General features: G+C 70.2%; 72 protein-coding genes, 5 tRNA genes, 1 other RNA gene and 47 pseudogenes (1 of these 125 running past the window's edge). 53 read left to right on the top strand and 72 right to left on the bottom strand.

What is annotated here, in order from left to right:
- The 6 genes and pseudogenes from L2X98_RS15860 to L2X98_RS15835 all read left to right on the top strand — a co-directional run.
- On the top strand, positions 1-50 hold the 3' portion of the coding sequence (locus L2X98_RS15860) for a helix-turn-helix domain-containing protein (RefSeq protein WP_259611553.1). 181 nt of this gene lie to the left of the window's left edge; only the last 50 of its 231 coding nucleotides appear in the window; its start codon lies off the left edge, out of view; the stop codon is at positions 48-50.
- 7 nt (positions 51-57) lie between these two features.
- A complete protein-coding gene (locus L2X98_RS15855) occupies positions 58-750 on the top strand; it encodes a response regulator transcription factor (RefSeq protein WP_259611552.1) in 693 nt (230 codons plus the stop codon).
- Positions 751-807: 57 nt separating this feature from the next.
- Positions 808-1,716, top strand: a pseudogene (locus L2X98_RS21725) (histidine kinase dimerization/phospho-acceptor domain-containing protein); the annotation flags it as partial.
- A 130-nt stretch (positions 1,717-1,846) separates the two neighbouring features.
- On the top strand, positions 1,847-2,758 hold the full coding sequence (locus L2X98_RS15845; protein ID WP_354003075.1) for a sensor histidine kinase: 912 nt from the start codon (positions 1,847-1,849) through the stop codon (positions 2,756-2,758).
- The gene (locus tag L2X98_RS15840; protein ID WP_259613356.1) at positions 2,650-2,937 is read left to right on the top strand and encodes a WXG100 family type VII secretion target; all 288 of its coding nucleotides are present in this window, start codon (positions 2,650-2,652) and stop codon (positions 2,935-2,937) included. The genes L2X98_RS15845 and L2X98_RS15840 overlap by 109 nt, the downstream gene beginning before the upstream one ends.
- Before the next feature lie 150 nt (positions 2,938-3,087).
- Positions 3,088-4,392 (top strand): annotated as a pseudogene (locus L2X98_RS15835) (IS30 family transposase).
- 64 nt (positions 4,393-4,456) lie between these two features.
- Here the strand turns inward: L2X98_RS15835 and groL are convergent.
- The 4 genes and pseudogenes from groL to L2X98_RS15815 all read right to left on the bottom strand — a co-directional run bounded on the left by groL (position 4,457) and on the right by L2X98_RS15815 (position 8,152).
- Positions 4,457-6,077: pseudogene (groL, locus tag L2X98_RS15830) on the bottom strand (chaperonin GroEL).
- A gap of 167 nt (positions 6,078-6,244) precedes the next feature.
- Positions 6,245-6,757, bottom strand: coding sequence for a LytR C-terminal domain-containing protein (locus tag L2X98_RS15825; RefSeq protein ID WP_259611551.1), 513 nt, complete (start codon positions 6,755-6,757; stop codon positions 6,245-6,247).
- A gap of 92 nt (positions 6,758-6,849) precedes the next feature.
- Entirely contained in the window at positions 6,850-7,098 is a 249-nt protein-coding gene (locus L2X98_RS15820; RefSeq protein WP_259611550.1) for a DUF3263 domain-containing protein, read from the bottom strand.
- Between the two features lie 9 nt (positions 7,099-7,107).
- Positions 7,108-8,152, bottom strand: a pseudogene (locus tag L2X98_RS15815) (DUF2332 family protein).
- A gap of 89 nt (positions 8,153-8,241) precedes the next feature.
- Between L2X98_RS15815 and msrB (L2X98_RS15810) the strand changes: the two are divergent.
- The 5 genes and pseudogenes from msrB (L2X98_RS15810) to L2X98_RS15790 all read left to right on the top strand — a co-directional run bounded on the left by msrB (L2X98_RS15810) (position 8,242) and on the right by L2X98_RS15790 (position 10,728).
- Positions 8,242-8,647: pseudogene (gene msrB, locus L2X98_RS15810) on the top strand (peptide-methionine (R)-S-oxide reductase MsrB).
- Complete coding sequence (locus L2X98_RS15805; protein ID WP_259611549.1) at positions 8,644-9,186, top strand: nitroreductase family protein; 543 nt, start codon at positions 8,644-8,646, stop codon at positions 9,184-9,186. Before msrB (L2X98_RS15810) ends, L2X98_RS15805 begins: the two are co-directional and overlap by 4 nt.
- Before the next feature lie 434 nt (positions 9,187-9,620).
- Positions 9,621-9,824 carry a GNAT family N-acetyltransferase gene (locus L2X98_RS15800; RefSeq protein WP_259611548.1) on the top strand — a complete coding sequence of 68 codons (204 nt, stop codon included), beginning with the start codon at positions 9,621-9,623 and terminating at the stop codon, positions 9,822-9,824.
- A gap of 9 nt (positions 9,825-9,833) precedes the next feature.
- Positions 9,834-10,547, top strand: coding sequence for an alpha/beta hydrolase (locus L2X98_RS15795; RefSeq protein ID WP_259611547.1), 714 nt, complete (start codon positions 9,834-9,836; stop codon positions 10,545-10,547).
- The gene (locus L2X98_RS15790) at positions 10,510-10,728 is read left to right on the top strand and encodes an alpha/beta hydrolase (protein WP_259611546.1); all 219 of its coding nucleotides are present in this window, start codon (positions 10,510-10,512) and stop codon (positions 10,726-10,728) included. The genes L2X98_RS15795 and L2X98_RS15790 overlap by 38 nt, the downstream gene beginning before the upstream one ends.
- A 75-nt stretch (positions 10,729-10,803) precedes the next feature.
- Here L2X98_RS15790 and L2X98_RS15785 read toward each other — a convergent pair.
- Together L2X98_RS15785 and L2X98_RS21720 are read right to left on the bottom strand one after the other, a co-directional pair.
- Positions 10,804-10,876, bottom strand: a tRNA-Thr gene (locus tag L2X98_RS15785).
- Between the two features lie 27 nt (positions 10,877-10,903).
- Positions 10,904-11,425 carry a DsbA family protein gene (locus L2X98_RS21720; protein WP_354002829.1) on the bottom strand — a complete coding sequence of 174 codons (522 nt, stop codon included), beginning with the start codon at positions 11,423-11,425 and terminating at the stop codon, positions 10,904-10,906.
- 696 nt (positions 11,426-12,121) lie between these two features.
- On the opposite strand from L2X98_RS21720, the gene L2X98_RS15775 reads away from it, so the two are divergent.
- Both L2X98_RS15775 and L2X98_RS15770 read left to right on the top strand, forming a co-directional pair.
- Complete coding sequence (locus tag L2X98_RS15775) at positions 12,122-13,225, top strand: ABC transporter ATP-binding protein (protein WP_259611545.1); 1,104 nt, start codon at positions 12,122-12,124, stop codon at positions 13,223-13,225.
- 97 nt (positions 13,226-13,322) lie between these two features.
- Positions 13,323-14,628: pseudogene (locus L2X98_RS15770) on the top strand (DUF4032 domain-containing protein).
- Positions 14,629-14,777: 149 nt separating this feature from the next.
- On the opposite strand, the gene L2X98_RS15765 reads toward L2X98_RS15770, so the two are convergent.
- From L2X98_RS15765 to L2X98_RS15745, 6 genes and pseudogenes are all read right to left on the bottom strand, one after another.
- Positions 14,778-15,293, bottom strand: a complete 516-nt coding sequence (locus L2X98_RS15765) for an NAD(P)-dependent oxidoreductase (RefSeq protein WP_354002828.1) — start codon at positions 15,291-15,293, stop codon at positions 14,778-14,780.
- Between the two features lie 52 nt (positions 15,294-15,345).
- A pseudogene (locus L2X98_RS21715) lies at positions 15,346-15,420 on the bottom strand (NAD-dependent epimerase); the annotation flags it as partial.
- Between the two features lie 111 nt (positions 15,421-15,531).
- Positions 15,532-16,553, bottom strand: a pseudogene (gene rlmB / locus L2X98_RS15760) (23S rRNA (guanosine(2251)-2'-O)-methyltransferase RlmB).
- The gene (cysS, locus tag L2X98_RS15755) at positions 16,546-17,961 is read right to left on the bottom strand and encodes a cysteine--tRNA ligase (protein ID WP_259611544.1); all 1,416 of its coding nucleotides are present in this window, start codon (positions 17,959-17,961) and stop codon (positions 16,546-16,548) included. Before cysS ends, rlmB begins: the two are co-directional and overlap by 8 nt.
- A 98-nt stretch (positions 17,962-18,059) precedes the next feature.
- Positions 18,060-19,293 (bottom strand): annotated as a pseudogene (gene ispD / locus L2X98_RS15750) (2-C-methyl-D-erythritol 4-phosphate cytidylyltransferase).
- Positions 19,294-19,336: 43 nt separating this feature from the next.
- Positions 19,337-19,819 (bottom strand): CarD family transcriptional regulator, encoded by a 483-nt coding sequence (locus tag L2X98_RS15745; protein WP_259613355.1) that lies wholly within the window; start codon positions 19,817-19,819, stop codon positions 19,337-19,339.
- 158 nt (positions 19,820-19,977) lie between these two features.
- Between L2X98_RS15745 and L2X98_RS15740 the strand changes: the two genes are divergently transcribed.
- Positions 19,978-20,466, top strand: coding sequence for a DNA modification methylase (locus L2X98_RS15740; protein WP_259611543.1), 489 nt, complete (start codon positions 19,978-19,980; stop codon positions 20,464-20,466).
- 27 nt (positions 20,467-20,493) lie between these two features.
- On the opposite strand, the gene L2X98_RS15735 is transcribed toward L2X98_RS15740, so the two are convergent.
- Entirely contained in the window at positions 20,494-21,177 is a 684-nt protein-coding gene (locus L2X98_RS15735) for a response regulator (protein WP_259611542.1), read from the bottom strand.
- A complete protein-coding gene (locus L2X98_RS15730; protein ID WP_259611541.1) occupies positions 21,149-22,366 on the bottom strand; it encodes a sensor histidine kinase in 1,218 nt (405 codons plus the stop codon). The genes L2X98_RS15735 and L2X98_RS15730 overlap by 29 nt, the downstream gene beginning before the upstream one ends.
- Before the next feature lie 170 nt (positions 22,367-22,536).
- Here L2X98_RS15730 and phoU point away from each other — a divergent pair.
- Positions 22,537-23,198, top strand: a pseudogene (phoU, locus tag L2X98_RS15725) (phosphate signaling complex protein PhoU).
- An 8-nt stretch (positions 23,199-23,206) separates the two neighbouring features.
- Here phoU and L2X98_RS15720 read toward each other — a convergent pair.
- The 4 genes and pseudogenes from L2X98_RS15720 to L2X98_RS15705 all read right to left on the bottom strand — a co-directional run bounded on the left by L2X98_RS15720 (position 23,207) and on the right by L2X98_RS15705 (position 26,146).
- Positions 23,207-23,952 (bottom strand): annotated as a pseudogene (locus L2X98_RS15720) (phosphoglyceromutase).
- A 34-nt stretch (positions 23,953-23,986) separates the two neighbouring features.
- A pseudogene (gene ygfZ, locus L2X98_RS22480) lies at positions 23,987-25,091 on the bottom strand (CAF17-like 4Fe-4S cluster assembly/insertion protein YgfZ).
- A gap of 18 nt (positions 25,092-25,109) precedes the next feature.
- A complete protein-coding gene (locus tag L2X98_RS15710) occupies positions 25,110-25,709 on the bottom strand; it encodes a nitrobindin family protein (protein WP_259611540.1) in 600 nt (199 codons plus the stop codon).
- A gap of 11 nt (positions 25,710-25,720) precedes the next feature.
- Positions 25,721-26,146, bottom strand: coding sequence for a hypothetical protein (locus L2X98_RS15705; protein WP_259613420.1), 426 nt, complete (start codon positions 26,144-26,146; stop codon positions 25,721-25,723).
- A gap of 84 nt (positions 26,147-26,230) precedes the next feature.
- On the opposite strand from L2X98_RS15705, the pseudogene L2X98_RS15700 reads away from it, so the two are divergent.
- The 3 genes and pseudogenes from L2X98_RS15700 (at position 26,231) to L2X98_RS15690 (ending at position 30,076) form a co-directional block, all read left to right on the top strand.
- Positions 26,231-26,913: pseudogene (locus L2X98_RS15700) on the top strand (response regulator transcription factor).
- Between the two features lie 63 nt (positions 26,914-26,976).
- Positions 26,977-29,141 (top strand): annotated as a pseudogene (locus L2X98_RS15695) (RNA degradosome polyphosphate kinase).
- A complete protein-coding gene (locus L2X98_RS15690) occupies positions 29,138-30,076 on the top strand; it encodes an NUDIX hydrolase (protein WP_259611539.1) in 939 nt (312 codons plus the stop codon). The pseudogene L2X98_RS15695 and the gene L2X98_RS15690 overlap by 4 nt, the downstream one beginning before the upstream one ends.
- Positions 30,077-30,397: 321 nt before the next feature.
- Here L2X98_RS15690 and L2X98_RS15685 read toward each other — a convergent pair whose 3' ends face one another.
- From L2X98_RS15685 to L2X98_RS15665, 5 genes are all read right to left on the bottom strand, one after another.
- Complete coding sequence (locus tag L2X98_RS15685; RefSeq protein WP_259611538.1) at positions 30,398-30,658, bottom strand: hypothetical protein; 261 nt, start codon at positions 30,656-30,658, stop codon at positions 30,398-30,400.
- A 369-nt stretch (positions 30,659-31,027) separates the two neighbouring features.
- Positions 31,028-31,591, bottom strand: coding sequence for a dihydrofolate reductase family protein (locus L2X98_RS15680; RefSeq protein WP_259611537.1), 564 nt, complete (start codon positions 31,589-31,591; stop codon positions 31,028-31,030).
- Between the two features lie 32 nt (positions 31,592-31,623).
- Entirely contained in the window at positions 31,624-33,771 is a 2,148-nt protein-coding gene (locus L2X98_RS15675) for a serine hydrolase (protein WP_259611536.1), read from the bottom strand.
- Positions 33,772-33,796: 25 nt separating this feature from the next.
- Positions 33,797-34,405 (bottom strand): hypothetical protein, encoded by a 609-nt coding sequence (locus L2X98_RS15670; protein WP_259611535.1) that lies wholly within the window; start codon positions 34,403-34,405, stop codon positions 33,797-33,799.
- Between the two features lie 131 nt (positions 34,406-34,536).
- On the bottom strand, positions 34,537-34,848 hold the full coding sequence (locus L2X98_RS15665; RefSeq protein WP_259611534.1) for a Rossmann-fold NAD(P)-binding domain-containing protein: 312 nt from the start codon (positions 34,846-34,848) through the stop codon (positions 34,537-34,539).
- A 115-nt stretch (positions 34,849-34,963) separates the two neighbouring features.
- On the opposite strand from L2X98_RS15665, the gene L2X98_RS15660 reads away from it, so the two are divergent.
- The 5 genes and pseudogenes from L2X98_RS15660 to pstB all read left to right on the top strand — a co-directional run bounded on the left by L2X98_RS15660 (position 34,964) and on the right by pstB (position 40,112).
- Positions 34,964-35,863, top strand: coding sequence for a LysR family transcriptional regulator (locus L2X98_RS15660; protein ID WP_259613354.1), 900 nt, complete (start codon positions 34,964-34,966; stop codon positions 35,861-35,863).
- 222 nt (positions 35,864-36,085) lie between these two features.
- The gene (gene pstS / locus L2X98_RS15655) at positions 36,086-37,195 is read left to right on the top strand and encodes a phosphate ABC transporter substrate-binding protein PstS (RefSeq protein WP_259611533.1); all 1,110 of its coding nucleotides are present in this window, start codon (positions 36,086-36,088) and stop codon (positions 37,193-37,195) included.
- Positions 37,196-37,239: 44 nt separating this feature from the next.
- Positions 37,240-38,213: pseudogene (gene pstC, locus L2X98_RS15650) on the top strand (phosphate ABC transporter permease subunit PstC).
- Positions 38,213-39,316, top strand: a pseudogene (gene pstA / locus L2X98_RS15645) (phosphate ABC transporter permease PstA). The pseudogenes pstC and pstA overlap by 1 nt, the downstream one beginning before the upstream one ends.
- A 16-nt stretch (positions 39,317-39,332) precedes the next feature.
- Positions 39,333-40,112 (top strand): phosphate ABC transporter ATP-binding protein PstB, encoded by a 780-nt coding sequence (gene pstB / locus L2X98_RS15640; RefSeq protein WP_259611532.1) that lies wholly within the window; start codon positions 39,333-39,335, stop codon positions 40,110-40,112.
- A 22-nt stretch (positions 40,113-40,134) separates the two neighbouring features.
- Here pstB and L2X98_RS15635 read toward each other — a convergent pair.
- The 4 genes and pseudogenes from L2X98_RS15635 to L2X98_RS15620 all read right to left on the bottom strand — a co-directional run bounded on the left by L2X98_RS15635 (position 40,135) and on the right by L2X98_RS15620 (position 42,901).
- Positions 40,135-41,020, bottom strand: a pseudogene (locus tag L2X98_RS15635) (aminodeoxychorismate lyase).
- A 384-nt stretch (positions 41,021-41,404) separates the two neighbouring features.
- Positions 41,405-42,044, bottom strand: a pseudogene (locus L2X98_RS22475) (DNA-directed RNA polymerase subunit beta).
- A gap of 41 nt (positions 42,045-42,085) precedes the next feature.
- Positions 42,086-42,497: pseudogene (locus L2X98_RS15625) on the bottom strand (VOC family protein).
- Between the two features lie 56 nt (positions 42,498-42,553).
- A complete protein-coding gene (locus tag L2X98_RS15620) occupies positions 42,554-42,901 on the bottom strand; it encodes a helix-turn-helix transcriptional regulator (protein WP_259613353.1) in 348 nt (115 codons plus the stop codon).
- Positions 42,902-43,123: 222 nt separating this feature from the next.
- Between L2X98_RS15620 and L2X98_RS15615 the strand changes: the two genes are divergently transcribed.
- From L2X98_RS15615 to L2X98_RS15595, 4 genes and pseudogenes are all read left to right on the top strand, one after another.
- Positions 43,124-44,356, top strand: a complete 1,233-nt coding sequence (locus L2X98_RS15615; RefSeq protein WP_259611531.1) for an SDR family oxidoreductase — start codon at positions 43,124-43,126, stop codon at positions 44,354-44,356.
- A 74-nt stretch (positions 44,357-44,430) separates the two neighbouring features.
- Positions 44,431-44,505 (top strand) — tRNA-Lys (locus L2X98_RS15610).
- 74 nt (positions 44,506-44,579) lie between these two features.
- Positions 44,580-44,909, top strand: a complete 330-nt coding sequence (locus L2X98_RS15605) for a Fe-S cluster assembly protein HesB (protein ID WP_259611530.1) — start codon at positions 44,580-44,582, stop codon at positions 44,907-44,909.
- Between the two features lie 190 nt (positions 44,910-45,099).
- A pseudogene (locus tag L2X98_RS15595) lies at positions 45,100-46,160 on the top strand (fatty acid desaturase family protein).
- Between the two features lie 17 nt (positions 46,161-46,177).
- Here the strand turns inward: L2X98_RS15595 and L2X98_RS15590 are convergent.
- Positions 46,178-46,756, bottom strand: a complete 579-nt coding sequence (locus tag L2X98_RS15590) for an isochorismatase family protein (protein ID WP_259611527.1) — start codon at positions 46,754-46,756, stop codon at positions 46,178-46,180.
- A gap of 16 nt (positions 46,757-46,772) precedes the next feature.
- Positions 46,773-48,929 (bottom strand): annotated as a pseudogene (locus L2X98_RS15585) (MMPL family transporter).
- 176 nt (positions 48,930-49,105) lie between these two features.
- Between L2X98_RS15585 and L2X98_RS15580 the strand changes: the two are divergent.
- Positions 49,106-49,447, top strand: coding sequence for a hypothetical protein (locus L2X98_RS15580; protein ID WP_259611526.1), 342 nt, complete (start codon positions 49,106-49,108; stop codon positions 49,445-49,447).
- Positions 49,417-50,067 carry an EamA family transporter gene (locus L2X98_RS15575; protein ID WP_259611525.1) on the top strand — a complete coding sequence of 217 codons (651 nt, stop codon included), beginning with the start codon at positions 49,417-49,419 and terminating at the stop codon, positions 50,065-50,067. The genes L2X98_RS15580 and L2X98_RS15575 overlap by 31 nt, the downstream gene beginning before the upstream one ends.
- 44 nt (positions 50,068-50,111) lie before the next feature.
- Here the strand turns inward: L2X98_RS15575 and L2X98_RS15570 are convergent.
- The 10 genes and pseudogenes from L2X98_RS15570 to L2X98_RS21690 form a co-directional block, all read right to left on the bottom strand.
- Positions 50,112-50,187: transfer RNA gene (locus L2X98_RS15570), tRNA-Thr, on the bottom strand.
- A 91-nt stretch (positions 50,188-50,278) separates the two neighbouring features.
- Positions 50,279-51,835 (bottom strand): alpha/beta hydrolase, encoded by a 1,557-nt coding sequence (locus tag L2X98_RS15565; RefSeq protein WP_259611524.1) that lies wholly within the window; start codon positions 51,833-51,835, stop codon positions 50,279-50,281.
- Positions 51,832-52,998 (bottom strand): DNA polymerase III subunit delta', encoded by a 1,167-nt coding sequence (locus tag L2X98_RS15560; RefSeq protein ID WP_259611523.1) that lies wholly within the window; start codon positions 52,996-52,998, stop codon positions 51,832-51,834. Before L2X98_RS15560 ends, L2X98_RS15565 begins: the two co-directional genes overlap by 4 nt.
- A gap of 50 nt (positions 52,999-53,048) precedes the next feature.
- Positions 53,049-53,667: pseudogene (gene tmk, locus L2X98_RS15555) on the bottom strand (dTMP kinase).
- Positions 53,664-56,382, bottom strand: a pseudogene (gene topA, locus L2X98_RS15550) (type I DNA topoisomerase). Before topA ends, tmk begins: the two co-directional pseudogenes overlap by 4 nt.
- 80 nt (positions 56,383-56,462) lie before the next feature.
- Positions 56,463-56,795: an Rv3654c family TadE-like protein gene (locus tag L2X98_RS15545; protein WP_259611522.1), complete on the bottom strand. Its 333-nt coding sequence runs from the start codon at positions 56,793-56,795 to the stop codon at positions 56,463-56,465.
- Positions 56,796-56,802: 7 nt separating this feature from the next.
- Positions 56,803-57,111 (bottom strand): TadE family type IV pilus minor pilin, encoded by a 309-nt coding sequence (locus tag L2X98_RS15540; RefSeq protein WP_259611521.1) that lies wholly within the window; start codon positions 57,109-57,111, stop codon positions 56,803-56,805.
- Between the two features lie 26 nt (positions 57,112-57,137).
- Positions 57,138-57,353, bottom strand: coding sequence for a DUF4244 domain-containing protein (locus L2X98_RS15535; protein ID WP_259611520.1), 216 nt, complete (start codon positions 57,351-57,353; stop codon positions 57,138-57,140).
- A 51-nt stretch (positions 57,354-57,404) separates the two neighbouring features.
- A complete protein-coding gene (locus L2X98_RS15530; RefSeq protein WP_259611519.1) occupies positions 57,405-58,295 on the bottom strand; it encodes a type II secretion system F family protein in 891 nt (296 codons plus the stop codon).
- A gap of 2 nt (positions 58,296-58,297) precedes the next feature.
- A pseudogene (locus L2X98_RS21690) lies at positions 58,298-59,317 on the bottom strand (TadA family conjugal transfer-associated ATPase).
- A 478-nt stretch (positions 59,318-59,795) separates the two neighbouring features.
- Between L2X98_RS21690 and acs the strand changes: the two are divergent.
- Positions 59,796-61,761 (top strand): annotated as a pseudogene (gene acs, locus L2X98_RS15515) (acetate--CoA ligase).
- 268 nt (positions 61,762-62,029) lie between these two features.
- Here the strand turns inward: acs and L2X98_RS21685 are convergent.
- The 3 genes and pseudogenes from L2X98_RS21685 to sp36 all read right to left on the bottom strand — a co-directional run bounded on the left by L2X98_RS21685 (position 62,030) and on the right by sp36 (position 63,170).
- The gene (locus L2X98_RS21685) at positions 62,030-62,380 is read right to left on the bottom strand and encodes a GIY-YIG nuclease family protein (protein ID WP_354003073.1); all 351 of its coding nucleotides are present in this window, start codon (positions 62,378-62,380) and stop codon (positions 62,030-62,032) included.
- Between the two features lie 112 nt (positions 62,381-62,492).
- Positions 62,493-62,953, bottom strand: a pseudogene (locus L2X98_RS15510) (RidA family protein).
- Between the two features lies 1 nt (position 62,954).
- Positions 62,955-63,170, bottom strand: coding sequence for a Sp36 family protein (gene sp36 / locus L2X98_RS15505; RefSeq protein WP_259611517.1), 216 nt, complete (start codon positions 63,168-63,170; stop codon positions 62,955-62,957).
- Between sp36 and L2X98_RS21680 the strand changes: the two are divergent.
- The 5 genes and pseudogenes from L2X98_RS21680 to L2X98_RS21675 all read left to right on the top strand — a co-directional run.
- Positions 63,115-63,981, top strand: a pseudogene (locus L2X98_RS21680) (transglycosylase domain-containing protein); the annotation flags it as partial. The gene sp36 and the pseudogene L2X98_RS21680 overlap by 56 nt on opposite strands.
- A 638-nt stretch (positions 63,982-64,619) precedes the next feature.
- The gene (locus tag L2X98_RS15495; protein WP_259611516.1) at positions 64,620-65,900 is read left to right on the top strand and encodes a PASTA domain-containing protein; all 1,281 of its coding nucleotides are present in this window, start codon (positions 64,620-64,622) and stop codon (positions 65,898-65,900) included.
- Positions 65,897-66,829 carry a metallophosphoesterase gene (locus L2X98_RS15490; RefSeq protein WP_259611515.1) on the top strand — a complete coding sequence of 311 codons (933 nt, stop codon included), beginning with the start codon at positions 65,897-65,899 and terminating at the stop codon, positions 66,827-66,829. Before L2X98_RS15495 ends, L2X98_RS15490 begins: the two co-directional genes overlap by 4 nt.
- Positions 66,830-66,863: 34 nt before the next feature.
- Positions 66,864-67,511 (top strand): pentapeptide repeat-containing protein, encoded by a 648-nt coding sequence (locus L2X98_RS15485; RefSeq protein WP_259611514.1) that lies wholly within the window; start codon positions 66,864-66,866, stop codon positions 67,509-67,511.
- Positions 67,512-67,609: 98 nt separating this feature from the next.
- Positions 67,610-68,428, top strand: a pseudogene (locus L2X98_RS21675) (transglycosylase domain-containing protein); the annotation flags it as partial.
- Positions 68,429-68,442: 14 nt separating this feature from the next.
- Here L2X98_RS21675 and L2X98_RS15480 read toward each other — a convergent pair.
- A complete protein-coding gene (locus tag L2X98_RS15480; RefSeq protein WP_259611513.1) occupies positions 68,443-68,625 on the bottom strand; it encodes a hypothetical protein in 183 nt (60 codons plus the stop codon).
- Between L2X98_RS15480 and L2X98_RS21670 the strand changes: the two are divergent.
- The 3 genes and pseudogenes from L2X98_RS21670 to L2X98_RS15460 form a co-directional block, all read left to right on the top strand.
- Positions 68,591-69,493, top strand: a pseudogene (locus L2X98_RS21670) (penicillin-binding transpeptidase domain-containing protein); the annotation flags it as partial. The gene L2X98_RS15480 and the pseudogene L2X98_RS21670 overlap by 35 nt on opposite strands.
- Positions 69,494-70,023: 530 nt before the next feature.
- Positions 70,024-70,097: transfer RNA gene (locus L2X98_RS15465), tRNA-Pro, on the top strand.
- 50 nt (positions 70,098-70,147) lie between these two features.
- Positions 70,148-70,902 (top strand): annotated as a pseudogene (locus L2X98_RS15460) (HAD-IIB family hydrolase).
- A 121-nt stretch (positions 70,903-71,023) separates the two neighbouring features.
- Here the strand turns inward: L2X98_RS15460 and L2X98_RS15455 are convergent.
- Together L2X98_RS15455 and L2X98_RS22470 are read right to left on the bottom strand one after the other, a co-directional pair.
- A pseudogene (locus L2X98_RS15455) lies at positions 71,024-72,307 on the bottom strand (alpha-hydroxy acid oxidase).
- Positions 72,307-73,055 (bottom strand): annotated as a pseudogene (locus L2X98_RS22470) (FadR/GntR family transcriptional regulator). Before L2X98_RS22470 ends, L2X98_RS15455 begins: the two co-directional pseudogenes overlap by 1 nt.
- An 83-nt stretch (positions 73,056-73,138) precedes the next feature.
- Here L2X98_RS22470 and L2X98_RS15445 point away from each other — a divergent pair.
- Entirely contained in the window at positions 73,139-73,984 is an 846-nt protein-coding gene (locus tag L2X98_RS15445; RefSeq protein ID WP_259611510.1) for a DUF1295 domain-containing protein, read from the top strand.
- A gap of 3 nt (positions 73,985-73,987) precedes the next feature.
- On the opposite strand, the gene L2X98_RS15440 is transcribed toward L2X98_RS15445, so the two are convergent.
- The 6 genes from L2X98_RS15440 to L2X98_RS15415 form a co-directional block, all read right to left on the bottom strand.
- Entirely contained in the window at positions 73,988-74,530 is a 543-nt protein-coding gene (locus L2X98_RS15440; protein WP_435526212.1) for a thymidine kinase, read from the bottom strand.
- 145 nt (positions 74,531-74,675) lie between these two features.
- Entirely contained in the window at positions 74,676-75,545 is an 870-nt protein-coding gene (locus tag L2X98_RS15435) for a DUF5979 domain-containing protein (RefSeq protein ID WP_354002825.1), read from the bottom strand.
- Between the two features lie 41 nt (positions 75,546-75,586).
- On the bottom strand, positions 75,587-76,588 hold the full coding sequence (locus tag L2X98_RS15430; RefSeq protein ID WP_259611508.1) for a DUF5979 domain-containing protein: 1,002 nt from the start codon (positions 76,586-76,588) through the stop codon (positions 75,587-75,589).
- 80 nt (positions 76,589-76,668) lie between these two features.
- Complete coding sequence (locus L2X98_RS15425; RefSeq protein WP_259611507.1) at positions 76,669-78,063, bottom strand: isopeptide-forming domain-containing fimbrial protein; 1,395 nt, start codon at positions 78,061-78,063, stop codon at positions 76,669-76,671.
- Positions 78,002-79,636 carry a hypothetical protein gene (locus L2X98_RS15420; protein WP_259611506.1) on the bottom strand — a complete coding sequence of 545 codons (1,635 nt, stop codon included), beginning with the start codon at positions 79,634-79,636 and terminating at the stop codon, positions 78,002-78,004. Before L2X98_RS15420 ends, L2X98_RS15425 begins: the two co-directional genes overlap by 62 nt.
- A gap of 102 nt (positions 79,637-79,738) precedes the next feature.
- Entirely contained in the window at positions 79,739-81,421 is a 1,683-nt protein-coding gene (locus tag L2X98_RS15415) for a hypothetical protein (protein ID WP_259611505.1), read from the bottom strand.
- 99 nt (positions 81,422-81,520) lie between these two features.
- Here L2X98_RS15415 and L2X98_RS15410 point away from each other — a divergent pair, with 99 nt between their 5' ends.
- Positions 81,521-82,111, top strand: a complete 591-nt coding sequence (locus L2X98_RS15410) for a hypothetical protein (RefSeq protein WP_259611504.1) — start codon at positions 81,521-81,523, stop codon at positions 82,109-82,111.
- A gap of 191 nt (positions 82,112-82,302) precedes the next feature.
- On the opposite strand, the pseudogene mqo reads toward L2X98_RS15410, so the two are convergent.
- From mqo to ffs, 12 genes and pseudogenes are all read right to left on the bottom strand, one after another.
- Positions 82,303-83,663 (bottom strand): annotated as a pseudogene (mqo, locus tag L2X98_RS15405) (malate dehydrogenase (quinone)).
- A gap of 92 nt (positions 83,664-83,755) precedes the next feature.
- Positions 83,756-84,881, bottom strand: a pseudogene (locus L2X98_RS15400) (aspartate-semialdehyde dehydrogenase).
- A 168-nt stretch (positions 84,882-85,049) separates the two neighbouring features.
- Positions 85,050-86,353: pseudogene (locus tag L2X98_RS15395) on the bottom strand (aspartate kinase).
- Between the two features lie 107 nt (positions 86,354-86,460).
- Positions 86,461-87,534 (bottom strand): DMT family transporter, encoded by a 1,074-nt coding sequence (locus L2X98_RS15390; protein WP_259611503.1) that lies wholly within the window; start codon positions 87,532-87,534, stop codon positions 86,461-86,463.
- Between the two features lie 10 nt (positions 87,535-87,544).
- Positions 87,545-88,139: pseudogene (gene recR, locus L2X98_RS15385) on the bottom strand (recombination mediator RecR).
- A gap of 1 nt (position 88,140) precedes the next feature.
- A pseudogene (locus tag L2X98_RS22465) lies at positions 88,141-90,472 on the bottom strand (DNA polymerase III subunit gamma and tau).
- A gap of 472 nt (positions 90,473-90,944) precedes the next feature.
- Positions 90,945-93,473 carry a glycoside hydrolase family 65 protein gene (locus L2X98_RS15370; protein WP_259611501.1) on the bottom strand — a complete coding sequence of 843 codons (2,529 nt, stop codon included), beginning with the start codon at positions 93,471-93,473 and terminating at the stop codon, positions 90,945-90,947.
- A gap of 34 nt (positions 93,474-93,507) precedes the next feature.
- Positions 93,508-94,266, bottom strand: a pseudogene (locus L2X98_RS15365) (HAD family hydrolase).
- Positions 94,267-94,296: 30 nt separating this feature from the next.
- Entirely contained in the window at positions 94,297-94,692 is a 396-nt protein-coding gene (locus L2X98_RS15360; protein ID WP_259613352.1) for a hypothetical protein, read from the bottom strand.
- Positions 94,689-95,467, bottom strand: a pseudogene (locus L2X98_RS15355) (acetate/propionate family kinase). Before L2X98_RS15355 ends, L2X98_RS15360 begins: the two are co-directional and overlap by 4 nt.
- A gap of 56 nt (positions 95,468-95,523) precedes the next feature.
- Positions 95,524-97,735, bottom strand: a pseudogene (gene pta / locus L2X98_RS15350) (phosphate acetyltransferase).
- Positions 97,736-97,938: 203 nt separating this feature from the next.
- Positions 97,939-98,035: signal recognition particle sRNA small type (ffs, locus tag L2X98_RS15345), an RNA gene on the bottom strand.
- 194 nt (positions 98,036-98,229) lie between these two features.
- On the opposite strand from ffs, the pseudogene L2X98_RS15340 reads away from it, so the two are divergent.
- The 5 genes and pseudogenes from L2X98_RS15340 (at position 98,230) to L2X98_RS15320 (ending at position 102,849) form a co-directional block, all read left to right on the top strand.
- A pseudogene (locus tag L2X98_RS15340) lies at positions 98,230-99,197 on the top strand (AAA family ATPase).
- Between the two features lie 21 nt (positions 99,198-99,218).
- A pseudogene (locus tag L2X98_RS21655) lies at positions 99,219-99,908 on the top strand (DUF58 domain-containing protein); the annotation flags it as partial.
- 305 nt (positions 99,909-100,213) lie between these two features.
- On the top strand, positions 100,214-100,477 hold the full coding sequence (locus L2X98_RS15330; RefSeq protein WP_259613419.1) for a hypothetical protein: 264 nt from the start codon (positions 100,214-100,216) through the stop codon (positions 100,475-100,477).
- A complete protein-coding gene (locus L2X98_RS15325) occupies positions 100,464-102,779 on the top strand; it encodes a transglutaminase TgpA family protein (RefSeq protein ID WP_259613351.1) in 2,316 nt (771 codons plus the stop codon). The genes L2X98_RS15330 and L2X98_RS15325 overlap by 14 nt, the downstream gene beginning before the upstream one ends.
- Positions 102,765-102,849 (top strand) — tRNA-Ser (locus L2X98_RS15320). The genes L2X98_RS15325 and L2X98_RS15320 overlap by 15 nt, the downstream gene beginning before the upstream one ends.
- A 186-nt stretch (positions 102,850-103,035) precedes the next feature.
- Here L2X98_RS15320 and L2X98_RS15315 read toward each other — a convergent pair.
- The 4 genes from L2X98_RS15315 to L2X98_RS15300 all read right to left on the bottom strand — a co-directional run bounded on the left by L2X98_RS15315 (position 103,036) and on the right by L2X98_RS15300 (position 106,013).
- Positions 103,036-103,680 carry a cation efflux transmembrane domain-containing protein gene (locus L2X98_RS15315; protein WP_259611499.1) on the bottom strand — a complete coding sequence of 215 codons (645 nt, stop codon included), beginning with the start codon at positions 103,678-103,680 and terminating at the stop codon, positions 103,036-103,038.
- The gene (gene cmtR, locus L2X98_RS15310; RefSeq protein WP_259611498.1) at positions 103,677-104,033 is read right to left on the bottom strand and encodes a Cd(II)/Pb(II)-sensing metalloregulatory transcriptional regulator CmtR; all 357 of its coding nucleotides are present in this window, start codon (positions 104,031-104,033) and stop codon (positions 103,677-103,679) included. Before cmtR ends, L2X98_RS15315 begins: the two co-directional genes overlap by 4 nt.
- Positions 104,034-104,350: 317 nt before the next feature.
- Positions 104,351-105,163, bottom strand: a complete 813-nt coding sequence (locus L2X98_RS15305; RefSeq protein WP_259611497.1) for an MBL fold metallo-hydrolase — start codon at positions 105,161-105,163, stop codon at positions 104,351-104,353.
- Positions 105,164-105,200: 37 nt separating this feature from the next.
- Positions 105,201-106,013 carry a TetR/AcrR family transcriptional regulator gene (locus L2X98_RS15300; protein ID WP_259611496.1) on the bottom strand — a complete coding sequence of 271 codons (813 nt, stop codon included), beginning with the start codon at positions 106,011-106,013 and terminating at the stop codon, positions 105,201-105,203.
- Positions 106,014-106,148: 135 nt separating this feature from the next.
- Between L2X98_RS15300 and L2X98_RS15295 the strand changes: the two genes are divergently transcribed.
- Positions 106,149-107,501, top strand: coding sequence for an MFS transporter (locus L2X98_RS15295; protein WP_435526211.1), 1,353 nt, complete (start codon positions 106,149-106,151; stop codon positions 107,499-107,501).
- Here the strand turns inward: L2X98_RS15295 and L2X98_RS15290 are convergent.
- Positions 107,488-107,848, bottom strand: a pseudogene (locus L2X98_RS15290) (UBP-type zinc finger domain-containing protein). The gene L2X98_RS15295 and the pseudogene L2X98_RS15290 overlap by 14 nt on opposite strands.
- A 137-nt stretch (positions 107,849-107,985) precedes the next feature.
- Between L2X98_RS15290 and L2X98_RS15285 the strand changes: the two are divergent.
- The 4 genes and pseudogenes from L2X98_RS15285 to L2X98_RS15270 all read left to right on the top strand — a co-directional run.
- Positions 107,986-108,321: pseudogene (locus L2X98_RS15285) on the top strand (cyclic nucleotide-binding domain-containing protein); the annotation flags it as partial.
- A pseudogene (locus tag L2X98_RS21650) lies at positions 108,269-108,856 on the top strand (FAD-dependent oxidoreductase); the annotation flags it as partial. The pseudogenes L2X98_RS15285 and L2X98_RS21650, both read left to right, overlap by 53 nt.
- Positions 108,822-109,199: pseudogene (locus L2X98_RS21645) on the top strand (NAD(P)/FAD-dependent oxidoreductase); the annotation flags it as partial. The pseudogenes L2X98_RS21650 and L2X98_RS21645, both read left to right, overlap by 35 nt.
- Before the next feature lie 70 nt (positions 109,200-109,269).
- Positions 109,270-109,611 carry an NAD(P)/FAD-dependent oxidoreductase gene (locus tag L2X98_RS15270; protein WP_259613418.1) on the top strand — a complete coding sequence of 114 codons (342 nt, stop codon included), beginning with the start codon at positions 109,270-109,272 and terminating at the stop codon, positions 109,609-109,611.
- A gap of 27 nt (positions 109,612-109,638) precedes the next feature.
- Here L2X98_RS15270 and L2X98_RS15265 read toward each other — a convergent pair whose 3' ends face one another.
- Positions 109,639-110,232: a TetR/AcrR family transcriptional regulator gene (locus tag L2X98_RS15265; RefSeq protein WP_259611494.1), complete on the bottom strand. Its 594-nt coding sequence runs from the start codon at positions 110,230-110,232 to the stop codon at positions 109,639-109,641.
- Between the two features lie 116 nt (positions 110,233-110,348).
- Here L2X98_RS15265 and L2X98_RS22460 point away from each other — a divergent pair.
- A pseudogene (locus tag L2X98_RS22460) lies at positions 110,349-111,369 on the top strand (aldo/keto reductase).
- 27 nt (positions 111,370-111,396) lie between these two features.
- Here the strand turns inward: L2X98_RS22460 and L2X98_RS15255 are convergent.
- On the bottom strand, positions 111,397-112,044 hold the full coding sequence (locus L2X98_RS15255) for an SDR family oxidoreductase (RefSeq protein WP_259611493.1): 648 nt from the start codon (positions 112,042-112,044) through the stop codon (positions 111,397-111,399).
- A 77-nt stretch (positions 112,045-112,121) separates the two neighbouring features.
- Complete coding sequence (gnd, locus tag L2X98_RS15250; protein WP_259611492.1) at positions 112,122-113,180, bottom strand: phosphogluconate dehydrogenase (NAD(+)-dependent, decarboxylating); 1,059 nt, start codon at positions 113,178-113,180, stop codon at positions 112,122-112,124.
- Positions 113,181-113,372: 192 nt separating this feature from the next.
- On the opposite strand from gnd, the gene msrB (L2X98_RS15245) reads away from it, so the two are divergent.
- The gene (msrB, locus tag L2X98_RS15245; RefSeq protein WP_259613350.1) at positions 113,373-113,849 is read left to right on the top strand and encodes a peptide-methionine (R)-S-oxide reductase MsrB; all 477 of its coding nucleotides are present in this window, start codon (positions 113,373-113,375) and stop codon (positions 113,847-113,849) included.
- Positions 113,846-114,391, top strand: a complete 546-nt coding sequence (gene msrA / locus L2X98_RS15240) for a peptide-methionine (S)-S-oxide reductase MsrA (protein ID WP_259611491.1) — start codon at positions 113,846-113,848, stop codon at positions 114,389-114,391. The genes msrB (L2X98_RS15245) and msrA overlap by 4 nt, the downstream gene beginning before the upstream one ends.
- A 58-nt stretch (positions 114,392-114,449) precedes the next feature.
- Here the strand turns inward: msrA and L2X98_RS15235 are convergent, their stop codons facing one another.
- Entirely contained in the window at positions 114,450-115,325 is an 876-nt protein-coding gene (locus tag L2X98_RS15235) for a DNA glycosylase AlkZ-like family protein (RefSeq protein WP_259611490.1), read from the bottom strand.
- Between the last annotated feature and the right edge of the window lie 18 nt (positions 115,326-115,343).

The following is a 115,343-nucleotide window of genomic DNA, read 5'->3' as shown; positions in this document are numbered from 1 at the left end:
GTGGCGCCGTGCGCGAACATCCCACACGATCAAAGCCCGGGTCACCATAATGGGCACATGACCGCACCGCGCATCCTTGTCGTCGACGACGAACCGAACATCCGCGATCTGCTGATCACGAGCCTGAGATTCGCAGGCTTCCAGGTGCGCGCCGTCACCAACGGCGCGCAGACCATCTCCGCCGTGCTCGAGGAAGAACCCGACCTCATCGTCCTCGACGTGATGCTGCCGGATATGAACGGCTTCAGCGTCACCAAGCGCCTCCGCGGCGCCGGCTACACCGCGCCGATCCTGTTCTTGACCGCCAAGGACGAGACCGAGGACAAGATCGAGGGGCTCAACGCGGGCGGCGACGACTACGTCACCAAGCCGTTCAGCCTCGACGAGATCGTGGCCCGCATCCAGGCGATCCTGCGCCGCACGATGCAGACCGACGAGGAGTCGGTGATCCGCGCGGGCGAGCTGACGATGGACCAGGACACGCACGACGTGTTCGTCGGCGACGCGCAGATCGAGCTGAGCCCGACCGAATTCAAACTGCTGCGCTACCTGATGCTGAACCCGAACCGGGTGCTGAGCAAGGCGCAGATCCTCGACCACGTGTGGGAGTACGACTTCAACGGCGATGCCGGGATCGTGGAGAGCTACATCTCGTATCTGCGCCGAAAGATCGACCCGCATTCCTCCGAGTCGCTGATCCAGACCAAGCGCGGCTTCGGATACATGCTCAAGGCGGGCAAGCCCGCGTGACGCGGGCCGTCTCCGGGAGCGCGCCCTGACGACTCCGCAGCCCGACGCCGTCACCGGATGGTGGCGCGCGCTGAGCCTGCGCGCCAAGGTCACCGGCGTCACCGTCGCGGTGCTGGCCATCGGCCTGTTCGTCTCCGGGACGGGGACGATGATCTTCCTGCGCAACGCCCTGGATGCCAACCTCGACGCCCAGGTGCAGCGCTGGCCGGCACCGACATCGCCAAGGGCGTCTTCGACATCACCGTCGCCGGCGACGAGGTCACGTTCACGCCGAACAAGTCCGCGCCGGTGGACTACTCCGCATCCGGCTACTTCGTCGCGGTCTACGACGCCGAGGGGACGATGCTGGCCTCGGCGGGGCCGAACACCGAGAACACGCCGAAGTTCCCGACGTCCATGACCACGCAGGAGACCGCCATCCGCGGCTCGCGGCCGTTCGACGTGGCCGGCACCGCGGGCGTGGGCTTCCGCGCGAGCGTCACCCCCTTCCAGGTGAACTCCCGCGCCGAGTTCTACACCCAGCTGGTCGCGCTGCCCACGTCATCCGTCAGTCGCATCATCGGCACGTTCCTGGGCATCTACAGCATCCTGGCCGTCCTGACCATCCTGATCGGCGCGCTGGTGACCCGCGGAGTGGTCACCCTCGCCTTCCGGAGCCTCAGCCAGGTCGAGACCACCGCCATGTCGATCGCCGCCGGCGATTTCAGCCAGCGGATGACCAAGATCGAGCCCGAGCACACCGAGGTCGGGCGGCTGAAGATCGCCATCAACGCGATGCTGGCCCGCCTGGATGCCGCGCTCGGTCAGCGGGATTCGGCCGTCCGGCAGATGCGCCGGTTCGTGGGCGACGCGAGCCATGAGCTGCGCACCCCGCTGGTCACCGTGCGCGGATACGCGGAGCTGTACCGGATGGGCGCGATCCGCAGCGACGAGGACGTGGCCACCGCGTTCGAGCGGATCGAGAAGGAAGCCATCCGGATGGGGGCCCTGGTGGAGAACCTCCTCGCCCTGACCCGGCTGGACGAGCAGCGCGAACAGGTGCCGATCGTCCCGGTCGACCTTCGTCCGATCGCCCGGGACGCCGCACTCGACCTGCGTGCGGCATCCCCCCGCCGTCAGGTGTCGATCAACGACACCACCTCACCGGTCGCGGCCGACGAGCTCCCGGCGCTGCAGCTGCCGACCGCTCCCGTCCCGACCGGGCCGCGACGGCGGCCGCCGGCGCGGATCCCCGGGCCTCGCGGCCTGCTTGCGCCGCCGTCCTCGCCCCGCAGCCGAGGACGCGACACCCGAGTCGACCGACCTGGTGGGCACGGCGACCGGGCCGGTGCCGTTGCGGGCCGAACCCATCGTGCTGGGCGAGGAGAACCGCATCCGCCAGGTCGTGGCCAACATCCTCGCGAACGCCCGCCGCTACACCGCCGACGATTCCCCCATCGATCTCGCCGTGGGCGTGGATGCCGCGGCCGGCACCGGCTGGATCGCGATCGCCGACCACGGCGAGGGGATCCCCCCGCAGATCCGCGACCAGATCTTCCAGCGGTTCTGGCGAGCCGACACCTCGCGCACGCGCGAGACCGGCGGCTCGGGCCTCGGCCTGTCGATCGTCGCCTCGATCGTGGACGTGCTGCACGGCTCGGTGTCGGTCAGCGACACCCCCGGCGGCGGCGCGACGTTCCGGGTCGCGTTCCCGCTCGCGCACGGCTGGGATGCCGCGGACCATCTGGGGATCGAGACGCAAGCCGTTGGAGCGGCTGGACGACGAGTCCCGATAGGGCGCGGCACCGCTTCCTCCCCAGGCAGGGGCGGCGGGCGGGTTCTCCACGGATCTTGGACCCCCGCATCCGGGCACGGCGACGGCGGCCTAGCGTGGACGCACCCCAGGAGAGGAGCCCATCCATGGCCATCTATTCCGTCGACAGCGACGCGGTGCTGTCCACCACCACCGCGGTGCGCGGCACGATCGACCGACTGCAGAGCGAGACGCACGCGATGCTCGCCCAGCTGACCCAGCTGCAGTCGACCTGGACCGGCACGGCCTCGACCGCGTTCGCCTCGATCGTGGATCAGTGGCGTGCCACGCAGCGCCAGGTGGAAGAGAGCCTGGCCGCGATCAACGGCGCGCTCACCGCGGCCGGGCAGCAGTACGCCGAAGCCGAGCAGTTCAGCGCCGGACTGTTCCGGTAGACGACGAACGGCCCCTCCTCGGGCGGGTTCTATCGGTCCCCGCAACACCCTGGATTTCAGGGGGTTGCGGGGATCGTGGTTTCTGAGGGTTTGAAGGAGAAGTTCTTCGAGGTCTTCGACAGCGTGGGTAATACGTCGCTCGCAGCGGGCATGGTGGGTGTGAACCGACATACCGCGGCGGGGTGGGTGCGGAAGGCAGGGCGACGGGCGTCGGGTGTCGGCGGCCGCCCGCCGCACCCGGGGCGGGCGGAGTATGAGCGGCTTCGGCGTGACGGCGTCACACGCCGGGATGCTGCTCAACGGGTCGGTGTCCACCTGCGCACAGCGAGAGACTGGGACCACGGCGTCCGTAGGTCGAACAATGCGCGAATCTATCCCGATGGGCGCCGGATCGACTACAACACCGGTGTGACCTCTCTTGTCGTTCCGGGCCAGTCGCCGTCGCTCGCGGTTGTCGAAGCGGTGTTGCATCCGCGGTTCCTCACGATCACCGAACGTGAGCAGATCGCTGATCTGCACCGTCACGGCGCCTCGTTGCGGGCGATCGGGCGGCAGCTGGGCCGGCCCGCGTCGACGATCAAACGCGAGATCGACGCGCACGGCACGGGTGGTGCGTATCGGCCACATGCGGCGCACCGTACATGGGCGGGTAGCCGGGCCCGCCCGAAGCCGTCGAAACTCGCGCAGCACGGTCGGCTTGCGCGACTATGTTGCGGGGAAGCTGCAATTGCAGTGGTCGCCGGAGCAGATCCGCAACTCTCTGATCAAGGAGTTCCCCGACGACGAGGGCATGCGGGTGAGCACGGAGACGATCTACCAGGCGATCTACGTCCAAGCCCGTGGTGGGCTACGCCGCGAGGTCGCGGACGCGTTGCGCACCAGACGCACCCGAAGGAAACCGCATAAGCGGCCGGATCAGCGCACGTCCCGGTTCGTGGACGAGATGGTGATGATCTCGGACCGACCGGCGGAGATCGATGACCGGGCCGTGCCCGGGCATTGGGAGGGCGATCTGATCGTCGGCACCCGGTCGGAGTCCGCGATCGTGACGCTCGTGGAACGCACCACCCGGTATGTGATGCTCGGGCACCTGCCCGGCGGACACACCGCAGAAGAGGTCCGTGATGTCCTGGTCCCGTTGATCGGCACCCTGCCGGAGCACCTGCGCGGATCGTTGACATGGGATCAGGGCTCGAGATGGCCGCACACAAGCAGTTCAGCGTCGCGACCGGGGTCCCGGTCTACTTCTGCGACCCGCACTCGCCCTGGCAGCGCGGTTCGAATGAGAACACCAACGGGCTGCTGCGCCAGTACTTCCCCAAAGGCACCGATCTATCGGTATTCGGTCCCGAGGACCTCGAGAACGTCGCACACCGGCTCAACAGCCGACCACGCAAAACGCTCGACTGGGATACCCCAGCCGAGCGTTTGCGTGATCTACTGACAACCAGCTAAGTCATCAGGTGTTGCGAGGACCCCTGGAATCTGCCTCGCGGAGGGGCCGTTCGTCGTGGTCGGACTAGAAGTCCATGCCGCCGGTCGGGTCGGCCGGAGCGGCCGAGGCCTTCTCCGGCTTGTCCGCGACGACCGCCTCGGTGGTCAGGAACAGGCCCGCGATGGATGCCGCGTTCTGCAGCGCCGAGCGGGTGACCTTCGTCGGGTCGATGATGCCCTGTGCGAACAGGTCACCGTACTCGCCGGTGGCCGCGTTCAGGCCGTGGCCGGCCGGCAGCGACGCCACCTTGTGTGCGACGACACCCGGCTCGAGACCGGCGTTCAGCGCGATCTGCTTCAGCGGCGCCTCGATCGCGACCCGGACGATGTTCGCCCCGGTCGCCTCGTCGCCGACGAGCTCGAGTGCCTCGAACGCGAGGGCACCGGCCTGGATGAGCGCGACGCCGCCACCGGCGACCACACCCTCCTCGACGGCGGCCTTCGCGTTGCGGACGGCGTCCTCGATGCGGTGCTTGCGCTCCTTGAGCTCGACCTCGGTGGCCGCACCCGCCTTGATGACGGCAACGCCGCCGGCGAGCTTGGCCAGACGCTCCTGCAGCTTCTCCCGGTCGTAGTCGCTGTCGGTGTTCTCGATCTCGCGACGGATCTGGGTGACGCGACCCTCGATCTGCTCGGACTCGCCGGCACCCTCGACGATCGTGGTCTCGTCCTTGGTGACGATGACCTTGCGGGCACGGCCGAGCAGGTCGAGCGTGGTGTTCTCCAGCTTCAGGCCCACCTCCTCGGTGATGACCTGGCCGCCGGTGAGGATCGCGATGTCCTGCAGCTTGCGCCTTGCGACGGTCGCCGAAGCCGGGGGCCTTGACGGCGACCGACTTGAAGATGCCGCGGATCTTGTTCAGCACCAGGGTCGCCAGGGCTTCGCCCTCGACGTCCTCGGCGATGATGACGAGCTCCTTGCCGTCCTGGATCACCTTGTCGACGACGGGCAGAAGATCCTTGATGTTGCCGATCTTCTGGTTCGCGATGAGGATGTACGGGTCCTCGAAGACCGCCTCCTGGCGGTCGGGGTCCGTGACGAAGTAGGGGTTGATGTAGCCCTTGTCGAAGCGCATGCCCTCGGTGAGCTCGAGCTCGGTGCCGAAGGTCTGGGACTCCTCGACGGTGACCACGCCCTCCTTGCCGACCTTGTCGATCGCCTCGGCGATCAGGTCGCCGATGGTGCTGTCGGCCGCGGAGATCGACGCGGTGGCCGCGATCTGCTCCTTGGACTCAACCTCCTTCGCGGAGGCGTGCAACTGCTCGATGACGGCGGCGACGGCCTTCTCGATGCCCTTCTTCAGGGAGATCGGGTCGGCGCCGGCGGCGACGTTGCGCAGGCCTTCACGCACGAGCGCCTGAGCGAGGACCGTGGCGGTGGTCGTGCCGTCACCGGCGACGTCGTCGGTCTTCTTGGCGACCTCCTTGACGAGCTCCGCGCCGATCTTCTCGTACGGGTCGTCGAGTTCGATCTCCTTGGCGATCGAGACGCCGTCGTTCGTGATGGTGGGGGCACCCCACTTCTTCTCGAGCACGACATTGCGACCGCGAGGGCCCAGTGTCACCTTGACGGCGTCGGCCAGCGTGTTCAGGCCGCGCTCGAGACCGCGACGGGCCTCTTCGTCGAAAGCGATGATCTTTGCCATATTTTTGTCGTCCCTCCCGGACGTTGGCTGACGGTCTTTAGCACTCGTCAATCGTGAGTGCTAACGCCATTCTGGCACTCGACCCCATCGAGTGCAAGCTGTGACGGCGTACTACGGGGTGCTCGTCGGCGAGGGGGATGCGACGCGGTCCGTGCCCAGCACCAGGATCAGCGCTGCGCCTGCGGATCGCCGGTCGCCTGATACTTGTCGCTCTGCACGACCGCCGCACCGCCCACGACTTCCGCCAGTCCCGCCGCCGCCGCAGCATCCTCGGGCAGGACGTAATACACCGTCGTCGTCGGGTACGTCGAGCCCGCCTCGCCCGGCGAGACGCTGCCGGCCGCCCACCCGGCGTGCACGACGGCGTTCTTCGCGGTCGTTGCCTGGCCGGCCACGCCGGTCGCGTTCAGGATCAGGATGCTGTAGCCCGTGTCCACGACCGGGGTCACCGACGGCGTGGGGGCGGCGGTCGGTGCCGTGGTCGCGCCGGGACCGAGCCGGCCGGTGGCGAGCATCGTGCCGAAGACGCCGAGCGCGATCAGCACGATGGTGGCGATGGCTCCCCAGGCGATCACCGCCCCGGCGTGCAGGCGAGGGTTCTCCGCGCGGTGCGCGCCGACCCGCCCCGCATCCGCGGGCAGATCGTCGAAGCTGTCCCGCGGGTAGGTCGATCTCGGCACCCCCCGATGCTACCCGGCGCGGCTCTGCGCGCCGCCGGGCCGCGCTCAGGTTCGCGTCGAGGCGTCATCAGCCGCCCGGCGCAGGCTCGCGTTCAGCGGTCGCCGGAGGCCCGAGCCAGACGCGCGCGGGCCCGGTCGTCGCGGATGCGCTGCAGGCGCTTGACCAGCATCGGGTCGTGCTCGAGCGCGTCGGCGCGCTCGATCAGACGGGACAGCAGCTGGTAGTAGCGGGCCGGGGCGAGGTCGAGCTCCGCGCGGATCGCCTCTTCCTTGGCGCCGATGTGGCGCGTCCAGTGGGACTCGAAGTCGAGGATGGCGAGGTCGCGGTCGTCCAGAGGCACGATGCCAGGCTATGGCGCGTCGCCGGGATCGACGGGATGCCACTCCCACTCCGCCCCGATCGGACGCACCGTCCCACCCAGCGGGTCGGCCGCCGCGATGACGACGCCGTCGACGGCGACCGCGAACGCCCCGTTCGGCCAGTCGCGCGGCACCGGCGAGGGATGCCATCTGCCCGCGACGCCGGTGTGCAGACCGGGGGCGTCCAGGGTGATCCACACCCCGGTGCGACGTGCGGCGGCCGCGATCTGCTCCCGACCGGCTCGGGGCACATGGGCGAGCACGCCGGGGGTGGTCACGACGAGCGTGGCGCCGGTCGGCGCCTGGGCCGCCAGCGCGGGCAGCAGGTCCGCGGCATCCCCTTTCTGCAAGCGGGGGGTCGGCGGCCACGACATCCAGGGCCGCTCGGATCCGCTGCTCGCGCTCCTGCTCCCCGGGCCAGACCAGACCGGTGATCCACGCCCGGTCGTCCGGATCGCGGGCATCGCGCGGCCTCAGATCGATGCCGGCGCGCCAGACGATCTCGGGCAGGCGCAGCGCGGGCGCCTCCCCCATCCATCGGGTGTGCAGCGTCACCGGGCTCGGCCCGTCCGCCGGATCGAGAGCCTGCATCGCTCCGTGGTCGGGGTGCACGCGATAGGAATAGCGATCCGGGTAGAGGCACAGGCCGGCGCTGGCCCCGACCTCCAGCAGCGCGATGGGCCCGTCTATCCGGCTCAGCGCCGGCAGCAGCGCCGCACATCGCAGCGGCTCGTTGGTCTGCACGCCCCGGTCCTCGCACGTCGCGATGAGCGCCTCGGCGTTCACGTGCAGCCACGCCGCCCAGCCGGGATAGTCGGACAGCCCGGACCCCAGCATCCGCGCCACCGCGAACACGAGCGGCGGCTGACGATGCTGCGGACTGATCCGCGCGAGCACGGCCGCCGTCGCGGGGTCGGATGCCACACCCGACGCCCACTGCGCGTACAGCGGCGAGCGCCCCGGCGCCTCGTCCCGGGCGAAGCGCGCGTAGCGCTCCCGCACGGCGGCGACATCCACGGCGGAACGGTCGGGCATCCCCCATTCTCGCCCACCGGGATGATCGCCGGCAGAACCGCGACACAGCGCCCGATCGTCGGGTTGAATAGAGGGGCAGGAGGATCGCGATGACCTACATCATGAACAAGACCGACGAGCAGTGGCGGGCCGAGCTCGACCCGGAGCAGTACGCGGTGCTCGAGAGGCAGCCACCGAGCGGCCGTGGACCGGCGAGCTGCTGGACGAGCATCGCGCCGGGCTGTACACGTGCGCGGCGTGCGGGGCCGAGCTGTTCCGCAGCGGCACCAAGTTCGAATCGCACTGCGGCTGGCCGAGCTTCTACGAATCCGTCCGTCCCGAGGCCGTCGAACTGCTCGAGGACGAGACCCTGGGATGCAGCGCACCGAGGTGCGCTGTGCGAACTGCGGCTCGCACCTGGGGCACGTCTTCCCCGACGGATTCGGCACGCCGACCGGTGACCGCTACTGCATGAACTCGATCTCGCTGTCGTTCACGCCCGAAGAGTCCGAGTGAGCGCATTCGACGCGGTCCGGGCGCGCCGGTCCTTCTCGAAGGTGACGGATGCCGCGCCCTCCCACGACGAGCTGCTGCCGCTGGTCGCCGCCGCCGGCCGCGCCGCCGACCATTCGTCGCTGCGTCCGTGGCGGCTGATCGAGCTGCGCGGCGCCGATCGGGAACGCCTGGGCCGGGCGATGAACAAGGCGGACGGAGAGAAGGGCGCCTCCGCGAAGCCGCTGCGCGCGCCGCTGCTGATCGCGGTCGTGGTCAGCTACCGGCCGAGCGAGAAGGTGCCGCGCTGGGAGCAGGCGGCCGCGGCCGCCGGTGTCGCGCACACCCTGAGCCTGCTGCTGGACGACGCCGGCTGGGGCGTGATCTGGCGCACCGGACGGTGGACCCGCACCGAGCCAGTGGCCAAGGCGCACGGACTGCGGGCGAACGAGAACCTCCTGGGATGGCTGTACGTCGGCGGGCGACCCGAGGGCAAGGCCGCCGGCCCCCGGAAGGACCTGGACGCCGAGCGGTATCTGACCCCGATGCCCGACCCCCGCTGAGCCACGCCGCCCCGCCCGCCGGACGCATGCCGCGGCAGCCCGACCGGTCAGGCCCCGCTTAGGATCGATGGATCGACGCGAGATGGCCGGTCGCGAAGGGAGATGCGGGATGGTCCAGACGTCGCTCCGACCCCTGGAGCTCGACGATGTTCCGGAACTCACTGAGCTCCTTCGGCAGAACCGCGAACATCTTCAGCCGTGGGAGCCGCGCAGAGGCGACGACTTCTTCACCGCGGCCGAGCAGGAGCGGCGTGCTCGACTCGCACGCGACGAGATGGATGCCGGAACCTCGGTGCCGTTCCTGATCATCGCCGGACGCGAGATCCTCGGCCGGCTGACCTTGAGCGGCGTCGTGCGGGGTGCGCTCCAGTCCTGCGCGGTCGGCTACTGGGTCCGGGCGGATCGCCTCGGCTTGCGGGCACGCGACGCGGGCGGTGAACCTCGGCGTGGCGTATGCGTTCGGGCAGCTCGGACTGCATCGGATCCAGGCCGAGACCGTCCCCGAGAACACCGCCTCGCAGAAGGTGCTGCAGCGGAACGGCTTCACCCAGTACGGGTTGGCGCCGCGATACCTCAAGATCGACGGACAGTGGCGCGACCACGTCATGTTTCAATTGCTTCGTGATGACGCGGCGTAGCGAGGACGCATGAACGCGGAGCCGTTGGTGGCCCATCACGACGGCGTGCGGCTCGCCGGCAGCCTCTGGCATCCGGAGCGGAAGGCCCGGGCGCTCGTCCTCATGTACCCGGGCTCGGGCCCGAGCGATCGCGACAACGATGTGCTCTTCCCGCCCATCCGGGCGGCGCTGCTCGACGCGGGCGCCGCGGTGTGCTCCTTCGACAAGCGCGGGGTGGGCGGATCGTCCGGCGACTGGCTGGATGCCGACATCCCCCTGCAGGCGGCGGATCTGGCCGCCGGCCTGGCCGCAGCGCGGGAGGTCGTCGGAGACCTGCCCACGGGACTGTTCGGCCACAGCCAGGGCGGCTGGGTGGTGCTGGAGGCGGCCGCGCAGGATGCCGTCGGCTTCGTGATCACGAACTCGGGGCCGGCCGTCGGTCCGCGCGAGCAGGAGACCTATTCGACGGCGCAGACGCTGCGGCTTGCGCGGCTGGCGCGACCACGCGGCGCGGGAGGGGCTCCGCACCTTCACGCGGGCGATGGACCTGCTCGCGCTGCCGTTCGACATCGGGTGGCCGCGCGCCCGGGCCCTTCCCCTGATCGACGAGCTCGTCGCCGCCGGCGTCTTCGTCCCCGCCGATCCCGACCTGTGGGCCTTCGCCGCACGCGTGATGCCCCACGATCCGCAGGGCGCCCTCCGCACGATGGACGTCCCGCTGCTCGCGCTGTTCGGCGAAGATGACGACGTCGTCCCGGTCGCACGCAGTGCCGAGATCCTCCGGACCGTGGTGCGTCCGGACCTCCTCGACCTGCATGTGCTCCCCCGCGGCGATCACCGGCTCCAGCACGGCGAGGACTTCGTCCCCGATTACCTCGAGACGCTCACGCGATTCCTCGCGGCGCAGATGGATGCCGCGGGCTGACCCCTCCGTCACAGAAGGCACGTCTGCGCCACTGCGCGGCGCCCGTACGACGACGCAGAGCGTCGGGAATCACGGTGCCGGCTACAGGACTTGAACCTGCAACCCCCTAATTACAAGTTAGGTGCGCTACCAATTGCGCCAAGCCGGCGGACCGACCAAGTCTAGCCGGGCCGACTCACTTGCCCGAGGTGGACGACGGCGACGGCGTGCTCGTCGCACCGGGTGTCGCGGTCGGGGTCGGCGAACTGGGCGTGTAGTACGCGTCGCTGGAGAGGGTGAGCACGAACTGCGCGAATTCCTTCGGGTCGTCCAGAGCGCCCGCGTACGGTGTTCCGTTCACGAGGATCATGGGCGTGCCGGTGAGGGCGACACCCTTGGTGTCGGGGATTCCCGCGAGCGCCCGCTCGGTGGCCGACTTCGCCCAGGTCGCGTAGTCCTGGCCCTCGATGCAGTCCCGGACGACCTTGGGCTGGGTAGCCCCGGAGGCGATCGCGAGGTCGGCGAGCTGCTCGTCGGTCAGGCCGTCGGTGCCCTGCTCGGGCTGGTGCGAGAGCAGCGCATTGTTGAACGCGTAGTACGAATCGGGCGAATGAGTGGCGACGCAGGCCGACGCGCTCGCGGCGCGCAGCGAGTACTTGGTGCCGTTGGACTTGGCCGACAGCATCGCCACCGGGTAATAGCTCAGGGTCGCAGGCATCCTGGCTCACCCAGCGGGTGAGCTGCTGGGCGTTCGCGATCTGGAACTGCTTGGCCCCGGGGGCGAAGTAGTCCACATAGATGCGGATGTCGACGGCGCCGGGCGTGGTGGCCGACGGCGAGGGCTTCGGGGTGGCACTTGCGCCGGATGCCGCGGCGGTGGATGTCGGCGACGAGGTCGGGGCGGGGCTGGAGTCGATCGACTGACCCGTGCCTTCCACGGCGACCCCGCGGACGCTGGTGATGGCGAAGCCGTCATCCACGACGTTGGCCGGGGACATGTCGGGGCGGGTCGTCTGGGACGCGACGGCCATGGTCACGCCGACCGCGACCACACCGACGACCGCGACCGCGCCGACGGCGAGTGCGGTACGGCGGATGACGCGGCCCCGTCGCTGTCGTGCGTGCACCTGCTTGCGCCTTCTCGCGCACGGCGCTGCGGCGACCGTTCGGATCGGGAACGTTCGGTGACTCATCGTTCGACATGGGACCTCTTGACAGACTGCTGGCCGGACTCATCCGGGACGCCGCGCGGGTACCGCGACAGATTCGATGCTAACCAGGCAGCCTGGGAAATACCCAGAGAGCGGCATCTGGCATACTGAGGAAGCGCCCACTGTCGGGTGCAGGGCCTCTGGGTCCATTCCCATCACAACGGATCGTCCGGCACGTACCTGCCGGTGAAGGAGAAGAAGCAATGGCGTCCGTCACGTTCGACAACGCAACCCGCCTGTATCCCGGAGGCACCCGCCCCGCGGTCGACAAGCTGAACCTCGAGGTCGCCGACGGCGAGTTCCTGGTGCTGGTCGGTCCGTCCGGCTGCGGAAAGTCCACCTCGCTGCGCATGCTCGCCGGTCTGGAAGAGGTCAACTCCGGCCGCATCCTCATCGGCGACCGCGACGTCACCGACGTCCCGCCGAAGGACCGCGACATCGCGATGGTGTTCCAGAACTACGCGCTGTACCCGCACATGACCGTCGCCGAGAACATGGGCTTCGCCCTGAAGATCGCCGGCGTGAAGAAGGAGGAGCGGGCCGCGCGCGTGCTCGAGGCCGCGAAGCTCCTCGACCTCGAGGAGTACCTCGCCCGCAAGCCGAAGGCGCTCTCCGGCGGCCAGCGTCAGCGCGTCGCCATGGGCCGCGCGATCGTCCGCCAGCCGCAGGTGTTCCTCATGGACGAGCCGCTGTCGAACCTCGACGCGAAGCTGCGCGTGCAGACCCGCACCCAGATCGCGTCGCTCGAGCGTCGCCTCGGCGTCACCACCGTGTACGTCACGCACGACCAGACCGAGGCGCTGACGATGGGCGACCGCATCGCGGTGCTCAAGGACGGCATCCTGCAGCAGGTCGGAACGCCCCGCGACCTGTACGAGCAGCCGAACAACGTGTTCGTCGCCGGCTTCATCGGCTCGCCCGCCATGAACCTGTTCCCGGTCGACCTCGCCGAAGGCGGAGTCACGTTCGGGAACACGGTCGTGCCGGTCGAGGCATCCACCCTCACCAAGGCCACGGGTGCCCAGGTCACCGTGGGCGTGCGCCCCGAGGACATCCAGGTCGGCCCCGCCGGCGGGCAGGGCCTGTCGATCACGGTCGACCTGGTCGAGGAGCTCGGCGCCGACGGCTACCTCTACGGCCATTCCGAGATCGAGGGCAAGCGCACCGACATCGTCGCCCGCGTCGACGGCCGCCAGCACCCGAACGCCGGCGAGACCGTCGTGCTGACCCCGATCCACGATCACGTGCACGTGTTCGACATCGAGACCGGCGAGCGGCTCACCGAGAAGGCGATCGCGTCCGCGTAGTCCCGGCATCCATGCGGCGCGGGTTCGGTTCTCCGACCCGCGCCGCGTCGTATTCCGGCCACATCCCGGTATTCCGGCAGCATCCCGGAGGAGCATCGTGAGCGAGGCACTGTCCATCACCGCCCGCGCGGTGGATCCCGGCCTGCTCGCGCTGCCCTGGTCGACCGGGCTGGGCGACTGGTCCAGCCGCGAGATCGTCTACCTGCCCAAGGGCATCTCGCGCCACCTGGTGCGGTTCGCGAACCTGTCCGGCAACGTGGTCGCCATCAAGGAGACCACCGAGGAGATGGCCCAGCGCGAGTACGACCTGCTGGGCGGCCTCGCCCGACTGGACGTCCCGTGCGTGGAGCGGGTCGCCGTGATCGCCGGGCGGACGGATGCCGCCGGCAAGCATCTGCCGGCGGCCCTGGTCACCGCGCACCTTCGCTTCTCGCTCCCCTACCGGGCGCTGTTCACCCAGGTGCTTGCGCCCGACACCGCCGGCCGGCTCGTGGACGCGCTGGCCGTGCTCCTGGTCCGGCTCGCACAACATCGGCTTCTTCTGGGGCGACGTGTCGCTGTCGAACACCCTCTTCCGGCGGGATGCCGGCGCCTTCGCCGCCTATCTGGTGGATGCCGAGACCGGCGAGCTGCATGAGGGCGGTCTGACCGCCGGCCAGCGCGAGCACGACCTGCAGGTGGCGCACACGAACATTGCCGGCGAGATCCTCGACCTCGCCGCCGGCGGCCGGCTGGAGGGCGGGGTGGATGCGGTCGCGATCGCCGATGGGATCGTGTCGGCGTACCGGTCGCTGTGGGCGGCGCTCACCGACACCGAGTCGTTCGCCGCGAACGAGTCCTGGCGGATCACCCAGCGGGTGCAGCGGCTCAATGCGCTCGGATTCGACATCGACGAGATGTCGATCACGACGGCTCCGGACGGCACCCGGGTCTCGATCCAGCCGAAGGTGGTGGATGCCGGGCACCATCAGCGTCGCCTGCTGCGCTTGACCGGGCTGGACGTGGAGGAGAACCAGGCACGGCGGCTGCTGAACGATCTCGACGAGTACCGGGCGCGCGCCGAGCGCGGCGACGAGGACGAGGAGATGCTCGCGCACGAATGGGTGACGCGTGTGTTCGAGCCCATCGTGCGGGCCATCCCGTTCGAGCTGCGCGCCAAGCTCGAACCGGCCGAGGTGTTCCATCAGGTGCTCGAGCACCGCTGGTACATGTCCCAGGCGCGGGGTGTCTCGATCCCGCTGGCCGAGGTGCTGACCGGCTACATCGAGGACGTGCTGCGCCACCGCCGTGATGAGGCCACCGTCATGGGGCCGGCCACCGAGACGATGACCCTGCCGATCGCGGTGTCCGCGACATCCGACGACGAGGACGAGGACGAGGTGGACTGGCGCGACCTGGTCTGAGCGGCGGGGTGCCCGCTTGCGCCCGCCGCCGCGAGCTCCCGATCGCCTCCTGCCATCGCCCCGCCCTCGCGACTGCACATCAAACTCGCGACTGCACATCAAACCCAGCCCAGGATGATGTGCAGTCGGCCAAATCGTACGATTTCGAGTCAGTAGCCGACGGTGAAGCGGGAGCGGTGGTGGGCGGGGGCCTCGATCTCGTCGACGACCGCGATCGCGAAGTCCGCGCCCGAGATGAAGGACTTGCCGTCCGCATCCTCGACCACGACCTCGCCGCCGTCGCGGTAGCGACCCGTGCGCTCGCCGGGCACCCACGCCCCGAACTCCTTCGGCGGGTGCACGAAGAACCAGTCCAGTCCGTCGTCCGTGGCCTCGAGCAGATCGAGCGAGTCGACGCCGACCTTGGGCTCGTTGCCGAACTCGGGCGGGACGCCCAGGTCGTACAGGCGCGGGCCGCCGGGCGCGGCGAGGCTGCCCATGGCGCCGCCGATCACCCCGAGGCGGGTCGGGGTTCCGCTCAGCTTCGCCTCCAATGCGCGCAGCGCATCCAGCACCTTGTCGGTCATGTCGCCGCGCGGCGAGATCGCCGAGACCACGGCATCCGCCCCGTCGAGGACGCCGTCCAGCGCGTCGAGATCGAGCACGGAGCCCTGCACGTACGTCACGCCGTCGACCGGCGCCTCCGCTGCGCTTGCGCGAGATCGAGACGACGTCATGTCCGCGCGATGCGGCCTCGGCGACGATGTGACCTCCGGCGTAGCCGGTTCCTCCGATGACCACGATGCGTGCCATTGCTGTTCCTCTCCGCTGACGGTGCGCGGCGCCGAGCCGGCACCCCACCACCATCCAACACCGCCCCGACCGGGCTATTCCGGCCTTCCGCCCGATGGGAGTCGTGCGGGCTCAGGCGCCAGGCGCCTGCGCGGCATCGGCGGCGCGCATGGTGGCCACCTGGTACAGCGCGACCGACGTCGCGATCCCCGCGTTCAGCGACTCGGTGGCCGCCGAGATCGGGATCGACACGATCTGGTCGCAGGTCTCGGTGACCAGGCGCGACAGCCCCTTGCCCTCCGAGCCGCACACGATGACGACCGGGCGGTCGGCCAGGGTCAGCTCGGGCAGCGACACGTCCCCGCCGCCGTCCAGACCCAGGACGAACACGCCCTGCTTCTTGAACTCCTTCAGCGTCGAGGTGAGGTTCGCCGCCAGCGCGACCGGGAGGCGCGCGGCGGCGCCGGCGCTCGTCTTCCACGCGGCCGAGTTCACACTCGCCGAGCGTCGCTGCGGCAGGATCACCCCGTGCGCGCCGAACGCGGCCGCGGAGCGGATGATCGCTCCCAGGTTCCGCGGATCGGTGACCCCGTCCAACGCCACCAGCAGCGGCGTCTCACCGTCGGCGAGCGCCTCCTCGAGCACGTCCTGCGGATGCGCGTACTCGTACGGCGGCACCTTCAGCGCGATGCCCTGGTGCACGCCCCCGATGCCGGCCATCCGATCCAGCTCGGGTCGGGTGACCTCCAGCACCGGGATCTCGCGGTGCGACGCGATGGAGAGCATCTCCTTGACCCGATCGTCCATCTCCACGCGCTGCGCGATGTACAGCGCGATGGCCGGGATGCGGGTGCGCAGCGCCTCCAGCACCGAGTTGCGCCCGGTCACCGTCTCGGTGTCGTCGGCGGACGTCCCCCGCGACGCGCGGTTCGGGTTGGAGCCCTGCTGCGTCCTGCCCCGGGCCGTCCCTTGCCGCCCGAGGCGGCATAGCGCTCCTGCGCCGCCTTGCGCTTGCCGGCGACGTGCCAGCTGCGGTCCTCGGCCTTCGGTGTGGGTCCCTTGCCCTCGAGCGCCTTGCGCCCGTGGCCGCCGGTGCCCTTGGTGGGCCCCTTCTTCTTGCTGTTGCCCCGCCCGGATCCCTGCGGCTTAGCCATTCTGCACACTCCAATGGGTCCCGGAGGACCCGTCCTCGAGGGCGATGCCGGCCGCCGCGATCGCGTCGCGGATGCGGTCGGCCGCGGCCCAGTCCTTGTCCCTGCGCGCCTGTGCGCGCTGGTCGATCATGGTCTGCACGAGGGCGTCGAGGGCGGATGCCTCGGGCCCGGCACTCTGCTGCCGCCAGTGCGGATCGAGCGGGTTGATGCCCAGAATGCCGGTCATCGCGATCACGGCGTCGAACGCCGCACCCGCAGCATCCGCGTCGCCGGCGTCGAGCGCGGCGTTTCCGGCGCGGACGGTCTCGTGCACGACCGCCAGCGCCTGCGGCACCCCCAGGTCGTCGTCCATCGCGGCGGCGAACGACGCGGGCGTCTCGGTGCCACGCGCGAGCAGCCCGTTCTCGCCGCGTTCACGGAGCACCCGCTCCAGGAACGTGCGGATGCGGTCGAGGGCGGCTTCGGCCTCGTCCAGACTGCGGTCGGACACGTCCAGGCTGGATCGATAGTGCGCGGCGGCGAGCGCGTAGCGGACCACGAGCGGGTCGCGCCGGTCGAGCAGGTCGGCGGCGAGGAGGAAGTTGCCCAGCGACTTGGACATCTTCTGCCCGTCGACGGTGACCAGTCCGTTGTGCACCCAGTAGCGCGCGAAGCCGTCGCCGGCGGCGGTGGACTGGGCCAGCTCGTTCTCGTGGTGCGGAAACCGCAGGTCGAGCCCTCCGCCGTGGATGTCGAAGTCGCGGCCGAGGTAGCGGCGGGCCATCGCCGAGCACTCGATGTGCCAGCCCGGGCGCCCGGGTCCCCAGGGCGCGTCCCAGGTCGCGGTGGGCGGCTCACCGGGTTTGGCGCCCTTCCACAGGGCGAAGTCGTGCGGGTCGCGCTTGCCGCGCGGGTCGGCGTCCTCCGCCGGTTCCATCGCGTCCAGCGCCTGATGCGTGAGGCTGCCGTAGTCCGGCCACGACCGCACGTCGAAGTACACGTCCCCGGAGTCGTCGGCGGCCGGGTACGCGTGCCCGCGCTCGATCAGCGTGTCGATCAGCTCCACCATCTGCGGGATGTGTCCGGTGGCCCGGGGCTCATACGTCGGAGGGCGGATGCCGATGGCGGCATATGCCGCGGTGAACTCGCGCTCGATCCGGTACGCCAGCGCCCACCACGGCTCGGCGTCGGTCGCGTTGGCGACCACCTTGTCGTCGATGTCAGTCACGTTGCGCACCACCGTGACCCGGCCGAAGCGGTGCTCCAGCCAGCGGGTGAGGATGTCGAAGCTCAGCGCCCCGCGCAGGTGCCCGATGTGCGGGCCGGACTGCACGGTGGGGCCGCAGACGTAGACGGTGACCTCGTCCGGGCGCAGCGGCACGAACGCGCGCAGGGTCTGCGCCGCGGTGTCATGGAGCCGGAGAGTCACCCGTCAAGACTACCGGCGGCATCCTCCGCACGAGATGCGCGTTGCACGCGCGCTGCACGCCGCGTTCCGCCGGTGACGGGAGGCGGACGGCGCCCGGGTCAGGCCGGCGCGGGCACGAGGAGCGCGACCGCGAACGCCGCCACCCCGTCACCGCTCCCGGTGAAGCCCAGGCCGTCCGTGGTGGTGGCCGACACCGAGACCGGCGCACCGCCGAGCGCCGCCGACAGGGCCGCTTCGGCCTCGGCGCGTCGGGCGGCCAGCCGGGGCCGTCGCGCCTGCACCTGCACGGCGACGTTGCCGATCGAGAACCCGGCGTCGGCCAGCAGCCTCCGCGTGCGGGCGAGGAAGACGTCCGCGTGGCCGCCGGCGAACTCCGGCCGTGCCGTGCCGAACCGGCTGCCGATGTCGCCGAGGCCGGCGGCGGCCAGCAGCGCATCCACGATCGCGTGGGCCACCGCATCCCCGTCCGAATGCCCGGACAGCGCCGGCTCGCCCGGCCATTCCAGCCCGGCCAGCCACAGCGCGCCGTCGCCGCCGACCGCGTGCACATCGGTGCCGATCCCGACCCGCGGCGGCAGCGGCCCGGCAGCCGAGACGCGGGCGGCGGACTGCGGCTCCGCACGCTCGGTCGATGCCGGTTCGGCGCGCACGGCGGCGCGGGCGCGCTCCAGATCGGCGGGGGCGGTGATCTTGAAGCCGCGCGGGTCGCCCGGAACGGTCAGGATGCTGTGGCCGGCCGCCGCGACGAGCGCCGCGTCATCGGTGTACTCCTCGGCCGCGACCCGGTAGGCGGCGTCCAGCACATCCCGGCGGAACCCCTGCGGGGTCTGCGCGGCCGCCAAGCCGGTGCGGTCCGCGGTGCCGATCACGGCATCCGCGTCCACCTGCTTGATCGTGTCGACCATCGGCAGCACGGGGACCACCCCGGCGGCACCGGCGACGACCGCGGCGATCACCCGCGCGAACACCTCGGGCGGGACCAGTGCGCGCGCCGCATCGTGCACCAGCACGACCTGCACGTCCGGCCAGACCGCGTGCAGGGCGGCCGCAACCGATTCCTGCCGGGTGCGGCCGCCGGCGACGACCCGCACCCGCTCGGCCGCGCCCTCGGCCACAGCCATCGTCTCGGTGCGGGCGTCGCCTTCGCGACCGGCCGGCACCGCGACCACGACGAGCGCGTCCGGCACGGCCAGGACCCGCCGCAGCGCATGGTCGGAGCACCGAGTGCTCGTCGATGCCGACGAACGCCTTGGGCGCGTCGGCGCCGAGGCGCACGCCCGAACCAGCCGCCACGACGATGATCGCGACGCGGGGAACGGGGGCGATGCTCACGCCCCGAGACTAGCGCGCCGAGTCAGCGCGGCTCAGCGCCGTCTCAGGAGGCGAGGACCTCGTCGAGCAGGCCGCTGGCCTGCTCTTCGTCGGTCTTCTCGGCCAGCGCAAGCTCGGAGATGAGGATCTGCCGGGCCTTGGCCAGCATCCGCTTCTCGCCCGCGGACAGCCCCCGGTCCTGATCGCGGCGCCACAGGTCGCGGACGACCTCGCTCACCTTGATCACATCGCCGGAGGCCAGTTTCTCGAGGTTCGCCTTGTAGCGGCGCGACCAGTTGGTCGGCTCCTCTGTGAACGGAGCGCGCAGCACCTCGAAGACCTTCTCCAGGCCCTCCTTGCCGATGACATCACGGACGCCGACGAGGTCGACATTGTCTGCCGGGACCTCGATGACCAGGTCGCCTTGAGTGACGCGGAGCTTCAGATAGACCTTCTCTTCACCCTTGATGACGCGGGTCTTCACTTCGGAAATCGTCGCCGCACCATGGTGGGGATAAACGACCGTCTCGCCAACCTCAAAAAGCATGCAGTTATATCCTTTCGGCAACCTCAAGGATACCACAGCGAGTATGCACTAAGGTTTGCCCAGCACGTCGGCGGAAGCCGGTCCCATCTGCGCCCGGGCGACCCCGTAGACTGCAAGAGCACATCGAATGCCCTGTGGGAGGAACAGTGAAATCGCGCTTGCTCGCGTCCGTGGCCGTCTGCGCCGCCGTCATCCTCGGAGCATCCGGCTGCTCCATGATCTCCCCTCAGGGCACCACGATCCCCTACTCGCCGGCAGACGGTGTGAACGTCGCCGACTCGGCCGGGGCGCCGCTGCAGGTGCGCAACGCGCTGGTGGTGGCCACGCCCGACGGTGCGGTGGGCAACCTGGTCATGGCGGTCGTGAACATGACCGGGCAGTCGCAGACCCTGAACGTCCAGGTCGGCGACGGCTCCTCGGCCAGCTCGTCCACCGTCCAGGTCCCGGCGCACACGGTCTCCAGCCTCGGCGAGAACGTCGACCCGCTGCGGATCGACGCCCTGGACGTCAAGCCCGGCGGGACCGTCTCGATCTACTTCCAGTCGGGCCAGGCCGACGGCGCGCAGGCCAACGTGCCGGTGCTCGGCGGCGAGGAGACGTACCTGACCAGCCTCGTCCCGCAGCCGGCGGCGGCCACCGCGCCGTAGCGCCCAGCGCGGGCGTGGCGAGCGTGCTCAGCCCTCGAAGCGGTACCCCAGTCCGCGGATGGTGACGAGCATCACCGGCTCGCGCGGGTCCTTCTCGATGCGCGAGCGGATCCGCTTGATGTGCACGTCCAGCGTCTTGGTGTCCCCGAAGTAGTCGCTTCCCCAGACGCGGTCGATCAGCTGCCCGCGGGTGAGCACCCGCCCCTCGTTGCGCATCAGCACCTCGAGCAGCTCGAACTCCTTCAGCGGCATGGGGATCTGCTCGCCGGCGACCTCGACGGTGTGCCGGTCGATGTCCAGCGTCACCCGCCCGCCGCTGAGCACCCGCTCGTCCAGGTCGGCGTCGGCCGCGGCGCTGCGGCGGAGCACCGCGCGCATCCGGGCGAGCAGCTCGCGGGTCGAGTAGGGCTTGGTCACGTAGTCGTCGGCGCCGAGCTCCAGCCCGACCACGATGTCCACCTCGCTGTCCTTGGCCGTCAGCATGACCACCGGCACCGCGCTGGTGGCCCGGATCTGACGGCACACCTCGGTCCCCGGCATCCCGGGCAGCATCAGGTCGAGCAGGATGATGTCGGCGCCGCGGGCCTGGAACGCCTCGAGGGCGGCCGGGCCGTCCTCGGCGATCTCGACCTCGAACCCCTCCCGGCCCAGCAGGTAGGCCAGGGGGTCGGCGAGGTCCGGCTCATCCTCGACGATCAGCACTCGGGTCATGCGGTGGGTTCCTTCCGTGCGGACTTCTTCTTGTTCTTCTTCGACTTCTTCTTGCCGCCCGCCCCGCCCGATGGGTCGGGGGTGGGGCCAGAGGCAGCCGGACGGTGAAGGTCGAGCCGCGTCCCGGCTGCGACCACAGCCGCACCTCGCCGCCGTGCCGCTGCACGGCGTGCTTGACGATCGCCAGCCCCAGGCCGGTGCCGCCGGTGCGCCGCGAGCGCGCCTGGTCGGCGCGGTAGAACCGCTCGAAGACGCGCTCCTGGTCGCTCTCGTCGATGCCGATGCCCTGATCGGCCACGGCGATCTCGACGACGCGGCCCTCGATCTTCACGCCCACGCCCACGTGGGAGCCGGACGGAGAGTAGGCGATGGCGTTCGCCAGCAGATTGCCCAGCGCCTCGCCCAGCACCGGCAGGTCGCCGTGCACGAACGCGCCCCGGTCGCCGCCGCGCATCACCCGGACGCCCGCCGAGTCCGCCTGGGCCGCGTGCGCATCGATCTGCGCGGCGATCAGGTCGTCCACCGCGACATCGCGCAGCGTGGTCGGCTCCTCGGTCTGCAGCCGCGACAGGCTCATGATCCGCGAGGTCAGCGACGCCAGCCGGTCGGCCTCGCGCTCGAGCCGGCGGGCGAACTCGCGCACCTGGCCGGGATCGTCGGCGGCCGAGTCGACCGCCTCGGCCAGCAGCCCCACCGCGCCGACCGGCGTCTTCAGCTCGTGGCTGGTGTTGGCCACGAAATCCCGGCGCATCTGCTCGACGCGCTCCTGCTCGGTGATGTCGCGCAGGACGATGAGCACCAGCCGGGACGTGATCGCCCGTGCGCGCGCCGAGACCGCCCGCTGCTCCGCGCCCCGGTCCAGCCGCATGGTGACGGGGGCGGATGCCGTCCCCGCCCGCGCGGCGCGGGCCAGCAGCGCCAGCTCTTCGGTGGGCAGCACGGCACGTTCGACGAAGTGATATGCCGCAGCGGGCATGGATGCCGCGACCACCGTACCTGAGGCATCCACCACCACCGCCGGGTCGTCCATGCCGGCCAGGACGTCCCGCACGCCGTCCGGGAGCCCTGTGGATGCCTGCCCCACCGCGCGGTCGCGTGCCCGATAGGAGGCGACCACCACGAGGGCGACCGACCCGCCCAGGACCACCCCGATGAGCAGCGCGAACAGGGCGAGCTGCGGAGTGGTCATGCACCCAGGGTACGGTTCAGACCGGGTCGCCGAGAACGGGAACCCGCGACGACCGGGGCGAGGCATCCAGTGTTCACCTCGACGGCACCGTCCGTTAACCTTCGATGACGACAATCAGCGGGACCTGGACCGCCGTCCGGGCATCTCGATTCGAAGAAGCGGTGCCACCCATGCGCGAAGTGTTCCATCAGTCGCTCGAAGACGTCCAGTCGCGGCTGGTCGAGATCGCCGAGCTGGTCACCGTCGCCATCGAGAAGGCGACCCGGGCGTTCGGCACCAGCGACGTCACGCTGGCCGAAGAGGTGATCGATGCCGACAGCATCATCGACGACAAGACGATCGAGCTGGATGAGCTGGCCATCGAGATCCTGGCCCGGCAGCAGCCGGTGGCCCGGGATCTGCGCATCGTCGTCATGTCGCTGCGGGTGAGCGCGTCGCTGGAGCGGATGGGCGACATCGCCGAGCACATCGCCCAGCTGACCCGGATGCGGTTCCCCGAGCGGGCGATCCCGAAGGGCCTGCGCTCGACGTTCACGAAGATGGGCGAGCTGGACGTGGAGGCCGCGCGCACCCTGACCCAGCGCTGCGCACGCAGGACCTCGAGCTGGCCGAGCGCCTGCGCAACGCCGACGACGACATCGACGACCTGCACATCTCGGTGTTCGAGAAGGTGCTCAGCGACAGCTGGACCGGCGAGGCGAGCGCCACCGTCGACGCCACGCTGGCCAGCCGGTACCACGAGCGGTTCGCCGATCACGCCGTCTCGGTCGCCAAGAAGGTCATGTACCTGGCGACCGGCGACTGGACCGCCGACGTCGAGCCCGAGGTGTAGCGGCGGCTCTATTTGCCCTGGTTGGCGACCGCGGCGGCGCCGGCGGCGGCCGCCTCGGGGTCGAGGTACTCACCGGGGCCGAGCGGGGCGAGATCCTCGCCCAGACGGTAGACCAGCGGGATGCCGGTGGGGATGTTCAACTCGGCGATGTCGGCGTCGCTGATGCCGTCCAGGTGCTTGACCATCGCGCGCAGCGAGTTGCCGTGCGCGGCCACCAGCACCGTCTTGCCGGACTGCAGGTCGGGCACGATATCGCTGTGCCAGTACGGCAGCGCCGGTCGATCACGAGCTTGAGCGACTCGGTGCGCGGCACCTCGCCGTCGATGCCGGCGTAGCGGGGATCGTGCGCCTGACTGTACTCGGAGTCGTCCGGCAGCTCGGGCGGCGGGACGTCGAACGAGCGGCGCCAGAGCATGAACTGCTCCTGACCGAATTCGGCCAGGGTCTGCGCCTTGTCCTTGCCCTGCAGCGCCCCGTAGTGGCGCTCGTTCAGCCGCCACGAGCGGGTCACCGGGATCCACAGCCGGTCGGCGGCGTCCAGCGCCAGATCGGCGGTCTGGATCGCGCGGGAGAGCACCGAGGTGTGCACGACGTCCGGGAGGATACCGGCCTCGGCCAGCAGCTGCCCGCCGCGGCGGGCCTCGGCCTCGCCCTGCTCGGTCAGGCGCACATCCACCCATCCGGTGAACTGGTTGGACTTGTTCCAGGTGCTCTGGCCGTGGCGCAGCAGGATGAGCGTGTACGGGGCGGTCATGATTCCAGCTTAGCGACGCGTCCGGCCGCCGCCGTCAGCGCCGGCGGCCGAGCCGCGGGAGGCGAGGGACGGATGCCGTGGCTCCGGCCTCCGGCGGGACGATGACCTCCTGCGCGGCCGCGATCGGCCCCGCCTCGGCGTCGACGACGAGCTCGGCGTCGACCGGAGTGTTCCGGCGCACCAGCGCGAGGGCGATCGGACCGTCCTGGTAGTGGAGCGCGGCCGCCATGACCGTGCCGACCACGGTGTCTCCGGCGCGCACGGCGTCTCCCCGCGCAGGCAGTGCGGATTCGCTGCCGTCCAGCTCGAGCTCGACCATCCGCCGCGGCGGGTGACCGAGGTTGTGCACCTTGGCCACCGTCTCCTGGCCCCGATAGCATCCCTTGTCCAGGTGCACGGCGCTCGCGCATCCAGTCCGCCTCGTGCGGCAGGAGCCGTTCGTCGGCGTCGGACATCCGCGGCCTCCACGCCGCGATGCGCAGCGCGTCGGCGGCGAGCGAGCCGGACAGCCGCAGCGCGCCGGATGCCGCCTCCCGCGCGAGCCGCTCGACCTCCTCCGGCGCGATCAGGGCCTCGGCCCAGTCGCGGTCGGCGCCCGGGTGGGGATCGGCGGCGCCGTACGCCCATCCGCCCACCGTCACGCCCGGCCAGGGATCGTGCCACACCAGGGCGACGCCGGCCGGCGCGGCTGCATGGAGCCCGCCGATGGCGGAGGCCGTGCCGCCGACGATGGCCAGCTCGTCGCTCGCATCGCGCGGATCCACCCGCAGGCGGAAGCGCATCTTCTTCAGCCACGACAGCAGGGGCTCGGCATCCTGCCGGTCGACGATGAGCCAGGCGGTGGTCCCGTCGTCGATGATGGATGCCGCGTGCTCGACGTGCCCGTTGGGGTCGAGGATGAGCAGCTCGGCGCTCTCACCCGGCGCGAGCACGCTCACGCGCTGCGTGGAGAAGGACTCGAGCCAGGTCAGCCGGTCTTCACCGGGCACCGCCAGCAGGCCGCGATCGCCCAGGGGCACCACGGCGGTTCCGTCGGCCAGGGCGCGCTGCTCGGCGAGCGGGCTGCCCAGGTGCTGCAGGACGCCGTCGGAGACCACCGCTCCGGGGGCGGCGGTCAGCAGCCGCGTGAAAGCATCCATTCCCTGCACCGTGTCCATTCACTGCACCTTCGCGAGTCGGGCCGACGCGTGCGAGGCCAGCCCGCCGCCGAGGGCGGCCACATCCCACGCCCACAGCAGGTGCGCGTCCACCAGGCCGTACATCCGGGATGCCGCGGTATAGGCCTTCGCGCCGGCCGGGCGGATGACGGCATCCGTGGCGATGTCGATGCGGGGACCGCGGATCTGCCCGAGGTAGAGCTCGCTGATGCCGTCGGAGTGCACGAGCGCCACGTCGATGTCGAACCCGCCTTCGGCGTTGCGCAGGGCCTCGACGTCCTCGGCGGTGCGCTGCGGGCCCGCGGTGCGCGCGGGGAGCAGGGCGGGACCGGCTTCGGCCTCGGTCTGCGGACGCGACAGCCGCCAGTAGCCGAGCTCGGACACGAGCAGAGAACGGTGGTCGCCCTCGCCGATCCAGGCGTCGGCGGAGTAGTTCAGCGAGGAGCCGCCATCGTGGCTGAAGCTCACCCGATGCGAGAACTCACCGGTGAAGTGGTGGTCGCCGGTCTCGTAGTCGATCACGCCGGTGCCCTCCCACACGCCCAGCAGCCAGGCCATCGGGACGAGGTCGGCCGGCAGCTCGGTCGGGATCTCGATCACGAGACGGTCCGTCAGCGCTGGCCGCGGTACAGGTTCTTGATCACGACGACCGACACGAAGAGGATCGCCAGCGAAGCGAGCCCCAGCAGCCCCACGAAGAACAGTTCAAGCGCGACGAGGTCCATGCCGTCCACTCTATCCCGGTCTACACCGGGGCGAGGGCGGCCAGCCCGAACCCCGCGTTGATCGCCCCGAGGATGATGAGGCTGCCCAGCATGCTCAGCGCGACCCGGGTGATGAACCGGCGGGGACGCCCGAACCACAGCTTGCACCGCGAACGAGAGGACGAGGCATCCGGCCAGTCCGATGGCCACCCATCCGGCGCGCACCTCCAGCGGAGTGAACAGGCCCACCGCCAGCCCGATGAGGACGGCGGCGACCCAGACGGCGATCACGCCGCCGAAAGCCCCGCGCGGTGCCAGATCAGGCGTCGACATGTGGCCATTCTCGCACGCGAATAGGATGGGCTATCGGCGCGGACGGATCCTCACATCGTCGCGACGTCTCGGGGAGGGACCCGCGTGGCACAGATCCTGGTACTCAGCTCGGCGGAGGACGCCGCCCTGCCCGCGCTCGAGCTCCTCGCCCACCGGCTTGCGCACCATCCCCGCCGACCCCGCGCACCTGGTGAACGCCCCCACCGCCGACGTGATCCTGCTCGATGCCCGCACCGACCTGGTGGCGGCGAAGTCGCTGTGCCGCGTCCTGACGGCCACCGGCCTGGACGCGCCGCTGATGCTCGTGGTCACCGAGGGCGGCATGGCCGCCGTGACCGCGGAGTGGGGGATCTCGGACGTCATCCTGACCACCGCCGGCCCGGCCGAGGCCGATGCCCGCATCCGGCTCGCCGTCGCCCGGGATGCGGCCGAGCATCCGGAGCCGGTCCGGGTGCAGACATCCGGTCTCACGATCGACGAGACGTCGTATTCGGCCAAGCCGCACGGCCGGCCGCTGGACCTGACGTACAAGGAGTTCCAGCTCCTGCACTTCCTGGCCACGCACCCGTCCCGGGTGTTCACCCGCGAGGGCCTGCCTGAGCGAGGTGTGGGGGTACGACTACTTCGGCGGCACCCGCACGGTGGACGTGCACGTGCGGCGCCTGCGCGCGAAGCTCGGGGACTTCGAGCAGCTCATCGGCACTGTGCGCAACGTGGGCTACCGGTTCAACGTGGCCGATGACGAGCAGGAGCCCGCGCGGCCGTGAGCCGCGCCGCGGGGCGATCGGCTTTGTGGCGCGGAGGACACCTCTGCCTGCAATGATGAGGGGATGATCGAACACGAGGTCTTGGACACCGGTCTGGACGACGGCGAAGACGACGACTTCGACCTGGAGGAGGTCTACGACTCCGAGCTTCCGGAGGGCCGTTATCTCGATCGCGAGCTGAGCTGGCTGGCGTTCAACCAGCGGGTGCTCGAGCTGGCCGAGGACCCGTCGCTGCCGGTGCTGGAGCGGGCGAATTTCCTGGCGATCTTCGGCAGCAACCTGGACGAGTTCTTCATGGTCCGGGTCGCCGGGCTTGCGCCGCCGCATCGTGACCGGTCTGGCCGTGCCCACGAACGTGGGCCGTGCGCCGCAGGAGGTCCTGGCCGACATCTCCGACGACGCGCACCAGCTCGAGCTGCGCCACGCCGACGTGTGGATCAATCAGGTCCGCCCGGCGCTGGCCGAGGCCGGGATCGACTTCCTCGGCTGGTCGGACCTGACCGAGGACGAGCGGACCGACCTGTACCGCTACTTCCAGGAGAAGGTCTTCCCTGTCCTGACCCCGCTCGCGGTCGATCCGGCGCATCCGTTCCCCTATATCTCCGGACTGTCGCTGAACCTCGCGATCCGCATCCGGAATGCGCGCACCGGCCGCCAGGAGTTCGCCCGGCTGAAGGTGCCGCCGATGCTGCCGCGCTTCGTCCGGCTCGACGACGGCGACCGCATCCGGTTCCTCCCGCTGGAGGACCTCATCGCGAACAACCTCGCAGACCTCTTTCCCGGGATGGAGATCCTCGACCACCACACGTTCCGTCTCACCCGGAACGAGGACGTCGAGGTCGAGGAGGATGAGACCGAGAACCTCATCCAAGCGCTGGAGGCCGAGCGTTGCGCTCGCCGGTTCGGCCCGCCCATCCGGCTCGAGGTCACCGACGACATGGACGACCTCACCCTGGATCTGCTGATCGACGAGCTGGCCATCACCGAGCAGCAGGTGCACCGGCTGCCCGGACCGCTCGACCTGCGCGGGCTGTTCGACCTGGGGCGGATCGACCGACCCGACCTGCGGTATCCGCCGCACGTGCCGATCACCGCGCTGGCGTTCCAGCCGGGCGACAGCACCGAGCGGGCGGACATGTTCGCGGCGATCCGCAAATCCGACGTGCTGGTCCACCACCCGTACGAGTCGTTCACCACCAGCGTGCAGGCGTTCCTAGAGCAGGCGGCGCGCGACCCGCATGTGCTGGCCATCAAGCAGACGCTCTACCGCACCTCGGGCGACAGCCCGATCGTGCAGGCCCTGATCGACGCCGCCGAGGCCGGCAAGCAGGTGCTCGCCCTGGTCGAGGTCAAGGCGCGCTTCGACGAGGCCGCGAACATCGTGTGGGCGCGCAAGCTCGAGAAGGCCGGCGTGCACGTCGTCTACGGGCTCGTCGGGCTGAAGACGCACGCGAAGCTCGCCCTGGTGATCCGTGAAGAGGAGGGCGCGCTGCGCAAGCTACGCGCACATCGGCACCGGCAACTACAACCCGAAGACGAGCCGGATCTACGAGGACTTCGGCCTGTTCACCACCGACGAGCTGGTCGGCCGCGACCTGATCCGCCTGTTCAACGAACTGAGCGGCTACGCGATCGAGAAGAAGTTCAAGCGACTACTGGTTGCGCCCCGCCACCTGCGCAAGGGGCTGATGCGACTCATCGACCGCGAGCGCCGCAACGCCCTGGACGGCAAGGCGTCCGGCATCCGGATCAAGGTGAACTCGATGGTCGACGAGCAGATCATCGACGCGCTCTACCGGGCCAGCCAGGCCGGCGTGCCGATCGAGGTCTGGGTGCGCGGCATCTGCAGTCTCAAACCCGGCGTGCCCGGGATGAGCGAGAACATCACCGTGCGCAGCATCCTCGGCCGCTATCTGGAGCACTCGCGGATCTTCTCGTTCGCGGGCGACGGCGACCCGCAGGTGTACATCGGCAGCGCCGACATGATGCACCGCAACCTCGACCGTCGCATCGAGGCGCTGGTGCGGGTGACCGCGCCCGCGCACATCAAGGCGCTCGAGGACCTGTTCACCCTCGCGATGAGCGACGGGACCAGCTCCTGGCATCTGGGACCGGACGGCGTCTGGGTGCGCCGGAGCGTCGGCGAGAACGGCCGACCGCTCGTGGATCTGCAGGACAAGACGATGATGATCGTGCAACGCCGGCGTCGAGCGAGGGCGGTGCGATGAGCGAGACCGCCGTCTACGCCGCCGGCGGTGTCGTGTGGCGTGTGATCGAGGGCAAGCTGCGTCTGCTGGTCATCCATCGCACGGCCTACGCGGACGTCACCCTGCCCAAGGGCAAGGTGGACCCGGGTGAGATGCTCGCCGAGACCGCCGTGCGCGAGGTGTTCGAAGAGACCGGCATCCGGGTGCATCTGGGCGTGCCGGTCGGCGTCTCGCGCTACGCGCTGCCCAGCAAGCGGACGAAGATCGTGCACTATTGGGCGGCGCACGCGTCCGACGAGGCGATCCGCACCTCTCGGTTCGTGCCGAACAAGGAGATCGCCGCGATCGAGTGGCTCTCGCCGAAGAAGGCACGCGCACGGCTGTCATATCCGGTCGACGTCGAGATCCTGGAGAACTTCCTCACGCTCGTCGACGACGGCGTGCTGCATTCGTTCCCGATGGTCGTGCTGCGCCATGCGAAGGCGACTCCGCGCGGCGAATGGACCGGCGAGGATGCGCTGCGTCCGCTGACCACGCGCGGCACCCAGCAGGCCAAGGCCGTGGCCGGCCCGTTGGCGAGCTTCGGCATCCGCCGGATCGTCTCCTCCGACGCCATCCGGTGCGTGACCACGGTCACTCCCCTGGCGGCGGACCTCGGGCGCAAGGTCCATCGCACCGCGGCGATCAGCCAGGATGCCTGGGAGGACGGCACCTCGGACGTGCGGGGCGTGGTCGGCGAGGCCGTGCGCGCCGGCAAGCCGATCGTGGTCTGCAGCCACGGCCCGGTGCTTCCGGACATCCTGCGCGAGCTCGCGCTGGCCACAGGCACCCTCGCCGGTTCGTACCTGAGCGATGCGGCGGCCCTGCCGGTGGGCGCGTTCTCGGTGGCGCATCTGTCCGCCAGCAATCCGGGGTCGGGGATCATCGCGATCGAGACGCACGAGCCCAAGCTGTAAGTCCCGTACCGCGATGAGTGCTCACGGCGGCCCAGGCGACTGTTTCAATCGGGGACGATGACTGCTCGCTCCGGTCCGGTGTAGGTCCATGCCTGCTCGATCTGAGCAAGCGAGAATGTCCGAACCGGCGCTGCCACCTCCCCTCCGGCAATGCGCTCCATGAGTGCCGGCAGCTGGGTGAGGATCTCGGCGACCGGTGTCGCCCCGGCGCCGCTGCCCGCACAGTGATACGGCGACTGCGCAGCAACTCGCCGGGCAGGTCCGCACGGGGGCCCGAGGAGGTACCCAGCTGCGCATGTACGATGTCCGCGTCGTCGTCGGTCATGCCCTGGCGCGCGAGAGCCTCCCAGACCATCTCAGCGGCTGCACCCAGGCGTAGTCGAGCACCAGAGACGGCGACGACTGCCCCAGGGTGGAGCGCAGCGCATCCGCACCACCATCCAGCGGCACCGGCACGGCCCCCAGTTCGCCGATCAGGGAGAGCCGGTCCGGGTCTCGTCCCACGCCGACGACGCGCGTCGCGCCCAGAGCGAGTGCGGCACGCGCTATCGCTCCGGGTTGGTCGACGATTGCCGCTCTCACGAGCTTCTCCCTTCGGCTTGACCACGACGCGCCGCAACGGAGCGGGGGCGCGGTTCCACGAGCCGGTGAGCGACCCGACATCGCCTCACCGGCTTCCCCGATCTCTACGAGTCCCGTCGATCGCGGGGCGGGAACGATCGGCGACGGCGCTCAGAACGCCGGCACCGCGACAGCGGCTCCGGTCTGGAAGCAGGCGGAGGCACCGAGCACGGCACCGGTCGCCACGACCCTCGACCCTCGACCCACGACCCACGACCCTCGACCCTCGACCCTCGACCCGATCATGACGTCGTCTCTCCCTCCGCGCCGACGCCGAACACACGGTGCCCGTGGGCGAGGACGCTGCCGAGCAAGATTCCGCCTCGCAGGTCACGGTCCGAGGGGGCGATAACGGAGGAGTACGACACCGTTTCCGTATCGGTGCTCGTCGATGAGGTCGAGGTCGGCGCGTGTCTGTGTCGGCAACGCGGGCTTTCCCGCTCCGACGATCGTCGGCCAGACGTACAGCTGACACTCGTCGATCAACCCGGCCGCGAGGGCCTGGGATGCGAGGTTCGCACCGCCGATTGTGACTTCACTGCTGGCGGTGGCCTTCAGCTCGTGCACGGCGGCGGCGTCGAATCGGCGCTGAATCACCGTGTTGGCGGTGGCCGGGGCCGCCAGGGTCGTGGAGTAGACCACCTTCTGGGCGGCCTGCCAGGCGGTTGCGAAGTCGGCCATGAGGTCGGACTGCGCTGCGAGAGCGGCGTCGGTCTCCCACACGGCCATCGCCTCGTACAAGCGCCGCCCGTAGAGGAGGGTGCCCGCGGATCGCAGCAGGTCGGTGTGGGACCGGAACACCTCGGCGTCGATGGGGCCGAAGTCGAATGCGCCGCGCTCGTCCTCGATGTAGCCGTCGAGCGACGTGTTCGTCGCGTAGATCACTCGTGCCATCCCTCTTCCTCTCGTTGATGAATCGGAACGTGTCATGGCGTCCCGGCGGATCCTGATTTCAGGTCATGCCGCGTCAACTGGTCTGTCACGTCGTGGAAGAGCCTGAGCCAGCCGGGGTTGTCGGTGCCCCAGTCGCTTCCGGTGCGGACGATGACGGTGTCGCTGTCCCGGTCGATGTAGATGTATTGGCCATAGTCGCCGAATGCGTAGAAGCTTCCGGTGCGGTGCCCGTCGATCCACCAGAAGTAGCCGTAGGAATTCGACCACGGCGTGTCGACGTGCGGGGCGGTGGCGGTCCGGATCCAAGCGGCGGGGACGATCTGCTGTCCGTTTGCCTCGCCATCGTGCAGGAAGAGCAGGCCGAAGCGGGCGTAGTCGCGGGCGGTGGCGTTCAGGCCGCTTTCCATCTTCTCGAAGCCGGATGCTGTGGAGTCGAGGTTCCAGGTGGCGTCGTGCGCGGCGCCGAGTGGTTGCCACAGCGCGGAGGACATGTAGTCGCTGACGTGCATGCCGGTGGCGCGCTCGAGGACGAGGCCGAGCAGGAGGGGGTTGTAGTTGTTATACAGCCACTGCTGTCCCGGTGGATTCTCGACGGTCGAGCGGTCGAGGGCGACCTGCCGCAGGTCGATGCCGAGGTAGGTGTAGGTGTCGTCGCCGAAGGGCCAGGGGAATCCCGACTCGTGATAGGCCAGCCCCGAGGTCATAGTCATGAGGTCGCGCAGCGTGATGCGGGTGAACCGCGGCTCGCGTCGGGCCAGTTCGGGGACGTAGTCGGTCACCGGGTCGTCGATGCTCCTGATGCGTCCTTGTTCGATCGCGATGCCCACCAGGGTGGAGACGAAGGACTTCGCTACCGAGAAGGATGTCTCGGTGGTCTGCGGGCCGGACCCATCGAAGTAGCGTTCGTAGACGATGCGGTCGTGGTGGATGACGAGGAACGCGCGGGTGTGGGCCTCCCGCAACGCCTCCGCGAGGGTCTCGTCCGGCCGGTTGGAGAATCCCCGTGCATTCAGGGGGATCTGGGCGCCGGCCGGCAGCGGACTGGTGGGGGCGGAGGTGGGGATCGTGCGAGCGGGGAACCGGTGCTGGTCGCCGATGTCCGACTCCTGCCAGGCCAGGACGCGCGCGACAGTGGAGGTATCCGTGGAGGCGTACGCCCATCCGAACATGCCCAGCACGATCGCCCCCAGCACAACGACGGCCACAACGGCGCCCCGCACCCACCGCCGCAGTCCGCGACAGCGGGGATGCGCCGCTCGGTTCACGGCCTGCTCCGTGGCGGTGTGGTCCAGGTCGTAGTCGGGCAGGGCGATCGATTCCGTGATGCGGCCGCGCGACCAGCTCGGCATGCGCACCTGCACCAGCGCGTCCAGGTAGAAGTCCTCCGCCACCGCGGCGGCATCGACCAGCTCAGCCGTGCGCCAGCCCGCACCATGGAAGCGGGCTGCGATCAGGGCGCGTTGCTGCGCGAGGTCGTGCCGGTCGTAGTCCAGCGGCGGGGAGGTGAACGCAAGGCTGGCCTTGGCCGTTCCCGGCAGGCGTCCCGGCCGGAGCGAGGCGGCCAGCCCACCCGGCCGGTTGTACATCACGTACCAGTCGTCGAGGGGTTCTCCTTCCGGGCAGGTGAACCAGGCCATGTAGCCGCCCAACGGCCGCACGAACTCCTCCGCCGATCCGAAGACGCGGCGGCGGGTGGCCGAGTGCGGACCGTCGGCACCGACCACGATGTCGGCTTCCCGGGTCGAGCCGTCGTTGAGCTCGACCCGGACCCCGTCGCCCAGATCGGTCAACGCGACGATGCGCGTGCCGAACAGGTACTCCGCTCCGTGGCTGACGCTGTCCGCCACGAGGAGGTCGGCGAGGTCGCCGCGCAGGATCTCGATCTCGCTGATGATGCCTTCGCCGCCGAAATCAGTGGCCCGCATCTCGGACAGATGCTTCCCCTGCGCGTCGACGTCGGCGATTCCTCGCTGGTCCAGGGCGATCGAGCGTGCCTGCTCCAGAAGCCCCATCCGGTCCAGCACGGTGCGGCCCGCGCCGCGCAGATCGACGGCCTGACCGCCGGGACGAACTCCGTCGGCGCTCTCCACCACCGTCACGGAGACGCCGCGCCGTGCCAGCAATGACGCCAAGACGGGTCCGGCAATACCGGCTCCGCTGATCAGTACAGAATCGATCATCGACACTTCTCGTCCCTGAATCTGGTCATTCCTGGATCTGGTTGCCGGGCAGTCCGACGGAGGCTGCCAGTTCTCGCAGGTACTCGGCGGGGGCGAGCCCGCTGGCGACGTCCTGTGCGCCAGACCGGTGAAGCGCCAGCCGCCCGGCCCGATCGACCCGGATCATCGTGCTGGCTTGGCTCGAACTCAGCTGCCCGCGTACGACGTCCCCGTCGATGACGGGACATGTCGATCCGAGCATGGCGATCGCCTCCGCGGCGGTGGCCGCGGGCGGCTGCCCGTGAGATTCGCACTGCTGCCGTACACCACAGCGAACCGCTTCCAGAGTGGTGCCGTTGGCACCCAGGACCCGTCGAACACCGCCACGTAGCCGTCGCGGGCAGCCGGCCTCATCCATGCCGGGAGCGGCGCCTGCGGGCGCAGGGGCGCGAGCACCGCCAGACGCTGCGCGCAGCGCGACAACGGCACCCTGCGCGGCGACGGGCAGATCCATGACCTGCGCCGCCTGGCGCCGATGCGATGGATCGTGCAATGACGTGGCAACGTGACGTTGCGGCCGGCGCTGTTTGAGCGCGTTGACGGCCTGTGCGCTGGTCGCGACCACTCCGTAAGCCATGGGGGCGGGGTTCGGCACGACGACCGCCGCTCCGAAGGCCATCGCCTCGCAGGCCGACGAGAGTCCCTGCAGTTCACCTCTGACGCCTCCGGCGCGCCGCGACTCGGCTCCCCTATATCGAGGGTGCGAAGCCTGGCGCGACCACGGGCTCACCACGGCACGGTCCCGCCTGCGCTGCGGTAGGTGCCGGTCGGGCCGTCATCCTCCAGAGTCGCCAGGTCGACGATGACGCTGGCCGCTTCGGCCGCCGTCACGCCGCGGATGCCCGTCGTGAAGTAGTGATCGGTATCGCTCATTCGCTCAAGCGAACCGACACTCGACGACACGTTGACGATCCGCGGGCGCGGCGACCGGCGCAACAGCGGGAGCATCGCCTCCGTCACGGGGATCGCACCGAGAACGCCGCCGATCCCACGACCGCCGCCCGTGATCAGCACGATCATCCCCGTCAGATCGTCCATGAGCGCCTCCTCCGCATACCTCGACGCTAGGTGTGGTGGGTCGGGAGGGGAAAGATCAATCGGCTACCGATTGAGAGCGTGAGCCTATGAATACGGGCGTAGGGTCGGACCATGGATCCCGAGATCCGGTTGCTCGCGCTCCTTCCTCGCGGTGGCTGAAGAGCTGAACTTCAGCCGCGCGGCGGAGCGGCTCCACATCGCGCAACCGTCGCTCAGCGCCCAGATCCGCCATCTGGAGAAGGAGCTCGGTGTGCAGCTTCTGGAACGGACCACCCGCACGGTTTCCCTGACGGAGGCGGGCCAGACGTTGTTCGAGCGGGGTCCGGCTGCCTTGGTCGGCATCCAGCAGATGTGGACAGCGGTCCGTGAGATCGGTCAGGGCGTTGTGGGCGCCCTCAGACTGGCGTATCCGTTGAGTGCTGGATTCGACACCGTGCCACGGCTGGTGCAGGCGATGCACGAGGCATACCCGCGCATCGCCATCACCACCGAAGTCGCGCCCAGCCCCACGGTGCTCCGCGCCGTCCGCGACGGTCGGGCGGATGCCGGTATCGCGCGGTCACCGGCGCCGCTGGACGGCGTGCAGTTGTCGCCGCTGCGGCACGACAAGCTGGGCGTTCTCGTGGCCGCGGATCACCCGCTCGCGACGCGAACGGCGATTGAGCTCGCGGATGTGGCCGACCATCCGGTTGTGTTGCACCCTCGCGACGCGAATCCGGCGCACCACGACCTCATCGTCGATCTGTTCGCCGCTCACGGCGTGCAGCCGCGTCTGGTGGAGCGTGACATCGCCTTCGACCTGAGCCAAAGCTTCATCATCGGAGGCTCCGCCAGCACGATCATCGGACGATCTTCCGCCCCGGCGATCCGCGACAGCATGCGCTGGATCCCACTGGTCGGCGGTGAAGCCGAGACGGTTGCCCTGGTACTTCCTCCTGCCGAGCGAACCGCCGCCGCGCGACGCTTCGAGCAGATCGCGCTTGCGTACGCGTCGGAGCACGGGTGGCTGGAATGACAGCTCATCGCTCCCCTGTCCTTCATGGGCGCTGGCTGCGCGCGTCCTGTCGCGGTCTCGGCCCGGGGAAGGGCTCGGTCGCACACCCCGGAGCCGACGTGCCCGCCACCCGCGTTCACCTTCCGTTCACCCGCACAGCGCAGTCTGGTCACCGACGCGCTCTACGGTCATGCCGAACCCCGCACCGGGGTCGACATCCCGAACACGTGAAGGACTCACACAGTGAAGCTGAATCGCATCGCCCCGCTGGGCGCCCTGCTGGTCGCAGGCGCCCTCGTCCTGGCCGGCTGCGCCTCGAACGAGGCCGCCGCCGACAACTCGACCGACGCCAGCGCGTCGGCGAGCACCACCCTGTCGGGCACCATCAACGGCATCGGCTCGTCGGCGCAGGGAACCGCCCAGCAGACGTGGATCGCCGGCATCCAGTCCGCGAACCCCAGCCTGAACATCAACTACGACCCGCAGGGCTCGGGCGCCGGGCGCAAGAGCTTCATCTCGGGCGCGGCCGACTTCGCCGGCTCGGATGCGGCGCTGAAGGACGAAGAGCTCAGCGGCACGTTCGCGATGTGCGCGCCGGACACCAAGGCCATCGACCTGCCGGTCTACATCTCGCCGATCGCGGTCGCGTACAACGTCGACGGCGTGGACGATCTCAAGCTGGACGCCGCGACCATCGCCGGCATCTTCTCGGGCAAGATCACGAAGTGGGATGACGCGAAGATCGCGGCGCTGAACGAGGGCGCGACGCTGCCGGACGACCGGATCATCGTGGTGCACCGGTCGGACGACTCGGGCACGACGCAGAACTTCACCGAGTACCTCGCGGCCAACGCCGCCGACGTGTGGGCCAAGGAGGCGTCGCAGACGTTCCCGTACCAGGTCGGCGACGCCGCCAAGGGCACCTCGGGGGTCGCCGAGGCTGCCAAGAACGCGAAGAACTCGATCACCTACATCGACGAGTCGGGCATCGGCACGACCGGTCTGAAGCCGGCTCAGCTGAAGGTCGGCGACGCGTTCGTGAAGATCTCGGCCGAGGGTGCGGCCTCGGTCGTCGCGGACTCGCCGCTGGTCGAGGGGCGCGAGGCGAACGACCTCGCGATCCAGATCAACCGCACCGACACCCAGGAGGGCGCCTGGCCGCTCGTGCTGGTGTCGTACCTGATCGCGTGCCAGCAGTACCAGGATGCCGAAAAGGGCGCCCTGATCAGCTCGTACATCCAGTACGTGGCCGGTGACGCGGCCCAGCAGGCGGCCGCCCAGCAGGCCGGCTCCGCTCCGCTGTCGGCCGAGCTGTCGGCCAAGGTCGTCGCAGCCGCACAGTCGATCAAGTAGCACCCGAGGGCGGTCCGGGCAGCGTCCCGGACCGCCCCTTCCCTCTGAATCGAGAAAGAGAGCAGGATGACCGAGCCACCGCCGCAGCCACCCGGCCGGCGCGCCGGGTGAAGGTCCGGGCGGGCGACCGGGTCTTCGCGACGACCACGATCGTCGCCGGCTCCTTGATTCTGGCCACGCTCGCCGCGGTCGCGATCTTCCTCGTCCTCCAGAGCATCCCGGCCCTGATCGCCGGTCCCGGCGTGCTGCCCAACGACACGTCCAACTTCTGGCAGTACGTGGGTCCGCTCGCGTTCGGCACGGTGTGGGCGGCCTTCCTCGCGCTGCTGTTCGCGACTCCGCTGTCCATCGGGATCGCGCTGTACATCACGCACTACGCGCCGCGGCGGCTGTCGCAGACCCTCGGCTACGTCATCGATCTGCTCGCCGCCGTCCCGTCCGTGGTGTTCGGGCTGTGGGGCATCGTCACCCTGGCCCCGTTCGTGCAGCCGTTCTACCAGTGGCTGGGCGACAACCTCGGCTGGTTCCCGCTGTTCGCCCCGCCGGTGTCGGGCACCGGGCGGACGATCCTGACGGCAGCCGTCGTGCTGGCGGTGATGGTGATCCCGATCATGACCGCGATCTGTCGGGAGGTGTTCCTGCAGGCGCCGCGGCTGCACGAAGAGGCCGCACTGGCCCTCGGCGCCACGAAGTGGGAGATGATTCGGATGGCCGTGCTCCCGTTCGCCCGCAGCGGCATGGTCTCGGCGGTCATGCTGGGCCTCGGGCGGGCGCTCGGCGAGACGTTCGCCGTGGCCATGGTGCTCTCCCCGCGTTCATCGTGAACTTCGCCGTCCTGCAGTCCCAGAACCCGAACACCATCGCCGCGAACATCGCACTGCAGTTCCCCGAGGCCACCGGCGTCTCGGTGAACGCCCTGGTCGCGACCGGCCTCGTGCTGTTCGTCGTCACCCTTCTCGTCAACGTCGCGGCACGCTGGATCGTCAGCCGCCGCGCCGCCTTCTCCGGAGCCGACTGATGACCACTGCAACCGCCGCACCCCCTGTGGCCGGAGGCATCCGCACCACCAACACGCTGGCCGCCGGACGCCTGCCTCGCGGCACCGCCTGGATGGTGCTGGGTGGAAGCCTGATCATCTCGGCCGCGTTCTTCGTCCTGCTCGCGCTGGCCGACGTGACGGCCGGCTTCAACATCGTGGGGGCGGTGCTGGCCGGGACCATCCTGTTCGACGTCGTGCTGTACGTCGCCTCGCGGATCGTCGAAGGCTCGCGCCGTGCGCTGGACCGGCTGGTGACCTCGCTGGTCTCGACCGCATTCATCATCGCGCTCTGCCGCTGATCTCGCTGGTGTGGACGGTCCTGACCAACGGTCTGGCGCGAATGGACGTGTCCTTCTTCACCCAGTCGATGCGCAACATCGTCGGCGAAGGCGGCGGCGCGCTGCACGCGATCATCGGAACGCTGCTGATCACGCTGATGACCGCCCTCATCTCGGTGCCGATCGGGCTGCTCGACCTCGATCTACCTGGTGGAGTACGGGCGCGGGCCGCTGGCGAAGGCGATCACCTTCCTCGTCGACGTGATGACCGGCATCCCGTCGATCGTCGCCGGGCTGTTCACCTTCGCGCTGTTCGCGCTGCTCGTCGGCCCCGCCGTGCGCAACGGCTTCATGGGCGCCATCGCCCTGTCGGTGCTGATGATCCCGGTCGTGGTGCGCTCGAGCGAAGAGATCCTCCGACTGGTGCCGAACGAACTGCGCGAGGCGTCGTACGCCCTCGGCGTGCCGAAGTGGCTGACGATCCTGAAGATCGTGCTGCCCACCTCGCTGGCCGGGATCGTGACCGGCGTCATGCTCGCCATCGCCCGCGTGATCGGCGAGACCGCCCCGCTGCTGCTGGTGACCGGATTCACGTTCAGCATGAACTACAACCTGTTCAGCGACCGGATGATGACCCTTCCGGTGTTCGTCTACACGCAGTACACCCAGGCGGCGGGCGTGTCGGCGCAGGCATCGATCGACCGGGCCTGGACGGCCGCACTCACCCTTATCCTCATCGTGATGGCGCTGAACCTCATCGGGCGGCTCATCGCGAAGATCTTCGCGCCCAAGCGCGGACTCTGAAACCGAAGGAAATCCTGTGTCCAAGAGCATCGACGTCACCGACCTGAACGTCTACTACGGCGACTTCCTCGCCGTGGAGGACATCTCGCTGCACATCGAGCCGCGCAGCGTGACCGCCTTCATCGGCCCCAGCGGATGCGGCAAGTCCACGTTCCTGCGCACCCTGAACCGAATGCACGAGGTCATCCCGGGTGCCCGGGTGGAGGGCCAGGTCCTGCTGGACGGCGACGACCTCTACGCCTCGGGCGTCGACCCGGTGAACGTGCGGCGCAACGTCGGCATGGTCTTCCAGCGGCCCAACCCGTTCCCGACGATGTCCATCCGAGAGAACGTGCTCGCCGGCGTGCGTCTGAACAACCGCCGCATCTCGCGCTCGGACGCCGACGCACTGGTGGAGAAGTCGCTGCGGGGCGCGAACCTGTGGAACGAGGTCAAGGACCGGCTCGACAAGCCCGGCGCCGGGCTGTCCGGCGGGCAACGGCAGCGTCTGTGCATCGCGCGGGCGATCGCGGTCGAGCCGCAGGTGCTGCTGATGGACGAGCCGTGCTCGGCGCTGGATCCCATCTCGACCTATGCGATCGAGGAGCTCATCGCCGACCTGAAGAACGACTACACGATCGTGATCGTGACGCACAACATGCAGCAGGCCTCGCGCGTCTCGGAGCGCACCGCGTTCTTCAACATCGCCGGCACCGGCAAGCCGGGCAAGCTGATCGAGTACAACGAGACGGCGACGATCTTCACCACGCCGTCGGTGCAGGCAACCGAGGACTACGTGTCGGGCAGGTTCGGGTAGCGCCGGGCAGGCTCGGCCGGGCTCACTCGCGCGGGCTGAGCAGGTAGCGGGTGAAGGATGCCGTCGCCTCCCGGTCGATCGGGAGCGCCCGACCGTCGATGGCCGTGATGGGGACGGCCAGCCGCACGCTGGAGACCAGCCACGCGGCATCCGCCCGTGCCAGCTCGCCGACCGGAACCGTCTCGTACGTCGCCTGGTGACCGGTGGCGCGCAGGTGGTCGAACAGGCTGATCTGGGTCGTCCCGTGCAGGATGCCGCTCCCGGTCGCCGGGGTGACGAAGCGGTCGCCGAAGCGGAGGATCACCGAGGACGTGGGGCCTTCGAGGACCACGCCGTCGCTGGCGACGAAGATCGCGTCGTCGGCGCCGCGACGATGCGCCTCGCGGATGGCCGCCATGTTCGTCGCGTACGACAGCGTCTTGGCGCCCAGCAGCGAGCCAGGGCGCACGCTCGGATGCCCCGCTGTCGATCCCCCGGTCGAGGAGGGCCACCCGGATGCCGGCCTCGCGCACCGCGGAGTTGTCCGGTGCGGGTGCGGCGGTGACCCAGGCCGTGGGCGCCGGGCCGTGTTCGACGCCGCGGCTGAGGATGAGCTTGATCGCGCACTCCCCTCCGCCGCAGGCGAGCGCCGCCCGGGCCACCGCCTGGCGCCACTGCAGGGGGTGGGGGGCGGGCAGGTCGCACAGTTGCGCGGAGTGGGCGAGCCGGTCGAGGTGGGCGGCGACCTCCTGCGGGTGGCCGTCGATGACGCCGATGGTCTCGAAGATGCCGTCGCCGCGCTGGGTGCTCAGCTCACCCACGCTCAGTGCCGGCGCGGTGGGGTCGATCACCTGGAAGGTCGCGGCGAAATCGTCCCGTCCGTCATCGGGTGCGGCGGGGTCGATCAGCAGGGCGAAATGGGCGGCCATGGTCCGAGCGTAGCGGGGTCGCAACGGCAGGCCGGATCGTCGGATCCACGCCCAGAGCCGGTGCGGAGTGCCGTTCTGGCCTGCCGTTGCGACCACCCGCCCGGAATACCCGCCGGGCAGCTTCGGTTAGACTGGAGTGGCCGGGCCGCAGTAACCCCGGGCTCCATCTTCTGCCGCTTCGAGCGGCCACGCGCCGAGAGGCGTTCTGCGGCCCGGCACTACTGTGTCCGCTCGGATCGGCGCGGGCCGGCCAACCCGCGTGGTCACATCAGCCGCCCGCTCAGGTCAGCCGCCTGCTCATATCAGCTTGCCCGCACAGGGTCTGCCGCCCGCTCAGCTCGGCCGCCTGCTCAGGTCAGCTTGCCCGCAAGGTCGGCCGCCCGCTCAGGTCAGCGCGTCGACCCGCCACAGTGCCGCGCACGCGGACAGATCCCCCGCGTACGTCGAGAGCCGCAGCGCACGCGTGGTGAACGCGGTGGCACGGTCCGGCACGGTCAGCTCGTAGTCGTCGGCGAGATGGGTGGAGCCGGATGCCTGCACCCGGCAGAACGACGCGGCCCGATCGAGAGCCCCCGCGAAGTCGCCCTCGAACACGCCCCGGAGGATCCGGTCGACCAGGGCCACCAGCTCGTCCGGCCCCGCCGGGACCGGAGCGCCGGCGATGACCGGGTCGGCAGAGGGGATCTGCACGCGTCCGCGCTCGTACACCAGCGCCGCCGTCTGCGGGTCGTCATGCACCATCAGCTTGCAGCAGGTACAGCCGCCACAGGGCACCGGGCAGCGAACGCGACGGCGCCTGGGCCCACAGCTCGGCGATGTCCTCGATGCCATGCGTGCGGGTGAACTCGACGAGCCGGTCGACGATCTCGCGGTCGGGTTCGGCTCGCACCCGCGACAGCAGCGCGGCCGCCGTCGAGTGCGCGACCCGGGCGGCCTCGGCCGGATCCCGCGAGCCGAACAGCCGATCGAGATCGCCGGTGGGCCGGCGGACCGGCTTATGGAAATCCCTGGAACCGTCTGTCACCCCACCAGGCTACCCGGCCGTCGCGCCGGCCCGCCCGGCGATCAGGTGGCCTGGTTGATGCGCACCAGGTTGCCGGCGGGGTCGCGGAACGCGCAGTCGCGAGGCCCCCAGGGCTGCTGGATCGGCTCCTGCAGGACCTCGGCGCCGGCGGCGCGCGCGCGCTCGAACGCCGCATCGAGATCGCTGGTGGCGAAGACGATGGGGCCGGGGCCGGCGCCCTTCGCGACGAGCCGGTGCAGCGCCTCGGCGTCCTCGGGCGAACGCCCGGCGCCCGGGTCGGAGAGCACGAGGAGCAAGCCCGGGTTGCGCGGCGAAGCCGAGGCTCACCCAGCGGTGTCCGTCGTTGGCGACGTCGTTGACGACCGAGAGTCCGAGGGCATCCCGGTAGAAGGCGATGGCGGCGTCGACATCGTCGACGGTGACCTGGCTGTAGGCGAGAGTGGTGTCTGTCATGGCCCCCACGCTACGCAGGGCGAAGCCGGCTCGCTTCTCGAATCCTGCTCGGTTGCTCAGGCGTAGCGGGTCGGGCGGGTCAGCAGCCGGGCGATGCACGTGGGCATCGCCTCGGCGGCCTCATGTGGGCGGCTGCGGTAGGCGCTCGGCGTCTCGCCGACCAGCTGCGTGAAAGTGGAGCTGAACGACCCCAGAGACGTCGCGCCCACGGCGGTGCAGGCATCCGTCACCGACGCACCGGCCCGCAGCAGGGCCATCGCCCGTTCGATCCGCCGTGTCATCAGATACGCGTAGGGCGTCTCGCCGTACGCGGTCTTGAATTCGCGAGAGAAGTGGGCGGGCGACATGAACGCCCGCGCGGCCATCGTGGGCACGTCCAGCGGCTGCGTGTAATCGCGGTCCATCAGGTCGCGCGCGCGGCGCAGGTGGGCGAGCGTCTGCGGGGATTGGGGTGCGGATGCCACGGTCCGAGGCTATCCGTCTCCGGCACCCCGTGCAGAACTCCGGAGATCCGATTGCGATCAGGCCCTGCGGGCGCGATACGGCGCCCCCAGCACGCATTCCACCGGAGTTCTGCATGGGCCCGTCCCCGCACTGCGCGATACCCTCGGGATATGGGGCTGAGGATGGCGATCGCCGGCGGGACCGGCACCGTCGGCCGGCTGGTCGCCGAGCATGCCCGCCGGCGCGGCCACGAGCCGATCGTGCTGTCGCGCTCGACCGGGATCGATCTGATGACCGGCGAGGGGCTGGATGCCGTCCTGGCCGGCGTCGACGCCGTGATCGACGTCAGCGGGTCGCAGACTCTGACGGCCGCGGCATCCGTCCGGTACTTCCAGACCACGACCCGGATGCTGCTGGAGGCGGAGCAGCGGGCGGGCGTCGGCCATCATCTCGCGCTGTCGATCGTCGGGATCGACCGCACCGAGAGGGGCTACGGGTATTACGAGGGCAAGCTCGCGCAGGAGCGGGCGGTCACCGACGGTCCGGTGCCCTGGACGCTCCTGCGTGCGACGCAGTTCCACGAGTTCGCACAGCAGATGTTCGATCGGATGAAGATGGGCCCGTTCGTCCTCGTGCCGACGATGCGGTCTCAGCCGGTCGCGGCGGACGAGGTCGCGGCCCGACTGGTCGAGCTGGCCGAGGGTGCACCGGCCGGGCGGGTACCGGATCTCGCCGGGCCGCGCGTGGAGCGCATGGCCGATCTCGCGCGCCGATACGGGCGGGCCGCGGGCGTGCCCGGCCGGGTCGTCGAACTGTCACTGCCGGGCCGTCCGGGTCACCAGATGCGCGACGGAAGCCTGCTGGCCGGCACCGACGCACAGGTGGTCGGCGCCACGTTCACCGAGTGGCTGCGCGAGCGCACCGGATCGGACGGAGAATCGAAGGCCGCACGCACCGTCGGAGTCGCCGGCATCCCGATCGTCCGCGCGCCGCTGCCGAGCCCGCCCGAGCCGTCGCTGTCGAATGCGCGCGAGCTGATCGCCGGGCTTGCAGACAGCGGGCATGCCCATCACGCTCGAGATCACCGGCGAGGAGCGGCACCTGGCCCCGCACATCGACGAGGCCGCCTTCCGGGTGCTGCAGGAAGGGGTTTCGCTTGTGCTCACCCGCACGCGGGGGGCGGATGCCGCGGCCGCCGTCCGCTATCTCTCACACGCCGTCGAGGTCGAGGTGGCGCACGGCCCGGGGCGGCCGACGCCGCAGGCCGATCAGGCGACCAGCCTGAGCCGGTCGCGCACCGAGGTGCGTCGCCTGGGCGGAGCCATCTCGTCCGGCCCCACCGACGACGGCGGATTCCGGATGTCGGCGACCATCCCCACCCCAGACTGACCGTCAGAGAGCCCGTCAGGGCGTGACGACTTCCGGTTGAATTCGGTCAATGGTTTAGACTGCCGACAGGTGCCGCAGGTCTTGCGGAGCACCTCCATTCGCCCCCGTAGCTCAGAGGAAGAGCAACCGGCTTTTAACCGGTGGGTCGAGATATCGTAATTCTCCGGGGGCACCATACGGCTGTTTTACGCCTCGCCTCCGACGTCCGGACGCACGCGGCTCATCCCTCACCGACAGCAGGAGGCGACGTTGTTCACCCTCACCGATAACGCGTGTGTGATCGTGAAGGCGATCGCCGGGCAGACCGCGGGCGGCCGGGAGAAGGGCGGGATCCGCATCTACGACGGGTCGGACCGCGGCACCGACTTCGCACTCGAGCCCGCCGACGGCCCGGAGGAGGGCGATGTCGTCCGGGAGCAGTCCGGAGCGCGCACGTTCCTGGCACCCGACGTCGCCGACGACTTGGACGACTTCGTCCTCGACGCAAGTGTGGACGGGCAGGGCGTGGTGGACTTCTCGTTCGGCACGAACGGGCCGCAGGGCATGACCGACGTGCGCTCGGCAGGCCACGCCCACTGATCGATCACCGCGTCCAGAGACGGCGCTCAGCCATCGGCCTCCTGCGAGTCCACCCCGATCGGCCCTTCGACGCCTGCGCGCGCGTATCGTCGACGGAAAGGAACCGTGGCGCGAACCGACGATGGTGCGCGAGTCCGGTTCCACCCCTGCGGACGAGGGGAGCAACCGATGACCGACATCCGCACCACACATCCTTCGCCTTCGGCGAAGGGCCCGCGCAGCGAGCAGTGAGTTCACCGAACTGGCTCAGGCGATCAGATCGGGAGGGCTTGCGGCGCCGCTACGGCTACTACTGGACGAAGCTGATCGTCCTGCCTCTCGCACTGCTCGTCGGCCTCGCCGCGTTCGTCTGGATCGGCGACAGTTGGTGGCAAGCTGTTCACCGCCGGCGTGCTGGCCGTCGTGTTCACGCAGATCGCGTTCCTCGGGCATGACGCCGCCCACCGGCAGATCTTCGTCTCGGGGCGCTGGAACGACTGGGTCAGCCTCATCCTCGGCGACCTGCTGATCGGCATGAGCTACGGGTGGTGGCAGCACAAGCACACCCGGCACCACGGCAACCCGAACAAGGTCGGCACCGACCCGGACATCGAACTGCCCGTCATCGCGCTGACGGAGGATGCGGCATCCGCTCCTCACACCCGCATCGTGACCTGGCTGCGCGCGCACCAGGGCCTCTTCTTCTTCCCGATCCTGCTGCTGGAGGGTGTGTCGCTGCACGCGTCCGGCGTGCGCCGCGTCGTCAGCGGGGGCCACCTGGATCGGCGCTGGGTCGAGATCGGGTTCATGGCCGTGCGGCTGATCGGCTTCACGACGCTGGTGTTCCTCGTCCTCTCCCCCGGGATCGCTTTCGTGTTCCTCGCGGTGCAGTTGGGGCTGTTCGGGTTCTACATGGGCGTGTCGTTCGCACCGAACCACAAGGGCATGCCGCTGGTCCCGCCGCAGATGAGGCTGGACTTCCTGCGCCGGCAGGTGATGATGAGCCGCAACATCCGCGGCAGCCGGATGCTGGATGCCGCGATGGGCGGGCTGAACTACCAGATCGAGCACCACCTGTTCCCGTCCATGCCGCGGCCCCATCTGCGGCGGGCGGCGCCCATCGTCGCGAAGTACTGCCAGCAGCACGATGTGCCGTACACGCAGGTCGGCCTGCTCCACTCCTACGCGATCGTGGTCGGCTACATCAACCGGGTGGGCCTGGGCGAGCGGGACGTGTTCACCTGCCCGCTGGTGGAGCAGCGCAGCGCCTGACCCCGCGCTGACGCCGGTCAGCCGTGCTCGATCAGCTCCGCACCCGCGTGGGCGAGCTCGGCCAGTGCCGCTTCGCTGGAGTCGGCGGCGACGCCGGCGACGAGGTCGGTGAGGATGCGCACGTGTCGGCCGTGGGCGATCGCGTCCAGCGCGGATGCGCGCACGCAGTGATCGGTGGCGATGCCGACCACGTCGACATCCACGATCCCGTGCGCGTCCAGCAGCTGTTCGACGGTCGTGCCGTCGTCGGTGACGCCTTCGAACAGGGAATAGGCGGGCGTGCCCTGCCCCTTCTTCACGTGGTGGGTGACGGCGGATGTCTCCAGCTCGGGATCGTATTCAGCCCCCTCGGTGCCGGCCACGCAGTGCACCGGCCAGGTGTCCACGAAGTCGGGCTCTCCGGCCGCGAAGTGTCCGCCGTTGTCGCCCTCGGCATCATGCCAGTCGCGCGAGGCGACGATGATGTCGTAGTTCGCGGCATCCGCGGCCAGCAGCCGCGAGATCCCGGTCGCGACGGCATGCCCGCCGTCCACCCCGAGAGCCCCGCCCTCGGTGAAGTCATTCTGCACGTCGACGATGAACAGTGCTGTGCCCATGTTTCGAGGGTACGCGTCAGTCGCGGCTCGTGGTCTCGACCCCGCGCCGCCAGAGCTTCGAGGGCCACCAGATCGCCCGGCCGATGTCATAGGAGAGGGCCGGCACCAGCAGCGACCGCACGATGAACGTGTCGATCAGCACGCCGAATGCGACGATGAACGCGATCTGGGCCAGGAACAGGATGGGGATGACGCCCAGTGCGGCGAACGTCGCGGCCAGCACGAGTCCCGCTGAGGTGATCACCCCGCCGGTGGCGACCAGCCCGCGCAGGCACGCCCGGTCGGGTGCCATGGGTGCGCGACTCCTCGCGCACCCGGGTCATCAGGAAGATGTTGTAGTCCACGCCGAGGGCGACCAGGAACACGAACCCGTACAGCGGCACGGCCGGGTCGGCGCCGGCGAACTGGAAGACGTGGTCGAACACCAGCGCCGCCACGCCCATGGCCGCGACGAACGAGACGATCACCGAGAGGACCAGCAGCAGCGGTGCCAGGATCGCCCGCAGGCAGCATCAGGATGACGAAGATCACGATCAGCACGATCGGGATGATGAGGGTCCGGTCGCGGATGGACGTGTCGTTCGTGTCGATGTCGGTCGCGGTCACGCCGCCGACCTTCGCGGCGTCGGCGCCGAGTTCGGCATCCAGGTCGCCGCGCAGGGCGCGGACGGTGTCTTCGGCCTGGGTCGAGTCGGCCGCCGCGCTCAGGGTGCCGATCAGCAGCACATCCGCGTCCGACACGGTCGGCTTCGGCGCGGGGGTGCCGGGCGGACCGGGTGCGGCGAACGTGGGCTCGCCGTCCTTCATCGTGATCGTCGCCTGACCCGTCACCGAATCAGCGGATGCCGCCGACAGGTCTTCGATCCCGGACTCGTCGTCCATCACCCCGGCGGCGGCCGCGAGCTGGTCCTGCGGGACCAGCACGTACACGGGACTGCCGCTGCCGGCGTCGAAGTGCGCGCCGAGCACGTCCTGTCCGTCGCGGGCCTCGGAGGCGCCGAGCACCAGGTCGCTGGAGGGCACCCCGTCCGCCTTGAGCTGGAGGATGCCGGTGCCGGCCGCCAGCAGGACCACCACGCACAGGATCCAGACGAGTCGCGCGTGCCGCGCCACAAGGCGCGCCTGCCGTGCCCAGAAGCCCTTCACCGGGACGCTCAGATCGTCGGGGATCATCACCAGCGGCTCGCGCGGGATGAACGGCCAGAACGCCGCGCGGCCGACCAGCGCCATCAGCGCGGGCAGGAAGGTGAGCGCCGCCAGCATCGCGAACGCGATCCCGATCGACGCGATCGGGCCGAGAGCCCGGTTGGTCGCCAGGTCGCTGAGCAGCAGGCAGAGCAGGCCCGCGATCACCGTGCCGCCCGAGGCGACGATCGGCTCGAACGCTCCCCGCCATGCGCGGGTCGTGGCATCCCACCGCCGTGCCCCTTCGCCGATCGCCTCGCGGAACCGGGCGACATACAGCAGGGCGTAGTCGGTGGCCGCGCCGATCACCAGGATGAACAGGATCCCCTGCACCTGCCCGTTGATCATCAGGATGCCCGAATTCGCCAGATTCCACACCACCAGCACGGCCGCGCACAGGGCGAAGGACGCCGTCGCCAGCACCAGGATCGGCAAGCGGCGAACGGTAGACGATCACGAGGATGACGAACACGGCCAGCAGCGCGACCCCCAGCAGCAGCCCGTCGATGCCGAGGAAGCCGTGCACGAGGTCGGCTGTGAACCCGGCCGGGCCGGTGATCCATGCCGTCGTCCCGTCCGGCAGGCCGTCGTCGAGCGCGCTGCGCAGGGCGTCCACGGCGTCGTTGACCTCGCCGCTGGACAGCGGCACGAAGATCTGCGCGGCCTCGCCGTCGGTCGAGGTGATCGGGGGTGAGATCGTCCCGTTGACCCCGGGGACGTCGGCGAGCGCATCGGTCATCTCGCGCAGGGCGCCGAGCTGGTCGTCGGTGAGTGTGCCATCGCCGGTGACGACGACCACCGCGGGGATGCTGTCGCTGCCGGTGAAGTCCGCGAGCCGGTTCTGCACGATCGTCGAGTCGGCCGAGTCGGGCAGATACGCCGACTGCTCGTTCGTGGAGACGTCGCCCACCTTGCCGAAGTACGGGCCGCCCACCGCGCCGGCGAACAGCCAGATGATCACCAGCAGTGCCGGGATGCCGACCCGCAGCCATCGCGTCGGCTTGCGCCGGAGCCCGGCGGTCGCGTCGGAGCAGGGGCCGGTCGGTCACCTGGCCAGCCTACGCCCAGGGTCCGGTGCATCCAGCCGCGGCGAGCGCCGTCACGCCGTGGCGAGCGCCGTCCGTTCGCCGTGCGCGGCGGAACCACGCGTCGTAGGCTGGCCTGATGCCGTCCGCCCTGATCGCCCTGGTCGGCGCGTTCGTGTTCGGATCGGCGGACTTCCTCGGCGGGCTCGCTGCGAAGCGGCTGCGCTCGATCGTGGTGACGGCGGTCGCGGCTGTCTCGGGGCTTGTCCTGCTGGCGGCGCTGTATCCGCTGATGGGCGGCGCCTGGCTGCCCGCCGATGTCGCCTGGGGCGCGATCTCGGGCGTCTCCGGCGCCATCGCGATCGCACTGCTGTACGCGTGCCTGGCGATCGGCCCGATGAGCATCCTGTCGCCGGTGACCGCGATCGTCTCGGCCATCGCGCCGATGATGTGGGGCTGCTCGTGGCCGGCGAGCAGCTGAACACGATCGGCTACGTCGGCCTCGGGACCGCGCTGGTCGCGGTCGTCCTGGTCGGCTTCATCCCGGGCGACACGGTTGTCCATCCTTCTGCCCGGGGCCTGCTGATGGCGGTCGGAGCGGGCCTGGCGATCGGCGCGTTCATGATCATCCTCGATCAGACCTCCCCCGCCAGCGGCATCGTGCCGCTCATCCTGAACCGCGCGTCCAACGGCCTGATCACGGCATCCGTGGTCCTGGTCGTCCTGATCCGGGCCGCCCGGCGCGGGATGGCCCCGTCGCGAGTGCTGACGGCGCAGGGGGCGGGCTTGGGTGCCACGCCGACGGGCCACGCCGACCTGGAGCACGCGGTGGAAGACGGGCCGAGCCCGGTCGGCACCGGCATCCCGTCGAGCGCCTGGTGGCTGGCGATCGCGTGCGGCGTGGTCGACTCGTCGGCCAACGCGATCATGCTGGTCGCGCTGCGCCTGGGCGATCTGTCGATCGTCTCCGCGCTGACGGCGATGTATCCGGCCGGCACGATCGTGCTGGCCGCGATCGTGCTGCGCGAGCGGGTCGCCCCGGTCCAGTGGGTAGGACTCGCCCTGGCCCTGGCGGCCGGGGCCATGCTCGCGGTGGCGTAGGGATCGCCGCGCTGAAGCCGGGCCGGAGCGGCGGGAAGAGGGTGTGGAGCCACCTAAGGGAATCGAACCCTTGACCTATTCATTACGAGTGAATCGCTCTGCCGTCTGAGCTAAGGTGGCGCGCGTGTCGCTCACGCGATGCACGATCAACGATCTTACATGGTCGCTGACGGCGTCGCGAACGCGGCGACGGCCGTGCGGGCCGCCGGACTCAGCGGGCGCAGCGGATATCGCCGTCGGGCACGGCGTCCTTCAGGAAGTAGTCGTTCACCGCAGCATCCACACAGCCGTTGCCCTTGTTGAAGCCGGTGTGCCCCTCGCCGACGCGGGTGATCAGGATGCCGGAATCCAGCTGCTTCGCGAGCGACACGGCCCACGCGTACGGCGTCGCCGGGTCGTTGGTAGTCCCGATCACCAGGATCGGTCCGGCGCCGGACGCGTGGATCTGCTCGCGCACACCGGTCGCCTTCTCCGGCCACACCGAGCAGGTGTCCAGATCGACGTTCCAGTACGGCGCGATGGTGGGCGCCTTCGTGTTCAGCTCGGCGACCGCCGCCTGCTTCTGCGCGGGGGTCGCGGTGTCGGGGTAGTCCATGCAGTTGTATGCGGTGAACGCCTCGTACGAGTTGTCCTGGTACTTCCCGTCGACCCGGTTGTAGTAGAAGTCGGCGAGCTGGAACGCCGGCCCGGCATCGCCGGAGACCGTGGCACTCAGCGCCTGCGTGAGGTACGGCCAGCTGTCCTGCGAGTAGAGCGCGGCGATGATGGCCGTCATCAGCGAATCGGCCCCCAGCATCCGCCCGTCGGAGTTGCGCAGCGGAGATCGGTCGACCCGCGCGAGCAGGGCGCCGAGGTCGGACATGCCGTCGTCCACCGTGCCGGCGAACGGGCATCCGCGGGCCTTCAGGCAGGACGCCATGTAGGCGCGCAGCGCCGACTCGAACCCGAGCGCCTGGGTCAGGCTCACGTCCAGCCCCGACACGGACGGGTCGATGGCGCCGTCCAGCACGAACCGGCCCACCCGCTGCGGATACAGCTTCGCGTAGGTCGCCCCCAGGAACGTGCCGTACGAGTAGCCCAGGTAGTCGAGCTTCTTCTCCCCGAGCACTGCGCGGATGAGGTCCATGTCACGGGCGGCGAACTCCGTCGTGACGTCAGGCAGGATGCCGTCGCTGTTGTGTTCGCACGCCTGACCGAACTTCTGCGCCGAATCGAGGATCTCGGACCGCCACGCGTCGGTGCCGCGGGCGTTCTTCGGGATGTCGAACAGGAATGCGTCCATCTGCTTCGCGTCGTAGCAGCGCACGGCGGTCGACTCGCCGACCCCGCGCGGGTCGAATCCGATGACGTCATACCGCTTGGCGAGCTCGTCGCCGACCGCGAACGTCAGTGAGTCGCGCACCAGCTCGATGCCGCTGGCCCCCGGCCCGCCGGGGTTCACCAGCAGCGATCCGAGCGCCTCGCCGCCGGTGGCGCGGTGGCGGATGATCGCCAGGTCGACGCTGCCGGCGGACGGCTTGTCCCAGTCCAGCGGAGCGGTGACCGTGGCGCACTGGTCGCCGTCGCTGCACGAGACCCAGTCGATCCGCTGCCCGTAGAACGGCAGCAGGTCGGCGGCCACGCCCTCGGTGTCGGCCGAGGCGCTCGTCGAGGGCGCCGGGTCGGCCGAGCCGCCGTCGGGGATCCACGAGAACAGGCAGCCGGTGAGGGCGACGGATGCCGCGGCGAGTCCGGCGAGGACGGCGACGATGCGGGTCTTGGCGTTCACAGGGTCCTTCCGTGGGCCACGGTGATGAGCATGCTCTCCAGTGCGAGCACCGGAGACACGTTCTGCTCGAGACGCTCGCGCGTCGTGGCGATCTCGTCGAGCACGATGAGTGTGTGGGCCGGGTCCCAGTTCGCCGCGATCTCGCCGAGACCGTCGGCCAGCTCTCGGTTGATGAGGTCGCCGTCCCGACCGAACTGCAGCATGAGCACGTCACGGTAGACCGACTGCAGATCGGTGAGCACCCGATCGATGCCGTCCCGCAGGCTCCGCGTGGCGCGGCGCTTCTGCTCGTCCTCGAGGGCCTTCAGCTGCGAGCGCACCGCCGGGGGCACCGCGGCGCCGGAGGCGATGCCGAACGTCGTCAGCAGCTGGGCGCGCTCCGCCTCGTCGCGTTCGGCGGTGAGCGCCTTCGCATCGTCGGTGGCGGCGGCCACGATCTGCGCGGCCGCCTCGACCGCGGTGCTGACGCCGCGGACCGCGAGCACCGCCCGCAGCGTCTCGGCGCGGCGCTGTCGGGCGGCGGCATCCGTCGCCAGCCGCTGCGCCATGCCGATGTGGCGCTGCGCGTGCCGCGCCGACTGCTCGGCCAGGTCCGGGTCGGCGCCGGTGCGCTCGGCGATCAGCCGGGCCACGTCCGCCACCTCCGGGTCGCGCAACCGCAGCGTGCGCACGCGCGAGCGGATCGTCGGCAGCAGGTCGGCGTCGCTCGGGGCGCACAGCACCCACACCGTGCGCTCCGGCGGCTCTTCCAGCGCCTTCAGCAGCACGTTCGAGGTCCGCTCGGTCATGCGGTCCGCATCCTCCATCACGATCACCCGATAGCGGCCGAGCGACGGCGCGAAGTACGAGCGCTCGACGAGCGCGCGCGCGTCCTTGATCGAGATGATGACGCCCTCGGTGCGCAGAGGCGTGTAGTCGGGATGCGTGCCGGCCAGCACCTGTTTCATCGCCGCCTGGTCACCGGGCTCGGCGATCAGCGCCGCGGCGAACGCGCGGGCCAGCGTCGAGCGCCCCGACCCGGGCGGACCGGTCAGGAGCCACGCGTGCGTCAGAGCGGAGGGGTCGGATGCCGCGGACTGCAGCGTCTGGACCGCATCGGCCTGACCCCAGACCTCGCCCCACGGCAGATCGCGCACGGCGGCGGCGGCGGCGGGGGCATCCATGCCGACCAGCCTAACCGCGCCCGACGACGCCGCCGGGACCACGTCATCGGTCAGCCGACGTGCGCCGCGATCCGGTCCCGCACGCGAGCGGCGATCTCATCGACCGGCTGCGCGGCATCCACGATCAGGAAGCGACCCGGCTCGGCCGCCGCCAGTGCCAGGAACGCCGCGCGCACCCGCGCGTGGAACGCGGCCTCCTCCGCCTCGAGCCGGTCGAACGGCTTGTCGGCGGCATCCAGCCGACTGCGGGCGGATGCCTCATCCAGGTCCAGCAGCACCGTCACATCGGGCAGCGCCCTCCACGGCCCACAGCGAGAGGTCGCGCACCTCCGCCGCATCCAGAACCCGTCCGGCGCCCTGGTAGGCGACCGACGAGTCGAGGTAGCGATCCTGGATCACCACGGCTCCCCGTGCGAGCGCCGGGCGGACCACGGTCGCGACGTGGTGGGCCCGATCGGCGGCGTACAGCAGCGCCTCGGCCCGCGGCTCGACGTGACCGCGGTGGTGCAGCACGATGTCGCGGATGCGCTGACCCACCTCGGTGCCGCCCGGCTCGCGGGTGCGGACCACCTCACGCCCCTGGTCTCGCAGCCAGCCCTCCAGCAGCGCCGCCTGGGTGGACTTGCCCACCCCGTCGCCGCCCTCGAAGGTGACGAACAGCCCGGTCACTTCTTCTTCGCCGCGGGCTTGCGCGTCGTCGTCTTCTTCGGAGCGGCCTTGCGCTTGGGCGCCGGACCCTTCGCGCGCTTGTCGGCCAGCAAGCTGCACGGCGCGGGCGAAGTCGACGGCCATCGCGTCCTCGCCGCGCGGCACCGTCGCGTTCGTCTCGCCGTCGGTCACGTACGGGCCGAACCGGCCGTCGCGCAGCTTGATCGGCTTGCCGCTGACCGGGTCCGCCTCGAACTCCTTCAGCGCGCTGGAGGCCCGCTTGGCACCGTACTTGGGCAGCTTGTACCGCTCCAGCGCCTCGTCGAGGGTGATCTCCAGGCTTGCCCTCGGAATCCAGTGTCCGCGAGTCGGTGCCCTTCTTCAGGTACGGCCCGTAGCGTCCGTTCTGCGCGGTGATCTCCTCACCCGATTCCGGGTCGGTGCCCAGCACGCGCGGCAGCGACGGCAGGCTGCAGTGCGGACTCGAGGTCGACCGTGTCGACCGTCATGCTCTTGAACAGCGAGGCGGTGCGCGGCTTGGGCTCGGCGGCCTTCTTCGCAGCCGCCTTGCCCTTGGCGCCCTTCGCGGGCGCGGCATCCACGACCTCGCCGGTGGCAGCATCCACCCGCTCCGGGTCCTCGGGCTCGACCTCCTGCACGTACGGGCCGTATCGCCCGTCCTTCACCACGATGAGCTTGCCGTTCTCGGGGTTCTCGCCCAGCACGCGGTCGCCCGCCACCGGGGCGTCGATGAGCTCCTGCGCCTTGGCCGGGGTCAGCTCGTCCGGTGCCAGCTCTTCGGGCAGGTTCACCCGCCGCACCTCGGCGTCCGGATGCTCCGGGTCGGTGACCTCCAGGTACGGACCATACCGCCCGATGCGCAGCACGGCGTTGTCGGTGATGCGGGTGGAGTTCAGCTCGCGCGCATCGATCTCACCGAGGTTGTCGACGATGTGGCGCAGACCGGCGTGGCCCTCGGAGCCGAAGTAGAACTCCTTGAGCCAGTCCACGCGCTTCTGCTCGCCGCGGGCGATGGCGTCCAGATCGTCTTCCAGCGCGGCGGTGAAGTCGTAGTCGACCAGGTCGGTGAAGTGCTGCTCAAGCAGCCGGATCACGCTGAACGCGGTCCAGCTGGGCACGAGCGCCTGCCCGCGCTTGGTGACGTAGCCGCGGGCCAGGATCGTGTCGATGATGCTGGCGAACGTGGACGGCCGGCCGATGCCCTTCTCCTCCAGCGCCTTGACCAGGGATGCCTCGGTGTAGCGCGGCTTCGGCGCGGTGGCGTGCCCCTTGGGCTCGACGTCGCGGATGGCCAGCACGTCGCCGACCGCCAGCTGGGGCAGGGCCTGATCGTTCTGCTTGTCGCTGTCCGAGCGCTTCTCGTCCCGGCCCTCCTCGTACGCCTCGAGGAATCCCTTGAAGGTGTACACGGTGCCGGATGCCGTGAACTCGGCGCTCTGATCGGGCAGGGCGATCTGCAGGGTCACGGTCGTGGTCTCGTACGTGGCATCGGACATCTGGCTGGCGACGGTCCGCTTCCAGATCAACTCGTACAGTCGCGCCTCGTCGCGGTCGAGGGAGCCGGTCACCTGCGACGGCGTGCGGAACTGCTCACCCGACGGACGGATGGCCTCGTGCGCCTCCTGCGCGTTCTTGCTCTTGCTCTTGTAGACGCGCGGGTTCAGCGGCACCGCCTTCGGCCCGTACAGCTTGCACGGCCTGCTCGCGCGCCGCCTGGACCGCCTGCGTCGACAGCGCGGTCGAGTCGGTGCGCATATAGGTGATGAACCCCTTCTCGTACAGGCGCTGGGCCACGCTCATCGCGTGCTTGGCGCTCATCGAGAGCTTGCGACCGGCTTCCTGCTGCATCGTCGAGGTCGTGAACGGCGCGTACGGGCGGCGGGTGCCGGGCTTGGACTCCAGCTTGGTGACCGACCCCTCGGCCGCTTCGGCGACCGCCGCCGCCAGGGCCGTGGCGCGCGCTTCGTCCAGCACGACGACGGCCTTCTTCAGCTGGCCGCGATCGTCGAAGTCCGTGCCGCGGGCGATGGGCGCGCCGTCCAGGCGCGCCAGCTGGATGCCGAACGCGTCGGCGTGCTTCGCGGCCGAGGCCGCGACATCCCAGTACGAGGCGGAGACGAACGCCATCCGCTCGCGCTCGCGGTCGACGACCAGCCGGGTCGCCGCGGACTGCACGCGACCGGCCGACAGCCCCTGCTGCACCTTCAGCCAGAGCACCGGCGAGATGTCCCAGCCGAACAGCCGGTCCAGGATGCGGCGGGTCTCCTGCGCATCGACCAGGTCGAGGTCGAGCTCGCGGGTGTTGTCGACGGCGGCACGGATGGCGTCCTTGGTGATCTCGTGGAACACCATGCGCTTGACCGGGACCTTCGGCTTGAGCGCCTCGAGCAGGTGCCACGCGATGGCCTCGCCCTCGCGGTCCTCATCGGTGGCCAGCAGGAGTTCGTCGCTCGTCTTCAGCGCCCGCTTGAGTTCGGCGACGGTCTTCTTGCCGCGCTCGGACTCGACGTAGTAGGGGGCGAAGTCGTTCTCGATGTCGATCGAATAGCGACCCACCGAGGTCTTCTTCAGCTCGGGTGGGATCGCCTTGCGATCGGCCAGGTCGCGGATGTGACCGACCGAGCTGAGCACCTCGTAGCCGTCGCCGAGATATCCCTGGATCGACTTCATCTTGGTCGGGGACTCGACGATGACGAGCTTCTTGCCGTGTGCCAAAGGGGTGGTCCTTTCTTCGATGCACACCATACACACCCCGGACGGGCACGAGCCTGTGTGGACATCGAGTGCGGTCCGCGTCATCCCGGCGCCGAGACCGCCGGCGGGCCGGCGCGGGCCGACGCGGTGGCCCAGAGCGCCCCGAACCCGAGGTGCACCGACACCGTGGCGACCAGCCCGTCCACCTCGCATGCGGTCAGCGCCGCGCCGTCCGCCTCGGCGAGCTGCGCCGCACGGTCGCAGGGGATGCCGGTGGCCGCTCCGGATGCCGCATCCGCCGCCGCGAGCGCGGCGGCGTCGGCGGCTCCGGCCGCGCGCTGCGCCTGCACGGCGGCCGCACCGACGGCTCCCAGCGAGACGGTCAGGACCGCGGCGACCCCCATGGTCCCGACCGCGAGCACGGTGCCGGCCATCGGTGTCTCACAGCCCGCCGGCCAGAGCGCACGACTGCGCGCGCAGCGCGGCGATCGGCACGGGCAGACCGGCGGGCGCCGAGGCGTCCACGCAGACGAATTCGTCCCGGTGCCGCACGATGCCGGTGGCCCCGCCCACCGCGTCGGCAAGGACCGACTGCGCGCGGGCGACGGTTTCGCCGCGGGCCACGAGGCGCGCCGCGTCGGCCGCGGCATCCTGCAGCCGCACCTGTCGCCCGCAGGCGCCGAGCACGCCCGCGCCCAGGGCGAGGACGAGCACGACGGCCGGCAGGACGACCGCGAATTCGGCGGTCACCGATCCGCGGTCGTCCCGGTGGATCCTCATGACACGGTCAGGGCGCGACGGACGAGATCGGTGAGGATGCCGCGGACCTCGTCCGAGCGCATGATGACCACCAGCAGGCCGGCGAATGCCACCGCCGCCATCGTGGCGATCGCGTATTCGGCAGTGGCCGCGCCGGTGTCGTCGGCGTCGGCCAGGAACAGCCGGGCGGCTCGACGCCGGGTCAGGGCGGGAAGGGATGTCGTTCGGTTCATCGTTTCGCTCCTTATACATGGGTGGGTGGGCACGTCTTCTCACGGCGACGGTCATCTCACAGAGACAGCGGCGTCGAGGTGAGCACACTGAGCAGGCATTGGGGCGACCCCGAGCAGCAGGAAGGCGGGCAGGGTGCACACGCCGAGCGGGATGAGCAACCGGGATGACAGCCGGGCCGCGCGCATCCGTCCGTCGGTGCGGGCTCGGTGCCGGGCGAGGACGGCGCCGGCGCGGAGGAGTTCGGCGGCCGGCACCCCGGCCGAGCGAGAGAGGGTGAGGATGCCGGCGGTCTCGACGTCGACCGCCTCGGCGCCGGCCGCGGCCACGATCCGCTCGGCGCGCCCGATCGACACGCCGCCGGACAGGGCGATCGCCATCAGGTCCGCGCTCATGCCGGGCACGGCGTCGTCGGGGTCGGCGCGGCGGACCAGCGTCCCGCTCCAGCGCCGTGCCGCCACGATCAGGCCGATCCCGGCGAGCGCGCAGACGATGCCCGCCGGACTGGCCACGAGCGTGCGGAGCGTGTCGAATCCGAGGGCGGCGCCCAGCCCCACGGCCACCAGCGGCAGCCAGGACATCAGGCGCGCGGTGCCGGCCGGCTCGGCCAGCGCGACGCGCACCTCGTCCCGGGTCTGCGCGGCATCCTGCAGCGCCGCGGCGATCCCGCGGAGGCTGTCGGCGAGCGGAGCCCCGACGGTCTGGGCGATGCTCCACGCCGCCGCCACATCCCGCCAGTCGTGGCCGGCCGCCGCGATCGCCGCCGGGATGTCCTGCCCGTCCTCGATCCGCGCGACCACCGCGGCCGCGTGGGCATCGCCGACGGCGGCGAGGTGCCGCCAGGCGGCGGCCGGCAGCACACCGGCCTGCAGCAGCACGGCCAGCCGCAGCACCGTGGCCGGATCCGGCCCGGCCGGCGGCGTCGGGCGCCGGGGCCACGGCATCCTCACCATTCCCGCACCTCCATCGCCAGTCGCCCCTTGCGCACGAGCGGGCGGCCGAACCCGGCCACCCGGCGCGAGCCGTCCGGATCGCGCTCGAGGTGCAGCACCCCGCCGATCGCGCTGGCGACCTGGCGCGCGAGGGCCGTGTCGCCCAGGCCGGCGAGCGCGCCGAGCGCCTCGAGCCGCGCCGGCACGTCGTCCAGACCGTTGGCATGGACCGTGCCGGCCCCGCCGTCATGACCGGTGTTCAGCGCGCTGAGCAGCTCGCGCACCTCGTCGCCGCGGCACTCCCCCACCACGAGCCGGTCCGGCCGCATCCGCAGCGCCTCGCGCACGAGCCGGGCCAGGCCGATGCCGCCGGCGCCCTCGAGGTTCGCCTGGCGCGCCTCCAGCGACACATGATGCGGGTGGGTGATCTGCGAGCTCGGCGACGTCCTCGATCGTGACGATGCGCTCGCTGGGCGGCACCCGCGAGAGCATCGCGCCCAGCAGGGTGGTCTTGCCGGTGCCGGCGGCACCGGTGATCAGGACGTTCTCCCGCGCCCGGATGAGCTCTTCGAGCCGCCCGCGCCCGTCGTGGTCGATGGTGCCGGTCCGCTCCAGACCGTCCAGGCCGAGGCCGGTCGCCCGCGGCACGCGTATCGAGATCGCCGTGCCGCCGCGTGCCACCGGGGCAGCACGGCATGGATGCGGATCCCCGCCTCCAGCCGCACGTCCACGCAGGGATGCGCGTCGTCGATGTGCCGGTTGCCGGCGCTGATCAGCGCGACCGCGAGATCGCGCACATCGGCCTCGGCCGCGCGCCATCGCGGCTCGCGCTGCCCGCCGCTGCCCCGGTCGATGAACAGTCCGTCCGCGCCGTTGACGAAGATGTCGGTCACCGCGGGGTCGTCCAGGTACGGCGCGAACGGATCGAGCGCCGGATGCCGCGGGCCGGCCGGCGGCGGCCCGGGGTGCGCGGCCTCGGCCGGTGCCGGCACCGCGGTGCCGGGTCGGGGACGGACGACGAAGGGCTCGGGCATGCACCGAATCTAGGCATCCGCCGGGCTGCGGTTGTCCGCGAGCGGCGGATCCGTGGACAACGTCCCGCCCGCGCCCGGCTGGGGAGGAACCGGCGCCGCGGTGCCGGCGGGCAGCATCCCAGACGCAATAAAAGGCGGCATCCCATGGGGGAATGGGATGCCGCCGTGCGCAACACCACAATCGGGGGGTGATCGGGATGCTGCAATGCCAGAATCGAATGTTCGGCCGAGGATGAGCATACGCAACTTCGTTGAGGACGACAAACAAATCAGCATCCGGGACGTGATATATCGAGTGACGATTTCCTCATCCGCCGTCCCGCCACGAGACCGCTCCCACCCCGCGCGCCCCCAACTATCGGCGGTAGTGGCACCATCAGGGCGGGAGTAGATTGACGCACGGCCTGGGCGACGCCGGATGTCGCCCGTCGCCCGTCACCCGCAGTCAACCCCGCAGTCCCCCGCAAAGGAGCGCCCCATGAGCAGCCAGATCGATCATCTCCTCGACGAGGACCGCGAGTTCCCGCCGTCGGCGGAATTCGCCGCGCAGGCGAACGGCTCGGCGGAGCTCTACGAGCGGGCCGGCGCCGACCGCGAGGGATTCTGGGCCGACCAGGCCCGCGAGCTGCTGCACTGGCACAAGCCGTTCACCCAGGTGCTCGACTGGTCGAATGCGCCGTTCGCGAAGTGGTTCGACGACGGCGAGCTGTCGGTGGCCTACAACTGCCTCGACCGACATGTCGAGGCCGGCAACGGCGACCGCGTGGCGCTGCTGTTCGAGGGCGAGCCCGGCGACTCGCGACGCATCACCTACGCTGAGCTGACCGCCGAAGTGAAAAGGGCCGCGAACGCCCTCGAGCAGCTGGGCATCGGCCAGGGCGACCGGGTGGCGATCTATCTGCCGATGATCCCCGAGGCGGTCGTGGCCATGCTGGCGTGCGCCCGGGTGGGCGCCATCCACTCGGTCGTGTTCGGCGGCTTCTCGGCCGACAGCCTCCGGTCGCGGGTGGATGACGCGGCCGCTCGGCTCGTGATCACCGCCGACGGGGGCTACCGCAAGGGCAAGGTGTCGCCGCTCAAGCCCGCCGTCGACATGGCGCTGGCCGATCGCGGCGCCGGGGTGCAGGAGACCGTCGAGCATGTCGTGGTCGTCCGCCGCGGCGAGAACGACGTGGAGTGGACCGACGGCCGCGACCTGTGGTGGCACGACCTGATGGAGCAGGCCGCCCCCGAGCACGAGGCGAAGCCGTTCCCGGCCGAGAACCCGCTGTACATCCTGTACACGTCCGGCACGACCGGCAAGCCCAAGGGCGTCATCCACACCTCGGGCGGGTACCTCACCCAGGCGGCCTTCACCAACCGGTACGCGCTGGACATCCATCCCGAGACGGATGTCTTCTGGTGCACCGCCGACATCGGCTGGGTCACCGGACACACCTACGTGGTCTACGGACCGCTCGCGCTGGGCGCCACGCAGGTGATGTACGAGGGAACGCCCGAGACGCCGCATCCGGGGCGCTGGTGGGAGATCGTGCAGAAGTACGGCGTGTCGATCCTGTACACCGCACCGACCGCCATCCGCTCCTTCATGAAGCAGGGTCGGCAGATCCGCAGCAGTTCGATCTGTCCAGCATCCGGCTGCTGGGGTCGGTCGGCGAGCCGATCAACCCCGAGGCCTGGATCTGGTACCGCGACATCATCGGCGGCGGCGACGTCCCGATCGTCGACACCTGGTGGCAGACCGAGACCGGAGCGGCGATGATCGCCCCGCTGCCGGGTGTGACCGCCGCCAAGCCGGGCTCGGCGCAGGTGCCGCTGCCGGGGATCACGGTGGACGTCGTCGACGAGCAGGGGCAGCGGGTCGAGAACGGCAACGGCGGCCTGCTGGTGGTCACCGAGCCGTGGCCGGCGATGCCTGCGCGGCGTCTGGGGCGACCCCGAGCGCTTCACGGCCACGTACTGGGAGAAGTTCGCCGCGCAGGGCTATTACTTCGCCGGGGACGGCGCGCGCAAGGACGAGGACGGCGACATCTGGCTGCTGGGACGCGTCGACGACGTGATGAACGTCTCGGGCCATCGCCTGTCGACCACTGAGATCGAGTCGTCGCTGGTCGCGCACGAGGCGGTCGCCGAGTCGGCGGTGGTCGGGGCGACCGACGACACGACCGGCGAGGCGGTGGTCGCGTTCGTGATCATCAAGGAGAGTTACCTCTCCGCGCACTCCCCCGAGGGGCTGGCAGGCACGCTGCGCGGGTGGGTGGGCGAGCAGATCGGCCCGATCGCGCGGCCGCGCGACATCTACATCGTCGGCGAGCTGCCCAAGACCCGTTCGGGCAAGATCATGCGCCGGCTTGCGCGACGTGGCCGACGGGCGCGAGGTCGGCGACACCACGACCCTCGCCGACACCGCCGTGATGAGCATCATCTCCGCACAGGTGAGATAGGCGGGATCCGCACGATGGGCGGACGGCCGGGACCCACAGGTCCCTGAGCGAGCGCAGCGAGACGAAGGGCCAGAACCCACAGGTCCCTGAGCGAGCGCAGCGAGACGAAGGGCCAGAACCCACAGGCCCCTGAGCGAGCGCAGCGAGACGAAGGGCCAGGCCCGGGCGATCGCGGGGGCCACCGGCCCTTCGTCTCGTCGCTGCGCTCCTCGCTCAGGGACCTGGAAAGGGCGCCACCGGCCCTTCGTCTCGTCGCTGCGCTCCTCGCTCAGGGACCTGGTGGGAGCTCGTGCCATCGATGCCGTACGCTCCAGCCGGGGAGTTCGTCGTACCGACCGTCGATCAAGAGCTCCTTCTTCGCCCGGGTCCAGCCGTGGATGCGCCTCTCCCACAAGTACGCTGCGTCGACGTGATCGAAGTCGCAGTGCCAGACGAGTTCCACCGGCCTGTGCTTTCGAGTGTGGTTCGCACCGACACCCGACTGGTGCTCTGCAATTCGCAACTCGAGGTTCGTAGTGCTTCCCGTGTAGTACGAGCCGTCGGCGCAAGCGAAGGATGTAGACCGCGGGCATGACTCGACGGTAGATCGCGAGTCCCATCGGCGGTGAGAGTTGTCCACAGGTCCCTGAGCGAGCGCAGCGAGACGAAGGGCCGGGTCCCGGGCGATCCACCGGGCCACCGGCCCTTCGTCTCGTCGCTGCGCTCCTCGCTCAGGGACCTGGTGGGAGGACTCAGGGGGCGACGGAGAAGATGACCTCGACCTCGACCGGACTGTCCAGCGGGAGCACGGGGGCTGCGACCGCCGAGCGCGCGTGCCGTCCCGCCTCGCCGAACACCTCGCCGAGGAGCTCGCTCGCGCCGTTGATGACTCCCGGCTGCCCGGTGAAGTCGGGTGTGGATGCCACGAACCCGGTGACCTTGACGACCCCGGTAAGCCGGTCCACGCCGCCGACGGCCGAGCTGCGGCGGCGATGGCGTTCAGCGCGGACTGGCGGGCGTAGCCCTTCGCATCCTCTGCCGTGACCGCGCCGCCGACCTTGCCGGTCGCCGGCAGCGCGCCGCCCGACATGGGCAGCTGGCCGGAGGTGTACACGAGGTCGCCGTGGACGATCGCCGGAATGTAGGCGGCGACCGGTGGGACGACGTCCGGCAGGGCGATGCCGAGGTCCTGGAGAGTCTGCGAGACGCTCATCTCAGCGCCCTTCGAACTGGACGGATGCCTCGGCCGCGGCATCCAGCCCCGCGTTGGCTGTGCCGCCCCCGAGCGGGCGCTTGAAGTAGGCGACGAGGCCGCCTTCGGGGCCCTGGACGACCTGCACGAGCTCCCAGCCCTGCTTGCCCCAGTTGTTGAGGATGGCCGCGGTGTTGTGGATCACCAGCGGCGTGGTGAGGTATTCCCAGGTGGTCATCGGGCTCTGGCTCCTTCGAATCCGGCACGGGCGTCACGGCAGGTTCTCAGCCGCCCCCTGGAGGCTTCGCCCAGCAATCTCCTTTACGATCAAGCCTATGCCCCACTCGAAACGCACGGCTGCTGGCGTGGCCGGCGGGCTGCTCGGCCTGGTCGGCCTGAGCGCAGTCGCCGGACTCCTCATCACCGCGACGGTCACCCCTGCCGTCGCCGTCACCAGCGCCGCAGCCACCAGCGCGATCGACATGTTCAACAACCTGCCGAGCGTGCTGACCATCGACAAGCTCAGCCTTCCCACCACCCTGGTCTACAAGGACAAGGGCAAGGACGTCACCCTGGCGACGTACTACGACCAGAACCGCGACCCGGTGAAATTCACCGAGGTCGCCCCGGTCATGTACGACGCGCTGCTGTCCAGCGAGGACCCGCGCTTCTACGAGCACGGCGGCATCGACCTGGTCGGCACGACGCGTGCCCTGCTGTCCAACGCACAGGGGGCCGGCCAGACGCAGGGCGGCTCTTCGATCAGCCAGCAGTACGTGAAGAACGTGCTCGTGCAGAAGTGCTACTGGGACGCGAAGACCGACAAGGAAGTGCGGGAGTGCTACGTGCGCGCGACCGACTCCGAGGGTCCCGACGGCTATCAGCGCAAGCTGCAGGAGATGCGGTACGCGATCGCACTCGAGCAGCGGTACTCCAAGAACGACATCCTGCTCGGATACCTGAACATCGCGAACTTCGGCGGCGTGACCTATGGCATCGAGGCCGCCGCGGTGCGCTACTTCGGGGTGCACGCGAGCAAGCTCTCGGTCGCACAGGCGGCCACGCTGGCCGGAATGGTGCAGAACCCGAACACGTACCGCATCGATCTGCCGAAGGGCACGACCACCAACAGCAAGGGCGAGGCCGTCAACAGCAAGGCCGACGGCTACTCGCTGACCAAGAAGCGGCAGACCTACGTCCTGGACCGGATGCTCAAGGACGGCAAGATCACCCAGAAGCAGCATGACGAGGCGTACAAGGCCAAGATCGTCCCGAAGATCACCGACGTGCGGACCGGGTGCAACGGCTCGAACAAGATCGCGCCGTACTTCTGCCAGTACGTCACGTCCGTCATCAAGAACGATCCGGCGTTCAAGGAGAACGGCCAGGAGCTGCTGCAGAAGGGTGGGCTGAAGATCTACACCACGCTCGACCCGCGCGTGCAGAAGGTGGCGAACAAGGCGCAGGACGAGTACGTGCCCAACTCGGTGAAGGGCATGAACTTCGGGTCGACCTCGGTGAGCGTCGAGGCCAAGACCGGCCGGGTGCTGGCCATCGCGCAGAACACCGCCTACAAGGCCGCCGGTGAGACCGAGCCGGGCAAGACATCGCTGGTGTACGCCGGCGACAAGCAGTTCGGGGGTCGGGAGGCTTCCAGGCCGGATCGACGTTCAAGCTGTTCACGCTCGTGGACTGGCTCGAGCAGGGCAAGTCCCTCAACCAGATCGTCAACGGCACGAATCGCACCATCAGCACATGGCCCTCCAGCTGCGTCGACGGCGGGGCGCTCACCGGTACCCCTTACAACGTCCGCAACTACGACAAGGTGCGCGGCTACTTCGGCACTCCGAAGCGCTTCACCGCCCAGTCGCTGAACTCCGGATTCACCGGCATGGCCTCTCAGCTCGACCTGTGCGACATCGGGAATGTCGCCAAGCGGCTCGGCGTGACCGACCCCAACGGCAGCGTGCTTCCCCTCGCGACCAAGGCTCCGAACCCCTCCGAGATCATCGGCGTGGACAAGGTCTCGCCCATGGCGATGGCCGGGGCCTATGCGGCGATCGCCAACAAGGGCGTGTTCTGCCAGCCGCGCGTGATCGACAAGATCGTCGATTCCACCGGCAAGGAACTCGAGCTGCCCAAGCGGACGTGCACCCGGGTGCTCGACGAGAAGGTCGCCGCCACCGCCGCGTACGCCCTGCAGGGCGTGATGACGGGTAACGGATCCGGTGCGTTCGGCAACCCGAACGACGGTACGCAGCTGATCGGCAAGACCGGCACGCACGAGACCTACCAGACGTGGCTGATCACGGCGAACACCAAGGTCGCCACCGCGAACCTGGTGGGAACGGTCGACACCGAAACTCCTTCAGGAGACGACCCCGACCTGTTCCACCACTACTACGACGGCTGGCAGCTCTCCAGCATCCGGTACCGGCTGGCACGCTCCATCCAGGGGGCGATCGACGGGATCTATCCCGGTGGGAAGTTCCCCGACCCCGATTCGAACCTGACCCGCCAGGTGCTGGTGACCCTGCCGAGTGTGGTGGGCATGTCGGTGGATGACGCGACGAAGAAGCTCGAGAGTGCCGGATTCTCGGTGACCGTCGGCGACGAGGTCGACTCCGATCAGCCGAAGGGCCAGATCGCCGAGCAGAGCCCCGGCGCGGGCAAGGTCGCCGGCGGCACGAACGTGACGATCAGCCCCAGCAACGGCAAGGGCATCGCGGTGCCCGACGTGACCGGGCGGTCGCCGGAAGAGGCGGTCGCGATGATCCGCGGCGCCGGCTTCGGCAACGTCGACACCCAGTGTCAGAAGGACGACGCCGGCGACGGCACCGTGACGGGGACCGATCCGGCGGCCGATACGGTCACCGGGCCGAACACCAAGGTGACGGTCACGTATAAGGCGCCGGACTGCGGCGGCGGCAAGCCGGACAAGCCGGGCAAGGGCGAAGGCCGCGGTTGACCCGCGCCGACTCCCCCGCGCGCACCGCCCTCACCGTGCTCGGCACGGTGGGGGCGGTCGGCGTCGGCGCCGCGGTCTGGGGCATCGGCATCGAACGCTATCTGTTCACGGTGCGCCGCCACGTGCTGCGGATGCTGCCGCCCGGCGCCGCGCCGATCCGCGTGCTGCACCTGTCGGACGCGCACATGGCGCCCTGGCAGCACCGCAAGCAGCGATGGATCGCGTCGCTGGCCGCGCTGCGGCCGGACGTGATCGTGAACACCGGCGACAACATCGGCCACATCGACGGGCTCGCGGGCATCCGTGATGCATTCGCGCCGTTCCGCGGCATCCCGGGCCTGTTCGTGCACGGATCGAACGATCACGTCGCACCGTCGCCGCGCAACCCGTTCAAGTACTTCTCCGGGCCGTCGCGCCACGTCATCGAGGCGGAGCCGGTGGATGTCACGGCCCTGGATGCCTTCCTGTCGGACGAACTCGGCTGGACGGGCATCAACAACGCCGCTGCATCGATCGCGGTGAACGGGCTGCGCATCGACGCATTCGGCGTCAACGACGCGCACCGGGACTGGGACGATCTCGACGCACTGCCGGATGCGATGGCGGCGCTCGGGACCGGCGCCGACCTGACCTGGGGCGTCACCCACGCACCGTACCGCCGCGTGCTCGACCGCTTCGTCGAACTGGGCGCCGAGGCGCTGTTCGCCGGGCACACGCACGGCGGCCAGGTGCGCATCCCGTTCTCGCCGAAGGCGCTCGTCGCGAACTGCGACATCCCACTGGATCAGGCCCGCGGACTGAGCGGCTGGACCCACGGCGGCCGTACCGTGCCGTTGAACGTCAGCGCCGGCATCGGCCACTCGATCTACGCGCCCGTGCGGTTCGCCTGCCGCCCCGAGGCGTCCCTCATCACCCTGCTGCCGCGGTAGCGGCGCGAGCCGCGCCCCGGGATAGGGTGACCGCATGCCTGTGCACGCCCCGCGATTCCAGCCGCCCCGCCTGACCGATCTCGAGGACGGCGACCTCGCGGACGTCCTTCCCGGCGACGCCTTCGACGGGCTGCGGTTCATCGGGGCATCGCTTGCCGACCGCGATCTGCCCGACCTGACGTTCACCGAGTGCGCGTTCGACGGGCTCGCCCTCGGCGGGTTGAGGAGTCGCGGCATCCGGATGGTGGACTGCACGATCGACTCGGCCGACGGCGCCACGATGTCGGCCGTCTCGGCGACCCTGCGCGACGTGGACATCAGCCACTCGCGCATCGGCTCGTTCGAGACCTACGGCAGCGGCTGGAGCGGCATCCGGCTCACCGGATGCAAGCTCGGATACGTCAACCTGCGCGGCAGTGCGCTGACCGACGTCGTCTTCGACGACTGCCAGATCGACGAGCTGGACCTGACATCGGCGAAGGCCACTCGCGTCAGCTTCGCCGGAAGCCGGCTCGGAACGCTCGAGGTGCCCGGCGCCACACTCGCGCACGTCGATCTGCGCGGCCTCGAGCTCTCGCGGATCGTGGGCATCGAGGGGCTGAAGGGCGCCGTCATCGACGAGACGCAGCTCGGCAAGCTCGCGCCGTTCTTCGCGGAGCAGCTCGGACTGACCGTGCTCTGACCCGAACCCGACCCTGTCCGCCCATCCCCGCTCCACCCGACATCCACCCGATTTCCAGGCTCCGGGCATAACGTCGCGAACGTGCCCAACGCAGCGAAGTGGAATGGAAGGCACCCACTCGGGGTCGTCGGCGGGCTGATCGGGCTCGTCGCACTCAGCGGCATCGCCGGGGTGCTGATCACGGCTGCCGTGACACCAGCCGTCGCGACGGCGAGCGCCGCGGCCACGACCGCGATCAACACGTTCGACAGCCTCCCCAGCGAGCTTGCAGATCGACCCGCTCGAGCCTGCCCACCACCATCTACGCGAAGAACCCGGCCACCGGCCGCGAACAGGTGCTCACGCGGTTCTACGACCAGAACCGCGTCCCGGTCACCTGGAACCAGATCGCACCGGTGATGTACGACGCGATCCTCTCCAGCGAGGACCCGCGGTTCTACGACGAGGGCGGCATCGACCTGCTCGGCACCACCCGCGCTGTGCTCTCCAACCTCCAGGGCGACAGCAACGTCCAGGGTGGATCCTCGATCAGCCAGCAGTATGTCAAGAACGTCCTCGTGCAGGACTGCTACGGCTCGGTCGACGACCAGAGTCTGACGCAGGCCAAGAAGGACGCCGCGATCCAGGCCTGCTACAACGAGGCCACCAACGACAACGGCCCCGAGGGCTACGCCCGCAAGCTGCAGGAGATGCGGTACGCGATATCCCTTTCGCAGAAGTACTCAAAGGACCAGATCCTGCTCGCCTATCTGAACATCGCGAACTTCGGCGGAGTGACGTACGGCATCGAGGCGGCATCCGAGTACTACTTCGGCGTGCATGCCAGCAGACTTGATCTCGGCCAGGCGGCCACCCTGGCGGGCATGGTCCAGAACCCGAACACCTACCGCATCGACCACCCGAAGGACCCCGCCAACGGCGACGCCAACCACTACGCCCTCACCAAGCAGCGGCAGGAGTATGTGCTGGGCCGGATGAAGGCGGGAGGCAAGATCACCGATGCACAGTACGGGGCCGCGATGAGGGCGCCGATCAGACCGAAGATCACCGCACCCGCCACCGGATGCGCGAGCACGAGCGTGCAGTACTTCTGCCAGTACGTGACCTCGATCATCAGAAGCGATCCGGCGTTCGGCAAGACGGCGCCGGACCGCGAGCAGGCGCTGCGCCAAGGGGGGCTGAAGGTCTACACGACCCTCGACCCGCGCCTGCAGAAGGTCGCCCAGGACACAGTCGCGAAATACGCGCCCTCGAAGTGGCCCGACTACGGCTACGGCTCGACGGTCGTGAACATCCAGCCGAAGACCGGCGACATCCTCTCCATCGCGCAGAACACGCACTACAGCACGACATCCTCGTCCCCCGACTCCGGACAGACCAGCGTCGTATATGCCGGAAACAGCATGCAGGGTGCGAACGGGTTCGAGGCCGGCTCGTCGTTCAAGCTGTTCACCCTGCTCGCGTGGCTGCAGGCCGGCCATTCCGTCAACGAGGTCGTGAACGGCAACGTCCGGGTCATCCCGCACATCACGAACTCGTGCCAGGGCGACTGGACGAACACGCACGACACGATCATCCAGAACTTCCGGCACGAGGCCGGCTACTACGGCACGCCGATGCAGTTCACCGCCCAGTCGCTGAACTCGGGCTACCTCGCGATGGCCGCCAAGCTCGACCTGTGCACCGTGATGAAGGATGCCACGAAGCTCGGCGTGACGCTGGCCAACGGCCACGGCCCGGTGCAGATGACCGACCTCTTCTCGGTGCTCGGGTCCAACTCGGTCTCGCCGATCGCGATGGCCGGCGCGTACGCGGCCATCGCCAACCACGGGAAGTTCTGCCAGCCGCGCGTCATCGCGCGGGTGACGGATGCCGACGGCAAGGATCGCCCGGTGCCCGAGCGCACCTGCACCCAGGCGATCGACCCCGGCATCGCCGCCACCGCGGAATACGCTCTGCAGGGGTGCCTGCGCCCGGGCGGGACGGCCGCGGTCGCGAACCCGAACGACGGCACGCCGCTGTTCGGCAAGACCGGCACGCACAACGGCGAGCAGACCTGGCTGATCACGTCGAGTTCGGCGATGACCTCGCTGGTGTGGTCGGGGATCACCGACAATCACGGGGATCCGGACCTCGACATGTACACCTGGTATTACCGGGGCACCGACCTCGCCGAGATCCGCTACCCCATGTCGGAGCGGATCCAGCGCGCCGCCGACAAGTACTATCCGGGCGGGCCGCTGCCCGATCCCGAGGCGAAGCTGATCGTGTTCTCCGGCCACTACCCGAACTGGGGGCACACCGCCAAGAAGCACAAGGGCGACAAGGGGGCGGCACCGGAGAGCACTCCTCGCCGGGGCCGACGAGCACGCCGTCGCCGCCACCGGCGCCGACGACGAAGCCGTCGCCGCCACCGGCCCCGACCAAGCCGCCTCGACACGGGCACTGATGGGTTCGGCATCCCTGCGGTTCGGACCACCCCCGGCGATCGGGTAGACTCGAACGGTTGCCACGGGGTGTGGCGCAGCTTGGTAGCGCGCTTCGTTCGGGACGAAGAGGCCGCAGGTTCAAATCCTGTCACCCCGACAATCAAAGGCTCCACTGCGGTGGAGCCTTTGCTGTAGAGAGGACCCTGCATGCCGAGCCCCCGCCTGATCGCCTTCGATCTCGACGACACGCTGGCGCCGTCCAAGGCGGCGATCGACCCGCGCATCGGCGCACTGCTGATCGCGCTGGCCGAGCGCGTGCAGGTCGCGATCATCTCCGGCGGACAGCTCGCGCAGTTCACCACCCAGGTGGTGGACCGGCTGCCGGATGCCGCACCCGCCGTGCGCGACCGCATCCACCTGCTGCCCACCTGCGGCACGCAGTACTACCGGCTGACCGCGGACGGGGTGCGCACCGTGTACGCACACGCGCTCACCGACGACGAGAAGTCCCGCGCGCTGGGCGCCATCGAGGACGAAGCCCGCCGGCTCGGATACTGGGAGGCCGAGGCCTGGGGCCCGATCCTGGAGGATCGGGGCTCGCAGATCACGTTCTCCGCTCTCGGACAGCAGGCGCCGCTGCATGCCAAGTCGGTCTGGGACCCGACCGGCGAGAAGAAGAACACGCTGCGGGCGGCGGTGGCCTCACGGCTGCCGGATCTCGAGGTGCGCTCGGGCGGCTCGACCAGCGTCGACATCACCCACCGCGGCATCGACAAGGCCTACGGCATGCAACGCTGGCGGAGCAGACCGGCATCCCGCTCGACGACATGCTGTTCGTCGGCGACCGGCTCGACCCGGACGGCAACGACTACCCGGTGCTCGCACTCGGCGTGGCCTGCCAGGCCGTCACCGGGTGGGAGGACACCGCCGCCTTCCTCGATCGACTCCTCCCGACCCTGTAGCCCGCGGTTCGGTCGACGCGAACGGTCATCTTCCGCAGCCGATCACGACCATCTGCGTCGACCGGACATGCAAAGCGCGACCGGGCTGCGGCATCCACCCGCCGATGCCGGCGGTCCGACTTCAGCGGGTGGTGCGTGCGCGCGGTGCCCGGGTCGGCGCGCTCCGCGCCTGTCCCGCCACCGGCGTCAGACGGGTCAGCTGCGTGACGTGCTTCGGCGTCAGCTCGCCGAGCGACGAGACGCCGAGCAGCTTCATCGTGCGCTCGATCTCGCTGCGCAGGATCTCGATGGTACGGTCGACGCCCTGGCGGCCGCCGGCCATCAGTCCGTACAGGTACGCGCGTCCGATCAGGGTGAACTTCGCCCCCAGGGCGACGGATGCCACGATGTCGGCGCCGTTCATGATGCCGGTGTCGACCATGACCGTGGCGTCCTTGCCCACCTCGCGCACCACCTGGGCAGCAGCCGGAACGGGATCGGCGCCCGGTCGAGCTGGCGTCCGCCGTGGTTGGACAGCACGATCCCATCCACGCCCAGATCGATCAGCTTCTTCGCGTCCTCGACGTTCTGCACGCCCTTGATCACGATCTTGCCGGGCCACATCCCCCGGATCACCTCGAGATCGTCGTAGCTGATCGTCGGGTCCATCGCGGCATCCAGCAGCTCGCCGACGGTGCCGCCCGTCGTCGACAGCGACGCGAACTCGAGCTTGGGCGTGGTGAGGAAGTCGATCCACCACCACGGCCGCGGAATCGCGTTCACGATGGTGCCCAGGGTCAGCTGCGGCGGAATGGAGAAGCCATTGCGCTTGTCGCGCAGGCGAGCGCCGGCGACCGGGGTGTCGACGGTGAAGAACAGCGTGTCGAATCCGGCCGCGGCGGCGCGGCGCGTCAGCCCGTACGAGATCTCGCGGTCGCGCATGACGTACAGCTGGAACCAGTTGCGCCCGTGCGGGTTGGCCTTCTTCACCTCTTCGATCGACGTGGTGCCCAGGGTCGAGAGGGTGAACGGGATGCCGGCGGCTCCGGCTTGCGCCTGCTCCGGCGATCTCGCCCTCGGTCTGCATCAGCCGGGTGAAGCCGGTCGGCGCTATGCCGAACGGCAGCGCCGACCGCCTGCCGAGGATCTCGCACGACATGTCGACCGAGGGCGCGGGCTTGAGGATGCCGGGGTGGAACTCCACGTCCTCGAACGCCTGTCGCGCCCGGGCGATCGACAGCTCTCCCTCGGCCGCGCCGTCGGTGTAGTCGAACGCGGCCTTCGGCGTGCGGCGCTTGGCGATCGTGCGCAGGTCGGCGATCGTCAGCGCGGCATCCAGGCGGCGCTTGCGCAGATCGAGTTCGGGCTTCTTGAACTGCATCAGCTCGAAGATGTCGCCGAGGTTCGGAAGCTGCCTGGTGACCATCAGCGGTCCTTTCGATCATGGGTGAGTCCGGCATGGGCGTAGTAGCCCGTGATGTGGTCGTGCACGAGACGTCGGGCGCGCGCCGGGTCGCCGAGGCCGATCGCGTCGACGATCTGGCGGTGCTGGGCGCGCAGCCGGGCGACCGTGTCGTCCCAATCGGGCACCCGCTGGGCGCCGGCGAGCACGTACGACTCGATCGCCTCGCGCAGGCCGGCCATCATGGCGGCCACCACCGCGTTGCCGGATGCCTCGGCCAGCGCGGTGTGGAACTGGGCGTCCAAGGCGAGGAACTCCTGCGGGGTCAGGTCCGCGGCATCCATCGCGTCCAGCACCGCGCGCGCGTCGTGCAGGGCGCCGGCATCGGACTCGCCTGCATGGCGGGCGTCGGCCGCGGCGCGGGCGAGGTCCGCGGCGACGGAGGTCTCCAGGACGAGCCGGGTGCGCACGACGTCGTCGATCGGGAAGCCCTGCGCGGCCACCTGCAAGCCGGCAGCGCCGACATTCCGCCCTGCGGGGTGGCGATGACGATCGCGCCCGAGGTCGGCCCGGAACCCGTGCCGGTGCGGATCAGTCCCATCACGTCCAGGACGCGCAGCGCCTCGCGCACGCTCGAGCGGCCGACGCCGAGACGCGCCGCGAGCTCGCGCTCCGGCGGCAGGTGGTCTCCCGGAACGAGGGCGCCGCCGAGCAGATCGGACTCGATCTTCTCCAGCACCACGCGCCACGCGCGCGCCGGGGCATCGGCCATTGCCGCCTCCTCTGTGGTCAGACCACTCTATCCCTGTGTGGTCTGACCACGCAAGGGCGGGGTCGCGCCGCTAGTCTGAGCACGTGGTTCCCCTCGGCATCGTCCTCATCGTGGCGGGCGCAGTGTGCGCGTTCTGCTGGATCGCCTCGCTGATCACCCGCGACACCTCCTGGGTGGATCGGCTCTGGTCGATCGTCCCCGTCGTCTATGCCTGGATCTTCGCCGGCGCCGCCCTGGCGAGCGGGTCCGATGCGGCCCGTGCGGTGCTCATGGCGGTCCTGGTCACGCTGTGGGGCACCCGCCTCACCTTCAACTTCGCCCGCCGAGGCGGCTACACCGGCATGGAGGACTACCGCTGGGCGATCCTGCGCGGGCGCATGAAGCCCTGGCAGTTCCAGGTGTTCAATCTGCTGTTCATCGTGCTGTACCAGAACGCGCTGCTCGTGCTCATCACCCTGCCGGCGCTCGTGGCGGTGCAGCATCCGGCTCCCTTGACCGGGGCGGACGCGATCTTCGCGGTCCTGTTCCTCGGCTTCCTCGCGCTCGAGTTCGCCGCCGATCAGCAGCAGTGGAACTTCCACCGGGCCAAGAAGACGGCCGGCGGCCACGTCGAGCCGGGCTTCGCGACGACGGGACTGTTCCGGTTCAGCCGGCACCCGAACTTCTTCGCCGAACAGCTGCAGTGGTGGATGTTCTACGGCCTCGGAGCGACGGCGGCCGTGGCATCCGGCGCCGGATTCTGGGGCGGGGCGGTGAATGCGACGATCATCGGCGCGGTACTGCTGAGCATCCTGTTCATCGGGTCGACGATCTTCACCGAGTCCATCTCGGCCGCCAAGTACCCGGCGTACCGCGAGTATCAGCGGACCACGTCGATGCTGGTGCCGTGGCCGCCGCGGCACTCCGGCAGGGCCGCCGAGCGGGCATAGGCCTCAGCCGACGCGACCGCCCGACTCGCGCAGGTAGCACTCCGCGCACATCGACTCGTACGTGACCCGGTCCGCGGTCAGCTCGTCGATCGCGACCTGGTCGCCCTCGAACACGAACCGCCCGCCGACCAGCCGCGCGTTGAACAGCGCCTTGCGCCCGCAGCGGCAGATGGTCTTCAGCTCCTCCAGGCTGTGCGCGAGTTCGAGCAGTCGGCGCGACCCGGGGAATGCGCGGGTCTGGAAGTCGGTGCGGATTCCGTATGCCAGCACCGGCACGCCGTCCAGCACGACGATCCGCAGCAGGTCGTCGACCTGCTCCCGGGTCAGGAACTGCGCCTCGTCGATGAGCAGGCAGGCCACGTCTGCCGTGGATGTCGGGATCAGGGCGGTCTCGGCATCCTGCCGCACCCGCGCCCGGTGGCGGCCGAAGACCTCGCGCAGGTCGTCGTCCGGACGGATCAGGAAGTCCACCTCGCGGGTGACTCCCAGCCGGCTGGAGATGCGGTCGGCGTGCTTCGTGTCGATCTCGGGCTTGGCCAGCAGCACGGTCTGCCCGCGCTCCTCATAGTTGTAGGCGGCCTGCAGCGAGCGATGTGGACTTGCCGGAGTTCATCGCCCCGTACCGGAAGTAGAGTTTGGCCACCCGCCGAGTCTACGGACCCGGAGGGTGGTCGCACTCCGACCGAGACTGCTACTCCGTGTGCCGGCGGCGGCGGACGGCCAGGAGGATGCCGATCCCGATCATGACGGCCGCCGCGGCCAGCGCGCCCCAGGCGATCCCCGGCCCGCCGGTGACCGGCAGGTCCTCGGCGGCGGTGAAGGTGTTCACGAACTGCGCCACCGCCGCCTGCTCGACCGCCGCGGACTGGATCGTGACGGTGACCGGCGGCGGCGTCTGGTCCGCGCCGCCGTCATCCGTCTCGCTGACGGTGCACACGGCGCCGACCGGCAGCGGCGCGATCAGCTCGGAGCGCAGCACCAGGCTCGTGCCCGTCTTCCGCAGCGTCACCGTGTCGGTGTATGCCTCGTCATCGTCGTTGAACGCGCACACGACTCCGAACACGAACGGCCCTGTCGCGCTGGACGCCCCCGTTCCGTCGATCCGCTTCAGCACCTGCAGCGCACCCGCGCCGTAGGTGTTGGTGACGGTGATGGTCGCCGGCGCGTCAGGGTCGTCGGTCGCGACCACCGGGCCCGAGCCGTCGCCGTCGGCAGCCGGCGGATCATAGGTGACCTCGGTCGCCTGCCCGGTGTCGGTCTCGATCGCGGAGCAGTCGGCGCCGGAGAGCGTGTCGATCTCGGCCGGCGTGCCCGGCGTCACCTCGACCATCACCGGGAAGCCGGGGAGCACGGCGCCGTCCGCGCTGCAGGTGACCGCGATCGGGAACGTGTCCGGGGCGAAGGCCGCGGCGTCCCCATCCACCCGCTTGTCGACGCGGATGACCGCCGGGTCGAACGAGTTGGTCACCGTCACCGTGGCGGTCTGATCGGCATCGACCGAGATCGGTTCGTCCGGATCGATGGTGACCGTCGAGGCGCCCCCGTCGTCGGTCTCGGCCACGGTGCACTCCGCGCCCGCCGCGATGTTCACGACGCGGGCGCTCAGCGGCGCTCCGCCCCGAGCGTGACGGTGCCGTCCCAGACGGTGCGCGACCCGGTGGCGTCATCGAGGGTGCAGTTCAGAGCCAGGATGAACGGTCCGGCGCCGTACACGTCGGCGACGTCCCCGGTGACCTGCTTGACCAGGTTGATCGCGCCGACGTCGAACGCGTTCGTGATCACGGCGGTGTTCGCCGTGCTGCTCGTGTCGGGGGCGAGCTCGATCGGCGCACTCGTGCCGTCGGTGGAGACCGGATCGTCGCTGCCCGCTGTGGTGACGATCGTCGTGGATGCCGCACCCTTGTCGTCGGTCTCGGTGACGGTGCACGCTGCCCCGGCCGGCAGGCCGGTGTAGGTGATGGTCTGACCGTCGCTGAGGTCGGCGGTCATCGGTCGCAGCCGACCGTAGCCGGCGGCGTACACCGGGGCGCCCAGGAACGTACACGTGGTCTCCACGGTGAACGGACCGTAGGGGATGGGATTGCCGTCCTGATCGGTCGCGATCGACTCGACCGCCTTCGTGATCGCCAGTGAGGCGTAGTCGTACGTGTTCGTCAGCGTCACGGTCTCGAAGTCGGCGATCTCACGCTGGACGGTCGCGGTCGTCGACCCCGACGAGGTCTGACCGCTGTCGCCGTCGTCGGCCAGTATGCACGTCGCGTGGTATGGCAGGTCGTAGACCGTCACCGGGGTGTCCGGGGTCAGCGTCATGCCGGCCACGTCGGCCGGCAGCGGGACATTCTGACCGGCGGACGTGCACGACAGGGTGACCGGGAATGCATCGGGTGCGTACTCCGCCGCAGCGTCGCCGTCGAGCGTCTTGACCACCTGCACGCCGCCGTGCGCGAGTCCGACGCCGACGCGCGGCGGCTCGGTCGTCAGCGTGTACGGTCCGCCGCCGGCGATGCGCGCGCTGGTGCCGACGGTGTTGAAGGCGTAGGAGTCGGTCGCCGAGAACGCCGTCGTGTTCGGTGTGTCGGCGGGTGAGTACGCCGGAGCCGTCATCTGCACATCCACGTCGAACGTCGGCTGCCGGCTGCACGGGGCTGTCGGGCAGGTACTCGGTCTGCAGGCCGGTCACCGTGTCAGGATCCACCGGAAGCGGCTGGCCCGCCGGCCACTCCGTCCAATTCAGCGCAGGGCAGAGCAGTCCATCGTTCACCACGGATGGGCCGTCGCACCACCCCGACGTCGCGGTCGTGTAGTACACGGTGAGCGTGCCGGCCTGACCGCTCACGAGCGTCGGACGCTGCCCGGTCAGCAGCGGGCGCCACTGGCTGCCGCGCTCCAGCGGTGCCGTGGCGAGCTGGTCGCCGGGCGCGGGCAGTCGGTCGATGCCCAGGATCCGATCCAGGGGCAGGTTGCCGCTGTTGGCGAAGTGCCAGCGCCACGTGATGTCCCCGCCGGGCTCCGCGATCGGAATGCACGGGCGGGAGTAGAAGCCGTCCGCGTCGGCTTGCGCAGAGGGGCGCCGAGCGGGCCCAGAGCGGGTCGATGTCCACGCCGAGTTCGTCCGACCCCTCGGCCTGCACCTGCTTGGTCACCTTGACCGCGCCGGCCGAGATGACGGTGTTGGTCGCGGCCGCACCGCACTGCGGGACAGCCGGATCTTCGGCCGTGCCATTGCAGGTGTCCCACAGCCGGTCGGCGGTGATGTCCACGCTGTTCGTGAACGCGGTGCCCGCCGCGAGCCCGTCCCGGGTCACCGCATTGAACGTGATCGTGTAGGTGTCACCGACCGGGATGCTGCTCCCCGCGGGGAAGGCGAACGTGATCCCGGATCCCGACTCGGTGATGGTGACATCCGACGAATCGGTCGGCATCTCATCGTCCCCGGTGAAGGCGAAGGCAAAGCCGGGGTCCGGTGCCAGCTCGATCAGAGGGCCCGAGGCATCCGTCGGGAAGTCGTCGGTGATGACCGGGTCGACGATGTCGACGTTGCCTGAGTTCACGAACGTCATTGTGTACGGGAACGGGGAACCCGGAGACTTGGTCTGGCCGTCCGGCGTCTTGGTCACCGTCACCGCGTTGTTCGCGTGGCGATAGTGGATCACCGCGTCGGCGTCGTCCGACCCGGTCAGCGGGTTTCCGTCGCCATCGACGTCAGAACTGGTCGCGGTGGCGGTGACGGTGTTCGTCGCGTCCCCCGCCACCGTCTCTCCCGGCGCCGGGACGCTTCCCGCGAGGTCGGACGGCACCGGGCCGCCGGTGCGCAGCGTATCGCGCCGCGTCACGGTGAACTTCGCGGTCTGCGTCGGGGTGGCCGGGTTCTCCCAGTTGGCGCCGTCGGTGCGGCTGAAGTCGAACCGGATGCCCTGCACCTGGTCTGCGGTCACGCCCGCCGGCAGCGCGACGGTGGTGGCCGGTGCGACCACCGGCACGGTGCCCAGTTCCCAGTGTCCGCCGGTCAGGACCGGGTCACCGGCACCGTTGACGGACCAGGTGCCGCCGACATAGGCGTCCACAGTGACCTGATTCACGGGGTTGACCCAGGTGATCGGCGCGAGACCGGCGAAGTCGTACTGGTTGAAGAAGGTGGCAGGCGTTCGACGACGCGCTGTCCTCCAGGTTCATCGCGACCGTTCGCGACGGACCCGAGGGCTGTCCGCGCAACGTCACCGTCACCGGGCCGATGGACGGCTCGGTGATCGTCGTGGGGTCGAAGGACTTGCCTGCGGTGACGTCGATCCCCTGCGCGACCAGATCGATGTCGGCGTTGCGATAGGCATCGGCGGCTTCGGTGTAGGTCGGGAAGTCAACCATGTCCGACGCTGCGGCATGCGACTGGTTGCACACGGCGCTGCCGGCCTGCGGCGGCTGCGAACCGGAGCGGGACTCGGCGCGCAGCCTCACGTCGTAGCTCACCGTTGCCGTCGGAATCGCAGCTCCCGCCGCTGCATCGATCCGTCCGCTGTACGTGATCGTCATCGCGGTGACCTCGGCCAGATCACCTTCGGTGAGGGCGAGTGCGCCCGCGCGGTCGTAATCGGCGACGCCGTTCGGTGCGGGCGACAGGTGGACGTTCACCGCATCCGCGCCGATGTCTCCCGGCGCGGTGATCGTCGTGAAGCCGACGAGGTTGAACTGATCGAAGGGACTGGTCAGGCACGAGCCACCGCCCTGATCACTCGTGTCGGGGTCGGTGATGTTCAGCTCGTCGATCTTGGCCGGCGTCGTGTTGCTCGCCGTCAGCGTGACGCGACTTGTCGGGTAGGCGGACTGCGGCACGTCTTCGGCAGGAACGCCCAGCGGTCCGCCCGTCCAGGTCTTGGTGGCGTCCACGGTCACCGGCACGTGCAGGAGCAGAATCGTATCGGCGGCCGTCTTCGTCAGGATCGGCTCGGTGTCTGCGATGTTCCAGTACCCGGTGGCACGGACGGTGTTGCTCACGACGCCGGGCTCGCCGGCGACGTTGTACACCGCGTCGGCGACGACCGGGACCGCGTCGTCACTGCGCCGGACGTCGCGCAGCTGGAACACCGGGTGGATGTGGCGGTCGTTGCCCGTGGAGGCCGCGACCCCACTGCCCACCGGCGGAGCACCGGGCGTACCCAGCCGATCGACGCGCGTGGGGCTTTCGACGTAGGTCAGACGAAAGCCGATCGTCGTCGCCCGCTGTTCATCGGAGTTCAGCGCGTAGCCGGGGAACGTGCCGTCGCAGGCGCTGGGACACGGGTCGCCCGGGGCATCGACCCACGTTCCCAGGCTGGGGTCGGTGCTGCCTGCCGGCAGCTGAAAGAGCTCGACCTTGGTGATCTGATCGTAGGTGAGCCATGGATCCTGGGCGCCCGTGATCGGGTCGATGCGCACCAGGTCCCACGTGTCGAACACGCTGTCGGCCAACGTCGTGGTGGCCGGGTCCTGCGTGTCGGAGATCTCGACGCGTCCGGTACCGCTGTAGCCGCTCGTGGACCACGACAGCGTCGCCCCGGACTGCTCCTGCGAGCGAGCCGTCACGGTGTCCTTGTCCCAGGCTTTCGCGATGGGATCGATGCCGTCCGGGTCGACCGGGAACAGCTTGCACCTCGTCGCAGACGGGACCGGCTTCCGCATCAGCCGCGACAGCGCTGGTCCCCGAGGATCCGGCGCAGTTCTCGATCGTCGTGTCGGAGTCGGTCGGGACGCTCGGGTCCAATGAGTAGGAGAGGTTCGGGCTCACGGACGTCCCGGGCGGGAAACCCCCGAGCAGTCGGCTCCGGCGGGATCGGCGGTGTAGACGAACCGGATGCCATCCGCTGCGGCGCCGATGTCATCCGGGATCACCCCGTTGTAGATCGTCGCTCCGTGGATGGCCTCCATCCCGGGCACATCGGCCCAGGTCCCGCCCGCATCGGATGTGTACTGCACCGTCAGCGTCGAACAGGCGGGGACGGGGGTGGCCGTCACGGCCTGCGGGTTGAAGGAGTCGTACCACTCATCCCCCGCGAAGTCCTGCGGGTCCTGCACGATGATCTGCTGGGCGTCGACGGTCGAGTCGGGGAAGGGCAGCAGCCGACCGCTGAGCTGGACGGTGACGATCTGCCCCGGGTATGCAGGGATCGAGGACGGGTAGACCCGCTTGCCGACATCGACGGCGATTCGGTCGGCGATGGTCTTGAGGACCGCGATGGCGGTGTCGTCCCCGGTGTTCGCTCCGCGCTGCCCCGTGACCCGCACCATGTTGAGGTGGTAGGACTCCTCCAGCGTCTGATCGGTGTCCGTGGTGACCACGAACGGAACCGTCGCCTCGGCGCCGGGGTTGATCGAACCGGTGAAGGTCACGGAGAACCCCGTCACCGGATCGCAGTCCGCGGGCGGTGCCGGCAGGGTGTTGGCGGTCGTGGTCGTCAGCGGTGCGGCAGGGGTCCCGGCACAGCTGTAGGTGATGGTCGCCGAGGTCGCGGAGTCCGGCCACACGATGCCGCTGGTCGCCGGGTCGGTCGGGTCCCCGGATCCCATCTGGGTGAAGGTCATCCCGCCACCTGCAGCGAGGGGATTCAGCGCGGCCGAGGCCGGTTCGGTGACGGTGAGCGAGTCGAGCGGATCGTCCGAGGCGTTGCCCCCCTTCAGCGTCACGGTGCTGGGATCCCCCGCATGGACGACTGACGGGTCGAACGACTTTCCGGCGGTGACATCGATCTCGTTCGCGGGGATGCGGTACGTGGCCGATGCCGGATCGGACCGGGCCTCGTCGCCATCGGCGTCGGTCACCGTCGTGTCTGCGAAGTTGGTGATGGTCAGCGGAATCTCGTCGTCGGGCACCAGCGTCTTCTGGTCGAGGACGACGCTGACTCCCCCGGTGGCGCCGGCCGGAATGGCCGGTTCGCTCGTGGAGGTGAAGATGAGTTGGACGCCGGTGATGTCGCCGGGGTCGACAGAGGCGGGAAGACTCGGGTTGCCGGGGTTGTCGACGACCGGTCCATCAACCCACTCCCCGGTGCTGCTGTCGTATGCGCGGACCTGCACCGTGTCGGCGCCCTCCGGCCACGTGATGGGGTCGGTGTCGGCCAGGCGGTTCACTTCGAGGTAGGTGAACGGGTTCCCGGCGGCCGGGGGGTTGCCGTCGTCATCGAGCACGGGGTCGCTGATCACCATCGAGGTGACCGGGACGTTCGACGAATTCGTCCCGGTGACCGTGGCGGTCGTCTCGGTGCCCACGACATTCGGGCCGCCATCCGGCGTGATCGACTTCGTCGTCGTGGCACCGAGCGTCGACGGCACGCTCAGGGTGACGGCGGCGCTGCTCTGCTTGTCCGTCGCGTTGTCCGCGGTCATCGTCGCGGTGTTGGTGAGGGTCGTGCCGTCGGCGGAAGGCGGGATATCGTCGTCCACGCGCACCGGCACCTGGACAGTGACCACGTTGCCGGGTGCGAGGCCCTGCCGCCCTCCCCGAGGTCGTCGGTGAAGGTCAGCCTCAGCTCGGTCGCCGTGGAGCCATCGGTGTAGTTGGCGGTCCCGGTGACGGTCGGCGTGCCGGCGATGCTGATGTACTGCGGCATCGGGTCATCGAGCACGGCCCCGATGCACCCGTTGACCGTTCCGGCGGTGCACTGGAACTGCAGCGTGTACACGAACGTCTGGCCCGGCACGACCGCCGTGTCGCTGACGGCCTTCTGGATCGACATCGACGCCGTCGGCGTGGCGCCCGGCGCGATCTGCGGGGCGAACTCCCGCAGCAGGGACCGCGGTGCGGTGCGGGGCTTGGATGTCGCTGACGGCGACGGCGAGGGCGTGGCCTTCTCGGTCGGAGCCGGGTTGGCGGTCGGAGACGGCGTGGGCGAGGAGGTCGGCGTCGGCGAGGAGGTCGGCGTCGGCGAGGGAGTCGGATCCGGGGACGGCGATGCGGTGGGGTCGGGCGAAGGCGAGTCGGTGACGTCCGGCAGTGACGTCGGTGCCGTGGTCGGCGTCGCCGTGGGCGTCGGAGTCGTGGGCGTCGGAGTCGCCGTGGGCGAGGCGGTGTCGGTGGGATCCGGGGTGGGCGTCGCCGCTCGCGCGTCAGGACTGGCGGACGCGGTGTCGGACGGGGCGGGCGTCGTCTCGACGGCCTGAGCCGGCAGACCGGCGGTCATGATCAGAGCGGCCACCGCCGCGATCGTCGCGCCCCAGCGAATCCGACTTCCCCTCGTCGACGCGCGCATGACTCTCCGATCGCGATAAGAACGCTTTCATAGGATTCTCATCACGATCCGCCGGGAGGATCAACCCCCCTCGCCCACATGGGGTGAGGGTGCATTCGACGGTCAGACCGTCAGCTGCAGGTCCTGTGCAGTCTCGCTGAGCGTCGCGCGCGCCAGTTCCGGCTGCGGGTTCAGCTGCTGACCGTAGGTCGGGATCAGCCGGCGCAGCTTCGGCTCCCACGAGGGGAACTGCTCGGGGAAGCAGGTCTTCATCAGGTTCAGCATGATCGGCACCGCGGTGGATGCACCGGGCGAGGCGCCGAGCAGACCCGCGATCGAGCCGTCCGCATGCGAGACGACCTCGGTCCCGAACTTCAGCTGCCCTCGTGCATCACCTGGGCGCGCTGACCGGCCTGCGAGCAGGGTCCAGTCGCCGTCTTCAGCAGACGGCATCAGCTCGCGCAGGTCATTCACCTTGCGGTGGTGGTTCTTGACGAGCTCGCCGACCAGGTAGCGGATCAGGTCGACGTTCGTGAACGCGACCTTGAGCATGCTCAGCAGGTTGGAGAAGCGCACCTGGGTGACGATGTCCCACATCGACCCGTTCTTCAGGAACTTCGGGCTGAACGTCGCGAACGGCCCGAACAGGACGGATGCCTCGCCGTCGACCACCCGCGTGTCCAGGTGCGGCACCGACATGGGCGGGGCGCCCACCGTCGCCTTGGAGTACACCTTCGCGTGGTGCTGCGAGACGATCTCGGGCTTGCTGCTCATCAGCCACTGGCCGCCGATCGGGAAGCAGCCGTATCCCTTGACCTCGGGGATGCCGGAGCGCTGCAGCATCTTGAGCGCCCAGCCACCGGCCCCGACGAACACGAAGCGGGCGTTCACCCGTCCGGGCGCGCGGCCGATCGTGCGGCGGTACTTGACCTGCCAGGTCCCGTCGCGCTGCGCTTCAGGTTGCGCACCTCGGTGTCGGTGCGCACCTGCACGCCCTCGGAGCGCAGGTGATCGAACAGCTGCCGGGTCAGCGCACCGAAGTCGACGTCGGTGCCTCCGACGACGCGGGTCGCGGCGAACGGCTCGTCGGCCTTGAGCCGGCGCTGCATGAGCAGCGGCGCCCAGGTGTTGATGACGCGCGAGTCCTCGCTGTACTCCATGTCGGCGAACAGCACCTGCTGCACGAGCTTCTCGTACCGCTTCTTCAGGTAGGCGACGTTCGTCTCGCCGCGCACGAACGTCATGTGCGGGATGGCGTTGATGAACGTGTCCGGCTCGTTGATCACGCCCTTTTCGACCAGGCTCGACCAGAACTGGCGGGACAGCTGGAACTGCTCGTTGATCGAGATGGCCTTGTCGATCTCGACGGAGCCGTCGGGCGATTCCGGGGTGTAATTCAGCTCGCACAGCGCCGCATGGCCGGTGCCCGCGTTGTTCCAGGCGTTGGAGCTCTCCTGTGCGACGTCGCTGAGTCGCTCGATCACGGTGATCTTCCAGTCCGGCTCGGAGCTCGTGCAGGAAGGTCCCGAGGGTGGCACTCATGATGCCCCCACCGATCAGAACGACATCGACGGTTTCAGTCACAATCCCCCAGTCTAGTTCGCCGGCCTGACCGGCCCGTGCACGCGGTCAGGCGACGGCTTGCGCGTTGCGCGGCGACGACCTCGGCGATCTGCACCGCGTTCAGCGCCGCACCCTTGCGCAGGTTGTCGTTGCTGATGAACAGCACGAGGCCTCTGCCCTCGGGAGCGGACTGGTCGGCGCGGATGCGCCCGACGAAGCTCGGGTCCTTGCCGGCCGCGTACAGCGGAGTCGGGACCTCCTCCAGCACCACGCCGGGGGCGGCATCCAGCACCTCGCGGGCACGATCGGGGGTGATGTCACGGGCGAACTCGGCATGGATGGACAGCGAGTGCCCGGTGAAGACGGGGACGCGCACGCAGGTGCCGGCCACGCGCAGGTCGGGCAGCTCGAGGATCTTGCGGCTCTCGTTGCGCAGCTTCTTCTCTTCATCGGTCTCGTTGTCGCCGTCGTCGACGAGGTTGCCGGCGAAGGGGATCACGTCGAACGCGATGGGGGCGATGTACTGCTCGGGCTTGCGGGAAGTCGACCGCGCCGCCATCGTGCACCAGCCCGATCGCCGCGTCCTGGGCGAGGGCGGCCTCCATCTGGCCCAGCAGCTTCCGGGCCCCGGCGAGCCCCGACCCCGACACGGCCTGGTAGGTGCTGACGATCAGCCGCTCCAGGCCGGCCTCGGCATCCAGCGCCTTCAGCACCGGCATCGCAGCCATCGTCGTGCAGTTGGGGTTGGCGACGATCCCCTTGCGGGCCTGGTCGATGGCGTGCGGGTTGACCTCGCTGACGACCAGGGGCACATCGGGATCCATGCGCCACGCGCTGGAGTTGTCGATCACCAGCGCGCCGGCCGCGGCGAAGCGGGGCGCATGCGCACGGCTGCCGGTCGCACCGGCCGAGAACAGGGCGATGTCCACGCCGCTCGGATCGGCGGTCGCGACGTCCTCGATGATCACCGTCTGCCCGCCGAAGTCGACGGCGGTGCCGGCCGAGCGGGCGGTGGCCAGCAGGCGCAGTTCGCGGATCGGGAAGGAGCGCTCGGCGAGGATCTCGCGCATCACGGTGCCGACCTGGCCGGTGGCGCCGACGACGGCGATGTTCAGTCCTGAATCAGAGATACGGGTCATGGCACAGTCCTCGGTGAACGGGCGCGCCCGTCCTGCGGATCGCAGGGTGTTTTCACGCACCGAGCGATTCGGGATGCGGCGTCGCGGGGTTTCGCCGATTCTACCCGGGCGCGGCCCGCGGTGCGCCCGGGCGTCGCGAGCCCGCCCCGGACGGGGTGCGAAAGCGTCTCAGCGCCCGGTGCCGGCGTGGACCGTGGCATCCGTCTCGCCGTCGAGGCCGAACGCGGTGTGCACGGCGCGGGCGGCGTCGGCCAGATCGTCGCCGCGCAGGCACGACCGAGATGCGGATCTCGGAGGTGGAGATCATCTCGATGTTGATGCCGGCCACCGACAGGGCCTCGAACAGCGTCGCCGACACCCCGGAGTTCGTGCGCATGCCCGCCCCGACGACGGACAGCTTGCCGATCTGGTCGTCGTGGATGAGGTTGCCGAAGCCCACGTCGTCCTGATGCGCGGCCAGCGCCCGCAGCGCGGTGGAGGCGTCGGCCTTGGGGACGGTGAACGAGATGTCGGTGCGACCGGTGGTGGCCGCGGAGGTGTTCTGCACGATCATGTCGACGTTCGCACCCGAGCGGGCGACGATCTTGAAGATCTCCGCCGCCTTGCCCGGGACGTCCGGGACCGCGATGACGGTGATCTTCGCCTGGCTGAGGTCGGTGGCGACGCCGGCGACGACGGGCTCTTCCATGTGCTCTCCCTGGATCTGCGGGAACGTGGCGGACAGGTCTGCGCGACGCGTCTCGTCGATGACGAGAGTGCCTTCGGCCGAGCTGAACGTGGACCGGGCGTGGATCAGCACGCCATGCCGGCGGGCGTATTCCACCGCGCGGATATAAAGGACCTTGGCCCCGTTGGCGGCCAGCTCGAGCATCTCCTCGCTGGAGATGACGTCGAGCTTGCGCGCCTTCGGCACGACCCGCGGGTCGGCGGTGAAGATGCCGTCGACGTCGCTGTAGATCTCGCAGACGTCGGCCTCCAGCGCGGCCGCGAGGGCGACGGCAGTCGTGTCGGACCCGCCGCGGCCGAGCGTGGTGATGTCGCGGGTGTCGCGGTTGAAGCCCTGGAAGCCGGCGACGATCACGATGGCGCCCTCGTCCAGCGCCTCGCGCAAGCCGGATCGGGGTGACGTCGACGATCCGGGCCGCGCCGTGCCGGGCGTCGGTGATCATGCCCGCCTGGCTGCCGGTGAACGAGCGCGCCTCGAAGCCCATCGAGTGGATCGCCATCGCCAGCAGCGCCATGGAGATGCGCTCTCCGCTCGACAGCAGCATGTCCAGTTCGCGCGGCGCGGGGATCGGGGCGACCTCGGAGGCCAGTTCGAGGAGCTCGTCCGTGGTGTCGCCCATCGCACTGACCGCCACCACGACGTCGTGCCCGGCGCGGCGTGCGTCCACGATGCGTTTCGCGACCCGCTTGATGCTCTCGGCGTTCGCGACGGAGGACCCGCCGTACTTCTGGACGATCAGCGCCATATGTGGGGACTCCCGGATGCGGCACGCTGCGTGCGCGGGACGCGGATCCCGCGTCCGCCGTCCAGTTTACGGATCGGGCCATACCGGCCCGGCCATGTGTCGGCGGGTCAGGTGCGCGGGCGGGGATCTGTGCGCGTCGCGTGGGAGGCGGAATCGGTGTTCTCGGTCGGCGCTGCGCCGGGGACCACCGTCTCGGACACGACGGCGCCGGGGACGACGGCGGCGGGGTCGGTGGGGGCCACAGCGACGCCGATGTCGGCGTCGGGGGTGCCGGCAGCCTCGACGCCGGAGACGGCCGCCGTCCGGACGCGACGGGCTCGTCCGCCGGTGGCGGCCAGCCAGCATCCCAGCAGGACGAGCGGAAACCCGATCAGCAGCCCCGGCGTCAGCTGCTCGCCGAGCACGATGATCCCGAGCGTGATCGCCACGAACGGATTCACGTAGGTGAACAGCGGTGCGGTGACCGGCCCGACCTCGGCGATGAGCGCGAAGAACACGATGAACGCGATCGCCGTGCACAGGACGGCGAGGGCGCCCAGCGCCACGGTGCTGCGCACGGTGGGAACCTCGTGCTGGGTGAGCAGCGCGATCGGCAGGTAGACGATCCCGATCGCGAACAGCGCGAGCGTGATCGAGCCGAGGGACGGCACGTCGCCGAGCTTGGCCGCGATGATGAACGGTGCGATCGCGTACAGGACGGCGGTCAGCAGCACCTCGGAGACGGCGACCAGGGCGGATGCGGCATCCGTCACCACCAGCCCCTGGCCGGCGACGATCACCGTCACGCCGCCGAAGCCGACCAGCAGCCCGACGATCTTCAACAGGCGGATGTCGCGATGACTGCCCACCACGAACCCGATGATCGTCGCCCACAGCGGGACCGTGGCCACCAGCAGACCGGTCAGGCCGGACGGGATGGTCTGCTCGGCGTGGCTGAGCAGGAAGAACGGGCCGCCCATCTCGACGGCGCCGAACGCGAGCACCCACGGCCACTTGCGCAGGGCGGGTCTCAGTGCCTTGCGACGCAGCGCGATCGGCAGCAGCAGGAGCGCCCCCACGAGCGTGCGGCCGCTCACGACGGCGGCGGGCGAGAACGAGCTGACCGCCTCGCTGATGAACAGATACGGCACGCCCCACAGCACCGCCATGGCGGCGAACAGCCACCAGCCCTTTGCACTCACTCGTGCATTGTCACACGGACCTGCGACCCTCGAACGCGCGGCCCAGAGTCACCTCGTCCGCGTACTCCAGGTCGCCGCCCACGGGGAGGCCGGACGCGAGCCGGGTCACGGTGATCTGCAGGGTGTGCAGCGGCCGCGACAGGTAGGTCGCGGTCGCCTCGCCCTCGAGGTTCGGGTTGGTCGCCAGGATGACCTCCTGCACCGTGCCGTCGGCCAGTCGCTGCATGAGCTGGGCGATCCGCAGGTCGTCGGGGCCGATGCCGGCGATCGGGCTGATCGATCCGCCGAGGACGTGGTACAGACCGCGGAACTCGCGCGTGCGCTCGATGGCCGCGACATCCTTCGCATCCTCGACCACGCAGATGAGGGTCTGATTGCGTCGCGGGTCGCGGCAGATGGTGCACCGGTCCTGCTCCGAGACGTTGCCGCAGATCTCGCAGAAGCGCACCCGCTCGCGCACCTCGCCGAGCAGCTCGGACAGATGCGACACGTCGAACCCGGGGGTCTGCAGGATGTGGAACGTGATCCGCTTGCGCCGATTTCGGCCCGATGCCGGGCAGGCGGCCGAACTCGTCGATCAGGTCCTGGACGATTCCGTCATACATCTCAGCTGAACCTCGTCGGGGCCTCGTAGGGCTCTTCGCGCACGAACGTCGCCCCGAGGATCTGCCGGACCACGGCCTCGCCCACGCGCTCGACGCCGTCATCGCGCACCGCCGAGAGGCGCGGTGCGACGACGGGCACGGGCGCATCCTCGATCGTCGGCTCGTCGGCCTCGCGCTCGTCCTCGTCGGGCTCGATCGAGGTCTCGATGTCGGAGGCGGGCAGGATGTCGCCCTCGCGGGCGGGGGCGAGCGTCGCGATGCGCGTGCGGGCGGGCGTCGCGTCCTCGGGCTCGTCGTCGACGGCGAACTGCGCCGGGCCGGGGTCGGAGGGGATGGCCGCCACGGCCCAGTCGGTCACCGGCGCCGCCGAGGCCGGGGCCGTGCGCGCGGGTGACTCTGTGCGCGCGGGCGGGGCGGGGGCGGATGACGCGGACTGCTCCGTCGGGGCCGATGACGCCGCGCGTGCGGATGACGCCGCGGGTCCGGTCGGCTGGGTCGGTGCGGTCGGCTGGGTTGGTGCGGTCGCGGCCGGCTGCGGCGCACGCGCCGCGGCCGCCTCGTCGGCGGACGGACCGCCGGATCCGGGGCCTGGGCCGGGCCCATCGGGCCCGGCGCCGCCTGGCCCGCCGCCCGGTCCTCCGGCGTGCCGGGCGATGTACTTCACCCGGATGCCGAGGACGGACTGGATGGCCTGGCGCAGGTCTTCGCTGGGTCCGGCGCCGGCCTGCAGCTTCTTGAACTTCGCGACGTCGGATGCGCTGGCGAATGTCAGAGTGAGCACGTCGCCGGCGACGTCCACCACCGTGGCGGCGGTCGCGATGAGCCACGATCCGCGGTTGGCGCCTTCGAGTCGTCCGAGGATCTCGGGCCACGCCTGCTGGACGCGCTCCAGGGTGACGGGACCGGCGGGTTCCGGGGTGGACGCGGCCGCCGGCGTCGGCGTTTCGGCGCGCGCGGCGACCGGCGCGGATTCTGTGGCGGGAGCCGGCGTCGAGACAGGCTCCGCCCGCTCGGCGACCGGGGCCGGTGTCGAGGTGTCAGGCGCCGACGTGGCGGGCGCCGGCGCGGCAGGTGCGGACGGCGTGGCAGCCGCCCGTGCGGCGGGCGCTGGGGTGCCAGGTGTCTGTGCCGGTGCGGCGGACGCCGGCGTCTCGGCCCGTTCCGCCCGCTGTGCAGTCGGAGCAGGCGCGGAAGCGGCCGGCTTGCGGCATCTCGGCCCGGGGCGCCTGCTCCGCGCCCGGGGCGGGCGCCTGCTCCGCGCCCGAGGCGGGCGCCGGCGCCGCGGCGCGCGCCAGGACACGGGCGATCATCAGCTCGAGCTGCAGGCGCGGCGAGGTGGCGCCGCTCATCTCGTCCAGCGCCCCCACCACGATGTCGGCGATGCGCGAGAGCCGTTCGGCGCCGAACGTGACGGCCTGGCGCGACATCCGCTCGAGTTCTTCGGCGGGCACGCCGTGCAGGACGTTCGAGGCCCCGTCGCCGGTCGCGGCCACCACGATCAGATCGCGCAGCCGCTCGAGCAGGTCGTCCACGAACCGTCGCGGGTCCTGACCCGTCTGCACCACCCGGTCCACCGCGGCGAACGCGGCGGCCGCGTCGCCGGCGGCGAACGCGTCCACCACCTCGTCCAGCAGCTCGGCCGGCGTGTAGCCGAGCAGCGCGACAGCCCGCGCCGAGGTGACGGCGCCGTCCTCGGAGCCCGCGATCAGCTGGTCGAGGACCGACAGCGTGTCTCGCGGCGAGCCGCCGCCCGCGCGGACCACCAGCGGCAGCACACCCGGTTCGACGCTCACGCCCTCCTGCGTGCACAGCTGCTCGACGTAGTCGAGCATCGCCGCCGGTGCGACCAACCGGAACGGGTAGTGGTGCGTGCGCGACCGGATCGTGCCGATGACCTTCTCGGGCTCGGTGGTCGCGAAGATGAACTTGACGTGGTCGGGCGGCTCCTCCACCAGCTTGAGCAGCGCATTGAACCCCTGCGGCGTCACCATGTGCGCCTCGTCGAGGATGAAGATCTTGAACCGGTCGCGCGCGGGCGCGAACACCGCCCGCTCGCGCAGGTCGCGGGCGTCGTCGACGCCGTTGTGCGAGGCCGCGTCGATCTCGACGACGTCCAGCGATCCGCCCCCGCCGCGACCGAGCTCGACGCAGCTGTCGCACGTCCCGCACGGGGTGTCGGTGGGACCGGCGGCGCAGTTCAGACACCGGGCCAGGATGCGCGCCGACGTCGTCTTCCCGCAGCCGCGCGGGCCGGAGAAGAGGTACGCGTGGCCGATCCGATCACCGCGCAGCGCGGTCATCAGCGGCTCGGTGACCTGGGCCTGGCCAATCATCTCCGCGAACGTCTCGGGCCGGTAGCGGCGATACAGAGCGGTGGTCACCCGTCCAGCCTACGGTGTGGCCCGGACACCCGGAGAGCGGAGTGGGCCGGGATGCGGCATCCCACCCCGCGCGACGGGCCCGGTCCGCGCCGAACCGAGGGATCTGCCGCGAAACCCGGTCCCATGCCCCCGGTCTCGCCGAGAATCCCCGGTCTCGCCGAACGATCGGGTACCGAGCCGGTCGGAGCCCCGGAGCACCCGCACCGCCGCGCTGCGCCGGGCCAAACGGACCGGGCGGGCCCGGTACTCGCCGAACCAAGGGATCTGCCGCGAAACCCAGTCCCATGTCCCCGGTCTCACCGAGTATCCCCGGTCTCGCCGAACGATCGGGTACCGAGGGGCTGAGCGTCACCCGCGCGCGAGCCGAGGGGCGAGCGCGGCGCGCTGCGCGCCGCGCCGCGCGCGCCGTCCCACCCCGCGCGGGTCAGCGGCCGAGCGCGCCGTCCGACACGTCGATCACCGGGACGGCACCGCTGATCACCGGGATCGAGGTGGTCTCGGTCGTGGGGACGGATGCCGACAGCAGCGTGCCGTCCTCGCGACGCTCGCCGATCAGCTCGCGCAGCGACGGTCGTCCCGGGATCACCGGACCCTGGTCGGCCAGCGGCGCCACCACCTCGCTGCCGGGATCGACAGTGTACCCGACCCCGCGCACGCTGAACTCGACCGGCACACCGTCGCCCGCGCGCACGTGCAGCGCCTCGCGCCGCAGCGTGACGTGCAGCGGCGTGCCGTGCCAGTGGATGATGTAGGCGAGGTCGCTCCAGTCGCTGGGCAGACGCGGATCGAAGGTCAGCACTCCCCCGTGGTCGCGCATGCCGCCGAACCCCGACACCAGCGTGGTCCACACGCCGCCGGCCGAGGCCACGTGCACGCCGTCCGCCGCGTTCTTGTGCAGGTCGGCGAGGTCCACGTACAGGGCGTGCTCGAAGTATCCGGCCGCCAGATCCTGGTAGCCGACCTCGGCGGCCAGGATCGACTGGGTCACGCCGGACAGGGTCGAATCGCCCGTGGTGAGCGGATCGTAGTACTCGAAGTCGGCGCGCTTCTCGTCCGGGGTGAAGTGGTCGCCCTGCAGGAACAGCGCCAGCACCACGTCGGCCTGCTTGAGCACCTGGTACCGGTAGATCACCAGCGGGTGGAAGTGCAGCAGCAGCGGGCGCAGCGCGGCCGGCGTGCGCTCCAGGTCCCACACCTCCTTCTCCAGGAACACCTCGTCCTGCGGGTGGATGCCCAGCTGGGGGCTGTACGGGATGTGCATGCAGTCGGCCGCCCGGTCCCAGGCATCCGGCTCCGCGGGGTCGAGCTTGAGCCGATCAACCATCCGGCGGTACACCTCGCCGTCCAGCTCCTCCATCTCGCGCACGGTCTGCGCGGCGTAGCGGAGGTTGAACCGCGCCATGACGTTCGTGAACAGGTTGTCGTTGACGACCGTCGTGTATTCGTCCGGGCCGGTCACGCCGTGGATGTGGAACTCCTGGAACCCATCGTGCGAGCGCCAGAACCCGAGGGTGGCCCACAGCCGGGCCGTCTCCACCGCGATGTCGACCCCGTCGCGGTAGAGGAAGTCGATGTCGCCGGTCGCGCGCACGTACCGGGCCAGCGCGAAGCAGATGTCCGCGTTGATGTGGTACTGCGCCGTGCCGGCGGCGTAATAGGCGGATGCCTCTTCCCCGTTGATCGTCCGCCAGGGGTACAGCGCGCCGGCCTCGGTCAGCTGGTGCGCACGCCGGCGCGCCGCCGGCAGCATGACCACCCGCATCCGCAGCGCGTTCAGGGCCCATTGCGGCGTCGTGTACGCCAGGAACGGGAGGATGTAGATCTCGGTGTCCCAGAAGTAGTGGCCGCTGTAGCCCGAACCGGTGACGCCCTTGGCGCCGATGCCCTCGCCGTCGGCGCGGGCCGCCGCCTGGGCCAGGTGGAACAGGCACCACCGCACCGCCTGCTCGAGCTCGTCGCGGCCGCCGATGCGCACATCCGAGCGCTCCCAGAACGCGTCCAGCCAGGCGCGCTGACGCTCGAAGTGCGTCGTGACGTCGACATCCATCGCCCGGTCCAGGGTCCGGCGGCAGCGGTCCACCAGCTCGCGGGCCGGCACGCCGCTGCGACCGGTGTGATAGCTGACGAGCTTGATCACCCGCACGGGGACGCCCGCCTTGGCCTGCACACGGAACACGTTCTTGGCGATGTCGGGCTCGACCAGGGTCCGCATCGTGTACGGGTTGTCGGTCTCGATGATGTGGTCGGCCACGACCCCGAGCGTCATGCCGGACTGGGCGACCTTGTAGCTGAGGGTGGAGCGGGACTTGTCCTGCCAGTACTCCTGCGGCAGCAGCACCCGCTCGGCGAACCGCTCGCCCCTGCGCGGGTCGAAGCCGGCGCGGCGCGGCGCCGTCGGCGTGCCGCCATAGACATCCTCGCCGTCCTGCCGGTTCACGATCTGGCAGCTGACCGTCACCGGGGCGTCGTCGTTGAGCACCGTGACATCCACGCTCATGATGGCCAGGTGGCGCTCCTCGAACGACACCATCCGGTCGAAGTCGACGCGCACGTGCTTGCCGCTGGGGGTGACCCACAGGATGCTGCGGCGCAGCACGCCGTCGCGGAAGTCGAGTTCGCGCTCATACTCCCGGATGTCGGCGACGTCGAACGTGAGCGGCTCGTCATCCACATACACGCGCATGACCTTCGCGTCGGGCGCGTTCAGGATGGTCTGGCCCGCCTCGGCGAAGCCGTAGGCGCTCTCGGCGTGCCGGATCGGGAAGGTCTCGTGGAAGCCGTTGATGAACGTGCCCTGTTCGTGCGCGTGCCGCCCCTCGGGGTGGTTTCCACGCAGGCCGAGATAGCCGTTGCCCACGGCGAACAGGCTCTCGGTCACCCCTGCGTCGTCGATGTCGAAACTCGTCTCGACGAGACGCCAGGGGTCGATGGGAAAGCGGTCGCGATCGATCATCTTGGTCCTTCTCGGGAACAGGGACTCGACGAGTCTAGGCACCGCCGGACGAGGATTCGACCAGGTCACCCAGATCAGTCACCACGAGGTGCGCCCCGGCCTCGCGCAGCGCCGGCGCGCCGACCCCGCGGTCCACGCCCACGACCAGCGCGAAGCCGCCGGCCGCCGCCGAGCGCACCCCGCTGAGGGCGTCCTCCACCGCGGCCGCACGGGCCGGTTCGGCCCCCAGCATCCGCGCCGCGTCCAGGAACATGTCCGGGGCGGGCTTGGAGGCCAGGTCGTCGCGTTCGGCGACGGTCCCGTCCACGACCACCGTGAACCGGTCGCGGATCCCGGCGGTGCGCAGCACCTCTTCGGCGTTCTTCGAGCTCGACACCACGGCCACCGCGGTCCCGGCGTCTCGCAGCGCGTCCAGCAGCCGCAGCGACCCCGGGTACGGGGCGATGCCGTCCTCGCGCAGCGCGCGCTCGAAGTACGCGTTCTTGCGGTTGCCGATCCCGCACACGGTGTCGGCGGTCGGCGGATCGGACGGATCCCCCCAGCGCACCTCGACCGATCGGCTTGCGCAGGGCGGCCACCCCGTCATAGCGCTTCTTGCCGTCGACGTACTCGTAGTAGTCCCGATCGGTGTAGGGCGGGGTGATCTCCCAGGCGGCGAACAGCTCGTCGAACAGGCGCTGCCAGGCGTGCATGTGCACCACGGCCGTGGGGTGAGCACCCCGTCCAGATCGAACAGGACGGCCTCGTACGCTCGCAGATCTGTCACCGCTCGCCCTTCGTCGACTCCTTCCAGAGTAACGAGCCGGGGCAGCGCCCGGGCCCCTCAGCCGCCCGTCACCTGCAGCGTCTGGCGGGCGATCTCGAGCTCTTCGTTCGTGGGCACCACGAGGACGGTCACGGCCGAGGCATCCGTCGAGATGATCCGGATGCCGCGGCCCCGCTCCCCGTTGCGCTCGGCGTCGACCTGCACGCCGGCGAACCCGAGCGTGGCCAGCGCGCCGGCGCGCACCTCGGGCGCGTTCTCGCCGACGCCGGCGGTGAATGAGATGACATCGGCGCCGCCCAACTGTGCCAGGTACGCGCCGGCGTAGGTGCGCAAGCCGGTGCACGTACACGTCGAACGCGAGGGCGGATGCCGCATCCCCCGGACGCGACCGGCAAGCACGTCGCGCATGTCTGAGAACCCGCTCAGCCCCTTCAGCCCGCTGCGCTTGTTCAGCAGCTCGTCCAGGCCATCGACATCCAGCTGTGCCCGCCGCGCCAGCTCGGCAGCGCGGCCGGGTCGATGTCGCCGGACCGGGTGCCCATCACCAGCCCCTCCAGCGGGGTGAAGCCCATCGAGGTCTCCACCGAAAGGCCGCCATCGACGGCGGTGACCGACGCACCGTTGCCGAGGTGGAACACGATCTGCTTCAGCGCGCCGAGCGGCCGGCCGAGGAAGGCCGCCGCGGCCTCGCTGACGAACTTGTGCGACGTGCCGTGGAAGCCGTACCGGCGGATGCGGTGGTGTGCGGCCAGCTCGGCGTCGATCGCGTACGTGTAGGCGGGTGCCGGCAGGGTCTGGTGGAAGGCGGTGTCGAACACGGCGACGTGCGGCAGATCCGGGAACGCGCGGCGCGCGGCGACGATGCCGGCGAGATTGGCCGGGTTGTGCAGCGGGCGAGCACGGCCAGTTCTTCGATGTTGATCTCCACCAGCGGCGTGATCAGGGTCGGCTCGAAGAACCGCGCGCCGCCGTGCACCACGCGATGCCCGACGGCGACGGGTCGATTCTGCTCGAGGCTCGGACCGTGGTCGGCGAAGGCATCCAGCATCGCCGCGAAGCCGGCGAAGTGATCGGCGATCGGCAGCGCGCGCTCGTAGGTGGCGTCGAGCATCGTGGGCGCGCCCTCGCCGGGTGCGCCCGGGGCGCCGTGCACGGTGTGCCGGCACTCGCCCATCGACTGGCCGATCCGCTCGACCAGGCCGGTGGCCAGCACGCGCTCGGCGGCCATGTCGAGCAGCTGATACTTGAACGAGCTGGAGCCGCTGTTGACGACCAGGACGATGCTCACGCGGATCCCTCTGTCTGTGCCTGGATGGCGGTGATGGCGATCGTGTTGACGATGTCTTCGACCAGCGCCCCGCGGGACAGGTCGTTGATCGGCTTGTTCAGCCCCTGCAGGACCGGGCCGATCGCGACCGCTCCGGCCGAGCGCTGGACCGCCTTATAGGTGTTGTTGCCGGTGTTCAGGTCGGGGAAGATGAACACCGTGGCCCGGCCCGCGACCAGCGAGTCGGGCATCTTGGCGGCCGCGACGGCGGCATCCGCCGCCGCGTCGTACTGGATCGGGCCCTCCACGGGCAGCTGCGGCGCCCGCTCGCGCACGAGGGACGTGGCCGTGCGGACCTTGACGACGTCCTCCCCGCACCGGATTCGCCGGTCGAGTAGGACAGCATCGCGACCCGCGGCTCGATGCCGAACTGCGTGGCCGTCGCCGCCGACGAGATGGCGATGTCGGCGAGCTGGGTGGCCGTGGGGTCGGGGATGACCGCGCAGTCGCCGTAGACCAGCACCCGATCGGCCAGCGCCATCAGGAACACGCTCGAGACCACCGAGACCCCGGGCGCGGTCTTGATGATCTCGAACGCCGGTCGGATGGTGTGCGCCGTGGTGTGCGCAGCGCCCGAGACCATGCCGTCGGCCAGCCCCAGGTGGACCATCATCGTGCCGAAGTACGACACGTCGGTGACGGTGTCGGCGGCGCGGTCGTACGTCATCCCCTTGTGCGCGCGCAGCCGCTCGTATTCGCGGGCGAACCGGTCGACGTGGACGGCGTCGAACGGGCTGAGCACGGTGGCGGCCGTGATGTCGATGCCCAGTTCGATCGCGCGCCCGCGCACCTCGATCGGCTCACCCAGGATCGTGATGTCGGCGATGCCCCGCGCCAGCACCGTGGCGGCAGCGCGCAGCACGCGGTCGTCGCCGCCCTCGGGCAGGACGATGCGCCGGCGGTCGGAGCGGGCCCGCGCCACCAGCTGGTAGCCGAACATCAGCGGGGTGACGGCGATGGAGCGCGCGAGACCGAGCGCACGGGTGAGCTCGTCGACGTCGACGTGCTGCTCGAACATCGCCAGCGCCGTGTCGTATCGGCGCTGCGAGTCGGCGGCGAGCCGGCCGCGGGTGCGCATGATGCGCAGCGCCGTCTCGTAGGTGCCGAACGCGCTGGTCACGATCGGCAGCGACGAGCCGAGCCCGTCGATCAGCCGGTCGATGGCGTCGGGCAGTTCGAACGGCCCGTTCAGGACGATGCCGGCCAGGGACGGGAACGTGCCGGATGCGTTGGCCAGCAGGGTCGCCAGCAGCACGTCGGTGCGGTCGGCGGCCACGACGATGACCGCACCCTCTTCGAGCCGTGGGAGCACGTTGACCATCGACATCCCCGCGACCACGACGTCGAGCACCTCGCGGGTCAGCAGCGCCTCGTCGCCCTTCAGCAGGGTGGCATCCAGCGAGCGCATCACGCCGCGCATCGAGGGCGCGACCAGGAACCGGTCTTCGGGCAGCGCCCAGACCGGGATGCCGGGGGCCGGTGCGGCCGCCCCCTCGAGCGCGGGCGCGGTCGCGGCGGCGGGCGCGGCACCGCCGGGCGCGGTCGCGGCGCCGCTGCGCACGGCCGATGCCGCGACGGCGGCGCGGACGGCGGCGACCGTCTGGTCGAGGGCTTCGGGATCGGTGCGGTTGGCGATCACCGCGAGCAGCTCGGCGCGGCCGTGCGCGAGCTCGGCGAGCGCGAGCGCCGTGATCTGGCCCATCTGCTGGGGCGTCCGGGCCTGCGTCATGCCCAGATGCTCGCCGAGGTCCTGCTCGACCGGCCGCCCAGCACGAGCAGCACCGGGGCTCCGAGGTTCGCCGCGATGCGGGCGTTGTAGCCGAGCTCGGCGGGGCTGCCGACATCCGTGAAGTCGCTGCCCAGGATGACGACCGCGTCGCACTGCGCCTCGACGGCCTTATAGCGCTCCACGATGACGCCGAGAGCCGCCTCGGGGTCCGCGCGCACGTCGTCGTAGGTGACGCCGATGCACTCGTCGTAGTCGAGGTCGACCCCGTCATGTTCGAGCAGCATCTCGAGCACGTAGTCGCGCTCGAGGGTGGACCGGGCGATCGAGCGGAACACACCCACACGCGGGGTCGCGTGACTTATCGCGTCGAGCACTCCGAGCGCGATCGTGGACTTGCCCGAATGGCCTTCCGCCGACGTGATGAAGATGCTCTGCGCCACGGGTCCAGCCTAGGCATCGCCACGCGCGACGGCGGCGCTTCGCCGAAACGTGGGGATCGTCGCGAGTGCCCACCGGCCGCGCTTCGCCGAAACCGGGGGATCGCCGCGAGACCGGGCACATTCCCCTGGGTCTCACGGAGGATCCCCGGTCTCGACGTTCGACACGGGGGCTGGGCCAGCGGGGCGGCCAGGCGGGCCGGGAAAAGTAAGACTCTCCGCGAACCCGGCAGAGCCTGGTTACCCTTGCTACGTTTCCGTCCTGGGGGAGTTGGCCTGGATGCCGCCTCGCGGAGAGCCTGCCACCAGTCTAACCGGATCTCGCGCCGTGCTCATCCGGGGCATCCAGGTCGAGTCGGCTCGGCTCCTTCCCAGCGACGGGGCCGCCTGGGTCGGGTTACGATCGGAGGACACGGGCGAAGAGGCCCGCCCCCGGACCCGAAGGACTGCCGATGGAGCAGACATCCGCCCCCACCGCGACGGACGCTGTCGCGCCGATGAGCCCGTCCGGATTCGCCGAGGCGACCGGGCGGATCCTCACCGAGGTCTCGCGCGTCATCGACGGCAAGCCCGAGGCTGTGCGCAAGCGCGCTGGTGACGTTGCTGGCCGAGGGCCATCTGCTGATCGAGGACGTCCCGGGTGTGGGCAAGACCATGCTGGCACGGGCCCTGGCCGCGACGGTCGATGCGACCGTGCGCCGCATCCAGTTCACGCCCGATCTGCTGCCCGGCGACGTCACCGGGGTCAGCGTCTTCAACCCGGTCGACCGCGAGTTCGAATTCAAGCCGGGCGCGGTGTTCGCCAACATCGTGATCGCGGACGAGATCAACCGCTCGTCGCCGAAGACCCAGTCGGCCCTCCTCGAGGCGATGGAGGAGGGGCAGGTCACCGTCGATGGCCACACTCATCCGCTCCCGGACCCGTTTCTGGTGGTGGCCACCCAGAATCCGCTCGAGATGGAGGGCACCTACGCCCTGCCTGAGGCGCAGCGCGACCGGTTCATGATGCGTATCTCGATGGGATATCCGGATGCCGTGGCCGAAGCGCAGATGCTGCGCGAACGCGACACCGCGAACCCGTTGGCCGCGATCAGCCCCGTCGTGGACGCGCATCGGGTGCGCGAGCTGATCGCCTGGGCGCGGCGTGTGCACGTCTCCGCGCCGATCGAGCAGTATGCGGTCGCGCTCGCGCACGCGACCCGCACGCATCCCGACCTGCGCCTGGGGGCGAGCCCCCGGGCGACGCTGCAAGCTGGTCCGCGCCGCCAAGGTCTGCGCGGCCCTGGATGCCCGCGCGTTCGTGATCCCCGACGACATCTCGGCCCTGCTCGTACCGGTGTTCGCGCATCGCCTGATCCCGACCCGCGCCACCAACGTGCGCGGCCGCGGCGGCGGCGACACCGTCACCACCATTCTGGAGCGGCTCATCACCACGGTGCCGGTGCCGCTGGCCACCGGGTCGTGAGCCGGCCATGAGGACAGCACCATGAGGCAGTCCTGGCCCCTGACCCTGCGCGGCGCCGCGGCGGGCGTGCTCGCGCTGGCCTTCTTCATCGCGGCCGCCCAGCTGGGCTCGGTGCAGCCTGCTCGGGTTCGGCATCTTCCTGCTGGCGCTGGTGGCGGTCAGCCTGCTCACCCTGCACATCACCCGACGGGATGTCACGGTCGCCCGCTTCTCGTCGCCGGCCGCCGTGCCGGTCGGCGGGACCGCCCACATCACGGTCCATGTCAGCGTGCGCACGGCATTGCCGACCACCCCGGGCACGTGGGAGGACCTCGTCCCGACGGGCCTGCAGGGTCGGTCGGACGGCCGGTTCCCGGCGCTCGGCTCGGGTCTGCGCGGCGGGGAGCGCGCGGTGGACCTCGTCTACGACGTGCAGGCCGTCCAGCGCGGCGTGCACTGGCTCGGCCCGCTCGAGCTGACCGTCCGCGACCCGTTCGGCATCGCCCGCCGGGCGGCCGAGATCGGCGATACGACGCGGCTCATGGTCACGCCGGAGTGCATCGACCTGCCGCCCCTGACCGCGTTCGCCGGCGCCACCGGGGGATGCTGCACGCCACCACGACCCGGCTGGGCCAGGGCACCGACAACCTCGTCGCGCGCCCGTACGAACCGGGCGACTCGATGCGGCGCATCCACTGGCGCGCCACCGCGCACCGCGACTCGCTCATGGTGCGCCAGGAGGAGCAGGAGTCCACCCCCGAGGCGACCGTCGTGCTGGACCGCGCGATCGGCCGGTGGGCGGATGCCGCGACCGCCGCCGGTGAGGACGATCCGTTCGAGGCGGCGGTGACCGCGTGCGTGTCGGCGGTGAACGCGCTGGCCCGCGATGGCTACGCGGTCCAGGTCGTGGACGCGGAGGGCACGCCGCTGTCCGAGATCGTGCCCGGCGGAGACCACACCGCCGTGGCCGTCCTGATCGGCCGATTCGCCACCGTGACCGCACACGGCGACGCCGATCTGATCGGCCTGGCCCGCCTGTGGTCGGGGCTGCAACCGGGCCCCTCGTCGTGGTGTGCGGCCGGCTCACCCCCGCGGATGCCGACGGCCTGGCCGCCCTGCCGGCGCACAGCGCGCACCCGGTGCTGCTGTCGGCGGCCCCCGTCGAGGACGCCCTGGAACGGGCCGTCGCGACCGGCTGGTACGCGGCATCCATCGCCCCCGGCGTCGACCTGCGCGACGCGTGGACGCGCGTCTCGCATGCCGACCTCGTGTCCGCGGAGTTCGTCCATGGCCGCGACTGAGCGCACGCCGCGCCGACGCACCGGCGCGCAGCTCTCGCTGACGATCGGCTCGTGGGTCGCAGTGCTGGCGGCCATGGTGCCGCTGCTGAACGTGATCACCCCCGGCGCCTGGATCGCCGGCGTCGTCGGCGTGACCGCGGCGGTGTTCGCCGCCGGGTTCATCGCGCGCTGGTATCGCCTGCCCGCCGCGATCGTCGCCCTGATCGAGATCGCGGTGTGGATCGCCCTGGTCACCGCCGTCTTCCTGCGCGAGGCGGCCATCGTGTTCGTCATCCCGACGCTGCACGCCTTCCGCCTCGTGCCCGACCTCGTGGGCACCGCGATGTACGAGATCCAGGTGGGCATCGCGCCGATGGCGCCGAGCGAGGCGCTGACCTTCTGCCTGGTCGCCGCCGCCGGGGCGGTGGCGATCGTCGTCGACCACACCGCCATCACGGCACGGATGCCGCTGGCCGCCGCCATCGCGCTGGTGGCCGTCTCGCTCATCCCGTCACTGGCCGTGCCGGCACCATTCGACGTGATCGGCTTTGTGCTGCTGGCCGCCGCGATCCTGTTCCTGCTGCGGGCCGAGACGCGCACCCGCTACCGGCCGCCGCAGGCCGTGCCGTCCGCGCCGAGCAGCACCTCGGCGATCGCGCTGGCGATCGGGCTGGTCGCCGTCCTGGTGGCGGTGGCCGCCACTCCCCTGCTGCCGGAGCCGACGGCCCGGGCGGGTTTCGGTCCTGTCGGCACCACGATCAACGCGAGCCTGGACCTCGGCAAGGACCTGCGCCGGCCCGACCCGGTGACTGTCCTCAGTCTGCGCACGAGCGCGACATCCGCCCCCTACCTGCGGGTCGCGACCCTGTCACGAATGGAGGGCGCCGTCTGGAAGCCGGATGTCTCGTCCTCCGACCCGCTGAACGCGGACGCCACGTTCGACGACGTCTCGGTCAACGACGACATCACCGTGACGAAGCAGACCACGCGCATCCACATCGACCGGCTCACGGCGCGGTACCTGCCGGTCCCGTTCCCGGCGGTGCAGGTCAAGGGCACCCCGAAGGGGTGGGAGGCGATGACGGCCAACCGCACGATCGTCGCCAACGGGGCCACCACCTCGTCCGGTCAGGAATACGAGGTCGTCACCGAGGAGCCCCAGCCGACGCTGGAGCAGATCCGCGCAGCGGCGGCCGGCGGCACGGATGCCGACTACTCGGTGCTGCCGGGGCAGATGCCGTCGATCATCACCGACTCGGCCCTGTCCGTCACCGCCGACGCGACCGACGACTATGACAGGCTCATCGCCCTGCAGAACTGGTTCCGCGGCTCCGAGTTCGAGTACTCGCTGACCGCTCCGGCACAGTCGGGGTTCGACAGCTCCGGGGTCTCGAGCATCGCCGACTTCCTGCGGGAGAAGAGCGGCTACTGCATCCACTTCGCCTCGGCGTTCGCCATCATGGCCCGGGTGCTGGGGATGCCGTCGCGGATCGTCGTCGGATACCTTCCGGGCACCGCCGACACCGCCAGCCTCACCCAGGGCAAGCCCATGGAGTACTACGTGTCCAGCGCGCAGCTGCACGCATGGCCCGAGGTGCACTTCTCCGGCATCGGATGGATCCCGTTCGAGCCGACCAAGAGCCTGGGGTCGCCGACCTCGTTCCTGCCGGCGGCGGCCGGCGGGGCAGCGCGCACGAGCCGGCGGCGCCGTCCAAGACCGCGTCCCCGTCGACGAGCGCGTCCGATCGCCCCGATCCGAACGGGCTTGCGCGCCGACGACGCCAACACCGGCTCGACCACGGCGTCCGGAGCGGATCTGCCTGCCCTGGGCCTCGGCGCCGCCGGCCTCGTCGTGCTGCTGCTGATCCCGTCGCTGCTGGGGCGCTGCGCCGCCGCCGACAGCAGGCGGCCGCGCGCGCCGGCGATGCGCTGGCGGCGTGGGCCTCGATCCGCGACATCGCCATCGACCTCGGCATCCCCGTGCCGGCCACCGAGTCGCCGCGCGCGTTCGGCACACGGCTCGTGCGGGACGAAGGCGCACCGGATGCCGAGACCGCCGCCCTCGTGGGAGCGGTCGAGACGGCCGCCTATGCCCCGCCGCGTGCCGGCACCGGGGAGGACGGCCGCGCGCTCGCGGATCGCGCGGCTGCCGTCCGCACCGCCCTCTATCTCGCCGTTCCGACGGGTCGGCGCGTGCGCGCCCTGCTGTTCCCGCGCTCGCTGGTCGTGCGCCCGGGGAGCGTCTACGCCGGGGCGGGAGCATCCACCCCGACCCGGTAGGATGGTCTGCGGCCCTCCGGGGCCACCCGGAGGATTCGCCTAGTGGCCTATGGCGCACGCTTGGAAAGCGTGTTGGGTGCAAGCCCTCGGGGGTTCGAATCCCCCATCCTCCGCACTGGGATCCCAGTGTTTTCAAGGGATCGCGACTCGATTCAGGTCCCGTGGCACAGTTGATCGGGATTCCGACCTGAGTTCGGCACGCCCGGCGCCCTCCGGTTGCCGGCGCGTGGCGGTCGCACGTGGGCTCCGCACCCCGGCTTGCGCGAGGCCAACCGCCGCCTGACCGGCGAGGCGTGCGCTCAGTCGTCGTCGTCCTCGTTGAGCGCGTCGAACGGCGATTCGACGTCGCCACGCCAGGCCTCGATGCCCTCACGGATGGCGAGGCCGGCGACGACCAACGCCGCGACGGAATCGGCCCACATCCACCCGAGCAGGCTGTTGAGGAGCAGCCCGACGAGCACGGTGCCGGAGAGGTAGATGCAGAGCAGGAGCTGCTTGGCGTCGGCCTGGACGCTCTTAGAGCCGAGTTCGCGCCCGGTGCGGAACTCGAACCAGGCGAGAACGGGCATCACGATCAAACTGAGGGCTGCGATGCCGATACCGAGCGGGCTGTGATCGACGTCCGCAAGCCCGGTCAGGGTGAGGATGGCGTCGACGATGACATAGGCGGCGAGGGCGAAGAACGCGATGCCGACGGCACGGACGGTGGGCTTCTCCCACCGTTCCGGGTCCTTGCGGGTGAACTGCCAGGCAACCGCGGCGGCAGAGAGGACCTCGACCACCGAGTCCAGCCCGAACCCGATGAGCGCCGCGGAAGAGGCCCTCGAACCCGCCCAGATCGCGACGATCGCCTCGATGACGTTGTAGCTGATCGTGAATGCGACGATGAACCGAACCCGACGATGCAGCACCTGGCGGCGCTGCGTGGAGACGGGCGCGCTCATCGGTCGTCTTCCGAGCAGCAACCGTCGACGCTGCAGGCGGGGTCTATGCACGGCGCGTTCTCGTCGACGGCGAGGGTGACCTCGATCAGGCTCCGCAGCGCCTGCGAAAGATGGGGGTCGGCGATCTCGTAGCGCGTCTGGCGCCCCTCGGGCTCGGCAACCACGATGCCGCAGTCGCGGAGGCAGGTGAGATGGTTCGACACGTTCGCCCGAGTGAGCTCCAGCTCGTGCGCCATGACCGTCGGATAGTTCGGACCATCCAACAGCATCATCAGAATCCGGGAACGCGTGGGATCCGCCATGGCACGGCCCAGCCGATTCATCACATCGAGACGGTTCGCAAGAGTCAGCACGCGGCAATAGTACAGCCCTCACTGTACTGTCGTCGACCGCTCGGTGCCGGGCTACCGCTGTTCGCGGCAACCGCCGCTGCATTGACACCTCGGCAGACCTATGGGTTTGTGAACATTCTGGGCGACGGCGATCGGCCAGCCCTGGGCACAGCAACATCCCTCCGGGCTCCCACGGGGCAAGCCAAGTCCGGTGTCACCTACTCGTGCAGCAGTCCCAGCGCAGACCTTCGCGGCTGACCGCCAAGCCAGGGACGCCGAGAAGACAGGTGCGCTGAGCTTCGAGGTCGGCGATGACCTCGTATCTCAGAGGCCGACGCTCAGGTGAGGTGGTCGAACTCGCCGGTCACCCAGCCGATGTGCCGGTCCGCCGAGCGTCGCACGATGCGCCGGGCGTCCGAGGGGATGACGTTGTCGAAGTTCCCGTACAACCGGTCGAAGGCGAAGCGCTCCACGTGCGAGGCGATCCGCTCGACGACCCGGGCGGACAGCGGGATGCGGTTCGGGTAGCTGCGCATGAAGCTGACCGATGTGCGGTCGGGGTTCGCGAAGATCGTGTCGCTGGTCAGAAGCACGCCCTTGCCGGAGGCACCGGCGGCCCAGTGCACGACGGCACTTCCCGGGAAGTGCCCGCCGGGCTGGGTGAGCGTCACTCCGGGAAGGATCTCGACGTCACCCGACCACGTCTGGATGATCGGGTCGGGCCGCGCCACCCACTGCCGGTCCTGTTCGGCGACGAGCACCGGTGCGCCGAGCGCGCGCCCCCACTCGACCTGCACGCCGTACATGTGCGGGTGGCTCGCGACGATCGCCACCACGTCTCCCACCGACGTCACCGCATCCACGCCCGCCTGGTCGATGTAGCCGATCGGATCGAAGAGCAGGCAACCGGCATCCGTGCGCAGCAGCTTGGACTGCTGGCCGATGCCGACGCCGGGGGTGCTGTTCACCGCCCACAGGTCGGGTTCCCGTTCCACCACCTCGATGCGACGGCCGGCCTCCCGCAGGTCGTCGAGGGTCGTCCAGAGCTGTCCCTCGGCCGGCACCCACTGCCGATCGTCGGCGCAGATGGCGCACACCTCGGCACGCTCCGCATGCTCGACGGCGCACGTGGCGCAGATCCAGAATGACACGAGGGACCTCCTCCCGAGGATGTCTGACGAGCATCAGTCAATCACCGACGACATTCCGGTGGTGACGGCCGTCCCGCCCGTGAACAACCGCGTGCTCGAGTCCGCGCCCCGTACCCCGCCGCATCACCGGACGCGCAGGCTGAGCCAGGCTTCCCAGGATGAGCCCCAGAGTGAAGTCGAACCGCTCGTGCACGGTTCCCGACGTGAGTTCGGTCGCGTAGGCGCGGGTGTTCGGGAAGCGGTCCTCGGGCAGGGCGGTGAATCGAGCGATCACGTCGGCACGGTCATCCGCGCCGCCGCGACGCACCCCGGCATCCGCAGCCGTCCCGTGCTCGGCGACAGCGATGTCCATCGTGTAGGCGCCGACGTAGAGGAAGAGCGCGTCGATGGTCCACGCGGCGGTCTGCGCAGGGATGCCGGCGGCGATAAGAATCGCGAGCATGCCCTCGTTCACGCGCAGCACGTCGAGGTCCGTGGCGTCCATCGCCAGCGCTGCGCGCGAGATGCCGGGATACGCCAGGTACTGGTCGCGCAGCTGTGTGCAGACATCCACGATCTGCTCGCGCCACCGCGCTCCGACGGGATCCGGCAGTTCGATTCGGCTGCACAGCCGGCCGATGACGAGTTCGTCGAGATCGGCCTTGTTGACCACGTGCGCATACAGCGACGCCGGCCCGGTCTCGAGCCGTGCGGCGACGCTGCGCATAGTCAGCGCGTCGTACCCCTCCGCCGCGACGATCTCGAGGGCCGCGCTCGTGATCCGGTCGACGGTGATCGGGGCCCTGCCCGTGGCCGGGGCGGGTTCGGCCACCGCGCGCCGGGCAGCCCGGCGCTGCTGAGGAGAAGCCATGCGCCCAGCCTACCTTGACACGAACGCCGTTCGTGGGGTAGAACAGTGTTCGTGATTAACGAACAGCGTTCGCCCCAGACTCTGCGAGGCGCAGCTCCGGCCCTGATCGGCCTGTCTGCCGTCTTCCTCTTCGAGATGCTCGACAACTCGATCCTCAACGTCGCCCTGCCCACCATCGGCCGAGAGCTGCACGCCTCGACGACGGCGCTGCAATGGGTGACCGGCAGCTATGCGGTCGTGTTCGGCGGCCTGATGCTCCTGTTCGGCGCGATGGCCGACCGATTCGGTCGACGACGGATGATGATCGTCGGTCTCGTGCTCCTCGCCGTGGCGAGCCTGGCCACGGCCTTCGTCACGACCGCCGAGCAGCTGATCGTCGTCCGAGCCGCGATGGGAATCGCTGCCGCGATGACCACGCCCGGCTCGATGGCGCTGGCGTTCCGGCTGTTCGATGACGAACCGCAGCGGGTCCGCGCGATCACGCTCATCTCCACCGTCGGCCTCGTCGGCCTCGCCATCGGACCGACTCTGGGCGGCCTCGTGCTGGCCGTCGCCCCCTGGCAGGTGCTGCTGCTGGTCAATGTGCCGATCGCCCTGCTCGCGATCCTCGGCATCCGGACCGGCATCGCCGCGGATGATCCACACGCACTTCACCGGGACCCGATCGACATCCCGGGGGCGATCCTGGCCACCGTGACCATCATCCTCGCCCTCGTCGCGCCGACCTCGTTCATCGATGAGGGCCCCGGTTCGTGGCTCCCCTGGGCGCTCGTGGGTTCGGCGGCGGTCGCGGCGGCACTCTTCGTCCTCCGGGAGCGCTCCGCGCGGCATCCGCTTCTGGATCTGGGCCTGCTCGCCCGCCCGCTCGTCTCCAGCGGGCTCGCGTTCAAGGCTCGAGCCGGGCTCGCGACCGCCGGCCTGAGCTACCTGGTGACACTCCAGCTCCAGCTCGCGTGGGGATGGCCGCCCGCCATGGCCGCCCTCGGCATGCTGCCGCAGGTCGTGGTGCTGCTGGCGCTCAGCCCGTTCGTGGACCCCTTCGTGAAGCGTGTCGGCATCCGCCGCGCCGCGTGGATGAGCGCCGCCGCGGTCGTGGCCGGGCTCGCCGTCTACGCGCTGTTCAACGCCTTCGGGTACGTGTTCATCGCGATCGCACTCGCCCTCGTCGCCGCCGGGCTCCGCGTGGTCGGCGTGGTCGCGGCGGTCAACGTGCTCAACGGGCTGCCCGCCGATCGCACCACCATCGGCGCCGCACTGACCGACACCACCACCGAGGTGGCCAACGGTGTGGGCATCGCCGTCGCGGGGACGATTCTGGCCGCCCTGTTCGCCGGGACCATCACCGCCGCGAACTGGACCGCCGAGCAGACGGCGCAGTTCCAGTCCGCCGCCACCGTCGGCGGGCTCGCCCTCACCGCTGCGGCCGCGGCGCTCGTGGTCTTCGGGTTCGTGCGGTCGGGTCGCGCGGCTCCCGTCACTCCCCGTTGATCCGCGCCAGCTGGGTCCGCCAGTCCGCCGGGACGCGGTCCGCCGGCCCCGGCGAGGCCTGCTCGTCCGGTCGGCTCACCGGCGGCGCGAGCTCGGGCCCCTCGAATCCGCGCTCGGCGACGTAGTCCCAGAACCAGGTCTCCCCCGGCTCGAAGCTGCGGATGTACCGGTGTCCGGTCTCGCGGAAGTGCGCGGTGGCGTGCCGGGCCGGCGACGAGTCGCAGCATCCGATGTGCCCGCAGGTCGCGCAGCGCCGCAGGTGCACCCACCAGCCGCCGGCATCGTCGCACTCGACGCAAGCCGGTGCCCGAAGGCGGCACGTTCGTGTCGATCTCTGATTCCGTCATCGAAACCTCGCAGGTGGAGTGATCTCTGTCTGCACTCTAGGCCGCCCTGAGCCGGCTTTCCAGGCCCGGGCACCTGCACCCGGGACCCGGCGGAGGGTTACGCTTCCAAGATCCCCCCTCAACCCCAAGGAGATTCCATGGGCGAACACGTGACCGAACCGAAGATCGCGCCGACTCTGACGGATGCGCAGTGGGAGCAGTTGTGCGCCGGCACCGAGGCCTACGACATCGCCGACGGCGCGCACGTGTTCCGCACGGGGGATGCCGACTATCCGATGATCCTCATCGAATCCGGCGAGATCGAGATCGTGCGCGATGCCCTGTGGTGGATGGGTGAGGAGCTCATCGCAGTGATGGGTTCGCGGTCGTTCGCCGGCGAGTTGGGGCTGCTCAACGGACAGCGCGCGTTCCTCTCGGCCCGTGCGAGAGGTCCGGCACGCGTGCGGGCGCTGTCGCAGACCGAGCTGCGGCGCAAGATCGCCGAGGACGACGAGCTCGGCGATCTGCTGCACGCCCTGTGGGAGCGACGCGAGTCGCTTGCGCAAGGGTCCGGCGGCCCTCACGCTCAAGTTCGTCGGCCAGGGCACCTCCCGCGAGTTCCTCGCGCTCCGCCGGTTCGCGGAGCGCTTCGACCTCGTCCACTCCGCCGTCGCGCTGACCCCCGACTCGCCCGTCCCAGGCGGCCACGCCTATGCCGAGGAGGACCTGCCGATCGCGTTCATCCAGGGCGAGGCGATCCCGCGCGCGACGCCGGGCTCGGTCGCCGCGAGCCTCGGCCTCAGCTACGAGCCGGGCACCGAGTCGGTCGTCGACCTCGTGGTGGTCGGCGGCGGCCCGGCAGGCCTCGCCGCCGCGATCTACGGCGCTTCCGAGGGACTCAGCGTCGTGCTGCTGGAGGCCGTGGCCCCCGGTGGCCAGGCGGCGTCCACCTCGCGCATCGAGAACTTCCTCGGCTTCCCGTTCGGCGTGAGCGGTGGCGCTCTCATCGGCCAGGCGACCCTCCAGGCCATCAAGTTCGGGGTGCGCGTGTGCGCGCCCTGCGAAGCGGTGGGACTGCGAGCCGGTCGACGACGGACTGGATGTCGCCCTCGCCGACGGACGCGTCATCCGGGCGCGTTCGGTGATCGTGACCTCGGGGGCCGCCTATCGGACGCTGCACCTCGACCGCTGGGAGGACTTCGAGCGCTCCGGCATCTACTACGCGGCCACGCCGCTCGAGCTCAAGCAGGTCCACGGCTCGCCCGTGGTGGTCGTGGGCGGCGCGAACTCGGCAGGTCAGGCGGCCCTGTATCTCGCCTCCCACGGATGCCCCGTGCACCTGGTCGTCCGCGGCGCCGAGCTCGGCTCGCGCATGTCGTCGTACCTCGTCGACCGCATCACGGACGACCGCCGCATTCGGCTCGCACACCGGGTCGAACGTCGTGCGACTGGACGGCAACGGCTCGCTGCAGACCGTGGGCATCGACTCCGCGGGGGATGTCGAGGCCAAGGGGCTCTTCTGCTTCATCGGCGCCGACCCGGCGGCCGGCTGGCTCCCGATCGACCGGGACGAGACCGGCTTCATCCGCACCGGCACCGACGTCACCACGCAGACGCTGGACCACTGGCAGTCGATGGGCCGCGAGCCGCTGCCGTTCGAGACGTCGATCCCGCGCGTCTTCGCCGCCGGCGACGTGCGCCGCGGCTCGATGAAGCGCGTCGCCGCCGCCGTGGGTGAGGGATCGAGCGCGGTGGCGTCCGTGCACCGCGCTCTGGCGTTCTGACCGCCGAGACCGATCGGGCAGGCCGGGCTACGACGACGCCGGCAGGATGAGCCCGTCCAGCAGCACCTGCGTCATCCGCCGCGACGCACCGTCGCCGGCGCCGCCGGGCTGGGTGTCGGCGAGCCGGCTCAGGGCGTGGATGAGGTCTTCGGCGCGGATGTCGTCCCGAATGGTCCCGTTCGCGGCGCCGGCATCCAGGATCCTCTGGACGCGTGGTGCGAGCGAGCCGAGGAACTGCGCGGGCAGCGGACGGTACGCCGGATCGCCGGAGTGGAGGGCGGCGGCGAACCCGCGCTTGGTCGCGACGAACCGCGCCAGACTCTCGGACCAGCGGCGCAGGGCGTCGGCGGGCGGGTACGCGGCGGCGAGGCGATCGGCCTCGGCGGCCGTGGCATCCAACTCCCGACGGAACACCGCGATGATCAGGTCCGAGCGCTGCGGATAGCTGCGGTAGACCGTACCGACCCCGACGCCCGCGCGAGCCGCGATGTCGCGCATGGGTGCGTCGACGCCGGACTCGGCGAATGCCGCCTTGGCCGCCTCGAGCACGGCCTCGGCGTTGCGGACGGCATCCGCCCGTGTGCGGCGCGGAGTCACTGCGGGCGACTCCGGTGCGCTCATTCGACGATCTCCCCGCGTGACAAACGGAACAATGTTCCGTATAGTTGCGGACGACTGTTCCGCTTACGACGAGCATACCCGCTCGACCCCGAGAACCGTCGACTCTGGAGGAACCCATGCACTACCGTCCGCTCGGCCGCACCGGCATCCGCGTCTCGCCCTTCGCGCTCGGCGCGATGATGTTCAGCCGACTCGGCAACGGCGATCAGAACGAGGTGGACGCGATGGTGGCCCGCGCCCTCGACGCCGGCATCAACTTCGTCGACACCGCCGACGCCTACGGCGATTCCGAGGAGATGCTCGGTTGCGCCCTGAAGGGGCGCCGCGACGACGTCGTCCTCGCCTCGAAGTTCGCCCGCCCCATCGGCGACGACCCGAACCACCTCGGCGGATCGCGTCGCTGGATCATGACGGCGGTCGAGAACTCGCTCCGGCGGCTGCAGACCGACCACCTCGACCTGTACCAGATGCACCGGCCCGACCCGCAGACCGACATCGAAGAGACGCTCTCCGCGCTCACCGATCTCGTGCGCAAGCGGCAAGGTGCGGGCGATCGGGACCTCCGACATGCCCGCATCGGACATCGTCGAGGCGCAATGGGTCGCCGAGCGCCGCGGTCTCGAGCCGTTCCGCACCGAGCAGCCGCACTACTCGCTGCTGGACCGCACGATCGAGCGGGAGGTGCTGCCGGTCGCCCAGCGCTACGGCATGGGCACGGTGATCTGGAGTCCCCTTGCCAGCGGCATGCTCACCGGGCGTGTCCGGCGCGGGCAGGAGACAGACCTGCGACGCACGCGACTGTTCGCGGCGCTGCGCGACGAACGGCGGATCGACGCGGTCGAGGAGTTCATCCCGCTGGCCGCAGAAGCCGGGATGCCGCTGACGCACATGGCGCTCGCCTTCGTGATCGCACACCCCGGCGTCAGCGCCGCCCTCATCGGCCCGCGCACGATGGAACAGCTCGACGATCTGCTGGCCGCCGCCGACGTGGAGCTCTCGGACGAGCTGATGGACCGGATCGACGCGATCGTTCCGCCCGGGACGGGCATCGGCCGCATGGATCAGGAGTACAACACGCCGCCGATCGAGGAGGCGTCCCTGCGCCGCCGTCCCGCGCACGAGCGTTCCGCGGCGTAGCGGGCCCGGACCGGTGCCGGGCCGCGGTCAGTCGCGGACCGCGTCGGCGATGGGGACGTCGCCCGAGTTGAACGCGATGGTGCGGCCGATGGTGGCATCGTCGGCCAGGACCGCGTCGATCACCGCCGCGACATCCGCCCGCGACACCGAACCGGATGCCTCGGCCCGCGCGTCGATGCGGCCGGTCGGCTCATCGAGGGTCAGCGAGCTGGGCGCGACGATCGTCCAGTCCAGCGTGGTGTGCTGCAGATGCGCATCCGCCGCGGCCTTGGCCTCGGCATAGGCGAAGAACGAGCTGTCCGGCGGCACGCCGTGGTCGGTGCGCGCGCCGAAATACGACACCATGACGTAGCGCCGCACGTCGGCGGCGACCGCCGCATCCATCGACCGGATCGCCGCGTCCTGGTCGACGGCCCGGGTGCGGGCCGGGTCGCCGCCGCCGGCACCGGCCGACCAGACGACCGCATCGTTGCCCGCGATGAGGTTCTCGAGCTGGTCGGCGTCGAACTGCTCGACGTCCGCCACGACCGGCTGCGCGCCGGTGGCCTCCACCTCGGCACCGTGCTCGGGGTTGCGGATCACCGCGGTGACAGTGTCGCCGCGCGCGACCAGCAGCGGTTCGAGCCGCAGTGCGATCTTGCCGTGCCCGCCGATGATGAGGATTCTTCTGGCCATGAGGAGCTCCTTCCGTCTGTGTTCGAGGCTACGCGGCCGCGGCGACATGCGGTGTGGGCGGCCGCATCCGGGGCGGACTATCCCTGCGCGTCGGCCTTGCGACCGCCGGCCTCGAGCACGTCGCCGGTCGGCAGCTCCTTGTGTCCGCCGAACTGCAGCCGCATCGCGGACAGCAGCTGGTTGGCGTACTGGTCCTCGTCGCGCGACGCGAACCGCTCGAACAGCGCCGAGGCCAGCACGGGGGCCGGGACGCCGACGTCCACCGCGGCCTTCACAGTCCACCGGCCCTCGCCGGAGTCCGAGACGCGGCCGGCCAGGCCGTGCAGGTCGTGGTTCTCCTCCAGCGCGGCCGCGGTCAGGTCCAGCAGCCAGGACGAGATCACCGAGCCGCGCCGCCAGAGCTCGGCGACCTTCGGGGTGTCGATCGTGAACTTGTAGAACTCGGGCTCCTCCATCGGCGCGATCTCGGCCGAGTGCTCGGCCTCGCGGGTGCCGGCATCCGCGTTCTGCAGGATGTTCAGCCCCTCGGCGAGCGCCGCCATGATCCCGTATTCGATGCCGTTGTGCACCATCTTCACGAAGTGGCCCGCCCCACTCGGTCCGCAGTGCAGATAGCCCTGCTCTTCGGGGGCCGGGTCGCCGCTGCGGCCCGGCGTGCGTGCGATCTCGCCGAGGCCGGGGGCGATCGTGCGGAAGATCGGCTCGAGACGCCGGACCGCGGCATCCGGCCCGCCGATCATCAGGCAGTAGCCCCGCTCCAGGCCGAACACCCCGCCGCTGGTGCCGGCGTCGATGTAGTCGATGCCGCTCTCGCTCAGCTTCGCGGCGCGGCGCACGTCGTCGCGGTAGTTGGAGTTGCCGCCGTCGATGATCACATCGCCGGGTTCGAAGACCGCGGCGAGCTCGTCCACCACCCGCCCGGTGATCGAGGCCGGCACCATGACCCAGGTGGCGCGCGGCGTCTGCAGCTTCGCGGCGAGCTCCTCGAGGCTGGCGGCTCCGGTCGCACCCTCGGCGACGAGGCTTGCCACAGCATCCGCGTTGGTGTCGAAGACGACGCACTCGTGCCCGTCGAGCATCAGCCGGCGCACGATGTTCGCGCCCATCCGGCCCAGTCCGATCATTCCCAGCTGCATGTCATGTCCTCCCTCTCGGGCGCGGCGCGCCACCCTTCGGCAGTCTATGACCGCGCGGTTTGGACGGCAGGGGTGCGGTGGCGGACGGCGCCACCGGAACTCACACGTCGTTCCCAGCCTTTCGGGACCAGAACCGGGCCCGCGTGCGTTGTGCATGATGACGGCGCAAGCCAGCGGCGTCACCGAGGAGGAATCATGACCGACCACCGCAAGACACCAGAGGCGCTCGCAGGACTCACCGAGGCGCAGTTCCGCGTCACACAGGAGGACGGCACCGAGCCGGCATTCCGCAATGAGTACTGGGACAACCACGACCCGGGCATCTACGTCGACGTCGTGTCGGGGCAGCCGCTGTTCTCGTCCCTGGACAAGTTCGACAGCGGCACCGGATGGCCCAGCTTCACCCGGCCGATCGATCCGGAAGCCGTGACCACGAAGACCGACCGCACGCTGTGGATGTCCCGCACCGAGGTCCGCTCGAGCGGAGCCGACAGTCATCTGGGCCATCTCTTCGACGATGGCCCTCGGGATGCCGGGGGCCTGAGATACTGCATGAACTCGGCCTCTCTGCGGTTCGTTCCCGCGGCCGAGCTCGACCAGAACGGCTATGGCGAGTTCCGTGAGCTGTTCGGCGACCAGGACGAGGACACGAAGGAGACCGCATCATGATCGATGACGGACACGTCACCCAGACCCCGGGCCGCGAGACCGCGGTCCTCGCGGGCGGGTGCTTCTGGGGCATGGAGGATCTCATCCGCCGCCAGCCCGGCGTGGTGCACACCCGGGTCGGGTATACCGGCGGGCAGAACGACCACCCGACGTACGGCCATCACCCCGGCCACGCGGAGGCGGTGGAGATCGTCTTCGACCCGGAGGTGACGACGTACCGCGACATCCTCGCGTTCTTCTTCCAGATCCACGATCCGAGCACGAAGGACCGGCAGGGCAACGACGTCGGCACGAGCTATCGTTCGGCGATCTTCCCGCTCAGTCCCGAGCAGGAGCGCGTCGCGCGGGACACGATCGCGGACGTGGATGCCTCGGGTCTGTGGCCCGGCAAGGCGGTCACCACGATCGAGCCTGCCGGCCCGTTCTGGGAGGCCGAGCCGGAGCACCAGGACTATCTGATCCGCTACCCCAACGGCTACACCTGCCACTTCCCGCGGGCGGGCTGGGTGCTGCCGAAGCGGGAGGAGACGGCCTCGGCCTGACCGGCGCAGGAGGCGACGCGGGTCGCGGCGATGTCATCGTCGCGACCCGCGCGCCGTCTCAGCGCTCGCCGACGAGTCCGACTCCGAGCCACCGCGCGAGCTCGTCGATCTCGGCCCGGATCATGTCGTCCTCTTCCGGTTCGAACGGCAGGAAGTCGTGGATCGCGTTGACCCGGAGCACCTCATTCTTGCGGTCCAGCTCGGCGTCGAGCATCCCCACGAACCGGTCGCCCATCAGGATCGGGTGCGCGAAGTAGCCGTATCTGCGCTGGGACTTGGGCTTGAACTGCTCGAGCACGTAGTCGAACTCGAACACCTCGCTGATTCGGGGGCGGTCCATCAGCATCCCGTCGTACGGGTTCAGGAACGCGACGCGGCCGTCGACCTCGTCGTCGACGCGGGCGAGGGCCTCGGGGTCGACCCGCCACTTCCACTTCGAGCCCTCGACGCGGGCCGGCTCTCCGGCGTCTCTGACGCAGGTCCACGGCGAGTTCTGCTTCGCGATGCCGGCGGCCTGCAGGCGGCGCTCGGCCAGCATCCGCTCGGCCTCCTCGTCCGAGTACTCGGGCATGCCCGCCGGGAAGACTCGCTCCGCGACATCCCACACCCGGCGCCTGCCGGCGCTGCGCGCGGTCACGGCGACCACGCCCTGCCGGGCCAGCGCCTCGAGCATCCGCGGCACCTGGTTCGGGCCGTACCAGCCGTCGGCGGAGTCCCGGGCCACCGCCGCGGTGTCGGGGATCTGCTCGGCCAGCAGCGGCCCTTCGGCGCGCAGCCGCGCGATCACGTCCCTGCGGAACGCATCGTTGGCCTCGAGCCATTGCCGGGTGCTCTCGTGGCGCGGCCACCGCCGCATCCCGGGGAGCATCAGGGGCAGCATGCTGACCGGCTGGAACCGGCCGTCCAGTTCGAACAGGAGGCGGTCGATCTCCACCGCCTTCTGCAGGCTGCA

It is taken from the genome of Microbacterium elymi (assembly GCF_021582895.2).
Classification (GTDB): Bacteria; Actinomycetota; Actinomycetes; order Actinomycetales; family Microbacteriaceae; genus Microbacterium; species Microbacterium humicola.
The sequence above is the reverse complement of the archived record's forward strand: the minus strand, read 5'-3'. Positions and strand labels throughout refer to the sequence as shown.

What these genes read in the sequence shown, in the direction of transcription:
- L2X98_RS15620 (WP_259613353.1), bottom strand. Translation starts at nt 42,901, where the DNA reads ATGGACCGCGATTACACGCAGCCGCTGGACGTGCCCACGATGGCCGCG.
- L2X98_RS15675 (WP_259611536.1), bottom strand. Translation starts at nt 33,771, where the DNA reads ATGATCGATTCTGTACTGATCAGCGGAGCCGGTATTGCCGGACCCGTC.
- L2X98_RS15665 (WP_259611534.1), bottom strand. Translation starts at nt 34,848, where the DNA reads ATGGACGATCTGACGGGGATGATCGTGCTGATCACGGGCGGCGGTCGT.
- L2X98_RS15300 (WP_259611496.1), bottom strand. Translation starts at nt 106,013, where the DNA reads ATGGCTTCTCCTCAGCAGCGCCGGGCTGCCCGGCGCGCGGTGGCCGAA.
- L2X98_RS15680 (WP_259611537.1), bottom strand. Translation starts at nt 31,591, where the DNA reads ATGGCACGAGTGATCTACGCGACGAACACGTCGCTCGACGGCTACATC.
- L2X98_RS15795 (WP_259611547.1), top strand. Translation starts at nt 9,834, where the DNA reads ATGAACGCGGAGCCGTTGGTGGCCCATCACGACGGCGTGCGGCTCGCC.
- L2X98_RS15545 (WP_259611522.1), bottom strand. Translation starts at nt 56,795, where the DNA reads ATGGCCGGCACCGTGCTCGCGGTCGGGACCATGGGGGTCGCCGCGGTC.
- L2X98_RS21720 (WP_354002829.1), bottom strand. Translation starts at nt 11,425, where the DNA reads ATGCCTGCGACCCTGAGCTATTACCCGGTGGCGATGCTGTCGGCCAAG.
- L2X98_RS15855 (WP_259611552.1), top strand. Translation starts at nt 58, where the DNA reads ATGACCGCACCGCGCATCCTTGTCGTCGACGACGAACCGAACATCCGC.
- L2X98_RS15530 (WP_259611519.1), bottom strand. Translation starts at nt 58,295, where the DNA reads ATGCCGTGGCCCCGGCGCCCGACGCCGCCGGCCGGGCCGGATCCGGCC.
- L2X98_RS15535 (WP_259611520.1), bottom strand. Translation starts at nt 57,353, where the DNA reads ATGAACCGAACGACATCCCTTCCCGCCCTGACCCGGCGTCGAGCCGCC.
- L2X98_RS15690 (WP_259611539.1), top strand. Translation starts at nt 29,138, where the DNA reads ATGAGCGAGACCGCCGTCTACGCCGCCGGCGGTGTCGTGTGGCGTGTG.
- L2X98_RS15255 (WP_259611493.1), bottom strand. Translation starts at nt 112,044, where the DNA reads ATGGCCAGAAGAATCCTCATCATCGGCGGGCACGGCAAGATCGCACTG.
- L2X98_RS15775 (WP_259611545.1), top strand. Translation starts at nt 12,122, where the DNA reads ATGGCGTCCGTCACGTTCGACAACGCAACCCGCCTGTATCCCGGAGGC.
- L2X98_RS15265 (WP_259611494.1), bottom strand. Translation starts at nt 110,232, where the DNA reads ATGAGCGCACCGGAGTCGCCCGCAGTGACTCCGCGCCGCACACGGGCG.
- L2X98_RS15745 (WP_259613355.1), bottom strand. Translation starts at nt 19,819, where the DNA reads ATGCTTTTTGAGGTTGGCGAGACGGTCGTTTATCCCCACCATGGTGCG.
- gnd (WP_259611492.1), bottom strand. Translation starts at nt 113,180, where the DNA reads ATGCAGCTGGGAATGATCGGACTGGGCCGGATGGGCGCGAACATCGTG.
- L2X98_RS15590 (WP_259611527.1), bottom strand. Translation starts at nt 46,756, where the DNA reads ATGGGCACAGCACTGTTCATCGTCGACGTGCAGAATGACTTCACCGAG.
- L2X98_RS15790 (WP_259611546.1), top strand. Translation starts at nt 10,510, where the DNA reads ATGGACGTCCCGCTGCTCGCGCTGTTCGGCGAAGATGACGACGTCGTC.
- L2X98_RS15325 (WP_259613351.1), top strand. Translation starts at nt 100,464, where the DNA reads ATGGCCGCGACTGAGCGCACGCCGCGCCGACGCACCGGCGCGCAGCTC.
- L2X98_RS15840 (WP_259613356.1), top strand. Translation starts at nt 2,650, where the DNA reads ATGGCCATCTATTCCGTCGACAGCGACGCGGTGCTGTCCACCACCACC.
- L2X98_RS15735 (WP_259611542.1), bottom strand. Translation starts at nt 21,177, where the DNA reads ATGACCCGAGTGCTGATCGTCGAGGATGAGCCGGACCTCGCCGACCCC.
- L2X98_RS15430 (WP_259611508.1), bottom strand. Translation starts at nt 76,588, where the DNA reads ATGACGGCTCCGGCGTACTCACCCGCCGACACACCGAACACGACGGCG.
- L2X98_RS15705 (WP_259613420.1), bottom strand. Translation starts at nt 26,146, where the DNA reads ATGTCGACGCCTGATCTGGCACCGCGCGGGGCTTTCGGCGGCGTGATC.
- L2X98_RS15315 (WP_259611499.1), bottom strand. Translation starts at nt 103,680, where the DNA reads ATGAGCGCGCCCGTCTCCACGCAGCGCCGCCAGGTGCTGCATCGTCGG.
- sp36 (WP_259611517.1), bottom strand. Translation starts at nt 63,170, where the DNA reads ATGACCACCTGGGAATACCTCACCACGCCGCTGGTGATCCACAACACC.
- L2X98_RS15420 (WP_259611506.1), bottom strand. Translation starts at nt 79,636, where the DNA reads ATGCGGAAGCCGGTCCCGTCTGCGACGAGGTGCAAGCTGTTCCCGGTC.
- L2X98_RS15560 (WP_259611523.1), bottom strand. Translation starts at nt 52,998, where the DNA reads ATGGATGCCCCCGCCGCCGCCGCCGCCGTGCGCGATCTGCCGTGGGGC.
- L2X98_RS15615 (WP_259611531.1), top strand. Translation starts at nt 43,124, where the DNA reads ATGGCGATCGCCGGCGGGACCGGCACCGTCGGCCGGCTGGTCGCCGAG.
- L2X98_RS15485 (WP_259611514.1), top strand. Translation starts at nt 66,864, where the DNA reads ATGCCTGTGCACGCCCCGCGATTCCAGCCGCCCCGCCTGACCGATCTC.
- L2X98_RS15580 (WP_259611526.1), top strand. Translation starts at nt 49,106, where the DNA reads ATGCCGTCCGCCCTGATCGCCCTGGTCGGCGCGTTCGTGTTCGGATCG.
- msrA (WP_259611491.1), top strand. Translation starts at nt 113,846, where the DNA reads ATGATCGATGACGGACACGTCACCCAGACCCCGGGCCGCGAGACCGCG.
- L2X98_RS15480 (WP_259611513.1), bottom strand. Translation starts at nt 68,625, where the DNA reads ATGATCGAGGTCACGTACTGGCAGAAGTACTGCACGCTCGTGCTCGCG.
- L2X98_RS15370 (WP_259611501.1), bottom strand. Translation starts at nt 93,473, where the DNA reads ATGATCGATCGCGACCGCTTTCCCATCGACCCCTGGCGTCTCGTCGAG.
- L2X98_RS15295 (WP_435526211.1), top strand. Translation starts at nt 106,149, where the DNA reads ATGCTCGACAACTCGATCCTCAACGTCGCCCTGCCCACCATCGGCCGA.
- L2X98_RS15730 (WP_259611541.1), bottom strand. Translation starts at nt 22,366, where the DNA reads ATGACCACTCCGCAGCTCGCCCTGTTCGCGCTGCTCATCGGGGTGGTC.